Origin of the sequence: Bacillus sp. Root920 (genome assembly GCF_001429445.1) — a bacterium.
Taxonomy (GTDB): Bacteria; Bacillota; Bacilli; order Bacillales; family Bacillaceae; genus Bacillus; species Bacillus safensis.
In genome coordinates, this window is record NZ_LMJV01000008.1 from 114,983 (window position 1) to 230,325 (window position 115,343).

General features: G+C 42.5%; 95 protein-coding genes and 1 pseudogene (1 of these 96 cut by a window edge). 61 read left to right on the top strand and 35 right to left on the bottom strand.

Annotation, left to right across the window (positions count from 1 at the left end):
* The 3 genes in view from ASE42_RS14315 to ASE42_RS14325 are tightly spaced (each overlapping or abutting the next) and all read left to right on the top strand, a layout consistent with a single transcriptional unit that may run on beyond the window.
* Positions 1 to 5,142 carry the 3' portion of a type I polyketide synthase gene (locus ASE42_RS14315; RefSeq protein ID WP_056767856.1) on the top strand. It extends 2,091 nt beyond the left edge of the window, so only the last 5,142 of its 7,233 coding nucleotides appear in the window; its start codon lies beyond the left edge, outside the window; the stop codon is at positions 5,140 to 5,142.
* Positions 5,135 to 11,545, top strand: coding sequence for a type I polyketide synthase (locus tag ASE42_RS14320; protein ID WP_056767568.1), 6,411 nt, complete (start codon positions 5,135 to 5,137; stop codon positions 11,543 to 11,545). The genes ASE42_RS14315 and ASE42_RS14320 overlap by 8 nt, the downstream gene beginning before the upstream one ends.
* A complete protein-coding gene (locus tag ASE42_RS14325) occupies positions 11,538 to 12,545 on the top strand; it encodes a phosphotransferase enzyme family protein (protein WP_056767571.1) in 1,008 nt (335 codons plus the stop codon). The genes ASE42_RS14320 and ASE42_RS14325 overlap by 8 nt, the downstream gene beginning before the upstream one ends.
* A gap of 40 nt (positions 12,546 to 12,585) precedes the next feature.
* On the opposite strand, the gene ASE42_RS14330 is transcribed toward ASE42_RS14325, so the two are convergent.
* From ASE42_RS14330 to putP, 3 genes are all read right to left on the bottom strand, one after another.
* On the bottom strand, positions 12,586 to 13,992 hold the full coding sequence (locus tag ASE42_RS14330) for an alkaline phosphatase (protein ID WP_056767574.1): 1,407 nt from the start codon (positions 13,990 to 13,992) through the stop codon (positions 12,586 to 12,588).
* Positions 13,993 to 14,104: 112 nt separating this feature from the next.
* Positions 14,105 to 14,797 (bottom strand): MgtC/SapB family protein, encoded by a 693-nt coding sequence (locus tag ASE42_RS14335; RefSeq protein ID WP_024424547.1) that lies wholly within the window; start codon positions 14,795 to 14,797, stop codon positions 14,105 to 14,107.
* A gap of 167 nt (positions 14,798 to 14,964) precedes the next feature.
* A complete protein-coding gene (gene putP / locus ASE42_RS14340) occupies positions 14,965 to 16,446 on the bottom strand; it encodes a sodium/proline symporter PutP (RefSeq protein ID WP_025092651.1) in 1,482 nt (493 codons plus the stop codon).
* A gap of 422 nt (positions 16,447 to 16,868) precedes the next feature.
* On the opposite strand from putP, the gene gatC reads away from it, so the two are divergent.
* The 3 genes from gatC to gatB are packed head-to-tail and all read left to right on the top strand — an operon-like array spanning position 16,869 to position 20,075.
* Positions 16,869 to 17,159 (top strand): Asp-tRNA(Asn)/Glu-tRNA(Gln) amidotransferase subunit GatC, encoded by a 291-nt coding sequence (gatC, locus tag ASE42_RS14345; RefSeq protein WP_024424549.1) that lies wholly within the window; start codon positions 16,869 to 16,871, stop codon positions 17,157 to 17,159.
* Positions 17,160 to 17,173: 14 nt separating this feature from the next.
* Positions 17,174 to 18,631: an Asp-tRNA(Asn)/Glu-tRNA(Gln) amidotransferase subunit GatA gene (gatA, locus tag ASE42_RS14350; RefSeq protein WP_041116096.1), complete on the top strand. Its 1,458-nt coding sequence runs from the start codon at positions 17,174 to 17,176 to the stop codon at positions 18,629 to 18,631.
* Positions 18,632 to 18,644: 13 nt separating this feature from the next.
* Positions 18,645 to 20,075, top strand: a complete 1,431-nt coding sequence (gatB, locus tag ASE42_RS14355) for an Asp-tRNA(Asn)/Glu-tRNA(Gln) amidotransferase subunit GatB (RefSeq protein ID WP_056767576.1) — start codon at positions 18,645 to 18,647, stop codon at positions 20,073 to 20,075.
* Positions 20,076 to 20,253: 178 nt separating this feature from the next.
* Here the strand turns inward: gatB and ASE42_RS14360 are convergent, their stop codons facing one another.
* On the bottom strand, positions 20,254 to 21,099 hold the full coding sequence (locus ASE42_RS14360) for a TetR/AcrR family transcriptional regulator (protein WP_056767579.1): 846 nt from the start codon (positions 21,097 to 21,099) through the stop codon (positions 20,254 to 20,256).
* A gap of 131 nt (positions 21,100 to 21,230) precedes the next feature.
* Between ASE42_RS14360 and ASE42_RS14365 the strand changes: the two genes are divergently transcribed.
* Positions 21,231 to 24,455 carry an efflux RND transporter permease subunit gene (locus tag ASE42_RS14365; RefSeq protein ID WP_056767582.1) on the top strand — a complete coding sequence of 1,075 codons (3,225 nt, stop codon included), beginning with the start codon at positions 21,231 to 21,233 and terminating at the stop codon, positions 24,453 to 24,455.
* Between the two features lie 31 nt (positions 24,456 to 24,486).
* Here the strand turns inward: ASE42_RS14365 and ASE42_RS14370 are convergent, their stop codons facing one another.
* A complete protein-coding gene (locus ASE42_RS14370; protein WP_056767584.1) occupies positions 24,487 to 25,440 on the bottom strand; it encodes a nucleoside hydrolase in 954 nt (317 codons plus the stop codon).
* A 181-nt stretch (positions 25,441 to 25,621) separates the two neighbouring features.
* Between ASE42_RS14370 and ASE42_RS14375 the strand changes: the two genes are divergently transcribed.
* From ASE42_RS14375 to ASE42_RS14390, 4 genes and pseudogenes are all read left to right on the top strand, one after another.
* Positions 25,622 to 26,530, top strand: coding sequence for a diacylglycerol kinase (locus tag ASE42_RS14375; protein WP_024424554.1), 909 nt, complete (start codon positions 25,622 to 25,624; stop codon positions 26,528 to 26,530).
* A 61-nt stretch (positions 26,531 to 26,591) separates the two neighbouring features.
* Positions 26,592 to 27,971, top strand: a complete 1,380-nt coding sequence (gene rlmD / locus ASE42_RS14380; protein WP_056767859.1) for a 23S rRNA (uracil(1939)-C(5))-methyltransferase RlmD — start codon at positions 26,592 to 26,594, stop codon at positions 27,969 to 27,971.
* A gap of 251 nt (positions 27,972 to 28,222) precedes the next feature.
* The gene (locus ASE42_RS14385) at positions 28,223 to 29,197 is read left to right on the top strand and encodes a tRNA dihydrouridine synthase (RefSeq protein ID WP_056767586.1); all 975 of its coding nucleotides are present in this window, start codon (positions 28,223 to 28,225) and stop codon (positions 29,195 to 29,197) included.
* Positions 29,198 to 29,304: 107 nt separating this feature from the next.
* A pseudogene (locus ASE42_RS14390) lies at positions 29,305 to 29,754 on the top strand (SMI1/KNR4 family protein); the annotation flags it as partial.
* A 144-nt stretch (positions 29,755 to 29,898) separates the two neighbouring features.
* On the opposite strand, the gene ASE42_RS14395 reads toward ASE42_RS14390, so the two are convergent.
* A complete protein-coding gene (locus tag ASE42_RS14395) occupies positions 29,899 to 30,663 on the bottom strand; it encodes a MurR/RpiR family transcriptional regulator (RefSeq protein ID WP_056767588.1) in 765 nt (254 codons plus the stop codon).
* A gap of 148 nt (positions 30,664 to 30,811) precedes the next feature.
* On the opposite strand from ASE42_RS14395, the gene ASE42_RS14400 reads away from it, so the two are divergent.
* A complete protein-coding gene (locus ASE42_RS14400; RefSeq protein ID WP_024424558.1) occupies positions 30,812 to 32,401 on the top strand; it encodes an alpha-glucoside-specific PTS transporter subunit IIBC in 1,590 nt (529 codons plus the stop codon).
* 17 nt (positions 32,402 to 32,418) lie between these two features.
* Entirely contained in the window at positions 32,419 to 33,744 is a 1,326-nt protein-coding gene (locus ASE42_RS14405; RefSeq protein ID WP_056767591.1) for a 6-phospho-alpha-glucosidase, read from the top strand.
* Positions 33,745 to 33,848: 104 nt separating this feature from the next.
* Here the strand turns inward: ASE42_RS14405 and ASE42_RS14410 are convergent, their stop codons facing one another.
* Positions 33,849 to 34,220, bottom strand: coding sequence for a hypothetical protein (locus ASE42_RS14410; protein WP_024426669.1), 372 nt, complete (start codon positions 34,218 to 34,220; stop codon positions 33,849 to 33,851).
* Between the two features lie 184 nt (positions 34,221 to 34,404).
* Between ASE42_RS14410 and ASE42_RS14415 the strand changes: the two genes are divergently transcribed.
* Both ASE42_RS14415 and ASE42_RS14420 read left to right on the top strand, forming a co-directional pair.
* Positions 34,405 to 34,842, top strand: a complete 438-nt coding sequence (locus tag ASE42_RS14415) for an Rrf2 family transcriptional regulator (protein ID WP_056767593.1) — start codon at positions 34,405 to 34,407, stop codon at positions 34,840 to 34,842.
* Between the two features lie 65 nt (positions 34,843 to 34,907).
* Positions 34,908 to 35,819, top strand: coding sequence for an NAD(P)/FAD-dependent oxidoreductase (locus tag ASE42_RS14420; RefSeq protein ID WP_056767596.1), 912 nt, complete (start codon positions 34,908 to 34,910; stop codon positions 35,817 to 35,819).
* A gap of 10 nt (positions 35,820 to 35,829) precedes the next feature.
* On the opposite strand, the gene ASE42_RS14425 is transcribed toward ASE42_RS14420, so the two are convergent.
* The gene (locus tag ASE42_RS14425; protein ID WP_056767599.1) at positions 35,830 to 36,036 is read right to left on the bottom strand and encodes a hypothetical protein; all 207 of its coding nucleotides are present in this window, start codon (positions 36,034 to 36,036) and stop codon (positions 35,830 to 35,832) included.
* Positions 36,037 to 36,150: 114 nt separating this feature from the next.
* Between ASE42_RS14425 and ASE42_RS14430 the strand changes: the two genes are divergently transcribed.
* Positions 36,151 to 36,798 (top strand): DUF3885 domain-containing protein, encoded by a 648-nt coding sequence (locus ASE42_RS14430; protein WP_056767602.1) that lies wholly within the window; start codon positions 36,151 to 36,153, stop codon positions 36,796 to 36,798.
* Between the two features lie 33 nt (positions 36,799 to 36,831).
* Here the strand turns inward: ASE42_RS14430 and ASE42_RS14435 are convergent, their stop codons facing one another.
* Positions 36,832 to 38,160, bottom strand: a complete 1,329-nt coding sequence (locus tag ASE42_RS14435) for a 6-phospho-beta-glucosidase (protein ID WP_024424565.1) — start codon at positions 38,158 to 38,160, stop codon at positions 36,832 to 36,834.
* A 199-nt stretch (positions 38,161 to 38,359) separates the two neighbouring features.
* Here ASE42_RS14435 and ASE42_RS14440 point away from each other — a divergent pair, with 199 nt between their 5' ends.
* Entirely contained in the window at positions 38,360 to 39,091 is a 732-nt protein-coding gene (locus ASE42_RS14440) for a MurR/RpiR family transcriptional regulator (protein WP_056767604.1), read from the top strand.
* A 17-nt stretch (positions 39,092 to 39,108) separates the two neighbouring features.
* Here ASE42_RS14440 and ASE42_RS14445 read toward each other — a convergent pair whose 3' ends face one another.
* On the bottom strand, positions 39,109 to 40,308 hold the full coding sequence (locus ASE42_RS14445; protein ID WP_056767607.1) for an MFS transporter: 1,200 nt from the start codon (positions 40,306 to 40,308) through the stop codon (positions 39,109 to 39,111).
* Positions 40,309 to 40,453: 145 nt separating this feature from the next.
* Between ASE42_RS14445 and ASE42_RS14450 the strand changes: the two genes are divergently transcribed.
* Positions 40,454 to 40,933 (top strand): aminoacyl-tRNA deacylase, encoded by a 480-nt coding sequence (locus ASE42_RS14450; RefSeq protein WP_056767610.1) that lies wholly within the window; start codon positions 40,454 to 40,456, stop codon positions 40,931 to 40,933.
* Between the two features lie 36 nt (positions 40,934 to 40,969).
* On the opposite strand, the gene ASE42_RS14455 is transcribed toward ASE42_RS14450, so the two are convergent.
* On the bottom strand, positions 40,970 to 41,878 hold the full coding sequence (locus ASE42_RS14455) for a LysR family transcriptional regulator (RefSeq protein ID WP_024424569.1): 909 nt from the start codon (positions 41,876 to 41,878) through the stop codon (positions 40,970 to 40,972).
* A 104-nt stretch (positions 41,879 to 41,982) separates the two neighbouring features.
* Between ASE42_RS14455 and ASE42_RS14460 the strand changes: the two genes are divergently transcribed.
* Positions 41,983 to 43,185, top strand: a complete 1,203-nt coding sequence (locus ASE42_RS14460) for an MFS transporter (RefSeq protein ID WP_056767612.1) — start codon at positions 41,983 to 41,985, stop codon at positions 43,183 to 43,185.
* A 63-nt stretch (positions 43,186 to 43,248) separates the two neighbouring features.
* Here the strand turns inward: ASE42_RS14460 and ASE42_RS14465 are convergent, their stop codons facing one another.
* Together ASE42_RS14465 and ASE42_RS18760 are read right to left on the bottom strand one after the other, a co-directional pair.
* Entirely contained in the window at positions 43,249 to 44,328 is a 1,080-nt protein-coding gene (locus ASE42_RS14465) for a DUF3900 domain-containing protein (RefSeq protein WP_039177040.1), read from the bottom strand.
* A gap of 200 nt (positions 44,329 to 44,528) precedes the next feature.
* Positions 44,529 to 44,678, bottom strand: coding sequence for a DUF1540 domain-containing protein (locus ASE42_RS18760; RefSeq protein ID WP_073204211.1), 150 nt, complete (start codon positions 44,676 to 44,678; stop codon positions 44,529 to 44,531).
* 356 nt (positions 44,679 to 45,034) lie between these two features.
* Here ASE42_RS18760 and rfbF point away from each other — a divergent pair, with 356 nt between their 5' ends.
* The 5 genes from rfbF to ASE42_RS14490 are packed head-to-tail and all read left to right on the top strand — an operon-like array spanning position 45,035 to position 49,816.
* Positions 45,035 to 45,799: a glucose-1-phosphate cytidylyltransferase gene (gene rfbF, locus ASE42_RS14470; RefSeq protein ID WP_024424573.1), complete on the top strand. Its 765-nt coding sequence runs from the start codon at positions 45,035 to 45,037 to the stop codon at positions 45,797 to 45,799.
* Positions 45,800 to 45,803: 4 nt separating this feature from the next.
* The gene (locus tag ASE42_RS14475) at positions 45,804 to 46,775 is read left to right on the top strand and encodes a GDP-mannose 4,6-dehydratase (protein ID WP_025092661.1); all 972 of its coding nucleotides are present in this window, start codon (positions 45,804 to 45,806) and stop codon (positions 46,773 to 46,775) included.
* Positions 46,776 to 46,787: 12 nt separating this feature from the next.
* Positions 46,788 to 47,699: a putative nucleotide-diphospho-sugar transferase gene (locus ASE42_RS14480; RefSeq protein ID WP_024426658.1), complete on the top strand. Its 912-nt coding sequence runs from the start codon at positions 46,788 to 46,790 to the stop codon at positions 47,697 to 47,699.
* Entirely contained in the window at positions 47,696 to 48,886 is a 1,191-nt protein-coding gene (locus tag ASE42_RS14485) for a glycosyltransferase family 2 protein (protein WP_056767615.1), read from the top strand. The genes ASE42_RS14480 and ASE42_RS14485 overlap by 4 nt, the downstream gene beginning before the upstream one ends.
* Positions 48,887 to 49,816 (top strand): putative nucleotide-diphospho-sugar transferase, encoded by a 930-nt coding sequence (locus ASE42_RS14490; protein WP_056767618.1) that lies wholly within the window; start codon positions 48,887 to 48,889, stop codon positions 49,814 to 49,816. It abuts the gene before it with no gap.
* Positions 49,817 to 50,050: 234 nt separating this feature from the next.
* On the opposite strand, the gene ASE42_RS14495 is transcribed toward ASE42_RS14490, so the two are convergent.
* Complete coding sequence (locus tag ASE42_RS14495; protein ID WP_056767620.1) at positions 50,051 to 51,289, bottom strand: MFS transporter; 1,239 nt, start codon at positions 51,287 to 51,289, stop codon at positions 50,051 to 50,053.
* 147 nt (positions 51,290 to 51,436) lie between these two features.
* A complete protein-coding gene (locus ASE42_RS14500) occupies positions 51,437 to 53,476 on the bottom strand; it encodes a penicillin-binding transpeptidase domain-containing protein (protein WP_056767623.1) in 2,040 nt (679 codons plus the stop codon).
* 208 nt (positions 53,477 to 53,684) lie between these two features.
* On the opposite strand from ASE42_RS14500, the gene ASE42_RS14505 reads away from it, so the two are divergent.
* Positions 53,685 to 55,148, top strand: coding sequence for an SLC13 family permease (locus ASE42_RS14505; protein WP_056767626.1), 1,464 nt, complete (start codon positions 53,685 to 53,687; stop codon positions 55,146 to 55,148).
* Between the two features lie 5 nt (positions 55,149 to 55,153).
* Here the strand turns inward: ASE42_RS14505 and ASE42_RS14510 are convergent, their stop codons facing one another.
* Complete coding sequence (locus ASE42_RS14510; RefSeq protein WP_041108616.1) at positions 55,154 to 55,510, bottom strand: hypothetical protein; 357 nt, start codon at positions 55,508 to 55,510, stop codon at positions 55,154 to 55,156.
* An 83-nt stretch (positions 55,511 to 55,593) separates the two neighbouring features.
* Here ASE42_RS14510 and ASE42_RS14515 point away from each other — a divergent pair, with 83 nt between their 5' ends.
* Entirely contained in the window at positions 55,594 to 55,821 is a 228-nt protein-coding gene (locus tag ASE42_RS14515) for a hypothetical protein (RefSeq protein ID WP_039177063.1), read from the top strand.
* Here the strand turns inward: ASE42_RS14515 and ASE42_RS14520 are convergent.
* A complete protein-coding gene (locus ASE42_RS14520) occupies positions 55,802 to 56,281 on the bottom strand; it encodes an Hsp20/alpha crystallin family protein (protein WP_024424582.1) in 480 nt (159 codons plus the stop codon). The genes ASE42_RS14515 and ASE42_RS14520 overlap by 20 nt on opposite strands.
* 65 nt (positions 56,282 to 56,346) lie before the next feature.
* Between ASE42_RS14520 and ASE42_RS14525 the strand changes: the two genes are divergently transcribed.
* Positions 56,347 to 56,604 (top strand): hypothetical protein, encoded by a 258-nt coding sequence (locus tag ASE42_RS14525; protein ID WP_003213975.1) that lies wholly within the window; start codon positions 56,347 to 56,349, stop codon positions 56,602 to 56,604.
* Positions 56,605 to 56,610: 6 nt separating this feature from the next.
* Positions 56,611 to 56,844 (top strand): hypothetical protein, encoded by a 234-nt coding sequence (locus ASE42_RS14530; protein ID WP_034623095.1) that lies wholly within the window; start codon positions 56,611 to 56,613, stop codon positions 56,842 to 56,844.
* A 36-nt stretch (positions 56,845 to 56,880) separates the two neighbouring features.
* Here the strand turns inward: ASE42_RS14530 and ASE42_RS14535 are convergent, their stop codons facing one another.
* Complete coding sequence (locus tag ASE42_RS14535; RefSeq protein WP_025092665.1) at positions 56,881 to 58,272, bottom strand: amino acid permease; 1,392 nt, start codon at positions 58,270 to 58,272, stop codon at positions 56,881 to 56,883.
* Positions 58,273 to 58,452: 180 nt separating this feature from the next.
* The gene (locus ASE42_RS14540) at positions 58,453 to 59,526 is read right to left on the bottom strand and encodes a glycosyltransferase family 2 protein (RefSeq protein ID WP_025092666.1); all 1,074 of its coding nucleotides are present in this window, start codon (positions 59,524 to 59,526) and stop codon (positions 58,453 to 58,455) included.
* A 132-nt stretch (positions 59,527 to 59,658) separates the two neighbouring features.
* Between ASE42_RS14540 and ASE42_RS14545 the strand changes: the two genes are divergently transcribed.
* From ASE42_RS14545 to ASE42_RS14555, 3 genes are all read left to right on the top strand, one after another.
* On the top strand, positions 59,659 to 61,542 hold the full coding sequence (locus ASE42_RS14545; RefSeq protein ID WP_056767628.1) for an ABC-F family ATP-binding cassette domain-containing protein: 1,884 nt from the start codon (positions 59,659 to 59,661) through the stop codon (positions 61,540 to 61,542).
* Between the two features lie 186 nt (positions 61,543 to 61,728).
* Entirely contained in the window at positions 61,729 to 62,154 is a 426-nt protein-coding gene (locus ASE42_RS14550) for a MerR family transcriptional regulator (protein ID WP_024424586.1), read from the top strand.
* A 56-nt stretch (positions 62,155 to 62,210) separates the two neighbouring features.
* Positions 62,211 to 63,401: an MFS transporter gene (locus tag ASE42_RS14555; RefSeq protein ID WP_056767631.1), complete on the top strand. Its 1,191-nt coding sequence runs from the start codon at positions 62,211 to 62,213 to the stop codon at positions 63,399 to 63,401.
* Between the two features lie 47 nt (positions 63,402 to 63,448).
* Here the strand turns inward: ASE42_RS14555 and ASE42_RS14560 are convergent, their stop codons facing one another.
* Positions 63,449 to 65,002 carry an ABC-F family ATP-binding cassette domain-containing protein gene (locus ASE42_RS14560; RefSeq protein WP_025092670.1) on the bottom strand — a complete coding sequence of 518 codons (1,554 nt, stop codon included), beginning with the start codon at positions 65,000 to 65,002 and terminating at the stop codon, positions 63,449 to 63,451.
* 152 nt (positions 65,003 to 65,154) lie between these two features.
* Here ASE42_RS14560 and ASE42_RS14565 point away from each other — a divergent pair, with 152 nt between their 5' ends.
* Positions 65,155 to 66,297 carry a DEAD/DEAH box helicase gene (locus ASE42_RS14565; protein ID WP_056767634.1) on the top strand — a complete coding sequence of 381 codons (1,143 nt, stop codon included), beginning with the start codon at positions 65,155 to 65,157 and terminating at the stop codon, positions 66,295 to 66,297.
* 37 nt (positions 66,298 to 66,334) lie between these two features.
* Here ASE42_RS14565 and ASE42_RS14570 read toward each other — a convergent pair whose 3' ends face one another.
* Entirely contained in the window at positions 66,335 to 67,339 is a 1,005-nt protein-coding gene (locus ASE42_RS14570; RefSeq protein WP_024426643.1) for an NADP-dependent oxidoreductase, read from the bottom strand.
* Between the two features lie 120 nt (positions 67,340 to 67,459).
* A complete protein-coding gene (locus ASE42_RS14575; protein ID WP_024426642.1) occupies positions 67,460 to 67,837 on the bottom strand; it encodes a YfmB family protein in 378 nt (125 codons plus the stop codon).
* A 221-nt stretch (positions 67,838 to 68,058) separates the two neighbouring features.
* Between ASE42_RS14575 and ASE42_RS14580 the strand changes: the two genes are divergently transcribed.
* Both ASE42_RS14580 and ASE42_RS14590 read left to right on the top strand, forming a co-directional pair.
* A complete protein-coding gene (locus ASE42_RS14580) occupies positions 68,059 to 68,406 on the top strand; it encodes a general stress protein (RefSeq protein ID WP_024424592.1) in 348 nt (115 codons plus the stop codon).
* Between the two features lie 959 nt (positions 68,407 to 69,365).
* Positions 69,366 to 70,022, top strand: coding sequence for a class I SAM-dependent methyltransferase (locus tag ASE42_RS14590; protein ID WP_024424594.1), 657 nt, complete (start codon positions 69,366 to 69,368; stop codon positions 70,020 to 70,022).
* Between the two features lie 35 nt (positions 70,023 to 70,057).
* On the opposite strand, the gene ASE42_RS19380 is transcribed toward ASE42_RS14590, so the two are convergent.
* A complete protein-coding gene (locus tag ASE42_RS19380; RefSeq protein WP_254968622.1) occupies positions 70,058 to 70,183 on the bottom strand; it encodes a hypothetical protein in 126 nt (41 codons plus the stop codon).
* A gap of 119 nt (positions 70,184 to 70,302) precedes the next feature.
* On the opposite strand from ASE42_RS19380, the gene ASE42_RS14595 reads away from it, so the two are divergent.
* From ASE42_RS14595 to ASE42_RS14640, 10 genes are all read left to right on the top strand, one after another.
* Positions 70,303 to 71,028, top strand: coding sequence for a GTP cyclohydrolase II (locus ASE42_RS14595; RefSeq protein ID WP_024426639.1), 726 nt, complete (start codon positions 70,303 to 70,305; stop codon positions 71,026 to 71,028).
* 32 nt (positions 71,029 to 71,060) lie between these two features.
* Complete coding sequence (locus ASE42_RS14600) at positions 71,061 to 71,864, top strand: formylglycine-generating enzyme family protein (protein ID WP_044335455.1); 804 nt, start codon at positions 71,061 to 71,063, stop codon at positions 71,862 to 71,864.
* Positions 71,865 to 71,868: 4 nt separating this feature from the next.
* Entirely contained in the window at positions 71,869 to 73,626 is a 1,758-nt protein-coding gene (locus ASE42_RS14605; RefSeq protein WP_044335453.1) for a WD40 repeat domain-containing protein, read from the top strand.
* A gap of 283 nt (positions 73,627 to 73,909) precedes the next feature.
* The gene (gene ribD, locus ASE42_RS14610; protein WP_056767639.1) at positions 73,910 to 74,992 is read left to right on the top strand and encodes a bifunctional diaminohydroxyphosphoribosylaminopyrimidine deaminase/5-amino-6-(5-phosphoribosylamino)uracil reductase RibD; all 1,083 of its coding nucleotides are present in this window, start codon (positions 73,910 to 73,912) and stop codon (positions 74,990 to 74,992) included.
* A gap of 112 nt (positions 74,993 to 75,104) precedes the next feature.
* On the top strand, positions 75,105 to 78,173 hold the full coding sequence (locus ASE42_RS14615) for an exosporium glycoprotein BclB-related protein (RefSeq protein ID WP_056767642.1): 3,069 nt from the start codon (positions 75,105 to 75,107) through the stop codon (positions 78,171 to 78,173).
* Positions 78,174 to 78,312: 139 nt separating this feature from the next.
* Positions 78,313 to 79,908 carry a sensor histidine kinase gene (locus ASE42_RS14620; RefSeq protein WP_056767646.1) on the top strand — a complete coding sequence of 532 codons (1,596 nt, stop codon included), beginning with the start codon at positions 78,313 to 78,315 and terminating at the stop codon, positions 79,906 to 79,908.
* A gap of 3 nt (positions 79,909 to 79,911) precedes the next feature.
* On the top strand, positions 79,912 to 80,607 hold the full coding sequence (locus ASE42_RS14625; protein WP_056767862.1) for a response regulator: 696 nt from the start codon (positions 79,912 to 79,914) through the stop codon (positions 80,605 to 80,607).
* A 3-nt stretch (positions 80,608 to 80,610) separates the two neighbouring features.
* A complete protein-coding gene (locus tag ASE42_RS14630; RefSeq protein ID WP_056767649.1) occupies positions 80,611 to 81,588 on the top strand; it encodes a tripartite tricarboxylate transporter substrate-binding protein in 978 nt (325 codons plus the stop codon).
* Positions 81,589 to 81,934: 346 nt separating this feature from the next.
* The gene (locus tag ASE42_RS14635; RefSeq protein WP_056767653.1) at positions 81,935 to 83,233 is read left to right on the top strand and encodes a citrate:proton symporter; all 1,299 of its coding nucleotides are present in this window, start codon (positions 81,935 to 81,937) and stop codon (positions 83,231 to 83,233) included.
* A gap of 177 nt (positions 83,234 to 83,410) precedes the next feature.
* Entirely contained in the window at positions 83,411 to 85,042 is a 1,632-nt protein-coding gene (locus tag ASE42_RS14640) for a M14 family metallocarboxypeptidase (RefSeq protein ID WP_056767656.1), read from the top strand.
* Positions 85,043 to 85,114: 72 nt separating this feature from the next.
* Here the strand turns inward: ASE42_RS14640 and ASE42_RS14645 are convergent, their stop codons facing one another.
* A complete protein-coding gene (locus ASE42_RS14645; protein ID WP_056767659.1) occupies positions 85,115 to 85,600 on the bottom strand; it encodes a phenolic acid decarboxylase in 486 nt (161 codons plus the stop codon).
* A gap of 112 nt (positions 85,601 to 85,712) precedes the next feature.
* Between ASE42_RS14645 and ASE42_RS14650 the strand changes: the two genes are divergently transcribed.
* A complete protein-coding gene (locus ASE42_RS14650) occupies positions 85,713 to 86,270 on the top strand; it encodes a PadR family transcriptional regulator (protein WP_056767662.1) in 558 nt (185 codons plus the stop codon).
* 104 nt (positions 86,271 to 86,374) lie between these two features.
* On the top strand, positions 86,375 to 87,481 hold the full coding sequence (locus tag ASE42_RS14655; protein ID WP_056767665.1) for a nitric oxide synthase oxygenase: 1,107 nt from the start codon (positions 86,375 to 86,377) through the stop codon (positions 87,479 to 87,481).
* A 16-nt stretch (positions 87,482 to 87,497) separates the two neighbouring features.
* Here ASE42_RS14655 and ASE42_RS14660 read toward each other — a convergent pair whose 3' ends face one another.
* On the bottom strand, positions 87,498 to 87,770 hold the full coding sequence (locus tag ASE42_RS14660; RefSeq protein WP_056767668.1) for an acylphosphatase: 273 nt from the start codon (positions 87,768 to 87,770) through the stop codon (positions 87,498 to 87,500).
* A gap of 122 nt (positions 87,771 to 87,892) precedes the next feature.
* On the opposite strand from ASE42_RS14660, the gene ASE42_RS14665 reads away from it, so the two are divergent.
* Complete coding sequence (locus ASE42_RS14665) at positions 87,893 to 88,543, top strand: MOSC domain-containing protein (protein ID WP_056767670.1); 651 nt, start codon at positions 87,893 to 87,895, stop codon at positions 88,541 to 88,543.
* Positions 88,544 to 88,613: 70 nt separating this feature from the next.
* Here the strand turns inward: ASE42_RS14665 and ASE42_RS18770 are convergent, their stop codons facing one another.
* The 3 genes from ASE42_RS18770 to map form a co-directional block, all read right to left on the bottom strand.
* Positions 88,614 to 88,751, bottom strand: a complete 138-nt coding sequence (locus ASE42_RS18770) for a YflJ family protein (protein WP_064497716.1) — start codon at positions 88,749 to 88,751, stop codon at positions 88,614 to 88,616.
* Positions 88,752 to 88,885: 134 nt separating this feature from the next.
* Positions 88,886 to 89,047, bottom strand: a complete 162-nt coding sequence (locus ASE42_RS19110; protein WP_087976421.1) for a hypothetical protein — start codon at positions 89,045 to 89,047, stop codon at positions 88,886 to 88,888.
* A gap of 122 nt (positions 89,048 to 89,169) precedes the next feature.
* A complete protein-coding gene (map, locus tag ASE42_RS14670; protein WP_024424611.1) occupies positions 89,170 to 89,919 on the bottom strand; it encodes a type I methionyl aminopeptidase in 750 nt (249 codons plus the stop codon).
* A gap of 187 nt (positions 89,920 to 90,106) precedes the next feature.
* Between map and nagE the strand changes: the two genes are divergently transcribed.
* The gene (gene nagE / locus ASE42_RS14675; RefSeq protein WP_056767674.1) at positions 90,107 to 91,474 is read left to right on the top strand and encodes an N-acetylglucosamine-specific PTS transporter subunit IIBC; all 1,368 of its coding nucleotides are present in this window, start codon (positions 90,107 to 90,109) and stop codon (positions 91,472 to 91,474) included.
* 18 nt (positions 91,475 to 91,492) lie between these two features.
* Here the strand turns inward: nagE and ASE42_RS14680 are convergent, their stop codons facing one another.
* Positions 91,493 to 92,251 carry a DUF817 domain-containing protein gene (locus ASE42_RS14680; RefSeq protein ID WP_041106285.1) on the bottom strand — a complete coding sequence of 253 codons (759 nt, stop codon included), beginning with the start codon at positions 92,249 to 92,251 and terminating at the stop codon, positions 91,493 to 91,495.
* Positions 92,252 to 92,446: 195 nt separating this feature from the next.
* Here ASE42_RS14680 and ASE42_RS14685 point away from each other — a divergent pair, with 195 nt between their 5' ends.
* Positions 92,447 to 92,950 carry a DoxX family protein gene (locus ASE42_RS14685; RefSeq protein WP_034283676.1) on the top strand — a complete coding sequence of 168 codons (504 nt, stop codon included), beginning with the start codon at positions 92,447 to 92,449 and terminating at the stop codon, positions 92,948 to 92,950.
* 44 nt (positions 92,951 to 92,994) lie between these two features.
* Here the strand turns inward: ASE42_RS14685 and ASE42_RS14690 are convergent, their stop codons facing one another.
* Together ASE42_RS14690 and ASE42_RS14695 are read right to left on the bottom strand one after the other, a co-directional pair.
* On the bottom strand, positions 92,995 to 93,573 hold the full coding sequence (locus tag ASE42_RS14690) for a YjgB family protein (RefSeq protein ID WP_056767677.1): 579 nt from the start codon (positions 93,571 to 93,573) through the stop codon (positions 92,995 to 92,997).
* A gap of 98 nt (positions 93,574 to 93,671) precedes the next feature.
* The gene (locus ASE42_RS14695) at positions 93,672 to 95,654 is read right to left on the bottom strand and encodes an LTA synthase family protein (RefSeq protein WP_056767679.1); all 1,983 of its coding nucleotides are present in this window, start codon (positions 95,652 to 95,654) and stop codon (positions 93,672 to 93,674) included.
* A gap of 579 nt (positions 95,655 to 96,233) precedes the next feature.
* On the opposite strand from ASE42_RS14695, the gene ASE42_RS14705 reads away from it, so the two are divergent.
* From ASE42_RS14705 to ASE42_RS14735, 7 genes are all read left to right on the top strand, one after another.
* A complete protein-coding gene (locus tag ASE42_RS14705; RefSeq protein WP_056767680.1) occupies positions 96,234 to 97,892 on the top strand; it encodes a pyridoxal phosphate-dependent decarboxylase family protein in 1,659 nt (552 codons plus the stop codon).
* A 31-nt stretch (positions 97,893 to 97,923) separates the two neighbouring features.
* The gene (locus ASE42_RS14710) at positions 97,924 to 99,648 is read left to right on the top strand and encodes a methyl-accepting chemotaxis protein (protein ID WP_056767683.1); all 1,725 of its coding nucleotides are present in this window, start codon (positions 97,924 to 97,926) and stop codon (positions 99,646 to 99,648) included.
* 179 nt (positions 99,649 to 99,827) lie between these two features.
* Positions 99,828 to 100,214 (top strand): DUF1992 domain-containing protein, encoded by a 387-nt coding sequence (locus ASE42_RS14715; RefSeq protein WP_056767686.1) that lies wholly within the window; start codon positions 99,828 to 99,830, stop codon positions 100,212 to 100,214.
* A gap of 168 nt (positions 100,215 to 100,382) precedes the next feature.
* Entirely contained in the window at positions 100,383 to 101,819 is a 1,437-nt protein-coding gene (gene treP, locus ASE42_RS14720; protein WP_024425856.1) for a PTS system trehalose-specific EIIBC component, read from the top strand.
* 15 nt (positions 101,820 to 101,834) lie between these two features.
* Positions 101,835 to 103,535, top strand: coding sequence for an alpha,alpha-phosphotrehalase (treC, locus tag ASE42_RS14725; protein ID WP_056767688.1), 1,701 nt, complete (start codon positions 101,835 to 101,837; stop codon positions 103,533 to 103,535).
* 19 nt (positions 103,536 to 103,554) lie between these two features.
* Positions 103,555 to 104,283: a trehalose operon repressor gene (gene treR, locus ASE42_RS14730; RefSeq protein WP_056767691.1), complete on the top strand. Its 729-nt coding sequence runs from the start codon at positions 103,555 to 103,557 to the stop codon at positions 104,281 to 104,283.
* Positions 104,284 to 104,353: 70 nt separating this feature from the next.
* Positions 104,354 to 104,788 (top strand): hypothetical protein, encoded by a 435-nt coding sequence (locus tag ASE42_RS14735; RefSeq protein ID WP_056767695.1) that lies wholly within the window; start codon positions 104,354 to 104,356, stop codon positions 104,786 to 104,788.
* A 36-nt stretch (positions 104,789 to 104,824) separates the two neighbouring features.
* On the opposite strand, the gene ASE42_RS14740 is transcribed toward ASE42_RS14735, so the two are convergent.
* The gene (locus ASE42_RS14740) at positions 104,825 to 109,117 is read right to left on the bottom strand and encodes a multifunctional 2',3'-cyclic-nucleotide 2'-phosphodiesterase/3'-nucleotidase/5'-nucleotidase (RefSeq protein ID WP_056767698.1); all 4,293 of its coding nucleotides are present in this window, start codon (positions 109,115 to 109,117) and stop codon (positions 104,825 to 104,827) included.
* A 254-nt stretch (positions 109,118 to 109,371) separates the two neighbouring features.
* Between ASE42_RS14740 and ASE42_RS14745 the strand changes: the two genes are divergently transcribed.
* Entirely contained in the window at positions 109,372 to 109,890 is a 519-nt protein-coding gene (locus ASE42_RS14745; protein ID WP_024425275.1) for a type 1 glutamine amidotransferase domain-containing protein, read from the top strand.
* Between the two features lie 107 nt (positions 109,891 to 109,997).
* Here ASE42_RS14745 and ASE42_RS14750 read toward each other — a convergent pair whose 3' ends face one another.
* A complete protein-coding gene (locus ASE42_RS14750; protein WP_003214000.1) occupies positions 109,998 to 110,213 on the bottom strand; it encodes a DUF1128 domain-containing protein in 216 nt (71 codons plus the stop codon).
* Between the two features lie 77 nt (positions 110,214 to 110,290).
* A complete protein-coding gene (locus ASE42_RS14755) occupies positions 110,291 to 111,646 on the bottom strand; it encodes an alanine/glycine:cation symporter family protein (protein ID WP_041106305.1) in 1,356 nt (451 codons plus the stop codon).
* A 174-nt stretch (positions 111,647 to 111,820) separates the two neighbouring features.
* On the opposite strand from ASE42_RS14755, the gene ASE42_RS14760 reads away from it, so the two are divergent.
* Genes ASE42_RS14760 through ASE42_RS14770 form a run of 3 tightly spaced genes read left to right on the top strand, consistent with a single transcriptional unit; the run spans position 111,821 to position 113,481 of the window.
* The gene (locus ASE42_RS14760; RefSeq protein WP_024425273.1) at positions 111,821 to 112,291 is read left to right on the top strand and encodes a low molecular weight protein-tyrosine-phosphatase; all 471 of its coding nucleotides are present in this window, start codon (positions 111,821 to 111,823) and stop codon (positions 112,289 to 112,291) included.
* Positions 112,292 to 112,311: 20 nt separating this feature from the next.
* A complete protein-coding gene (locus tag ASE42_RS14765; RefSeq protein ID WP_041106306.1) occupies positions 112,312 to 112,635 on the top strand; it encodes a YtxH domain-containing protein in 324 nt (107 codons plus the stop codon).
* 27 nt (positions 112,636 to 112,662) lie between these two features.
* Positions 112,663 to 113,481 carry a YihY/virulence factor BrkB family protein gene (locus tag ASE42_RS14770; protein WP_056767701.1) on the top strand — a complete coding sequence of 273 codons (819 nt, stop codon included), beginning with the start codon at positions 112,663 to 112,665 and terminating at the stop codon, positions 113,479 to 113,481.
* A gap of 206 nt (positions 113,482 to 113,687) precedes the next feature.
* On the opposite strand, the gene ASE42_RS14775 is transcribed toward ASE42_RS14770, so the two are convergent.
* Positions 113,688 to 114,869, bottom strand: coding sequence for an MFS transporter (locus ASE42_RS14775; RefSeq protein WP_024425849.1), 1,182 nt, complete (start codon positions 114,867 to 114,869; stop codon positions 113,688 to 113,690).
* 75 nt (positions 114,870 to 114,944) lie between these two features.
* On the opposite strand from ASE42_RS14775, the gene ASE42_RS14780 reads away from it, so the two are divergent.
* On the top strand, positions 114,945 to 115,322 hold the full coding sequence (locus ASE42_RS14780; protein WP_056767703.1) for an OsmC family protein: 378 nt from the start codon (positions 114,945 to 114,947) through the stop codon (positions 115,320 to 115,322).
* The last annotated feature ends 21 nt before the right edge of the window (positions 115,323 to 115,343 follow it).

The window sequence follows — 115,343 nt, forward strand, 5'->3', positions numbered from 1 at the left end:
GCCTTGATGATTGATCTTTCAAAGAAACAAGGAATTGTGGTTGAAAAGGGAGCAGAAAAAACAACCGAACCACTTGATGGAGACCTGATGCAAGTCGCAGGTGTTCTTTGGGAAATGGGGGTCGACTTAGCTTTTCCTTTAACAGAGGAGAAGAATAGGAAGCGCATTCCGCTTCCAGGCTATCCATTTCATAAAACAGATTTCTCTGTACAAACAAAAACGATGGCAGCTATTGAACCACAAAAGCCGAAGGCTGTGAAGCGTGACTTTCCTTCACTCGCCTCTTTACAAAAAGATATTCACACCATTGTTCAAACTCATTTTGGATTTGATCAAATGGATGATGACTCGCCATTTTTTGAATTTGGTGCGACATCACTTGATATATCTCAGCTTGCAGCAAAAATCTCTGAGCGAATGGATCAACAAATTGACACTGTTCAATTGTATCGGTTTGCTACAGTTGCAAGTCTTTCTGAATACTTATTTAAAGAACAGACGGAACGTGAGCAAACACCAGCTTCTTTCCCAAAAAGAAATACATCACAGGAAAATCCAGATATTGCGATTGTCGGAATGGCAGGAAGATTCCCAGGGGCTTCATCGCTAGAAGACTTTTGGCAGCGTCTTGTGAATGGCGAGGAAATGATTCACTTTTTCACAGAAGAAGAACTCAAGAAAGCAGGGCTGGATGCGTCAGTCTATCAACATCCGAATTTCATTGGAGCAAAAGGACGTTTACAAGAAATTGAAGGTTTTGATGCAGATTTCTTCAACTATTCTGCTAGAGAGGCAGAGCTAATGGATCCACAATTCAGGCTCTTACATGAATGTGCTTGGGAAGCGCTGGAGGATGCTGGCTGTGACCCTGATAGAATGGCAGGGAAAATTGGAGTTTATACAGGAACAAGCCCAAATCATGAATGGCTGACACGCTTTGCACATCAAATGGAAGCAACCGAGCAATTCAGCGCAATGCTGTTAAATGATCGTGAGTTCTTTAGTACGCAGCTTTCTTATAAATTGAATCTACACGGGCCTAGTGTGACGATGCAGACAGCTTGTTCGACCTCACTTGTCAACATTGGCATGGCCTGTCAAGCATTATTGAATCAAGAATGTGATGCAGCGCTGGCTGGAGGTGTGACGGTCAGTTCTCCAGAAAATATCGGCTATATTTATCAAGATGGAATGATTCAATCAAAAGATGGCCATTGCCGTCCGTTTGACCAAGAGGCGAGCGGAACCATTTTCGGAGATGGAGCGGGGATCGTTCTGTTAAAACGTTATGAAGATGCGATAAGAGATGGCAACCCGATTCATGCGGTGATCAAAGGGGTTGGCGTGAACAATGATGGCAGCCGAAAAGCTGGTTTTACCGCTCCGAGTGTGGAAGGGCAGGCAGAGGTATTAAAAGAAACGTATGAAAAATCAGGTATAGATCCCGCGTCTATCGGTTATTTAGAAGCGCATGGTACGGGGACAAAAATGGGAGATCCAATTGAAGTATCCGCCCTTAGCCAAGTGTTCAAAGGAACAGAGCCGCTGACAATCCCAATCGGTTCAGTTAAAAGTAATGTCGGACATTTAAATAGTGCGGCAGGGATTGCAGGTCTGTTTAAAGCCATTTTGGCTATTCAGCACAAAACGATCCCGCCAACCATTCATTATGAATCACCCAATCAGGAGATTCCTTTTAAAGATACACCGTTTTATGTGAATCAAAAGGCGCTGTATTGGAAGGAATCAGATAAGCCGAGAAGAGCAGGGGTTAGTTCTTTCGGTATCGGCGGGACAAATGCCCATATGATCATAGAAGAAGGCATACAGGTAAAGCAAAAGTCAGCTTCTAAGCAAAAGCAGCTGCTCGTTTTATCTGCAAAAACGGATACCGCTTTAGCGAAAATGACAGATCAATTAAAGCAGTATGTGATACAGCATCCTCAAGTTTCGCTTGAAGATATTGCTTATACATTGCGTTATGGCAGAAAGCAATTTCCATACCGAAAAGCCATTGTACTTGCTTCTGCTGATGAATGGCTGCAGCAGAAACAGCTTGAAACGAGTGTGTTCCGAAGCAAAAAATGGCGTAAAGCTACCTTTATGTTTTCAGGTCAAGGTGCTCAATATGCTGGCATGATGCGCGAATTATACGATGCAGAACCAGTGTTCAAATGGGAAGTGGATAGATGCTTCAAATATGTAATGGAGACGGAGCAAGTTGATTTAAAAGGCATTGTTTTTCCAGAGGATGAAACGAATGAAGACATCACAAAAACGTCAAATGCTCAGCCGCTGCTCTTTATATTTGAGTACGCATTAGCAAAATTACTTCAGCATAGTGGTGTTGAGCCAGAATCAATGATTGGGCACAGTATCGGAGAATATGTTGCCGCTTGCTTGGCAGGGGTTTTTTCTCTGGAGTCAGCATTAACACTCGTAATGGCAAGAGGCAGGTTGATGCAAGGAATGGAAAAAGGCGCCATGCTTAGTGTGCAATTATCCGAGGCGGAGCTGAATTCGATCATCGATGAATCGCTTTCGATTGCTGCAGTCAATGCAAAAGACCTTTGTGTCGTTTCTGGTAAAGAAGAGCATATCACCGCTTTTGAAAAGAAATTACAGGACAAAGGAATTGTGACAAGACAGCTCCATACTTCTCATGCTTTTCATTCCTATATGATGGAGCCGATGCTTGAGGCGTTTCAACAATTCGTAGAGAAAGTAGAACTGCATGAGCCGACGATCCCGTTCATATCAAATGTGACAGGCACCTGGGCGACAAATGAAGAGGTGATGACAGCATCTTATTGGACCAACCATCTGCGTGGAACCGTTCGTTTTCATGAAGGTTTATCACAGCTGTTAACCGATGAAGTACGAGCTCTCATTGAGGTCGGACCTGGAAACAGCTTGACGGCATTAGCGAAACGTCATGAAAACAAAGAGTCTCATCATGATGTCCTAAATATGGTGAGGCATGCAAGGGAACAAGCGGATGACCATGCGTATTTCTTAAAACGTATAGGAGAGCTATGGGCAGGCGGTTATGAGGTCAAAACGCAGCCGCATCCAACTCAAGAGGAACGACAGCTTGTATCGCTTCCCACATATCCATTCGAACGAAAACGATATTGGATTGAAGCAGGGAAGCCCGCTTCTCCGCAGCTGTCCATTCCTAAGGAAACGAAGAAAAAAGAGATGAAAGAATGGTTCTATCTGCCTTCATGGGAGCAGCAGCCTCTAAAACCAGTTTTCGAAAAAGAACCAGAAGAGCAAACGTGGCTCATTTTCAAGGAACAGGATGCCTTTCATGAACTGTTTGAACAATCATTCAAAGAACAAGGAATCAAGGTCATTTTTGTCACAAAGGGTGAGGTCTATCAAGAGCTGGAGCAGGCGTTTACGATCAATCCGGCAGAAGGTAAGCACTACAGAAACATGCTAGATTCATTGTCTAATAAAGGTATCAATATCAATCGGATTCTGCATTTATGGGAATCTGCGAAAGAAGAGGACGGCTTGAATCGCCAAGCTGCATTTCAGACGCACATTGAAAAGGGCTATTACAGCTTAATTTTCTTATCTCAAGCGATTGCTGCACAAAAAAATATTCGAGAATGCCGTTTGTTTACTGTCACTAGCGGAATTCAGCCAGTTACAGGGAATGAGATGATATGTGCAGAGAAAAGCGCAATGCTTGGGCCGGTTAAAGTCATTTCACAGGAATACCATCACATTAAATGCTGGAATATCGATGTGGAAGATGTGCCGGATGTTATGACTTGGAAGGAACAGGAACTTGTCGATCTTATTGGGCAGGAAATTATGCAGCCTGGAAAAGACCAGCTTGTAGCGTATCGCAATCGTCAACGCTGGGTGCAGAGCTACAAACGTTTGCCGCTGCAAAAAGAAGATGGACTTCCGAAACTGATCAGGCCAAATGGTGTGTATCTCATCACGGGTGGTTTAGGCGGCATTGGATTTGTTCTATCAAAGATGCTGGCGAAAGAAGGAAATGTTCATCTTTATTTAACAGGAAGAACGGCATTGCCGCCAAGAGATGAATGGGCGTCATTTGTACAACAAGAGAATGCCGATGAAGCGCAGCGTACGAGAATTAAGAAGGTACTCGAGCTTGAACGATTAGGTGCAACAGTAGAAGCGGTGCAGGCGAATGCAGGAGATCTTAAGCAGATGAAACATGTTTTTGAAATCATTCGCAAAAAGCATGGCGGCGTTGATGGTGTGTTCCATGCGGCAGGATTACCAGGAAGTACATCCTTCCGAGCCATTAAAGATATCCCATCTACACTGGCGCAGGGAGAGGATCAATTCCAATCAAAAGTGAAAGGGCTCGATGTGCTAGAGCAGCTGCTGGAGCAAGAACAAGCGGATTTTTGTCTCCTCTTTTCATCCATAAGTGCACTGCTCGGGGGCTTAGGATTCTCTGCTTACTCAGCAGCTAACTTATATATGGACGCATTTGCAGCTAGACTCAATCAAAATAGTCAAACTCCATGGATGTGTGTGAACTGGGATGCGTGGAATTTCTGGGGTGAGCTAGAATCCACAATTGGTGAATCGATTAATGAGCTTGCGATTTTACCAGAAGAGGGTGCTGAGCTGTTCCAATATGTTCTGTCTAACCGGCAGAATCGTCACATGCTCGTGTCCACAGGAAATCTTGAAGAACGGATAGATCAATGGCTGTCATTAGAATCGAAGGCTGCAGCGAGTGCGGATTCATATGAAGTGTCTAAGCACGAAAGACCAGAGCTGGGCAATCCGTATGTGGCTCCTCGAAATGAAACTGAAAAAGTGATCTGTCAAGTGTGGCAGGATTTTATGGGCATGGAGCAAGTGGGCATTCACGACAACTTCTTTGATTTAGGTGCAAGCTCGCTGGATATTGTTCAAGTGACCAATCGGTTAAATCAAGCACTTCAAACAAATGAAGCAGTGGTGACCTTGTTTACGTACCCATCTGTCGCAGAGCTTGCAAAATATATTCAGCCTTCTGAGGAATCGAAGGAAGATACGATGGAAGAAGAACTAGCCGTCGTCACATCAGGTGATCGAAGAGCTCGTTTTAAACAGCAACGGAATAAAAGATTGAGAGGCGGAATCGAGAATGAATGATACAACGAATCACTATCATGGCGCAGAAATTGCTGTTATCGGTCTTGCAGGTCGTTTTCCAGGTGCCAAAAACGTAGATGAATACTGGGAGAATCTGAAAAAAGGAAAAGAAACAATCTCCTTTTTTACAGAGGAAGAATTACGAAGTGAAGGAACTGATGAAGCCTTATTGAAAAACCCTCGTTTTGTCAAAGCAAAAGGGATGCTTGACGATGTCGATTTATTTGATGCGGATTTCTTTGACTATACTCCAAAGGAAGCGGCTATGATGGATCCGCAGTTCAGACTGTTTCATGAATGTGTTTGGACGGCACTTGAAGATGCTGGGTATGATCCGTTTGAATATAAAGGGCAAATCGGTCTTTATACAGGTGCAGGAATCAATACAGAATGGGTAATGAGAGCACTTCAAGGGGCAGCTCAAGGTGAGGATTCAAAAACGCTGGAAGCTGCTGTTCTAAATATGCGTGACTATTTGGCGACGATGATTTCGTATAAATTAAATCTAAAAGGACCGAGTATGGTGGTGCAAACCGCCTGCTCGACCTCGATGGTGTCGATTCATTTAGCTGTTCAGGCTTTATTAAGCGGAGACTGTCATATGGCTGTTGCAGGCGGTGTGTCCATTCGCCTGCCGCAAAAATCGGGCTATCTATATCAAGAAGGAATGATCCATTCTTCCGACGGTCACTGCCGCGTCTTTGATAATAAAGCAGATGGAACCGTTTTTGGAGATGGTGCAGGAGCTGTTATTTTAAAAAATTTAGAGGATGCAATTGAAGACGGCGATCACATTTATGCTGTTATTAAAGGATCTTCTATTAATAATGATGGAAATAGAAAAGTAGGGTATACGGCACCGAGTACGAAAGGCCAAGTATCAGCTATTAAGACAGCACTTCGAATGGCTGAGGTTGAACCTGAATCCATTTCTTATATTGAAGCACATGGAACCGGAACAACACTCGGAGATCCGATTGAAATTGAAGCACTCAAGCAAGCGTTTGATACAGATAAAAAAGGCTTTTGCCGCATTGGTTCTGTCAAATCAAATGTTGGTCATTTGAATGATGCATCAGGTGTCGCCGGCTTTATTAAAACCGTATTAAGCTTAAAGCATCAAGTGATTCCGCCAACGATTCATTTTGAAACACCGAATGAAAAAATTGAATTTGCTGATTCTCCATTCGTTGTAAATACGGATTTGACGCCATGGAGCGAGCAGGCATCTCCTCGCAGGGCAGGTGTAAGCTCATTTGGGATTGGTGGAACAAACGCTCATGTCATTTTAGAAGAAGCACCTGCTGCACCTGTCCCAGCAGATCGCACAGAAGATAGCGAACTTCTTTTATTATCTGCGAAAACACCGGCAGCCCTTGAAAAAATGACGGATCGCCTTGCTGACTATTTACTTCAGCATCAGCAGCATATCCGTTTAAGTGATGTCGCCTATACGCTGCAAACAGGGCGCCATCATTTCCCGCATAAACGTGTCATTCTTGGAAGTGATACAGCTGACATGTTACAGGCGCTGAATCAAAGGTCAAAAGAGGTGGTCAAGACGGCCAGCTCTCAAACATCGAGCCGGCCAATCGTCTTTCTTTTCCCAGGCCAAGGATCTCAGTATGTGGACATGGGGCGTCAGCTTTATGACAAGTATCCAGTTTTTAAGAAAGCACTGGATCAATGCTTGAATCAATTCAAACAGCATGTCTCCGTTGACCCGTTCAGCATATTATTCTCAACAGAAGCAAGCGATGATCCTCAATTGATCAACCAAACCGAATACACACAGCCGCTTCTGTTTAGTATGGAATACGCTTTGGCTGAATTGCTGATTCATTTTGGCATCAAACCGCAGGCGATGATCGGCCACAGTATTGGAGAATACACTGCTGCTGCCGTATCTGGTTTACTGTCTGTTGAAGATGCCGTAGATCTCGTCTGTTATCGCGGACAGCTGATTAGCCAGCTTCCAAAAGGCTCTATGCTGAGCGTACCTTTGAGTGAACAGAAAGTGCTGTCATATTTGACGGATGACCTTTCACTTGCGGCAGTAAATGGACCTGAGTTATGTGTGGTGTCTGGTGAGACGGCATCTATTGATGCACTCGCTGAGAAGCTGGAGGCAGCTGGACATGGGTGCAGAAAGCTTCACACCTCTCATGCCTTCCACTCTAAAATGATGGATGATATCCTGCCGTCATTCAAAGAAAAGGTAGCTGAGTATCAATTGAATGCGCCATCTATCCCGTATATTTCTAACGTCACAGGTACGTGGATTGAACATGAAGCAGTACAAGATCCAGCATACTGGGCTGATCACTTGCGGCAAGCAGTTCGTTTCCGTGATGGAGCAGAGACATTATTAACGGAGCTTGATCCCATTTTTATTGAAGTTGGACCGGGGAATACGTTAAGCGCCTTTATTCGTCAAGTCTCAAAGGATCACCATCAGCAGCCGATTCCATTGATGCGTCACCCGAAAGAAGAGGCAGCAGATGACCGCTACCTGCTGGGAAGATTGGGTGACATCTGGCTTCAAGGAGTGCCTGTGGACTGGACAAAATTACGAAATCAGAAATCGAATCAAAAAGTATCCCTGCCAACTTATCCGTTTGAACGACAAAGATATTGGATTGAAAAGGTAGATACAGCCGCCTTATCCTCGTCTTCAGGTGTGCAAATGGTCGTGCCGAAGGAAAACAAAGGGCAGGAAATAGAAGAAAGCAATCAATATCAATCCACCGAGGCGAATGATATAGAAGCAACATTACAGCGGATGTGGAAAGATATTTTAGGAATTGAAAAGGTGGGAAGAGACGATCACTTCTTTGAGCTTGGAGGACATTCGTTAAATGCGACTGGTCTTATTTCTCAAATTCACAAAGAGTTTGGTGTAGAACTAACGCTCACAGATATGTTCAACAATCCGACGATCGAGAAGCTCCAAGCATTCATTGAAAAGGCAGAGAAACATCAATATTTCAAAATTGAACAGGTGGAACAGAAAGACACGTACCCATTATCCGCCGCTCAAAGACGAACATTCCTCATTCATCAGCGTATTGGTCAAGTGACTTCATATAACATGCCAATGGCTCTGAGATGTAAAGGTGAAATCGACGCCGAGCGCTTTGAACAGACCTTTAAGCAATTAATTGATCGTCATGAAACCTTGCGAACGACCTTTGAGTTAAAGGATGGAGAACCTGTTCAGCGCGTCCATGATGATTTTCAATTTGCTGTTGAAATGACTGAGGCTGATGAACAAGAATTAGAAGCACAAATCGATGAATTCATTCGTCCATTTGACTTAAAGGCTGCACCATTGATTCGTGTGCGTTTTGTGAAAATTGTAGAAGATGATCATCTGTTATTAGTTGATATGCATAATATTGTCGCTGATGGAGCGAGCATGAACATCTTTATTAAAGAATTTACTGAGCTCTATCGCGGGGAAACCTTGCCGGAACTTACTGTGCAATATAAAGATTATGCAGTGTGGCAAGACAAATATTTCCGCAGCGAGATGTTTCAAAAGCAGCAGGATTATTGGAAGGAGCAAATGGGCTCAAATGTTCCGACTTTAACAATGCCATATGATTTTGAACGAAAGGAACAATCCTTTTTGGGAAGAGCGATCAAATTTAATATTGAACCGCACATCGTTGAGAAAATTGAACAGCTCGCTGAACGATATCAGCTGACCAATAACGTCATCTTGTTCCAGCTTTATGGCCTGCTGCTCTCACGTTATGCCGATCAGCAAGAACTGATTGTCGGTTCTCTTGTGGCTGGAAGACGTCATGCAGATATTGAGCATACGATTGGGATGTTTACGAACTTCCTGCCAATCAAACTAGAAATGGCACAAGAAGCATCCTTTATAGAACAATTGGTACAGACAAAACAAGTTCTACTCGATGCGTACGACCATCAAGAATACCCGTTTGACCAAATGGTCGAGCATTTGAATCCAAAAACAAGGCCGCATCGCAATCCATTCTTTGATACGATGCTTATCTATCACAATGAATACGATCCGAATATTAAAATTGAAGCTGATGGACTGACCTTTGAAACGCATGAGTTTGCAAAGGGAATTTCCAAACTCGATATGAAAATGGATGTTGTCAGAGAGGTAACGGGTGAGTTAAAGTGCGTCCTTCAATACAACCTTGCTCTGTTTAAACATGAGACGATGCAAGCTTTCGTCAAGCACTTCCAGCACTTGATCGAACAAGCTGTTCAAACACCAGATCAACTGCTCAAGGATTTCGCTGTGCTTTCACAGGAAGAAGAACAAGCAGCAAAAGAGAAAAGAGATCGTGCAGAGAAAAAAGAACCACTTGTGCTCACAATCAGCTCGACATTTACAGCAGATCCAGTTGCTCCTTACATTCAGTATTGGACCAAGCAGTTTGATGTGCAGTTCGATATTCAGTTTGCACCGTATGGGCAGGTGTATCAGGAGCTGTTAAATGAGCGCAGCCTTATCTCACAGAAGAAAAACGGTGCAAATCTTCTCCTCATTCGTCTAGAGGATATCGCTGGTCCAGCCCATCTCTCACTGGATGAAAAGAAAAAACTGGCTTCAGAGCATGCAGAAGAACTTGTAAATGTTCTGAAATCAAAAACAAAACATAACCTATATTTCGTTGGTATACTGCCGATAAGTGCGGCTCTTAGGGACACGTTGCAAGACGTGGAACAAGAGTGGATTGCTCAGTTATCTAAGATAGGCGGTGTTCAGTTGATCGACTGTCGTCACCTTGCTCATCAATATCAGCTCGATGACATTTTTGATGAAAAAGGAGAGCAAGCCGCACATCTCCCATTCACTGAAGTCTTTTGCGGTGCCATCGGTACAAAAGTCGCGCGAGAGATTGTGGCATGGAAAGGTGCACCATTTAAGGTAGTGGCCATTGATTGTGATCATACGCTGTGGAGAGGTATTGTTTCAGAAGACGGTGTGGAAGGCATCGACATTACGCCAGAACATCAAATGCTTCAGCGCTTCTTAAAGCAAAAACAACAAGAGGGAATGCTGCTTGTGCTAAGCAGCAGAAATAATGAAGAAGATGTGTGGCGTGTGTTTGAAAACCACCCAGATATGGTCTTACAAAAAGACGATATTGTCGACTGGCGGATCAATTGGGAAAGTAAACCGGGACATCTAAAAGAAATGGCAGATTCACTGAACCTTTCATTATCTCAGTTTATTTTCTTAGATGATGACCCAGCTCAGTGCTTGCGAATGAATGAAGAGCTGCCAGAAGTGATGACATTGCTCTTACCTGCCAATGAAAAAGCCATTCCATTATTTGTTGAGCATGCTTGGGCTTTTGACCGTTATGATGTTACGGATGAGGATAGAGGGCGAACCATGAGCTACAAAGCTGAAAAAGCTCGTCAAAAAGAGAAAGCAGAGTCGCCGTCAATGGAACAATTTTTACAAGATTTGAACTTGCACATGAGTATAACAGAGTGGGGAGAGCAGCACCTTGCGCGTGTGGCACAAATGAGCAGCCGCATTAACCAATTCCGCTTAAATGATCTGCACTTTGATGAACAGCAGCTGAGAGAGCGGATGGAAAATGAGCATGTTCAGGGCTGGCTCATTGAGGCAGCAGATCGCTTCAGTCATGAAGGGATTGTAGGAGCGATCTTGGCTCATCATGCAGACGACACGTTGAAAATTGATGCATGGATGCTAAGCTGCCGTGCTCTAGGGAAAGGGATTGAGCAAAAATGTCTGACCTGGCTCGCCGAATACAGCCGTCAGCACCAGCTTTCTTCCATTGAATTTACGTTTGTATCGACCGGACGTAATGAACTATTCAAGTCATTTATGGAAGAGCACCAGATCCAGGAGATCGAGGGGCAGCAAACGTATCGTATACAAGTGGGGGAAATCGGTTCATTGAGTGATCACATTCAAATCGCCGGTCACCTGTCACCTCCTCAGCACTCGACTGAAGAAAAAGAGGATCACAAGATGGAGGCAGCAAGTCATCTCGCTTCTAAAGGTTTTACATGGGAAACGGTTCAAACAGATCAAACGCTGCATAGCGGTTATGTAAAAGCCCTTGAGGTACATGATGAAGATAGTCTACGTTCATTATTAACGACAAAATTTACACAGGATCAAGGACTTTATGCACAGCCAACCAATGAACGTGAGGCATTACTTTTAGACATTTGGTGTGACATTCTTCATGTGGAAAAAGTAGGAATTGACAACGACTTTTTCGATTTAGGAGGAAATTCTTTACTTGCTGTCAAAATGGAAGTAGAGATTGAAAAGAAGGGTTGGTATGTTGATGATTTGAATTTTGCTGAAAAACACACCATTCGCGAATTAGCAAAATATATGAAGAGGGAGAATCAGCATGCATAAAGATGTAAAAGCCATATATGAAGAATCAAAAATTTTAGATGAGGCTACTCATTTATACGGGGTCAAGCGAAGTGATATCCACTTTATCGCAGATGCAGAAAACTATGTGTATGAACTAAAAAAAGATGGAGAGTCTTTCATTTTAAAAATTACTCATACCATCCGCAGATCACCTAATTATATTTTAGGTGAAATGGAATGGCTGCATCACTTAGCGAAGGGCGGACTTTCCGTTGCGAAACCAATTGCTTCATTAAATGGCCGTGATATCGAGCAAGTAGACGATGGGCAGGGCGGCGCATTTCTGCTTCGAGTCTATGAAAAAGCACCAGGTCGTAAAGTCGAAGAGGCGGACTGGAACGATGAATTATTTTATGCCCTTGGACAGTACACAGGTCGCATGCACAAACTGACAAAAAGCTATCATTTGTCAGACCCGCGTTATAAAAGACAAGAGTGGGATGAAGAGGAGCAGCTGAAACTGCGTAAATATGTACCGGCAGATCAGACCCTTGTTTTCGAACAAGCGGATCGGTTGATGGAAAAGCTGGCAAAGCTTCCGAAAAATCAAGATACGTACGGATTGGTTCATGCGGATCTTCATCACGGAAACTTCCACTGGGATCAAGGGAAAATTACGACCTTCGATTTCGATGATATTGGGTACAACTGGTTTATGAATGACATTAGTATTTTGCTATACAATGTCTTGTGGTACCCAGTAATTCCATACGAAGACAAAGCTGCTTTTGCAGGAAACTTTATGAAACAGTTCCTTAAAGGCTATCGTGAAGAGAATGAACTTGGAGATGAGTGGCTTGCCTATATTCCTGATTTCCTACGTTTACGTCACATGCTGATCTATGGCTTGCTGCATCAAGCATTTGATTTAGCTGACATCGGAGAAGAAGAAAAGGCGATGCTCGCCGGCTTCCGTTCCGACATTGAAGAAGCAGCACCTATAACGACGTTTGACTTTACAAAGCTAAGTCAATCTTAAAATAAACATCCCCGCCTATATGATGAGGCGGGGATTGTTTTTATGGACGATAGGTGGATGGTGATTCAATGATTTGAAACAGGTTCTTTCCTTGCTTTGTATTATCGATCCAGCCCTGGAAGGCTGTTTTTCCAGGTCCGTATGCATAGACAGGGACATCCTCACCTGTATGGGCAAAGGTTGTCCAGCCTGAGAAAGAACGCTGATCGAAAATATGTTGAATGCTGAGTTGGATCGTACTGGCCTTTCTTGACTTTGCTGCTTTTTCTACCTGTGAGATTTCACCTTCTGTAAGAGAAACTTCAATATAGGTCTGAAGGACATCACGTACAGATTGTCCGTCTGCGATTTTCTTAGCCATATAAACAGGTGTTTTCTTAGCAGCTAAGATGGGCACTGGGTCCCATTTGTAGCCAGTCTCACTTGTCATCCCATCTGTGCCAAACGAAAAACCGCCAGTCGCATGATCTGCCGTGATGACGACAAGTGTTTCTTGATCTTTTTTCGCGAACTGGAGAGCTGTTTGAACTGCTTTCTCAAAATCCTCCATCTCACTCATTGCGCCAACCACATCATTTTCATGTCCTGCAGAATCAATGGTACTGCCTTCAAGTAGCATGAAAAAACCATGCTGATTATCTTGATTCAATTGGGTGAGTGCTGCCTGCGTCATGTCTTTTAACTTAGGCACATGCTTCGGACGGTCGATGGCTCGATCCAGCTCGTCCTCCTGGAATAAGCCGAGCATTTTCGAAGATGATTGAGAGGTTAGATCATCTTTTGATCGCAGAATGGAATACCCGCTCTTCTTAAATTCTTGAACTAGATTACGGTCTTTTCGGTCAAAATATTGCATTCCGCCACCTAGAAGGATATCAACTTTGTGCTCTCCTCCTATTTTCTCATCAAAAAAGTGGTCTGCAATTTGTTCTTTATTTTTTCGGGAGACGTTATGTGTACCAAAAGCGGCAGGTGTTGCATCGGTGATGTCAGATGAGACAACAAAGGCTGTTTTCATTTTTGCTTCCTTCGCTGCTTCAACGACACTTCTAAGAGGTTGTTTTTCATGATTGACGGCAATGGCATCATTGTATGTTTTTTTTCCAGTCGCCATGGCTGTTGCTGCGGCAGCTGAGTCAGTAATATTATCTCGAGGATCATCTGGATGTGTGGTCTGCATCCCGACTAAATAAGGGTCCCAGACGGTTTTTCCTTTTACAGAAGCATGCTTTTCCTGCTTGAATGTACGGTAGGCTTTGATCATGGGCATCCCCATTCCATCACCAACGATAAAAATAATATTTTTTGGTGTTTTCGTTTGTTTCTTGTCTGCTGCATTCGTTGATACGGGAGTGACATAATGTGAGGTGAAAAGGACAGCTAATAAGAGTACTGCTAGAATTCCGCTGAAAAAAAATATACGTTTTTTACGATCCATAGAGCCCATGAAAAATCCCCTTTTATCATTTATTTCATAATTTGTATTTTATTTGAATCTTCAAAATGGTTCAACCCCTTTTCCCATAAAAAAGGTGATGAGCCTTTTGTCTCATCACCTTTTATACCGTATCACACTTCACGCCAACGACGCCTTCTAGATCTTTAATATCAAAGTACACATCGGTTGTATAGCGGTCTTTATGCACACGTACGCGTACTTCCATGATCGGATAGTCCTTTTCTTTTAAATCATCAATTCGTACAGAATGAATGCGGATATTGAGAGCTTTCATTTCTTTTAAAATATCGGTCATGCGGTTTCTGTCAGAAAGAGACATTCTGATGCGGATTTCTTTTTCCTGCAGGCGAATCGGTCCGATCCGCTGGAAGAGCCATGGCAGGAATTCGACACTAATGAGAATAAAGAAAAGACTGAGGAAGGCTTCTTTATAAAACCCTGCACCTGTTGCAACCCCAAGCCCTGCTGCTCCCCAGATCATCGCAGAAGTCGTGAGACCTGAGATGACATCATTGCTTTTTCGAAGAATCACACCTGCTCCAATAAAACCAACACCAGATATAATTTGCGCCGGTAACCTGAGTGGGTCCATTTGAAGCTTAGAGACTCGAGGGAAATTGTAGGCTGCATCAATGCTGATGATGGTTAAGACGCAGGAGCTGACAGCAATGACAATACACGTTTTTAAGCCGAGGGGCTTTTTCTTCAGCTCTCGTTCAAGCCCGATAATCAGACCGATTAAGGTGGCCACGGCTAATTTTAAGACTGTATCCCATTCAATTGTCCAAAACATGCATATCGCTCCTTTCACTTCATGTACGTTTCACAACATGTATATGATCTTCTCACAGCCCATATGGCTGCACAACTCTTATTTTATTCAGTTTCTGAAGAAAGAAAAGCTTTTTATTTTATTTAAAAAGAGAGTCATCCGCATAGGGCAGATGACTCTTCAATTCTTTATTTTGTTTCTTCCTCAAGATGATCTTCCATTTTGTTGAAAAGCTGTTTTGATGCTTTTGACGGCTTACTTGTCAACAAGCTCACAATAATGGCAGCTAATCCACTAAGCGTAAAGCCTGGAATCATTTCATAAATACCTGTCGCATGGTTGAGGCCAGTTGTAATCCATGTCAGAACCACAACCGCACCAACGATCATTCCAACTAGGGCACCGTGATGATTCATTCGTTTCCAGTATAGGCAAAGCAAGATGACTGGACCAAATGAAGAACCAAATCCTGCCCACGCATAACCGACAAGGTCAAGAATGGTATCACTTGGGTTAAGTGAAAGGCAGAGAGCAATCACAGCGACAACGAGTACAGACATCCGGCCAATCATGACGAGCTCTTTGTCTGATGCTGTTTTTCTAAAGAACGTTCTGTATAGATCCTCTGTCATGGCACTTGCTGTGACAAGCAGCTGAGACGAAATTGAACTCATAATCGCAGCTAAAATGGCAGAAAGTAAAAATCCAGTGATATATGGATGGAACAATACTTTAGAAAAGACGATAAAGATGGTTTCTGGGTCAGCAAGGTTCATACCCGTTTCATGAACATAGGCAACACCCACTAAACCGACAGACAGTGATCCAATCACTGAAATAATCATCCAGCTCATTCCGATTCGGCGTGCTGGTTTTAAATCTTTAACGGACGTAATGGCCATAAAGCGCACAATAATATGCGGCTGTCCAAAGTAACCTAGTCCCCAAGCAAGGAAGGAAATAATGCCAATGACGCTCGTTCCTCTAAAAATATCAAGCAATTTAGGGTCAATCTGTTGAATATCTTGGAATGTAGCAACAGGTCCGCCTAATTGTGTAAAGGCAACGATCGGCACGAGCACTAATGCTAAAAACATGATAGCTCCTTGGACAAAGTCCGTTAAGCTCACTGCCAAAAATCCGCCGAACAATGTATACAAAATGACAATACTTGACGTCAAAATCAGTCCAAACATGTAGTGAGCACCGAATGCTGACTCAAATAAACGTCCGCCTGATACCATCCCAGACGATGTATACAGGGTAAAGAAAATTAAAATGATGACGGCTGAAACAGCTTTTAATAAAGCAGATGAACCTTTGAAGCGTTTATCAAAGAAATCAGGAATCGTAATCGCATCATCCGCAATCTCTGTATAAGAACGTAAACGAGGTGCAAGAATGAGGTAGTTCAAGTAAGCACCAACGATTAAACCAATCGCAAGCCAGGCTGTCGATAAACCCGTTTTATACATTTCACCTGGCACACCCATCAGCATCCATCCGCTCATGTCCGCAGCACCTGCTGAAAGGGCTGTAACGAATGGGCCAAGCCCGCGTCCGCCAAGCATATAATCATTTAAATCATGTGTTTTCCTGAATGCATACCAACCAATGGCAAGCATCCCGATAAAATAAATAGATAAGGAAATTGTAACTTCAATACTCATTTTGTGTTCTCACCTTTTTCGTATTAATTTGACATCACCTCAATCAAAATATACAGAAGTGCGAAGGCAGCTTTTTTGCTTGACTGTCCCGCTCACTGCTATGGTTACTTAACCTAACAGAGTATTCCCAAGTGATCAACCTGCCTAAACCTCTTCATTTTGAAGAAAAAATGTACCGATCGATGATAAGAATCAATATGTAAGCGATTACAAAAATAAACAAAAGTAAAAATTTTCTGAAAAATAAAAGTCACCTGATGAATATTTCCTTTATTGGTTTGATAAAAAGACGTTTTCAAGAGAACGCACCTTTCACGGCACCTGCGTAAAGTTGCTTTAGAACAGTAAAATTTGATATGATAAAGTGTATATGACTTATGATGATGACCACGAGTACGCATCATTTTTGGAGGTGAACCTGCATGTCAAGAATTTCAATAGAAGAAGTCAAGCACGTTGCCCATTTAGCAAGGCTTGCGATTACAGAAGAAGAAGCTGAGATGTTTACAGAACAGCTTGATAGCATCATTTCATTTGCAGAGCAGTTAAACGAGGTAGATACGGAAAACGTTGAACCTACTACACACGTATTAAAAATGAAAAACGTCATGAGAGAAGATGTTCCGAATAAAGGTCTTTCCATTGAGGCAGTCGTCAAAAACGCGCCTGATCATAAAGACGGCTATATTCGTGTGCCATCAATTTTGGACTAAAGGAGGCCCGAGACATGTCACTGTTTGATCACAAAATTTCTGAATTAAAAGAGCTTTTACATAAAAAGGAACTGTCTGTTTCTGATTTAGTGGACGAGTCTTATAAACGAATCAATGAAGTAGACGGGAAAGTACAAGCATTCCTTGCACTGGACGAAGAAAAAGCACGTGCGTATGCAAAGGAATTGGACGAGGCAGTTGGTGAAAAGGACGAGCTTGGCCTATTGTTCGGTATGCCGATCGGTGTGAAAGATAACATTGTTACAAAGGATTTGCGTACAACAGCTTCAAGTAAAATCCTGCAAAACTTTGATCCAATTTATGATGCAACCGTTGTGAACCGCCTAAGAGACGCAGAAGCAGTCACAATTGGTAAATTAAATATGGACGAATTTGCTATGGGATCTTCTACGGAGAACTCAGGCTTCAAAGCGACGAAAAACCCATGGAATTTAAACACCGTTCCGGGCGGATCAAGCGGTGGATCAGCAGCTTCTGTTGCAGCAGGTGAAGTACCGTTCTCTCTTGGATCAGATACAGGCGGCTCTATTCGTCAGCCGGCATCTTTCTGCGGGGTTGTCGGTCTTAAGCCGACATATGGCCGTGTATCCAGATACGGATTAATTGCATTTGCTTCATCATTAGATCAAATTGGTCCGATTACACGTAATGTAGAAGACAACGCATATGTTCTTCAAGCGATTGCAGGTGTCGATCAAATGGACGCAACAAGTGCAAATGTCGATGTTCCAGATTTTCTTTCTTCATTAACTGGCGACATCAAAGGCTTGAAAATTGCTGTGCCGAAAGAATACCTTGGCGAAGGCGTTGGCGAGGAAGCAAAAGAATCTGTTCTTCAAGCGTTAAAAGTATTAGAAGGACTTGGTGCTTCGTGGGAAGAAGTGTCTCTTCCGCATTCTAAATATGCGCTTGCGACTTACTACTTACTGTCTTCTTCAGAAGCATCTGCAAACCTTGCTCGTTTTGACGGCATCCGCTATGGCTACCGTACAGATAATGCAGACAACCTGATTGATTTATACAAAAATACTCGTTCTGAAGGCTTCGGAGACGAAGTGAAGCGCCGCATCATGCTTGGTACATTCGCGCTAAGCTCAGGATATTACGATGCGTACTATAAAAAAGCGCAAAAAGTCCGTACATTGATCAAAAAAGACTTTGAAGATGTTTTCGAAAAGTATGATGTCATTGTAGGACCTACAACGCCGACTCCTGCATTTAACATTGGTGAAAAGACAAGCGACCCGCTAACCATGTATGCAAACGATATTTTAACGATCCCTGTTAACCTTGCAGGCGTTCCAGGAATCAGTGTGCCTTGTGGATTTGCAAATGGCCTTCCGTTAGGACTGCAAATCATCGGCAAGCACTTTGACGAAGGAACAGTGTACCGCGTGGCTCACGCTTTTGAGCAAGCAACAGATCATCATAAAGCAAAACCTGAACTGTAAGGGGTGAATTAGAATGAACTTTGAAACGGTAATTGGACTTGAAGTCCACGTAGAGCTAAAAACACAATCAAAAATTTTCTCAAGCTCGCCGACACCTTTTGGTGCAGCTGCCAACACGCAAACAAGTGTCATCGATCTTGGGTATCCTGGCGTACTGCCTGTACTGAACAAAGAAGCGGTGAACTTTGCGATGAAAGCGGCCATGGCGCTGAACTGTGAAATCGCAACAGATACAAAATTTGACCGTAAAAACTACTTCTATCCTGATAACCCAAAGGCGTATCAAATTTCTCAATTTGATAAACCGATCGGTGAAAACGGCTGGATTGAAATTGAAGTAGAAGGCAAAACAAAACGAATCGGTATTACGCGTCTCCATTTGGAAGAGGATGCTGGGAAACTGACGCACACAGGCGACGGTTACTCACTCGTCGATTTCAACCGTCAAGGTACACCGCTAGTTGAAATCGTATCTGAGCCAGATATTCGCACACCAGAAGAAGCGTATGCTTACTTAGAAAAATTAAAATCCATTATTCAATATACAGGCGTTTCTGACTGTAAGATGGAAGAAGGCTCACTTCGCTGTGATGCCAACATTTCTCTTCGCCCAATCGGCCGTGAAGAGTTTGGTACAAAGACAGAGCTCAAAAACTTGAACTCATTCGCTTTCGTACAAAAAGGCCTTGAATTCGAAGAAAAGCGTCAAGAGCAAGTATTGCTTTCTGGCGGCTTGATCGAACAGGAAACCCGCCGTTATGATGAAGCGTCTAAAAAGACGATTCTGATGCGTGTTAAAGAGGGCTCTGATGATTACCGCTACTTCCCAGAACCAGATTTGGTGGAGCTGTACATTGATGACGAGTGGAAAGAACGCGTAAGAGCATCGATTCCAGAGCTTCCAGACGAGCGCCGCAAACGCTATATCGATGAGCTTGGACTCCCTGCATACGATGCAATGGTACTCACGCTGACGAAAGAAATGTCTGATTTCTTTGAAGCGACCATTTCAGAAGGTGCAGAAGCGAAGCAAGCATCGAACTGGCTCATGGGTGAAGTGTCTGCTTACTTAAACTCTGCTCAAAAAGAGCTAAACGATACAAAGCTAACACCGCAAGGACTTGCTGGCATGATCAAGCTCATTGAAAAAGGAACAATTTCCTCTAAGATTGCGAAAAAGGTATTCAAAGAGCTCATTGAAAATGGGGGAGATGCAGAAACAATCGTCAAAGAAAAAGGACTTGTCCAAATTTCTGACGAAGGTGAGCTGCTTAAACTCGTTACAGAAGCACTTGATAACAACCCGCAATCCATTGAAGACTTTAAAAATGGTAAAGACCGCGCGATTGGCTTCTTAGTCGGACAAATCATGAAAGCATCGAAGGGCCAAGCTAACCCGCCGATGGTGAACAAGATTCTCCTTGAAGAAATCAAAAAGCGCTAAATCGCAAAAAACCGCCTTATGTAATAGGCGGTTTTTTTTGCTTGAAATGACAGGGTCTTATCATAGATTCAGACCACCGCCGTATATCAATTTAGAGAATCTTTTCTTATAATGAAGCATAAGCGAAAGTGCACATTCGAAGGGGAAAGGTGAGCTAAATCGAAAACAGCCCGTCATGTTACTGAAGAAACAGCTTCAATTGCTCAACTGCTCTAAGAACAGCAGGGTCCTCACACTTTTCTAAATTCGTCAGCATCCCTTGGATGACTGGCTTACGAGGTTCAGCTTTAGCCAGCTCTTCTTCAATCACTTCAATGGATACAACGGTATCATCTGAAAGCAGATGCTCAAGCTTTAACGAACGTAGCTCCTCTTGAAGGGAAGCAGCACTCGGCGCTTCATCATCCCAAATGGTTTGCTTCAAAATCGGTTTCGTCTGAGAACGAAGCAAGCCGTGGACCAGATCATCAAACCGTTCGAGTATAAAGGATGAGAGCTCATCAAATGATAATTGCATTTGATCCTGTAAAAGCAGAACCTGCACATATGATTGGATAATTCCTTGGATCATGACTGACAGGTCAGTTACATATGGTTCGATCTCCTGTCCATAAGTGGTCAAGATGGAAATTTGAATTTCATCGTTCATTTGCTTTTTCACAGTTTTTGAATACTTTTTAATCTGCTGGTTTTCTGGAATAATGTTCTCGCTGAGGATCAGAATGATAAAATCCTTGTTCTCAGCAAAATGCTGGAACTGTTGAGCGATTTGTTTCTGAAAGATCTCTCTCGGCGCGAGATGCTGATTCTCTTTTCGAATCATTTCGATAGTTTGCATCGAGGTGTCGATATAATATTCAAACGCTCGGTTGAAAAGCTGTTCTTTTGATTTGAAATGTAAATAAAATGCGCCTTTTGATATTCCGCATTCATCTGCAATTTCCTGAATGGTCGTAGAAGAAAAACCCTTTTTCGCAAACAATTGGATGCTTGCTTTAATGATTTTTTCTTTTTTTTCGTTCATGAAATAAGGCCCCTTCAGCTTTAGAATGTTACGTCAAACGCAAGTGAAATGGTTGACGGCATTGTATATCACCGTTTATTATGATATAGAATGACCAGTCAGTCAATACATAAAGGAAAATGGAGGATATAATGAATTCGATCATCAATTTTGTATTAAAGAATAAGTTCGCTGTATGGCTCATGACGATTATCGTAACAGTTGCTGGTCTATATGCCGGATTGAATATGAAACAAGAATCAATCCCGAATATCAACACGCCAGTCATTACGGTTTCTACAACGTACCCTGGCGCAACGCCGGACGAAGTATCAGATAAGGTGACAGATCCAATTGAAAAATCGATTCAAAACCTCAATGGGGTCAGCGTGGTCACTTCTAATTCATTTGAAAATGCATCATCCATTCAAATCGAGTACGATTACAACAAAGACATGGATGAAGCAAAAAAGGAAATTGAAGATGCGATTAGCAATATCGATTTCCCTGAAAATGCAGAAAAACCTAAAATCGCACGCTTTAGTATTAATGCGATTCCAATCCTAGCCCTTAGTGTCTCTGGTGATAAAGAATCATTACAAGACCTTACACAAAAAGTAGAAAATGATCTCGTTCCTTCACTTCAAGGATTAGACGGTGTCTCTTCTGTCGAAACTTCAGGACAGCAAATCAAAGAAGTAGAATTTTCGTTTAAACAAAAGAAATTGAAAGAATACGGTCTAGATGAAGATACCGTCCAAAACATGATCAAAGGCTCTGATGTGAATGTACCATTAGGTCTATATACATTTGGCAACAAACAAAAATCAGTTGTCGTGGACGGCAATATTTTAAGCGTCAAAGATTTGAAAAACATGCGCATTCCAGTCACACCAAGTGCAGGCGGCAGTGCGGGAAGCGCTGGAGCTGGAGCACCTTCTAACGGTTCAGAAAACCAAGGTGCGCAAGGTACGGAGCAGCAGGCTGGAAGTGCAAGTCAGCAGCAAGCAGCAGCTCAGCAGCAAGCAGGTGGAGGTGCGGCAAGCAGTCAATCTGTAGAGCTGCCGACGATCAAGCTATCTGAGATAGCAGATATTAAAGTCGTAAAAAATGCAGAATCGATCTCTAGAACGAATGGAAAAGACAGTATCGGTCTGCAAATTGTTAAAGGCTCTGATGCCAACACAGTGAGTGTAGCAGAAGAAGTGACAAAAGAGCTTGAGAAATTCAAAAAAGACAACAAAGGTATTAAAGTAAGCACCACATATGATCAAGCAGAGCCGATTAAAGAGTCTGTCAGCACAATGCTGAACAAGGCGATCATCGGAGCGATCTTTGCGATCATTATCATTCTATTGTTCCTGAGAGATATCAAATCAACATTAATCTCGGTCATTTCCATACCGTTATCTCTGTTGATTGCTGTTTTACTATTAAATCAGCTGGATATCACGTTAAATATTATGACACTTGGTGCCATGACCGTCGCCATCGGGCGTGTTGTCGATGACTCGATAGTGGTCATAGAAAACATCTATCGACGAATGGCGTTAAAGGATGAACCGTTAAAAGGCAAGGCACTCGTCAGAGAAGCCACAAAAGAAATGTTTATTCCAATCATGTCTTCGACGATTGTGACCATTGCGGTATTCTTACCGTTAGCATTAGTAGGTGGAATGATTGGTGAACTATTCATCCCATTTGCCTTAACGATTGTGTTTGCGTTACTTGCTTCACTGCTTGTCGCTATTACAATTGTTCCAATGATGGCACACACTCTATTTAAAAAGAACCTGTACGGCACAGCGAAAAAGGTAAAAGAGCATAAACCAAGCAAGCTTGCTGGCGGTTATAGACGTGTACTTAATTGGACACTCAACCATAAATGGATCACATCAGGAATTGCCATTCTTATGCTTGTCGGAAGCTTATTCTTAGCACCACTTGTCGGTGTCAGCTTCTTACCACAGGAAGCAGAGAAAACGGCCATGGTGACATATACACCAGAACCTGGACAAACGAGAGAGCAAGCAATTGATGAAACGAAAAAAGCTGAAGAATATTTGATGAAACGGGATCATGTCAATACAGTTCAGTATTCACTAGGCTCTTCAAATGCTATGACCGCAAGTGTTGGCGGTAACTCTAACGGTGCGTTATTCTTCGTACAATATGATGATGACACGCCAAACTTTGATAAAGAAAAAGACCGCGTGGTCAAAGCCCTTCAAGACAAAGCGTCTAAAGGGGAATGGAAATCACAAAACTTCTCATCTGCTGGTGCAAATAATACCGTGACTTACTATGTGTACGGGGACAAAGCAAGTGATATTGAAGGCACAGTAAAAGATGTTGAGAACATCTTAAAAAATGAGAAAAACCTGAAAAATGTCAGCACAAGCTTATCTGAGAAATACGACGAATATACGTTTAATGCAGATCAAGAAAAACTGGCGAAACTAGGTCTAACTGCTTCACAAATCGCTCAAGCGATTGCACCTCAAAATAGTGAAACAACACTGACGAAAGTCACAGAGGACGGCAAAGAACTTGATGTGAAGCTTCAAACTGAAAAAGATGAATATAAGAGCAAAAAAGATTTAGAAAACAAAAAGATCACCACACCAACAGGGCAAGAAGTCCGAATTGGTGATGTCGTCAAAGTAAAAGATGGGACGACAGCAAATACGGTGACAAAACGTGATGGAAAAATCTACGCAGAAGTGTCTGGTGACATGACAACAGACAACGTCTCAAGTGTGACACAAGATGTTCAGAAGAAGGTCGACAAGCTTGATCTGAAATCTGGCGTAACGATTGACACAGGCGGCGTAAGTGCTGATATCGAAGAATCCTTTACACAGCTTGGCCTTGCAATGCTTGCAGCGATTGCCATTGTGTATCTTGTTCTCGTCATCACATTTGGCGGAGGTCTTGCACCATTTGCGATTCTCTTCTCACTGCCATTTACGATTATTGGTGCGCTACTTGGATTGTTTATAGCAAAAGAAACCATCAGTTTAAATGCCATGATTGGATTGCTCATGCTGATCGGTATCGTTGTAACTAATGCCATTGTCTTGATTGACCGCGTAATTCATAAAGAAAAAGAAGGTCTCTCAACAAGAGAAGCGTTACTTGAAGCAGGTACAACAAGATTACGTCCAATCTTAATGACAGCACTTGCGACGATTGGTGCACTGCTGCCACTCGCATTAGGATTTGAAGGCGGAAGCCAGATCGTATCAAAAGGACTTGGCGTTACCGTAATTGGCGGTATAACAAGTTCTACACTTCTCACATTGGTCATCGTCCCAATCGTGTATGAAATGTTAAGCAAGTTTAGACGTAAGAAAAAGTACGCAGAAGAAGAGTAAGAGGAAGCCCCGCCAATGAGCGGGGCTTTTTTTATTTTGAAATCTGACAAACCGCTTTTCTCATAAGCTCTTCAAAAGCGTGGAAAAAGGCATCACGATCGACATGGTCAATCACTTGAATTGATTTTCCATCTGGATGCTCTTCAGTGCGTCCTTGCTTTGGCGTCTCGGTATAAACGATCGCATTAACTTCTTTTGAACGGGTAAATGATGTAGAAGCAAGAGTGATCGTTGTCAGCACGTCCCATAAGTAATACGTCGAGTTCGTTTCATGATGAATCAGCGGCGGACAAAAGGCGTAGCACTGTCCAATAAAATCTATTCCAATATGAGAACGAAGGGAAGCCCAGCGCTGACGTACATCAAGTGTAAGCGGGACTTGATTTGTACTTTCAAGTGCGACCATTTCAATAGGAAACGGTTCCTGAAAGACAGTGCTGACAGCATAAGGATCCCAAAATGCATTCCATTCTGCTGTCCCGTCATGCTCAGGTTCTTCAACATTGCCTTTTTCAAGGAACGTGCCGCCCATCCACACCAATTTCTCAATTTTATTAGAGATCGAAGGATCTTCTTCTAAAGCACGTGCAAGATCGGTGAGCGGACCAGTAAAGAGCAGGGTGACAGGTTCTTTTGCCTTCTTAACCGTTTCAATTAGATGAAGGTGTGCTGGCAGCTTGGACACTTTAGTATCAACAGTGCCTTTTTCATTTAAAATTGGCAGAGCATCTACATAAAAAGCATGCATACGCCAATCCTTCGGAAATGGATTGACGCCTCTAGAAGTTGAAGCAGCGACTTCAATTTCATAAGGGCTGAAGCGATCAATGATTTTTTGAGATGCACTGAGAGCAGGCTCTAAATAACAATCAGCAGGAATCACAGACATCCCGATGACTTTCAGATGATCCATTTGAAGGAGAAGAAATAAAGAGACGAGGTCGTCAACACCGCCGTCATGATTAAAATAGACAGGCTTTTTCATCGCATATCATCCTTTACAGCGTTTTCTTTTATCTTATCAGAATGCTTTCTTGCTGGGGGAAATGTGGTAGGAGATTTCACATATTAGGTGGTTGTTTTGTTGCCATTTTCAAATCTCATAGTATAATTAAAGGTTGTTAGTGGTGAAAATAGATTGCATAATGAATATAGGATGATGATGAATGAAACGTGCTCGAATTATATACAATCCGACATCTGGGCGTGAACTCTTCAAGAAGAATTTACCGCAGGTTTTGCAAAAATTTGAACAAGCTGGCTATGAAACTTCTTGTCATGCGACGACATGTGCAGGAGATGCCACGCAAGCAGCAGAAAAAGCCGCACAGAGAGATTTTGATTTAATTGTAGCAGCAGGTGGAGACGGCACGATCAATGAAGTCGTCAACGGACTAGCACCGCTTGAAAAAAGACCGAAACTAGGAATTATTCCAGTTGGAACGACAAATGACTTCGCAAGAGCACTTGGCATTCCACGAGAAGGTGTTTTAAAAGCGACAGATGCCATTATTGAGGGTGTAGCGAAGCCGCTTGATATCGGTAAAGTCAATGGTCATTATTTTATTAATATTGCTGGCGGCGGCCGGTTAACAGAGCTCACCTATGAGGTGCCTAGTAAGCTGAAGACCATGCTTGGACAGCTTGCTTATTATTTAAAAGGCATGGAGATGCTTCCTTCTATCCGCCCGACAGAAGTCGAAATTGAATATGACGGCAAATTGTTTCATGGAGAAATCATGCTGTTTCTTGTTTCACTCACAAACTCAGTAGGCGGGTTTGAAAAACTAGCGCCAGATTCCATTTTAGATGATGGGATGTTTGACCTGATTATTCTAAAGAAGGTCAATTTAGCAGAAGCCATTCGAGTGGTCAGTCTTGCTCTTAGAGGCGAGCATATTCATGATAACAATGTCATCTACGCAAAAGCGAATCGCGTGAAGGTAGATGTAAAAGATAAAATGCAATTGAATTTAGATGGTGAATACGGCGGCATGCTGCCAGGTGAATTTGAAAACCTGTATCGCCATATTGAATTTATTGTGCCAAAAGCAACAGCTGAAAAAATAGGGTGAAGACTGAACTTGGTTCCTTATGGCGGCCAAGTTTTTCTTTGCAAATGAGGTGATAAAATTGGTGAAAATGAAACCGCCTGTTGAAAAGAATGAATACTACAATGTAACCTTCGAAGACTTAACGCATGAAGGTGCAGGTGTAGCGAAAATTGAAGGATTCCCTGTCTTTGTACCGAATGCCCTTCCTGACGAACAAGGGAAAATCAAAGTCACACGAGTCAAAAAAGGATTTGCTTTTGGACGACTTATGGAGCTGACAAAGGAAAGTCAGCACAGGCAAGATGCGCTATGTCCCATTTACAAACAGTGCGGCGGCTGCCAAATTCAGCATATGAGCTATGAAGGCCAGCTGCTATTTAAACAGAAACAAGTAAAGGACGTTTTAGAGCGGATCGGCAAGCTTGATATGAGCCGTGTAAAAGTTCATCCTGTACTCGGCATGGAAGACCCTTGGAATTACCGAAACAAAGCACAAGTTCCAGTTGGCGAACGAGAAGGCGGACTTGTTGCAGGTTTTTATCAGCAGCGTACTCATGAAATCATTGATATGGAAAAATGTTTGATTCAACAGTCAGAAAACGACGAAGTGGTACAGGCAGTAAAAGACATATGCAATGCGTTTGGCATCAAAGCATATAACGAAGAGCGGCACAAAGGCTGGCTGCGTCATGTGATGGTTCGCTATGGTATTGCAACAGGTGAAATGATGGTTGTGTTTGTTACTAGAACAGCTGACTTTCCGCAAAAGCAGCAGGTGATTGAGCAGATTATAGCACGCTTCCCACATGTTCGGTCAATTGTACAAAACGTGAATTCAAAGAAAACAAATGTCATTTTCGGAGACGAAACAACCGTTTTATGGGGCGAAGAATACATTTATGACACGATTGGCGACATCAAATTTGCCATTTCAGCCCGCTCATTTTATCAAGTGAACCCAGCTCAAACAAAGGTGCTTTATGACAAAGCGCTTGAATATGCAGAGTTGCAAGGCGAAGAAACCGTCATCGATGCCTACTGCGGAATCGGTACGATTTCCTTATTTCTCGCACAAAAAGCAGGCAGAGTTTATGGGGTTGAAATTGTTCCAGAAGCAATTGAAGACGCAAAACGCAACGCTGCCTTAAACGGAATCAACAATGTTGAATTCGCAGTCGGTGAAGCAGAAGCGGTTATTCCGAATTGGTACAAAGAAGGCATCAAAGCAGATACATTAGTCGTTGATCCGCCAAGAAAAGGCTGTGACGAAGCACTGCTTGACACCATTTTAAAGATGAAACCAAAACGAGTTGTTTACGTGTCCTGTAATCCAGGGACGCTTGCTCGTGATTTGAGAATTCTTGAAGATGGCGGGTATGTGACAGAGGAAGTGCAGCCTGTGGATATGTTTCCGCATACCAACCATGTAGAATGTGTAGCAAGTCTTGTGATTAATCAGTAATGTATTGTGACATCCCGATTCTGTGAAAAACATTGATATCGGGATGTTTTTATTTTTGTATGTTCAATCGGCCTAAAAAATGATATTTGGAAGTGGAATTAATATTTTTATCCCGCAATTCATCACCAAATGTCCTTTTTTGCAATTTTGCACGGTTCATATTAAAGTATATAATGATAAAAATTGCTGAAAGAATTTACAGAAGGACATGCCCTTTAAGGCGCTATGTCATGAGAGGAATTGGATGAAAGATGAGTAAAAATTTCTGGCGTGATTTACCACGGCCATTTTTTATATTAGCACCAATGGAAGAAGTGACAGATGTTGTGTTTCGTCATGTTGTGAGTGAGGCGGCGAGACCGGATGTGTTTTTTACAGAGTTTACGAACAGTGAGAGCTATTGCCATCCTGATGGCATTCAAAGTGTGAAGGGGCGTTTAACGTTTACAGAGGATGAGCAGCCGATTGTTGCTCATATTTGGGGAGACAAGCCTGAGAACTTTAGACAAATGAGCATTGGAATGGCGGAAATGGGATTTCAGGGACTTGATATTAATATGGGCTGTCCTGTCCCAAATGTCACGCAAAACGGAAAGGGCAGCGGCTTGATTCTTCGTCCAGACGTTGCGGCAGAGCTGATTCAAGCGGCAAAAGCAGGGGGATTACCTGTCAGTGTGAAAACAAGACTTGGTTTTACTGAGGTCGATGAATGGCGCGGGTGGCTTAGACATATTTTGGAGCAAGATATTGTGAATTTATCAATCCATCTTCGCACAAGAAAGGAAATGAGCCAGGTGGATGCGCATTGGGAGCTCATTCCTGAGATTAAGAAACTTCGTGATGAAGTAGCACCGAATACTCTTTTGACGATCAATGGTGATATTCCTGATCGTCAAACAGGCTTAAAGCTCGCTGAACAGTATGGAATAGACGGCGTGATGATTGGGCGCGGAATTTTCCATAACCCATTTGCTTTTGAAAAAGAGCCGAGGGAGCATACAAGTGATGAACTGCTTGGTCTTTTAAGGTTACATCTTGATCTCCATGATCAATACTCATCACTAGGCTTGCGTCCATTCAAGGCGTTGCATCGTTTCTTTAAGATTTATGTAAAAGGATTCAGAGGAGCGAGTTTCTTAAGAAATCAATTAATGAACACATCATCAACAGATGAAGTGCGTGCCATGCTGGATGAATTTGAAGCGAGAAATCAAGAACAATCATGACCAACAAGAGGAGGGGGAACCCTTCTCTTTTTTTATTGAATAGGACTATTAAACTAGTTCTCTTAAATGGTAAAATGAGATAGAAATAACAATTGGAGGTATTTTATTTGAAACCATTTTGGGATAAAGATAGAGAAAGCGAAGAAACATTTAAGAAAATCAATGAGAAAGGCATTGCAAAAGCGGAAAAGAAGCTAGGCGTCATCCTGCCTGATACATATAAGCAACTGATCCTCGAACAAAATGGCGGGTATACCCTGCATAACGCTTTTCCCACGGATCAGCCGAATGGATGGGCAGAGGATCATGTGTCATTTGATCATTTAAGAGGAATTGCCAAAGACGAAGGCATTATGGATAGTGATTATTTAATAGAAGAATGGGAATTGCCTGAGGGACTAGTGCTTATTTGTGGGGATGGTCATACGTGGATTGCATTGGATTACAGAGAAACAAAGGAGCATCCGCCGATTCACTACTTTGATATAGAAGATGAGACGGATTTCAAATTAGCGGATTCGTTTGATGAACTGATTGCTGGGCATTATACTGCTGAATAGCATGAATAGAAAAAGGCAGCCGCAAGTAGATATAGTTCATTAAAACCGTTGTTATACAGTATTTTTTGAGAGAGACAAAAGAGTCTCTCTTTTTTTTGCGAAGCAACATTGAATCTCTCTCCAAAACTGTATTTGTTATGTTTAAGTCTTATTATTCAATTGGTTCACTTTCCACTCACTAAATTTTCTGACGATAATATCTGCCACAATGTAAAATGGCAGAAAGCTGGAGTTGTCCACTTTGTTATATAAGAGAAACGGGGTGCTGCTTACATAGATGTTAAACATGGCATTTTGTGCAAGAAGGTTATTTCTTAATGTGGTCATGCTGATAAATTTGATATGTCTCGTTTTCACCAATTGAATGATTTCATCTAAATTCTTCGATTCACCCGATAAGGAAATGATAAATAAAAGGTCATCCTCACCAAATTCAATGATTCCATCTGTTAAGTCCCGCTTGCTTCGTAATACTTGAGATTTCTTATGCAGTGACCATAGCTGCCGCTGTACATCATTGGCTAAATCAAGCTGTGCTGTTCCTGTCCCATAAATATAAATATACGGTGCGCGATCAATCAGTTGATTTAATTGATGAAAGTCGAGCTGCTCCATATATTTTCTTGTCTGCCGGATATCTTGATCAAGCAGCTGCATTAAATCCTGTGTTGTCTCTTCAGTGAAAGCATTTAATTTCACATAAGACTTTAAGTCACTGTAGCCGTCGAACCCTATTTTCTTAGCAAGCCGATGGATGGATGAGATGGAAGTATGAGCATAACGGGCAAGGTCCTGAATTTTCATTGTCTTCATTTCTTCAAGATGATCATGGATTGTTTTAATAATGTGCAGGTCATTCTTGTTTAAATCTTCGAAGTGTTTATTAACCAGCTTGTCCAGTATCATGCGATGTGCCCTCCAACATGAAAATATTTTCTTCCTGTGAAAATATAATCTAATGTTACAACTTGATTTCTAAATACGTCAAACCTATTGGTTTTTGTAAGCGCTACCTTTACAGTGATGTTATGGATCAAGCAAAGGGGTTATGCTTATGAATGCAATCAAGCGGTTTGGCAGTGCTATGGTAGTTCCTGTACTTTTATTCGCGTTTTTTGGTATTGTTGTCGGCCTCGCGACTTTATGTAAGAATCCAGCGATTATGGGAGAAATGGCTGGAGAAGGTACGATGTGGTACAAGGTTTGGTCACTGATTGAAAGCGGGGGATGGACGATTTTCAATCATATGGAATTAGCCTTTGTGATTGGATTGCCCATCTCACTTGCAAAAAAAGCGCAAGCACGTGCGACGCTCGCAGCTTTGATGATTTATCTTGTATTTAACAATTATATTCATGCTATTTTGACACTTTGGCCGTCTACTTTTGGCGTTGATTTATCGCAAGGTGTCGAGAACGTAGCGGGTGTAAAAGAAATTGCGGGTATACCTACGCTGGATACAAGTATCATTGGTGCGGTGATGATATCTGGAATCGTCATTTGGATCCATAATCGTTTTTATGATCAAAAGCTGCCTGAAATGCTTGGGATTTTCCAGGGGCTTGTATTTGTTGTCATCATCGGATTCTTTGTGATGATTCCTATTGCTTTTATCGTTGCTTTTGTATGGCCCTATGTTCAGCAGGGGATTCAATCTCTCCAAGGGTTCATGGCACAGTCTGGTTATATTGGTGTCTGGCTGTTTCATTTCTTGGAAAGGGTGTTAATTCCAACAGGACTTCACCATTTTATTTATACACCTTTTGAGTTTGGTCCAGCGGCTGTAAATGGGGGGTTAAAACCATATTGGATTGCTCACTTAAATGAATTTGCGTCCTCCACTTCCGATTTGAAGGATCTTTATCCATACGGATTTTTATTGCATGGGAATATTAAGATGTTTGGCTGTTTAGGGATAGCTTTAGCCATGTATTTTTCAACACCGAAAGAAAACAGAAAAAAGGTTTTGGCATTGGTATTACCCGCCACATTAACAGCGGTATTTGCCGGAATTACAGAACCGCTTGAATTTACATTTCTATTCCTCGCGCCTTATTTATTTGTGATACATGCACTTCTTGGTGCGACCATGGTGACAATCATGAATATGTTTGGTGTTGTCGGAATGATGGGTTCCGGGCTTATTGAAATAGCTGCATTGAACTGGATTCCGCTCTCTTCAAATCATGGAGGGACTTATCTGATTCAAGCGATGATTGGACTTCTTTTTACAGCAGTGTATTTTGTCATATTTAGATGGATGATTGTGAAATTCGATATTCCATTACCAGGACGAAAACATGAGGAGGAGACGAGGCTATATACAAAACAAGATTATGAGAATGCTCATAAAAAAGGTCATGAGCAAAAAGAAGCGCCCGTTTATGCGTCTGAGTATGAAGAGAAAGCCGTGTATTTCTTAGAAGGCCTTGGCGGTAAAGAAAACATTAAAGATGTGACAAACTGTGCCACGCGTCTGCGTATTACAGTGATTGACCCTAGCTTGGTGAAAGATAGGGACTACTTTACAAAGAATAAACTGGCCCACGGCATGGCGAAGAGTGGTCAAAGCATTCAAATCATTGTTGGCTTAAGTGTACCGCAAGTAAGAGAGTCCTTTGAGACAAAACTTTCATTAGATTAAAAAAGGAGCTGGATATGATGAAAAAATTTAATATTACCATCGCTGGAGGCGGAAGTACATTTACACCGGGGATCATTTTGATGCTGTTAGACTATCTAGATGAGTTCCCAATTCATACAATTAAACTCTATGATAATGATGAAGCTAGACAAAAGACGATTGCAGATGCATGTGAGATTATGTTAAAAGAACGAGCACCAGAAGTGCGATTACTGGCAAGCACGGATCCAGAAGAAGCCTTTACTCAAGTCGATTTTGTGATGGCACATATTCGTGTCGGCAAATATGCAATGCGAGAATTAGATGAAAAAATTCCATTGAAGCATGGAGTCGTCGGACAGGAAACATGCGGCCCAGGCGGAATAGCTTACGGAATGCGGTCCATTCCAGGTGTATTAGAACTTGTCGATTATATGGAAAAATACTCACCTGAAGCTTGGATGTTAAACTATTCGAACCCTGCAGCGATAGTCGCAGAGGCAACACGTAAGCTAAGACCGAATGCCAAAATTTTAAACATATGCGATATGCCAATTGGCATTGAAGAATTAATTGCAAAAAATTTAGGCTTATCTTCGCGGAAAGAACTAGAAGTCGATTACTATGGTTTGAATCATTTTGGCTGGTGGACAGATATTCGAGATAATGCAGGAAATAGCTTAATGCCTGAGGTAATTAAGCATGTAAGCCAGCATGGTTATGCAACAGATGGAACATCTGAGCTAGAACAGCAGAAGAGCTGGAACAGCACATTAAAAAAGGCCAAAGATATTCAAGCGCTTGATCCAAAAACGGTACCGAATACGTATTTAAAATACTATCTATTTCCAGATGAAGAAGTGGCACATTCAAATATCGAGTTCACGCGTGCCAATGAAGTGATGGAGGGGCGGGAAGCTTTTGTTTTTAGTGAATGTCAGGCCATCATTGATAAAGGAACTGCAAAGGAAACAAAGCTGACCATTGATGAGCACGCTTCCTATATCGTTGATTTGGCACGAGCCATTGCTTTTAATAAAAAGGAACGGATGCTGATGATCGTAGAGAACAATGGCGCTATTAGGAACTTTGATCCAACAGCCATGGTCGAAATTCCTTGTATTGTTGGCAGCAATGGTCCAGAAAAATTAGTAGTTGGAGAGATTCCAAGATTCCAAAAAAGTCTCATGGAGCAGCAAGTTGGCGTAGAAAAACTAGTAGTAGAAGCATTTGAAGAAGGGTCGTATCAAAAACTATGGCAGGCTATCACATTATCGAAAACGGTGCCGAGTGCTAAAGTAGCAAAAGATATTTTAGACGACTTAATTGTGGCAAATCAAGCATTTTGGCCAGAGTTAACTTAACACGAGAATAAGCAATATGGGCGTGACAGCGCTCATATTGCTTATTTGTTTTTTCAACTGATGTATTGTAAAATGCCTCCTTACCAAAAGGGGGCCGCCATTCCTTACTCTGCGCTCTCCTCAACCTCACGGCTATCCTCTGTTTCACCAATATAAATAGGGCCGTTTGCGTGGTCGATTCGGATTGGCCATTCGTACGGAATTTGAAGACGTCTAGCAATGGCTCTCCAGAATTTTGTGGAATCCATTTCGAATTCTTGAAAGTCTTTTAATAAGTCTTTGTAAGACGAGCCATCAAATTGAATGAACATATCTTGAAGGCGCATGAACGCGACATGTCTCACTTCAAGTGCTGCTGCGGCATCCATTTCTTCTTCTGTTGCTTCTCCGATAATTGTACCTGCGGGCGGAAGCATGTCGTATACGTTAAATTCCTCTTCTTCTTCGTGTGCTGCATTGTGCTGTTGATCTGACATTTTTCTTCACTCCTTCTCGTTCTCAATCAAAACTTTCTTTCGTGCTTACTTCTATTATCGGAAGGAAATGTGAAATGTGGAATGAAAAGTGGAGCAGATTCACAACTCTTGCTTTTTTCTCTTGAATCATCTATGATCAATTACAGATATAAAAGGTCTATAATAGATAGAAAGGAGTTTCCTCATGAAATATTCTAAAGCAACCAACTATGCGCTGCATACGATGGTGTTTTTAACTCTTGCGCCAAAGGGTAAAGCGATTGGCGTTGAGCCTCTTGCTAAGATGCAAGACCTTTCATCAACTTATTTATCTAAAATTTTAACAAAGCTTGTGAAGGCGGGATTGATTGAATCAACTCCTGGTGCAAAGGGAGGTTATACCCTTATCAAACGAAAGGAGGACATTTCGTTTTTAGATGTCATTCAGGCTGTAGAAGGACAAACGAATTTATTTCGCTGCTCCTTAGAGCATGACTCCTTTATGCCTCATGATGGCTGTTTGATTGAACAAGTTATGCAGGATGTTGAAACGAAAATGCAGGAGACATTAAGTCAAAAACGGTTAATTGATATTGCGAGCCAAATTGAACAGACAGAAAAAAATCCATTTTTCAACATGTGATTTTTTTGAACTAATTATAGATATTAAGAGTCTTTAAAATCTTGAATAGAAAAGGAGAGATTGATATGTTATTAGATTGTGCCATTATCGGAGGCGGGCCAGCCGGATTAAGTGCAGCACTTGTTGTAGGGAGAGGCAGAAAGCAAGTCATTGTATTTGATGATGAGCTGCCAAGAAATCGAGTGACGCAGGAATCACATGGATTTATTACAAACGATGGAATGACACCGTTTGAGATCAGACGAGCGGGAGAGGCAGATCTTCAAAAATACCCTAATATCAAAATCAAACGAAGTCGAATTGTTGATATACAAAAGAAAGAGGAAAGATTTACGTTACTAACACACGAGAGAGATAGATTCGAAGCGAAAAAAATCATTTTGGCAACAGGTCTTCAGGATATACTGCCAGAGATCGAAGGAATTCATGATGTGTACGGAAAAACGTTGTTTAGCTGTCCTTTCTGTGATGGATGGGAATTAAAGGACAAAGCACTTGCCCTTATTGCAGAGAATCAGCGAGCCTTGCATATGGCTAAGCTTCTTTCCAATTGGACAAAGGATTTGATCGTGTTTTCGAATGGGCACGTGTTGGCTGAAGAGGACAAGGCACTTCTGACCGCACATTCTATTCAAGTCATTGATGTGCCAATTGTGTCGATTGATCATGACAATGGGCAGCTGCGCTCTCTCCAGCTTGCAAATGGGGAGACAGTGAAAAGGGAAGGCGGTTTTGTCGCAAGTGAATTCAAGCAGTCAGCCCCATTTGCCGAAAAGCTTGGCTGTCAAATGACGAAGAATGCGGGGATTGAAACAGATATCCTTGGACGTACAACCGTCAGTGGTATCTTTGCGTGTGGGGATAATCTAGGCGGTCCTGCTCAGTTAGTTCTCGCAGCAGCAGCTGGAAGCAAGGCAGGAATGGGTGTCATTCATGAACTTGTGCAAGAAGAGTTTCAAGAAAAAACATCTCTATGAAAAGAGATGTTCAGCGATGAACGGTTTTCCGTTTTGCTAAGATGTGAGCTGTCCATTCAAAAAGTGCGTAGATGACAAAGAAGATCAGGATCCAGCTGCTGACATCGACCCATACATTGGTGATCTGAATGACGTTCGCCTGATCAAGTCCAGCCTGTATCCACATGGTGATCAGTGCTGTAAGGAACACTTGTAAAAACCATTTTGATGTTTTCAATTGACCACACCTCCATCTCTTTCTATCATATAAGAAATGACAGTTTATTTCCAATTTGTTTTCCTATATGTTTCAACGGTAAAATGAAAAATAAAACGAGTGAAAGGAAAGCAAATGAGTGATCAAACAAATATGTTTCTAAAAAATCATTTTCCTCATCTTATCCTCACGCCGCCTCTTTTTTATGAGTGGTCTATTGGGCTACGGTTTGAAGTGGCAGATTGGTCATTAGGAAAAGAATCGATTGTATTAGAAAAAGCGGGAGATCGTGCTTTAGAGATTGTGAAATATGCTTTTGATCCAGAAGACGACATACTGTTTGTAACGGATGTGTATACAGAACATGAACATGAATTAACGAAGCGAAAGCTCCTGATTTATCAAAAATATGTGCATCGGCAAGTAAGGAACAGATTGCGCCACGAGCTTTTGACTTATGTACGTCCAGAAATAGAAGATTCACTGACATTAGAGAGATTTACACTCAAATGCCAGCTGCAAGACATTCGATTGCGTCCGCTTCTCCATGCGATGTGCCAGGAGGACTTCTATGCACCGAATCAAATCTTGAAGGGAAAACTGGGGTATGAAATTTACCTAATGAATCTCTCAAAAAAAATGATTTTTCACTTATATGATGATCGAGGCTGTGATCTCATTGCGGCAGATGCTGAGCGTCTACGCCCAGTCTATGAAGGCTTACAGCACTGGCTATTAGACTATGATCATCCTCAGATGGACCGGCTGTTTGCAGCCAAATAAAAAAACCGCACTTTCGACAAGTGCGGCTTCTTTTTATGCTTCTACTTTATTGAAGAACTGTGGCAAATATTCTTTGTGAGCTTCTAGCATTTCATCTAGGATGCTTTTTGCAATGGCATCTGATGGGACAAGCGGGTTGATGGTCATTGCGACAAGAGCTGTGTTGTAATCGCCTGTCACGGCTGCTTCAGCAGCTACACGTTCAAAGGATTTAATTTGAGAAATAAGTCCTTTGACAGCGACCGGCATTTCACCAACAGCGATTGGTTTAGGACCGTCTTTTGTGATCACGCAGTTGAGTTCAACCGCAGAATCATTTGGAATGTCACTAATAGCCCCGTTATTAATGGTGTTTACAGGCTGAATGTCATGCTTGTCGTTATAAATGGATGCAATCAAGTTGCAAGCCGCATCACTGTAGTAGGCACCGCCTCGTTTTTCAAGCTGTGGCGGCTTGATGTCGAGATCAGGGTCTTTGTAAAGCTCGAACAAATCATTTTCTAATGCGCGAACGACTTCAGCACGTGTTCCTTCATTTGCTGCTGCTTTCTTTTCCTCAGCCAGCATATCACTTGTTTTGTAGTAGTAACGGTGATACGGACAAGGAATGACGCCAAGCCCTTTTAAGAAATCAGCATCCCACGGAATCGCTTGAATGTTGTTCATCGACATGCTGGAGTTTGGATCAGCCATGTCTTCGATGACTTGATCCATGATGCTTTTGCCATCTAAGAATACATTGAGTCCAAAGACCATATGGTTTAATCCAGCAAAGCTGACTTCGACTCTGCTTGCGTCGACACCAAGCCCTTTGGCGATTCCCATGCGAATGCCGATCGGCACGTTGCATAAACCAACGACTTTACGATGGTTTGAATAACGAAGAACGGCTTCAGTGACCATACCAGCTGGATTTGTGAAATTCACAAGCCATGCATTCGGGCAAAGCTCTTCAATATCTTTGACAATATCAAGAATGACAGGAATGGTGCGAAGTCCTTTGAATAGACCTCCTGGACCATTTGTTTCTTGACCAATGACATCATATTTTAAAGGAATGCGTTCATCCTTCATACGTGCTTCAAGAAGTCCGACACGGAATTGTGTTGTGACAAAATCAGCATCTACAAGAGCTTTCCTGCGATCTAATGTTAAATGAACCTCGATTGGGAGCCCTGCTTTTTTGACCATGCGTTTTGCAAGATTTCCGACGATCTCAAGCTTTTCTTTTCCCGCTTCAATATCAACGAGCCAAAGCTCGCTAATCGGAAATTCATCGTATCGTTTAATAAATCCTTCTACAAGCTCTGGTGTATAGCTTGATCCTCCGCCAATTGTGACAACCTTTAATCCTTTTGCCATGTTCTGCACCTCCGAATAATGTAACGCGCAATGTTATAATAGAGAAAAGTCTTTTTTCTTGTTTGTACATCTATAGCTTATCGTGAGAGCATCATGTGCGTAAATGACTTCAGCGTCTTTAGGCAAGGGTGCCCTATTTAGAGATTTGTTACATAAAAGAAACACATTGTGACATGTAGTTGGAGAAAGGGGAAGTCAGATGTTTTCAAGTGAGGTCATTTCCAGCTTTAATGAACTAGAAAGCGCTTTATACCGATATATCATGGAAAACAGTGAAAAGGTCGTGTACATGAGAATTCGAGATCTTGCAGATGCTGCACATATTTCCACCTCGTCTGTCCTTCGCTTTTGCCGAAAAGTAAATTGTGAAGGCTTTTCAGAGTTTAAAGTGAAGCTCAAAATGTATTTAGAATCAGAGCAGGCACCTTCTTTAAAAAGCACTCAGCACTTTCTATATGAATTTATTGAACGAACATTGAAGGGAGACTTTGAGGGGAAAATTAAGGAGGCCGCGAAGCTCATTGCTGAGGCAAAAAATGTGCTGTTTATCGGAACTGGCAGTTCTGGCATTTTGGCGCAGTATGGGGCGAGGTACTTTTCAAGTCTTGAGAAATTTTCATTTTACATCAATGATCCGTTTTTTCCGATGAATATGCAGTATTTAGACAATAGTGTCACCATTGTGCTGTCTGTATCAGGAGAGAACAGTATTACAATTGATCATATTTCGAAGTTAAAAAGAGAAGGCAGCAAGATCATTAGTATTACGAATAACCAGCACTGCACGATTTCGCGCATTTCAGATTTAAATATTGCCTACTACGTCACAGATGAACGGGTCCACAGAGCCAATATCACCACACAGACGCCAGTTGTGTATATTTTAGAAGCCATGGCCCGTGACATGTTTGCGATGTTAAAAGAAAAGTAAAAGAGCCGCTGCATACATCAGCTGCTCTCTTTTTTCTGCTTCATAAAAGCAAGGATGGCAATGCCGGAACAAACGAGCACAAACAGACCGCCCAGCAAATACACAGACCTCGCCCCGTATGCATCTGCAATCAATCCAACAAAGAAAATAGATAAACCGACTGATACTGAAGAAAGGACGTAGTGAGCCGAATACACCTTTGATAAGTCATGTACTGGCGTTTCCGTTTGAAGAATGGTTTGCTGCGAAACATCTCGGATTTGGTAGGCAGGCCCCATCAAAATACAAAGCACCAAAGCAAGCCACGGCAGGCTGTTCAGTGAATAGACAATGGTCAGCACTGCATAAATGAATGAACCAGCTGCCATATAGAGGAGAAGCTGTTTTTGAATAAACTGACTCATCCATGCAGCTAAGAGCCCGCCTATGATGGCACCTGTATAATAAGCGGCATTGATAAACCCCCACCATTCCTCATCTTGCTTTAAATCATGGGTGACAAAGGCAAGCGTAATCGCCCCGATCCACACAGCACCCGCAATATTTTCACAAACATCCATAAAGGTCAGGGTGCGCACCGTTTTATTTCTCCAAATGATCGTCCAGCCATCTTTGAAGCTGTTCATCTTATTTGTTTTTCGAACCGTCTCTTCTTGCTTGAGAAGAGGAAAAACAGGGATGAATAATAGATAAGACAACACAATCATGACACAGGTGATCCACATTAAATAAAACGGCCCGATCCATAGGACGAGCATTCCAGTGAACGAATAACCGGCGATTTGAACCATTTGATGAAAAATGGAGGCTGTACTGTTTGCTTTCACAAGCTGATTTGCTGGTACAAGCATCGGCATGATGGCCTGCATTAAAGGACTGATGAACCCGCCTGTGAGGGAAATCAAAATAAGCGCACTAAACAACCAGACCATATGCTGCTGAAACAAATGAAATTGGGCTGTAAACACGATGAGCATCCCAAGACGTAAAAGCGGGATCCATTTCAATAGCCGGCCAGCTTGAAAGTAATCAGTTAAAACAGGAGAGAAAAGCCCAGCCAATAGCTGGCATATCGTTCTAATCAGCGGAAAGACAGCCGCATAGGCAACAGATTGTGTATCTTGATAAATGACAAACGTGATCGTCATGACAAATAAAATATCACTCAGCATGAGAAGGCTTTTACTGCTTGTATAACACCAAAACTTGTTTCCCATATTAAACCGGCTCCTTTTCAAAAACAAGTTCAGTATAGCATGGTGATGGTGTGTCCAGAGGTTTTTAATTGAAAAATACATCTTAAGGATGAGAAGATTGTGATAAGCTAAATGAAGGACATTGTAAGGAAAGGGGTTCAATCGATTGAAAAAATTACCGGCACATGACTTTTTGGACAAACATGGCATCCCATATGAGATCAAAACATTTTCTGCCGAAACAGAAAAAGGAGCAGCAAATGTAGCGGCAGCTCTTGGTTTTCGTGAAAGACAAATGATTAAAACATTGATTTTTGAAACAGGAGAAGGGGAGCAGCTGCTTGTGATGGTTGGCGCTGACCAGCATATTAAGTCAGGGAAACTCAAGAAAGCGGCCGGCTCCCGTAATATTAAAATGGCTTCACCGGAAAAGGTTCTTGAAGTGACGGGCTATCGAATTGGTTCGATTCCGCCGTTTTGCTGGCAGCCAGAAGGATTCCGCACCATTATTGAGGCTTCGTTATTAGAAGAGGAAATATTAGGTGTTGGGGCAGGCGAATGGGGAAATGAAATCCTCATCACCCCAGAACAATTGGTGAAAGCCTCAAAAGCTGTACCGTTTGACATCGTGCAGCCATCTGAATAGAGAAAAAAAGTGCCTGTTTCAGAAGCAGGCACTTTTTTAATTGGCAGCAGGCGTAGTAAATGGACCGATACCTTTCATTTGCAGGAAGGCATCCACGGTTCTATTTTCTTCAAGATCATTCGCCCGTTTGCACACAACCACCGGTCTGACGATCTCAATGCCTTCAATGTACACGCGCCCAATTTCTTGCCGCTTGAGACTGCCATGAACCGCATCACGGGGAACAAGTGTGATGCCATATCCAGCTTTGATCATTTGAATCGCTTCATGAACACCGCTGAATTGTAAATCAACGGTCGGTTTTTTGATTCCTTTCGAGGTAAAAAGAGAGAAGAGTTTATCTCTTGTGGAACTGCCTTCTTCACGCATCAAAAAAGGCTCCTGACTCAGGCGCTCCAGCGGGACGGTTTTTCCGTTTAACGGATGGTCTGCCGGCACAATAAAATCATAGCTTAAATTCGTTAAATGAGAAGTGAGAATCTCCTCATGGTGCAAATCCTCGATCACAGCGATGGCTACATCTGATTCATATTGAAGCAGGCTCTCTAAAACTTGAGCGGAGTTGCCGCTTTTTAATTCAATTTCTGTCTGTGGTGAAGATGTTTTAAAAGCAGCAAGCCAATCTGGCAGTAAAAAGTTGAGTGGTACATAGGTAGAAGCGATGCGGAGCCGCCCCTTTTTTCCGTTTTGTAAAAGCGTGATCTGATATTCTACTTCTTTTTCAGCCTCGAACACTTGCCGGGCATAAGGGTATAGAATTTTCCCCATTTCCGTAAGTGTAATGCCTCTGCCATTTCGTTTAAAAAGACGGAAACCGATCTCACTTTCAATGCTTCTAAGCTGAGCCGTCACAGCTGGCTGTGTCAAAGATAGCACGTCTGCTGTTTGTGTAACGCTTTTTGTCTCTGCGACCTTTGCAAAAATCCGAAGGGCATGTAAATTCAACTTTAACACCACCTATTAATTATTTTGATGGTTTAATCAAAAACATTCATTAGATTTATTATAAGGCATCCCTTATTGTAAAGATAGCGAAGGGGGAAGGGAAAATGGATCATCGTCAAAAGCAAGTGGTGTCAATATCACTTATCACAGCATTTGCACTGATTGGGGATTCAATGCTTTATATTGTTCTTCCGATCTATTGGAAAGAGGTTGGTTTATCATCTATTTGGGAGGTCGGGCTGCTGCTGTCCATTAACCGATTCATCCGCATCCCGCTCACACCTGTCGTTTGGTGGCTCTATCGGTTTGTCCCAATGAAGACTGGTGTATTAATCGCTATTTTGATTGCGTCCGTGACCACAGTGCTTTATGGTGTGAGCGGTTTTTGGCTCCTGCTGATTTGCCGCTGCGCTTGGGGGCTGGCATGGACGTTATTGCGTATGAGTGGAATGAGATTAATTGCTGAGATGGAGGAAAGCTCTCAAGGGCATTATACGGGCATTTATAATGGGCTTTACCGGCTTGGCAGTTTATTCGGCATGTTATTTGGCGGAATATTCGCCAGCCTGATCGGCTTCCAGTCCATGACACTTGTTTTTGGTTTACTCACATTACTAGGAATCATTTTTTATGTCTCTTTGGATGAGATTGAAAAGGGAGAAGAGGGGCAGGTGTATCAAGTCATCAAACAGAGGTGGCTTGCACGGGATGTTGTAAAAGTATTAATGACAGGTATGCTGATCGCACTTGTGATCCAAGGGTTATTCGCATCAACACTCAGCCATGTCATTGAAGCAAGGATCGGTCATGGAGAATTTGCTCTGTTCGGCTTTGTCATCGGAGCTTCGGCTTTAAGTGGAATCATTCAAGCGCTCAGATGGGGGTGGGAACCATTTGTCGCACCGAAAACGGGCAAATGGTTTGATGGGCTTGTGATGAAGGAACGAACGCTTTGCTGGATGTTTCTTTCATTTGGAAGTCTCAGTTTTCTGGCGGTCATGCTGAAAGTAAGCGGCTGGTTTCTTGTGATGCTGCTTTTGATCCAGCTGCTGTCAACAGTCTTAACGACATTAACAGATACGCTTGCCTTTCAAAAAGCCTCTGCTCAAACCGATAAAAACCGCTTCCTCGCAAGCTATTCCTTTGTTCAAGATATGGGAGCGGCTTTAGGACCCTTGTTCGGATATACGATGATTCAGTTTTTTGGATCAAGCAGCGTCTTTTGGCTGATGCTCATCATAAGTTTATTGCTTGTCAGCATGTGGGCAAGAGGCAGGGAGCTGCATGTTTCTTCTGATCCAGCATAATAAATTCAGGTCTTATACAAAAAAATGCCTCTTGCGCTGAATGCAAGAGGCAGTCATGGTTTCTTATTCTACATCTGAATCATAGGCTTTTTGCGTCAGCTGGCTGACCACCTCTTTTAACCCATTTGGTTTATGAAACTCAACAGGTGTGCTTCCTTTTTCGAAGACGATTTGATCTGCTTCAACGAGCACGACATACCGATTGTTGAGCTTTGCAATATGGATCGAGTGGCCAAAGTCTGCTAGAAGACCTTTGATTTCCGTCTCGCCTAGACGCATTTTCATTGTGATATCAGGAGTTTGTTCAACAATATGAGAGGCTGCTTGTGTAACCTGCTCTGTATCGAGTGTTTCTCTAATTTCTCGTTTTTCACTCGCTTCCCATATTTCAAGATCCTCTTCAAACTGCTTTAATTCTTCACTTTCATCCTGTAATGTTTCAAAAACCTGTTCCTGTACCATATTCATGACCTGTGATTTCATGATTTCAGGCATGGATTCACCGTATTCGACGAACTTCAAAAAGTCTTCAAAATAACGAGCGTGTGAGGATTGGTGAATTTTCACTTCCGCTTCTTCAGTCATTCCCTCTTCTGGCATAAACGGGTATTGAATCGATTTCATGTTTTTTGTCGTAATAGCCATTTCGACTTTTCTAATCAAGGTAGATGTATCAGCGATAGAAGCCACTTTTTGTTCGAAATCGCATTTCATAATAAAGACAAAGGAATCATCGAAATACTTTTTAGGAACAGCAGAAGCAACTAAAAAAACGCCGCCTCTGACAGCACTTGTATCTAAATATGTGCGAACAAACTGTTCACTGCATTCATTAAACAATTCTTTTGTATCGGCAAATCTCGTTTGATGAAATAGGTTGTAGTTTGGATTTGAATCAAGCTCATGACCAGGCTCTACAATAAATCGGCCAATTTTGGTCGGTACTTGTTCAGATTTAGGGTGTCGGTCCACTTTTCGTTTGACGATTTTTTTCAGTTCACCGTCTAAAAAGTCCTTCAGCTCACTTTGTTCAAATTCCTCTTGATCTAGTGTTTGATAATGTTTAAATCGTTTATTTGCTTGTTCATCTTTGCCTTCGATTTCCACGACAAAGAATGATAGAAAACGTATCGTAAAATCCATTGATTGGTCACCACTTTTTCTTCTTCGGATATGTTGAGTATAGAAAAAGGAGTGAAAATCGTCAACGAATGGAGAAATATCGTGTCATTATTTCCCGAGAAATGTTTATTGAAAAACACTTGATAATAATTATCATTCTTGATAGAATGGTAAAAGAAAAGAAGGAACCTGCCAGTTCCTTCATCTCAGAGAAAAATAGATTATTTTGTTTCAAATGTTTCGCAATCAGTTTCAGCATTGCGAGTCACTTCAGTCATCGTGTTTTTACCGATTTTAATGGTAGAAGCGGTACAGCTGTTTTCAGCCCAAAAACGGCAAGAGTTCACTTCACAAAGAACGTTTTGTGCCAAGGGAATTCACCTCCGTAATTCATATTGAGAATGAAACAAGCTGCCACTTGAATTCATTCAATCTAGTAGTCTCTTTGTAGAAAGAGGCTGTTTGTGCTGGTTATGCACATGTTTATCATACCATCTACCCTGAAAATATACAATTTAAACTTTGGAAGAGCGAGAATATGAATCTCGCTCTTTTTTTATTTGTAAAAATAGTTAAATGCTAGGTGGCACACTCTCTCATTTCGACATATGAATAGAGTAGATTCAAAACCTGATGTCGGACAAAGTATGGGGGTACATGTACTGATTTTCCGCATAAAGATAGGGTTTTTAATCAAAAAATCTTCATAGAGAGATGAGGGGAGAAGATGAAAGCAGTCATTCTCTGCGGAGGAAAGGGAACGAGAATGAGTGAGGTCACACAAGCGCTTCCTAAACCACTTGCTATGATCGGAGATCGGCCTATTCTATGGCATATTATGAAAATCTATCAGTATTACGGTGTAGACGAATTTATCCTATTGCTTGGATATAAAGGAGAGAAGATCAAAGAGTACTTTCTGAACTACGATTGGCAGCATCACAGCATGCAGCTCGATATGGCGACAGGAGAAATGAAGCTTTTAGGGAAAAAGGAGAACTGGAAAATCACCTTTTTAGATACAGGTGAAGATACGATGACAGGCGGACGTTTAAAGCAGGCACAGGATTACATTGGTGATGAGACCTTTATGATGACGTATGGTGATGGACTGGCCAATATCAATATGTTTCATTTGCTGAAACGTCATCAGGATCTTGGAGCAGCTGCGACTGTCACAGGCATTGAAAAGAAGTCCCAGTACGGGACACTGAAGGTGTATAACGGGATGGCACAATCCTTCTCTGAGAAGACAGACAGTATCGGGATGATCAATGGAGGATTTTTTGTGTTGTCTCCAAAGGTATTTGATTATTTGACAGATGATGATCAATGCGTGTTTGAAGCGGAGCCTCTTCAAAACCTGGCGGATGATGGAGAGCTTGCCGTTTATGAACATCACGGATTTTGGACAGCAATTGATACGTATAAAAACCTGAAGGAAATCAACGACATGTGGACAGATGGAAAACAACCATGGAAGGTTTGGTGACAGCATGAGCGGATTTTGGAATGGAAAGAACGTATTTGTAACTGGATGTACAGGACTGTTAGGGAGCTATCTCGTCAAGGAATTGATTGATCAAGGGGCAAACGTGACTGGACTTGTGCGTGATCAGGTGCCTCGATCGAATTTATATCAAGGCAGTCAATTTGAAAAAATGAATGTGGTGCAAGGCGCATTAGAGGATATGCAGACGATTGAACGTGCGTTGGGAGAATATGAAATTGACACCGTCTTCCATTTGGCTGCCCAAGCCATTGTTGGGGTCGCAAATAGACATCCTGTTTCTACATTTGAAGCGAATATTTTAGGGACATGGAATGTACTGGAGGCTTGCAGAAGACAGCCGCTGATCAAACGAGTGATCGTGGCATCAAGTGACAAAGCCTACGGTGATCAAGAGCAGCTGCCATACGATGAAGACATGCCGTTAAACGGGAAACATCCGTATGATGTCTCGAAAAGCTGTGCAGATCTCATTTCTCATACGTACTACAACACATATGGTCTTCCGGTTTGTATTACACGCTGCGGTAATTTATATGGAGGCGGAGATTTGAATTTCAACAGAATCATTCCGCAAACCATTCAGCTTGTGTTAGAAGGAAAGGCGCCGGAAATTAGAAGTGACGGGACATTTATTCGTGATTATTTCTACATTGAAGATGCAGTGAAGGCTTATTTGCTGCTAGCTGAGAAGATGGAGGAAAAAGGGCTGGCGGGAGAAGCCTTTAACTTTAGTAACGAGATTCAGCTGACAGTGCTTGAGCTTGTGGATAAGATTTTAAAGGCAATGGGAAGTGAACTGAAGCCTCGTATTCTCAATCAAGGAACACATGAAATTAAGCATCAATATTTGTCAGCAGAGAAAGCGAGAAAGCTGCTTGATTGGAAGCCTGATTACTCCATTGATGAAGGCTTAGAGAAGACGATTGAATGGTACCGCGAATTCTTTCAAAAATAGAGGTGTAAATAGATGAACAGCATATATTGTACGGTTCTTTCAAGTGGAAGACTTTATCAAGCCATTGCGTTTTTCTTATCGTTGAAGCAAGTAGAAGATGATGCTGTCATCAAGACGTTATGCATGGATGATGCTGCATTTGATTTGCTTCATCAAATGAATTTTCCGCATGTGGATCTTGTTCATGTACGGGAGCTCGAAACACCAGAGCTGCTGGAGAAAAAAGAGGAACGGGATGCATCGGAATATTGCTGGACCCTAAAGCCGATTTGGATTGAGTGGTTATTTGAACAGGAGCAGGCAGAGAGCGTGACCTATCTTGATGCGGATTTGTTCTTTTATGAGAGCCCTCAGGTGATTTTTCAACATCAGCCGAATGCTTCTGTTTTAATTTCGAGAGGGGATATTGTCATTCCAAGCTTTGATGCAGAGGAAGTGAAGATGCTTCAGAAGCTTTTAGGACGCTATAACTCAGGCTTTCTGCATTTTAAAGGAGATGAAGCCGGACGAAAATGCCTCAGCTGGTGGAAAGAAGAATGCTTAAAAGAATGTAAAAATGCACCGGGAGAAGGCAAGTTTGGCGATCAAGGATATCTAGATCATATGCCGAGGCTGTTTGACAAAGTAGAAGATATTGAGACAAAAGGCGTGAATATTGGTCATTGGAACTATGGGCAGCATTCTTATCGGGAGGAGAATGGACGTATTCTTCTGGAGGATGGGCACCCGCTCATTTGCTATCATTACAGCGGCTTTCGGATTGTGAGCAAGGATGAGATGCAGCAAATTCATGAAAAAGGACGAAATGACCTGCCGTTTTTCCAAGAAGCCTATCGGCAAGTGCTTCGCCATGTGATTGAATCTGTGGAGCAGGTCGATCCGCTGTTTAACGGCTATGCCAAACGGGAGGAGGATGACGCATGAATGAAAAGCCAAAGGTAAGCGTCATTATTCCAAGCTATAATGCCAAAGAGCGTTTAGAAGGAAGCCTTTTTTCCTTAACGCTTCAGGAAACAGATATTCCATTTGAGGTCATTGTTGCCGATAATGGCTCAACGGATGGCACGATGGAAATGCTCGAGAATATTGAGGTGAACTTCCCATTTAAAAAGGTGCGTATTCCTGTCAATCAAGGGATTGCAAAAGGGCGTAATCATGCCATTCGCGAGGCGGAGGGAGATCTGCTCATTTTTCATGACAGTGATATGCTGGCAGAACCGAGATTTATTCAAAAGCATGCAGAGGCTCATGCTGACAGGGAGGATCTTGTCATTTGCGGTGTGTGCTGGAAGCGGATTTATCGCTATTTTTACAAAGCGTTTGATAAGGATCATATGAAGCGGTTGAAAAAGCAAGGACTGTATAAACGGAAAATGGAGGACAAAACGCCTCTTTTATCATTGGAAGAAGTCGAAAATGGTGCATTTCTAGAGAAAAGCTTCGATTTGCAGTCTGAGTTTATTGATATCCTGAAAGACATTTTGGAAACGTACCACTATGATTTAGGTTCTTATGAGCTGCCATGGCGATTTTTTATTACAAATAACTCCTCTGTTAAACGTAAGCATGTCATGGCACTAGGGATGTTTGATGAAAATATCGTTCGGTACGGATTTGAGGATTATGATTTAGGGATTCGATTGAATCAGCTTGGTCTCTCCTTTGAATTGCGAGAGGATATCATGAGTGTGCATCAAGAGCATCCAAGTAATTTAACGTCATTTGATGACATCAAATACAACATTTTGTATATGTGTGAGAAGTACAATCATATTGACGCTATTGATGTCCATTTGGCTTTCTCTGGTCCGTTTTCTCACACTGTGACAAATGATATTGTGAAAGAAGTTCGGCAGCTGCGTGAGAATCCAGCATTTGATGACCTGTTATCCTATTTTTTAGAGCTGCTTCATTTGATCACAGAACGGAATGTAGGCATCAAGCGGGATAAAAAAGATATGTTGACAGCCAAGCATGTTCCTTTGAAAAAGCTGGCAGAAGCGGCGCAGCTTGCACGTGAGGAGTATGGCTGCATGGTGCTTGTAGAAGCCATTCAAGGGCTGACGAAAGAGCTGTTGCGCGTTGATTTGTTCCAAGTGGATGTGTTGTAAATGGCGTCTTATCACTTTACAACCATTGTGTCGAATACCCATGTTTTTAAGCTTTTGGCGCTGATTCATTCGCTTGAACAAAACGCGCATGCCTTCAAGCTGTCCGTTTTATGTGCAGACCCTTTGGCTTATAAAGTATTAAAGGAGTTCCCTCACCCGCATGTTCAATATGAACAGCTTGAGGACATTGAAGATGATACGCTGCGGAAGGCAAAAGAAGATCGAACGTTTCATGAGTATTGCTGGACATTAAAGCCTGCTTTTCTGCTCAAAATTCTTGAGTCCTCAGATGCAGATTATCTTGCCCATCTGGATACGGATTTGTATTTTTATCATGATCCGGAGGCGATTTTTGCAGAAAATCCAAGCGCTCATTTATTTTTGACGGATCATATGAATTCCAAGCGGTTCTATCATTTTTATGAGTTGTCTGGCCGCTTTAATACTGGGTTTGTAGGCTGCCGTAACACAGATGTTGCCAAACAGGCAGTCACGCAATGGAAAGAAAACTGTCTTGCCCATTGTACTGTAGAAATGGATACAGAAAAAAAGACGTACGGAGATCAGCGGTATGTGGAAAGATGGGTTGATGATTTTGAAGGGGTTCATATCGTTGCATCTAAAGGAGCCAATGCGGCGATTTGGAACATTGAAAACTACAAGCTTTCAGTTGTAAAAGGAGATATGTATCTCGACGAATGTCCACTCTTGTTCTATCATTTTTCTGCCTTTACGATCATTGACGAGAATACCTTTAACCTTAATTGGTATTACTATATGAAAGAACAGAAGCTTGTGGAACATTTGTATATTCCGTATGCCGACTTGGTTCATCAAAAGATTAAACAGGTGCAAAAGGTATTTCCAGAATTTAAGCAAGGATTTATTGCAAGGAAGCATGTTCCTGACACGCATTTTTATGAGAGATGAAAAAACCGCTCATTTATTGAGCGGTTTCAGCGTGTAGACAAACCCTCGCATTCGGTGTCACTCCTGTGCGCTGGTGCTCACGAATAACATATTCGCTCCGCAAAAGTAGCTGTCCTTCCTAGACTGCAAAGGTTTTCTATCACGCTGAAAAGAAGACAAAGTGCTAAAATACACATCATTTTATCCCTTTGTCAACAATCGGAAAAAACCGCTCATTATTGAGCGGTTTTCTTTTTATGATTCATTCCATTTGGAGATGGTTTGGTCGCTAGGAAGTAAGAAGGCTAGGATGCCTAATATCGGTAAAAAAGCAACACCGATCATGGTAGGCGTTAAGCCGAAGGCATCAATGAATGAGCCGAGGGCAACCGATCCGATTGCACCCATACCAAACGCAAGCCCAACAGTTAAACCAGACATTGTGCCAATTTTCCCGGGAAATAGTTCTTGGGCATAAACCACGGTGACAGAGAAGCTTGATGTCAAAATGAGCCCGATCAGTCCGAGTAAAACATAAGCAAAAACCGGTCCGGCAAATGGCAGCAGCAGGGCAAGCGGGAAGGATGCCAATAAGGAAACTAAAATCACGTTTTTCTTGCCGAAGCGGTCTGCAAGCGGCCCGCCTAAAAATGTCCCAATTGCACCTAGAATGAGAAATAAGAAGATATAAGTCTGTGATTCTTTAATCGTCAAACCGTATTGTTCAATCGCATAAAATGCATAGAAATTCGAAATGGCATTTCCATACCAAGAGCGGGCGAAGATGAGAAAGACGATAATGCCAAGTGCAATGAGTGCTGATTTACGATGAATATCAGATCTAGCAGCTTTTGCAGGTGTTTTTTTCGCTTGGGCTCGAATGGTTTGAAGCCTTCCTGCGTACCATCTTGAAATATAAAGAAGGAAACCAACCGCCAACATTCCAACAATCGTAAACCAAGCCACGCCTGTCTGACCGAGCGGGACGAGCATTAATGCAGCGATAAGCGGAGCAAAGGCTTGACCTGTATTCCCGCCTACTTGATAGATGGACTGGGCAAGTCCTCGTCTTGGACCAGCTGCCATGTTGGCAACACGGGAGCCCTCTGGATGGAAGATCGCAGAGCCGAGTCCGATAAAGACAACGCAAAGCAGAATGGTGGCAAACGACGGAGCAAACGCGAGTCCGAATATACCGACTGCACTTGAAAATAAAGCAATCGGAAGTGCATAAGGCATCGGCCGTTTATCTGTGTACCACCCAATAGCTGGCTGCATCACGGAGGAGACCATATTTAATGTAAAAGCAATCAGCCCTAATTGTGTAAAGGTCAGCCCCATTGAGCGTTCCAAAATAGGGAACATCGCAGGAATAACGGCTTGTAATGTGTCGTTCAGCATATGACAAATACCAATAATCAATAAGATGGGATAAACCGTTGAGCCGGTAACAGAATGTTGAGGTTTATCCTTTGTACGAGCAGCAATGGCCAATGAGACTTCCTCCCTTCATTTATCTGTTTTCTGTTTTTTGCATTCTTCTCATTTTATTCATAAGGTGAACTATAAAACAATAGCAAATTGTCATGATTTAGAAAAAAAGAGACACAAGCATTTGATTGAGCTTGTGTCTCTAAAGAGTTATTTGTAAAAAGAAGCAATGACAGGCTTCATTTTTTGAACGACGAGTCCACTGCCGCCGCGGTTTTTCACCCCTTCGATCATGCCGACGAGGACGTAATCTTCTTTTTTAGGATTAAACGCAAGTAAAAATCCATTTTCAGTGCCGTCTGTTGCACCTTGTTTGCTTTTTAATTCTGCCGTTCCCGTTTTAGCGGCAATATCCGCTCCTTCGATTTGTAAGGAGTGGGCTGTTCCGTTTGGACTGGTCACGACCTTAGTCAATGCGTCTTTCACTGTGTCTGCCGAGCCTTCTTTGATGATTTGTTTTGGTGATGCTGTTTTTTCATCTTGAATCACTCGAGGGTAGACAAGCTTGCCTCCTGTAGCAAATGGAGAATAGGCATGTATTTGTTCAATCGGTGACATGAGTAATTCGCCTTGGCCATACGCCGAGTCAGCCAGTAAGATATCCGATTGAATACCATCGTTTGATACTTGTGTAGGCTTCATTGTAAATGGCATGTGTAAGTCTTCGCCAAATCCAAATGCTTTCACTTTTTTCTCGTAGGTGTCTTTGCCGATTTCGAGTGCTTCCTGTCCAAAATAAATATTGTCTGAGTACACAAGGGCATCGACCATATTTACTTTTTCTTTATCGTGAACCCGTGTGATGCGATAATTTCCCCAAGATTGATCCTTCTGCCATTTCAGTCCGTGAATGGTGCGCACTTTGTCAGGCTTTGTGACACCTGTTTCCAGCCCAATGGCGGCTGTAATGGTTTTGAATGTGGACCCTGGTGCAAACCGGCTCGCATATCGAGCTTGGAATGGAAGGTCTGGATTTTCACTGTATGCCTGATATTGCTTAGGTGTGATCCCGTTTGTCATGAGATTGACATCGTAGGAAGGGGCGCTGACAAGTGCTAATAGATCACCTGTTGATGGATTCATGATGGTGACGGCCCCTTTTTCACCTTTCAGCTGATCATAGGCTTTTTTCTGTAAAGAAGCATCAATCGTCAGCTTCACTGTTTTTCCATCTTTTCGAGCTGATTTTTGCAATGTTTCTTCAATGCCTGTTTCATCATGGACGATGAGAATGCTTCCGCCATCTTGTCCGCGTAAGTTTTTGTCAAATGTGAATTCAAGGCCGGTTTTGCCGATAATTTGATCCGCCTTTAATGCTGGATTTCTTTTGATATCATCCGCATTTGCTTTTCCTACATATCCGGTGAGATGAGCGGCGGCTTTGTTATATGGATAGTAGCGCATTTCCTTCGTTTGATAGGTAACGCCATTTACGTCCTTTGGAATGGGCTTTTGTTTTAACATCGATTTGAGCGGGACAAACGTGTCGTCTGTGACCCATGCTTGTTTCAGCTGATTGTTGATTAGTTCTTCCTCTATATCAAAAGCTTTGCTGATCTTTTTGATATTGCGTTCTTTTTCTTCTCCTGTTCCGAGCTTTCCTGGGATGATGCCAAGGGCGTTTCCACCAGTTGTTTCTGCCAGGGTACGTCCTTTTCGGTCGACAATGTTTCCGCGGACAGCAGGGTCAGATTTGACCTTGATGGTATCTCCTTTTTCCATTTGCGGGAAGATGAGATTTGGTTTCCAGTCCACTTTCCACTTGTCATCTTCTTCGGTGAGAATGCCCTTGTAAGACAGCTTATGCAGCTTGCCAAGAGACGTTTTCATCGTTACATCATAGGAGAATTGATACCTATCTCCTTTGTCCTGTTTTTCAACGTTGAGCTTTGAAATGTTCAGATCATAAGCACCAATGCCGTTGAAAATATTGTCGTATTTTTCGGCTAGTTGTTTTTTTGAAAAGTCATTGGCTTTCAAAGATGTACTTGTCACCTCATCTGCCAGCTTCGTAAAGTCTTTCTTCTCCATATGTTTCGTAAAGCTTTGAGCGGCTTTTAAAGCCTCTTTTTCTTTTGAGAAAAGAGTATCTTTTAAGAAAAAGAAAGCAGCAGCAACGACGATGATGCTAAGAAGAGGGATAATGACCTTTTTCTGTTTCCAAAATGATTTTTTTTGATCCGTATACAATGAAAACACCTCAATTTTTGATTAGATCCTCTATATTTTACAGTGATTGGTCGTGATTTGTATAGTTTCTCCTATGAAAATAGACCAAGGGATCATGTCATGGTTGGGGAATGGGAGTAAAATAACTGCTATTCATCATGAAAGATATCTTCATTTTTTCTTATGATTTAAAGGATTTCTTAAAAGATCATCGAATGTTAGAAAAAATATGACAAGCGCTTTCAAAAGGGGGGGAATTGTTATCGTTTATAAAAAGGTGAATTTGATTGGACTTGTTCTTGGACCGACACTCTTTTTGCTCGTTTTTTTTCTCATACCTGAAGATGAATTGACCTATGCTGCGAGGGTAGTCTTGGGCATTACAGCTTGGACAGCTACATGGTGGGTGACTGAAGCACTGCCCATTCCTGCTACATCTTTATTGCCCATCATCCTGCTGCCGACACTTGGCGGGCTTTCTATGGAACAGGCATCAAGGGCTTATGGAGATCCGATCGTCTTTATGTACATGGGAGGATTTATGATCGCAATTGCCATTGAAAAATGGAAATTACATAGAAGAATGGCCTTACACATTTTAAGGGTGATTGGCACAAGAAGTGACCGCATTGTCTTAGGTGTCATGATCGCGACTGCTTTTTTATCTATGTGGATTTCGAATGCAGCGACAGCACTAATGATGCTGCCAGTGGCACTTGCAGTGATTAAAGAGGTCAAGACAAATGAAATCTTATCTGGTCCATCTCTTGATCGATTCAGTAAAAGCATCTTATTGTCGGTAGCCTATTCAGCGTCAATTGGAGGTTTGGCGACACTTGTCGGGTCTGTGCCAAATGCGGTATTTGCTGCGATGTCAAAAAAACTGCTAGATCGAGAGATTATGTTTTTCGAATGGTTTTTGTTTGGTTTTCCAGTTGCGATAATTCTGCTTATTCTCTTATTTTTGTATTTGACGAGGATACAGTTCAAGGTAGAACACAAAGGTGAAATGAGTGCTGCGTTCATTCAAAAGGGATTAGAGGATTTAGGAAAAATGAAAAGAGAGGAAAAATGGGTATTTGTTGTTTTTCTCATGACGGCGTTCTTATGGATTTTTAAGCTCTTTTTGTTTGGAGGGATGACCGTATCTGATACGTCTATCGCCATTTTTGGTGCCATGCTGTTATTTCTCATTCCAGCAACAAATGGAGAGAGAATATTAGAATGGCAGGATATGAAAGAACTGCCATGGGGGCTTTTGCTTTTGTTTGGAGGAGGGCTTTCGCTCGCTACGGGCTTTGCAGAAACCAACCTAACAGGATGGATCGGAGAAAATTTACAGCATTTAAACGGGCTTTCGTATATCATGCTGTTGATTATTTTAACGGGAGCGATTCTGTTTATGACTGAAATTATGTCTAATACGGCTGTTGCCAATATGATTATTCCGATAACGGTAGGGCTTGGGCTTGCGATTGGAATCGAGCCGTATGGGTTAATGGCAGCGGCTGCTTTGGCTTCCTCCTGTGCGTTTATGCTGCCGATTTCCACACCCCCAAACGCTGCTGTCTTTAGTGCGGACGTGCTGAAAATATCTGATATGGTCAGGGCGGGTTTTTGGTTAAATATCATCAGTATTGTGGTGATTGTTCTTGCGGTCTATTTCTGGCTGCCGGTAGTGCTGAAAAGCTGAGCGCATTAAGAAGATGAAGGCTTTGATCGAATCGAGACAACCGGTGTTTTTGTTTCTTTTGGCTTCGGTGTTTGTGTGGATTTTTTGATGCATGTGTCCTTTGGCGTGTAATAGGTTGCCCCAATATTGAGCCTGCCTTGAAGCTGGTCAATAGAAAGCTCCCCAAATTCTAAATGGTAATCAATTTTGTCCACGCGCAGGGATTCAATATGGATGTGTGTATCCTCTGAGACAGGAGCAGCTGGTGCAGACATTTTTTGCTCAAGAGCGGCGAGTCTTTTTTCTAGCTCAATGACAGATGGGGATGAATTGGATTCAGTTTTTTTAAAGAGTGATTGAATGAAATGTTTCAAGTAGACCACAACCTTTTCTTCCGCCTTACTCTAGTCTATGGAAAAGCTGCCCCGTATATACTTATAGAGATGACAAGAAAGGGGAGACGCATATGCTGCCTACTCAGATTCACATTGCTCATATGAAAACGAATTCGATTGGCACAGGATCATCTATGACGTTTGGCTCGACGTTTGTTCGCAATCATTGCAGTACGATCAAACGAAACAATGGCTTTGGGGAACAGAATGCTGATGGCGTGATCACGATCCTGCCAATTGAAACAATTGATGATCGTGATCAAATAGACGCTGTGAGTATCAATATTCGTCATCTATGATGATAGCCGTCGCTTTTCCTTCATCTTTTTGCAAGCGGATGTAAAGTACACCGTCTTTAAAGGCAGCATTCATTTGACCGAGAATCATTTCTGGAAGGCGGATTTTCTTTTCAAACGGACCATACTTCCCTTGTTTTTGGCGAAAGTCCTGCTCGTTAAAAAAGGAAAAACGCTGTCCTTTCACAACCAAATATTCACCATATGATAACACCTGAACATCTTCCTTTCGGTAGCCAGGCAAATAAATTAAGTATTGAATTTCTGCATGGGTTTCCACCATGTCGATTGGAGGAAACGACGCATCTGATCCCCGCTGATCCTGCTGTGTGAATGTAAATGGAGATGGACCGTTTGCCATAAAGGGGGATCTTTGCTCATCATCGAAGATCATTTTCCAAAAATCATCTCCATGCATTTGCTGGGCAATATCCATCCACTGCTTCATTTTTTCGAAGTCCATGTGAAGACCTCCCGTTAACATACTTGATGGGTGCTTGCATATACCTATAAAAAGGAGGTTTATCTGTGGTTCAACCAACTCCGTATATCAATATTAATATTTTCATGTTAAAAATTAATTCCTTTGAAAATGCGTCGGCGGTGAATGTCGGACAAAATTTGTTAGCAGAGTGGCAAAACTCAGATAAAAAAAATCAGGGTTACGGACAGAATTTTGGAGATGCCAGCGGTTTTGTCGGTACAAAAAGCCATGTAGATGATCGAGATCAAGTGGACTCACCTGCCTCTTTTTCGCCAGCAGCTAAACCCATTCAAAGGAAGTGACGTGTGATGTTATTCTCACCCTCAGTCGTCAATGTCGGTGCTTTTAAAATCAATACAATGGATCGGGGTGCATCACTGACGCTAGGACCTTATCAGCAGATTGATTATTTTCTCTCGATGAAATTGAATCAAGGTTTTGGTGAGGACAATGGAGATTGTTCACCGCTTGTCATTCCGATTTCAAGCGTGTTAGATCCAGATATGGTGGACTCAAATTCAGTCAAAAACAGTGTGATTTAAGCAAAAAAAGAGACCGGGAATCCCCGTGTCTCTTTTCTAATGTGTTTCATTAAGATGGCTTTTTCGTCTTGCATAGGTGAAATAGACAACAACACCGATGACGATCCAGATGAGGAAGGCTCTCCATGTTTCCCATTTCAGTGTGAAAGCCAAGATCATACAAATGACCGCACTAATGATAGGAAGGACAGGGACAAAGGGTACTTTAAAAGCTGTATTCATATTCGGATGTTTTTTCCGGAGTACGATCACAGCGATAGAGATCACCGTAAAGGCCGCAAGTGTACCGATGCTGACTAAATTAGCAAGTGTTGATAAGTTGACGAATCCAACGATACATGACGCAACAGCGCCTGTCAGCCAAGTGTTGGCAACCGGTGTCTTAGATTTTGGATGAACGTTTGAAAAGATTTTCGGCATGAGTCCATCTCGGCTCATGGCAAAGGTTAAACGAACCTGAGCGTAGACAAGTGCAATTAACACTGTCGTAATCCCGATAATAGCACCTGCGGATATAATGCCAGCGACACTATTCAGGCCAACCACTTGAAGAGCAAAAGCGACAGGATCACTGACATTCAGCTTCGTATAGTGAACCATGCCAGTTAAGACGAATGAAACCCCGATGTATAAAATCGTACAAACACCGAGCGCACCGATGATTCCAATTGGCATCGCCTTTTGCGGGTTTTTGACTTCTTCTGATGCATTAGCGATTGCATCAAATCCAAGGTAAGCAAAAAAGACAGTTGCGGCTCCAGCAATCACGCCATGGAAGCCCATTGGCATAAACGGTGTCCAGTTTTCAGGTTTGACGTAAGCAAAGCCTGAAATGATAAAGAGAAGGACGATGGCAATTTTGATCAGCACAATAATGTTATTCAGCTTTGTGCTTTCTTTGACGCCTCTTGAGACGATAAAGGTGATGAGCAAAATAATGAGTGCGCCTGGAAGGTTAAAGACGGCCCCGTCAGCGGCTCCAGGTGCAGCTGATAAAGCCTTCGGTATGTGCAGGCCAAATCCGCTGAGCAGTGATTGAAAATAGGACGACCATCCACTTGCTACAGCAGAGAGCGCAATAACATATTCCAGCATGAGATCCCAGCCCATTAAGAAGGCGAGAAATTCCCCAAGTGTTGCGTAGGAATACGTATAGACGCTTCCTGACACAGGAATGGATGAGGAGAATTCAGCGTAGCAAAAAGCAGCAAGGGCGCATGCGATCGCAGCCAAAATAAAAGATATAATAATCGCAGGTCCCGCATCATTTGCCGCAGCAACCCCCGTAATGACAAAGATTCCAGTCCCGACCACACAGCCAATGCCAAGCAAGATTAAATCAAACGTATTCAACGAACGGCTGAGCCGCTTTGTTTGACTTTCAAGCATGAGCTGGTCGAGAGATTTTTTTCGAAATAAAGAACTCATGTTGACCTCCTAATGGATAAATCTTTTCGTAAGACGAATGTTAGTATATGCGCAAATGACAATTTAGTCAATTGGTTGAAAAACGCTTTAAATCACTAAAGTATTAAACGTCACAACCGAATAAGTATATAAAAAGAGACATCCGCCGTGAAATCGAAGGCGGATGTGGTGACAGACGATCTATGTCTGTTCAGCAAATATTTTTTCATTGTACAGCACACTTGGATGAGTGGGATGATGGGCGGAGGAGGCATGGTGATGTATTTTGGCTTGCTCCAGGTCGCCGAGCTGATAATAACAGTAGCAAAGCTGAAGGTGAGGATACCACGTTTTATATTGTGTAAGTGTGAAGGCTGTTTCGTTTTCAGGAGCCTTCAGCGCCTGCTCATACCAAAAGATGGCCGCCTGATGTTTATTTTGTATTTTTAGATGATCCCCGATCCGGCAGCAAAACTCTGGCCGGGGCTGATCATATAAGAAGGATCGTAATAATGAGGATAAGGCCGCTTCCTCGAAACCTACCGCATAATAGCAGTCCGCTAAATATTGGCATGTGCGAATTTCATCCTCAATCCAGCACTGTTTTGTGTTTAAAAATTCATGATAAAAACGAATCGCCCTGACATGCTGACCGTTGTCCCTTAATTCATTGGCAAAATAAAAGAGATCTCGGGGCGTCATATCCTCTCCTTTTGCCAGCATGTTTTCATAAATTCGCAAGTTGCGCCCAGGCTCACCAAGAGTTGTTTTCTTGCGTTTTTGATGTGTGACGGCGATATCTGCTGGAAAGATATTTCCATACACTTGAAGAAACTCATGAACGGCCCCATACCACTGAAAGTTCAACGAACGCTTCACAAGGCGATTTCTTCTATATTTGAAATTGACCTGACCGTCTTCATCGAATCCCACATGATAAAACATCGAAACGGCATCCACCGAGGGATCAAGTGTCTGCTTGAGCTGAAGCAGTTTTTGGCGGTCTTCTTCAAGCAGAACATCGTCAGCATCGAGCCATAAAATATACTCTTTCGCTGCATGTGAGAAAGCAAAGTTGCGTGCTTTTGCAAAATGCTGGACCCATTCAAAATCCAGCACCTTTGCTGAAAAGGAATGAGCGATCTCCTTCGTTTGATCTGTTGATCCCGTATCAACGATGATCATCTCATCGACAATGTCTTGAACAGAAGAAAGACAGTCCGCCAGCACTTCCTCTTCATTTTTCACAATCATACATAAGCTAATGGTTATCATCTTTAGATCACCTCTTCATAGTGTATCGAGCATCAAAAGGAAACATTCTTTTCAGCAGCGGGTTTTTTAAAACTAGTTTTCTGCTACTGGCTGATTTAAAATAAAGGAAGAATCTATGTAAGGGCTGATAAAATGAGTTTATTGAATGTTGAAGGATTATATAAAACCTATGGCGAGAAAACGCTGTTTGATCATATTTCGTTTCATATAGAACCGAAGGAGCGCATCGGATTGATTGGACCAAATGGTACAGGGAAGTCAACGCTTCTAAAGGTGATCGCAGGACTTGAATCTTTTGAGGAAGGTGACATCACGAAAGCAGGGACACTTGATATCGAATTTCTTGAGCAAGATCCTGAAATGAGCGGAAATGAAACGATTCTTGACTACATTTTTTCAGGAACGGCACCAATGATTCAAACGATGAAGGCGTATGAACAGGCACTCGCTGATTTAGAGCATGACCCGCAAAATGAGGCAAAACAAGAGGCGCTGATGCGCATGCAAAACCGAATGGATCAGGAAGACGCTTGGGATGCGAACCTTTCAGCCAAAACGATTTTGACAAAGCTTGGCGTGAAAGATGTGAGCCGCTCTGTACATGCATTATCAGGCGGACAGAAGAAACGTGTCGCCATTGCTAAAAATTTAATTCAGCCTGCAGGTTTGCTGATTTTAGATGAGCCAACCAACCACCTTGATAATGCCACCATTGAATGGCTTGAAGGATATTTAAGCCAATATAGCGGTGCTGTCATTCTCGTGACGCACGATCGTTATTTCTTAAACCGGGTGGCCAATCGAATTTATGAGTTAAATCAAGGACAGCTTTATACGTATAAAGGAAATTATGAAGTCTTTTTAGAAAAAAGAGCGGAGCGGGAAGCAGAGGCTCAGGTAAAAGAAACGAAGCGTCAAAACTTGCTTAGACGAGAGCTTGCATGGCTGAGACGAGGAGCAAAAGCAAGAACGACAAAGCAGAAAGCACGAATCGGCAGAGTCGAAGAGCTGAAGGATCAAAAAGGGCCTGATGCGAAGGGAGAGCTTGATTTTGCCATCGGCTCGCACCGCCTAGGAAAACAAGTGATCGAGGCAGAAGACTTATCGATTTCATTTGCTGGCCAGACCCTTGTGGAGCGGTTTACAGATTTAGTCGTGCCGGGTGATCGTATCGGATTCATCGGACCGAATGGAGTCGGCAAAACCACTCTGCTGAACTGTTTAGCGGGTAAAATCGAACCGACTTCTGGACAATTGACCATTGGACAAACCGTTCGTATTGGCTATTACACGCAGGATCACAAGGAAATGAATGATGAGCTGACCATCATTGAGTATATCAAGGAAACAGCTGAGATTGTCAAGACGTCTGATGGCGCCATTGTCACAGCAGAGCAGATGCTGGAGCGCTTCCTTTTCCCAAGATCGATGCAGCGGACGTTTATCCGTAAGCTGTCAGGGGGAGAACGCCGCAGATTGTATTTATTGAAGGTCTTAATGGAAGAACCGAATGTTCTCTTTTTAGATGAGCCGACGAACGACCTTGATACAGAGACCCTCAGTATTTTAGAGGATTATTTAGAGCAGTTCCCTGGCGTCGTCATCACCGTGTCCCATGATCGTTATTTCTTAGACCGAGTGGTTCACCGTCTGCTTGTCTTTGAAGGAAATGGCCGCATTTCACACTTCCAAGGTGCTTACAGCGATTATATGGAACAGGAAAAAGAGCAGAAGCGGACAGAGACAAAGCCTGCTGAAAAACAAGTAGAAGCTGCGCCGAAAAAGAGAAAAAAACTTTCTTATAAAGACCAGCTTGAATGGGACGGGATTGAAGACCGGATACAAGCATTAGAAGAAAAACATCAGCAGCTCGAAGCCGGCATTGCGGAAGCAGGCAGTGATTTTGGGAAAATTCAAGAGCTGATGGACGAACAAAAAGCCGTTGCGGAAGAACTAGAACAAGCAATGGACCGCTGGACAGAACTGTCGCTTATGATTGAGGAATTAAATGAATAAAGAAGTGGAAATAAAAAACCTGTAGAGCGATCTACAGGTTTTTTTGATAGGAGCATTTGGCATACGCATCATGCTGGTGGATGGATTCCTCATTACGGCACTCGATTTGGTTAAAACTTTGACGTTTACGTTAAGGTTATAAAGGTGTATAATAAAACATGAATTGATGAGCAGGAGGCACTGGTGATGGAATGGATGAAAATTGATCAAGTGGCGAAAAGAAGCGGACTAACAAAACGGACGATTCGTTTCTATGAAGAGATTGGTTTATTATCAGCACCAAAGCGGACAGAGGGCGGAGTCAGACTTTACTCAGAGGACGACATGGAAGAGCTAGAGAAAGTGATGCAGGCAAAAGAGGTACTCGGCTTTTCTTTACAGGAGCTTCAATCGTTTATGGAAATCGGAAAGCAGCTAGAGCTGAATAAAGAAGGCTACTTGCTGTCGCTTGATCCGAAGGAACGATTAGAGAAGCTGTTAGATATTGAGGCGCAGCTGACTGTGCAGCATCAATTGATTTCAAAAAAGCTTGAAACCATTCAATCCTTTAAAAAGGATCTTGAAGCGATGAAAGAAAGAGCGGCTCATGCAATTGAGCAATTACAAAAATAAACACCTCTGCGTGTTTATTTTATTTTGTCAACATTTGAAGGAAAGGTTCTGATGGAATGAAGGAAGAAGAAGTGTTGAAACAGCGTACAAGTCTGCTTAGGCAGCCAAAAGCCGTTTGGGCTGTTGCCTTTGCGTGTGTGATTTCGTTTATGGGAATAGGACTCGTGGACCCGATTCTGCCAGCCATTGCATCGCAATTACATGCATCTCCAAGTCAGGTGTCTCTTTTATTTACAAGCTACTTACTTGTAACCGGCTTTGTGATGTTTTTCACCGGCTTTATTTCTAGCCGGATTGGTGCGAAATGGACATTATTAGTAGGACTCATTTTTATTATTGTTTTTTCTGCTTTAGGAGGTACTTCTTCAACGATTAATGAATTGATTGGCTTTAGAGGCGGATGGGGCATTGGGAATGCTTTATTTATTTCAACTGCACTCTCTGTCATTGTCGGTGTATCTGTTGGAGGAAGTGCGAAGGCCATTATTTTATACGAGGCAGCATTAGGTCTTGGGATATCGGTTGGACCGCTGCTTGGCGGTGAGCTTGGAACAATTTCTTGGCGCGGGCCTTTCTTTGGCGTTGCCGTGTTAATGCTCATTGCACTTTTAGCGATTACCTTTATGCTTCCACCTATGCAAAAGCCGCAGAAAAAAGTGAAATTTTTCGAGGCTGTCGGGGCGTTAAAATATAAAGGACTTTTAACGATGGCATCTGCCGCTTTCTTATACAATTTCGGTTTCTTTGTGCTTTTAGCGTATTCACCATTTGTGCTCCATCTTGATGAGCATGGACTTGGTTATGTCTTTTTTGGTTGGGGGCTATTCTTGGCTGTGACCTCTGTCTTCTCAGCGCCGGTCATTCATCGCAAACTTGGGACATTGACTTCACTTGTGGTTCTGTTTGCTTCGTTTGCTGTGATCTTATTCGGCATTGGGGTATGGACGTCTCATGTTGTGGTCGTGATATGCGGAATTGTCATTGCTGGGGGAATTCTCGGTATGATCAATACAGTGCTCACAACAGCTGTGATGGGGTCAGCACCGGTTGAACGTTCAATTGCTTCATCCTCTTACAGTGCTGTACGGTTTATTGGGGGCGCGATTGCTCCTTGGATTGCCGGAGTTCTCGCTGAATCGTATACAGCAAGTACACCTTATTATGTCGGGGCTGCTGTTGTTCTTCTAGGCATGATTATTCTGCTCCTTGGACGTAAGCATTTGGTGAATATCCAAACAGGTCATTAATTAGAAAAAGGCCTTATATCTTTTGAAGATATAAGGCTTTTTTGTCGTTATAATACTTTTGTCGTCCAAGATTCGCAATTCCAAGTTTCGGTTGCCACATCTTGATAAAATTCAGGTTCGTGAGAAATCAATAAGACGCTGCCTTTATATTCTTTTAAGGCGCGTTTTAGTTCTTCTTTTGCATCGACATCTAAATGGTTTGTCGGCTCATCGAGAACAAGTAAGTTGGTTTCTTCGTTGATCAGCTTGCAAAGACGGACCTTTGCTTTTTCTCCTCCGCTTAATACAGACACACGGCTTTCAATATGTTTTGTCGTTAATCCGCATTTTGCAAGAGCGGCTCTGACTTCGTATTGCGTGTAAGAAGGGAAGGTGCTCCATACTTCTTCAATACAAGTATTGCTGTTTTGCTCTTTTACTTCTTGCTCAAAGTAGCCAATATGCAAGAATTCTCCACGTTCCACCTCACCAGAAATAGGTGTGATTTCCCCAAGAAGACTTCGGAGCAGCGTCGTTTTTCCGATACCGTTAGCACCGTACAGCGCAATTTTTTGCCCGCGTTCCATTTTCAAATTCAATGGGCGGGAGAGCGGTTCATCATAACCGATGACCAAATCTTTCGTTTCAAATATCAGTTTCCCAGACGTACGTGCCTGTTTAAAGTGGAATTCTGGTTTTGGTTTTTCTGCTGCCAGTTCAATCATATCCATCTTATCCAATTTCTTTTGACGGGACATCGCCATATTTCTTGTGCTGACACGTGCTTTGTTTCTTGCGACAAAATCCTTTAGTTCAGCCACTTCCTGCTGCTGTCTTTTATAGGCTGCTTCAAGCTGCTGCTTCTTAACTTCGTACACTTGTTTAAATTGATCATAATCACCAACATAGCGCGTGAGCTCTTGATTTTCAACATGATAAATCAAGTTGATGACACTGTTTAAAAACGGAATATCATGTGAAATGAGGATAAACGCATTTTCATACTCCTGTAAATAGCGCTTCAGCCATTCAATATGCTGCTCATCCAAATAGTTGGTCGGCTCATCGAGAAGGAGAATTTCTGGCTTCTCTAACAGCAATTTTGCTAGCAGGACCTTCGTACGCTGACCGCCGCTGAGCTCCGTCACATCACGGTCCAATCCGAGATCCGTTAAGCCAAGACCTCTTGCAATCTCCTCGACCTTAGAATCAATGATATAGAAATCATTGTTTGTCAGTGCGTCCTGAATGACGCCAACTTCCTCTAACAGCTTTTCCAGCTCATCAGGATCGGCTTCACCCATTTTGCCATAAATGTCATTCATCGCAGCTTCCATTGAAAATAAATAATGGAATGCATCCTGAAGGACTTCACGGATCGTTCTTCCTTTTTCTAGCACGGTATGCTGATCAAGGTAGCCGACACGGACATTTTTCGCCCATTCGACTTTTCCTGCATCTGGCTCCAGCTTGCCAGTAATAATATTCATAAACGTTGACTTTCCTTCACCGTTGGCGCCGATTAAGCCGACATGCTCGCCTTTTAATAAACGGAAGGACACTTCGTGGAAAATGGCTCTGTCGCCAAAGCCATGACTTAAATCTTTAACAGATAATATCATTTTTTACACCTCAAATAGATTCAAAACGGCTAGTGCCTCTCATGATTATATCGAACTGTCCGGCTCGATAAAAGCATCAAAAGAAAAATTGCGTTTCAAAGCTGATTTTGAGATACTAAAGGATAGATTGAATGAGGATAAAGGAGATCGACATGACGGAAAATTGGGCATTTTTGAAAGAAGCAAAGCCATTTATTCAGGAAAATTTTCAAGCGGCTGGCTTCGAAAAACCAACAGCTATACAAGAAAAAACAGCAGAGTGGATTACGGAGAAGCGTGATGTGATCGCAGAATCGCCAACTGGAACGGGGAAGACACTTGCGTATGTACTGCCGCTTTTAAATAAAATTGATGTCAATATCAAGCATCCGCAAGTCTTAATCTTGGCACCTTCAAGAGAGCTTGTGATGCAAATCTTTGATGTCGTGCAAGAGTTCAAACAAGGATCAAACATCAAAGCGGTTTCCTTGATTGGTGGAGCGAACATCAAGAAGCAGCAAGAAAAATTAAAGAAACATCCGAACATCGTTGTGGCGACACCGGGCCGAGTACAAGAATTAATCAAAATCAAGAAACTGAAAATGCATGAAGTCAAAACGATTGTATTAGACGAAGCAGATCAGCTTCTTGTGCCAGAGCATATGAAAACGATCCAAGGGATCATTAAGTCCACATTAAAAGAAAGACAAATCCTTTGTTTTTCTGCAACGTTGAAAGAAGAAACCGTTCAGCTGATCAAAGAAATGACATCTGAACCAGAAGTATTGAAAATTGCTAGAAGCGAGGAAGAAGCGCAGAAAGTGAGTCACTATTATCTGTTATGTGATCAGCGTGACAAAGTGAAACTGCTGCAAAAGCTATCACGGCTTGAGGACATGCAGGCGCTCGTTTTTGTGCGTGACATTACGAACTTAAGCATTTATGCAGAGAAATTAGCGTACCATCATGTCGACCTTGGTGTCCTTCATAGTGAGGCAAAAAAAGCTGAACGTGCTGTGATCTTGAAATCATTTGAACAGCGTGAATTCTCGCTCCTCCTTGCAACAGATATTGCAGCAAGAGGAATCGATATTGATGATCTACCATATGTGATTCATGCAGATATGCCAAATGAAGAGGGCTACATTCACCGTTCAGGCAGAACCGGACGCGCAGGAAAAGAAGGCGCAGTCATCAGCCTTGTCACACCTCAAGAGCAATCAATGCTGAAAAAAATGGCGAAAAAGCTGAATCTTTCGCTTGAAGAAATTGTGTATAAGCAAGGCCAGCTGCACCTTGCGCCCAAGCAGGCATAAGAAAAGGACCCTCCATTATTGGCAGGGTCCTTTTTTGTTATGAAATTTTGACAAGCTGTTTTCCGACATTTTCCCCTTTGAATAGTCCAAGGAATGCATCAGGAATGTTGTCAAAGCCTTCAATGATTGTTTCTTTATATGTGAGTTTGTCTTCTTTTACCCATTGTGCGAGATCCTTCGCTGCCTCTCCAAAACGATCTGAATAGTTGCCAACGATGAAGCCTTGCATCAATGCGCTTGTTTTGATGAGTTTTGTTTGCACACGCGGCCCGATGTCCTCGCTTGCGCTAATATTATAAGAAGAAATGGCGCCGCACACTGGAATGCGTGCAAAACGGTTTAAATGATTCATCACCGCATCTGAAATCTCGCCGCCTACATTGTCAAAGTACACATCAACGCCGTTAGGACAGGCTTTTGCAATGGCATCATCTAAATCATTTGTTGTTTTATAATTAATCGTTTCATCAAAGCCCAATTCTTTTAAATAAGCGAGTTTATCATCAGATCCGGCAATTCCAACGACGTGTGCGCCTTTGATCTTAGCGATTTGTCCTACAACAGAACCAACAGCTCCTGCGGCTCCAGAGATGACAACCGTCTCGCCTTCTTTTGGCTGGCCAATCGCAAGCAGGCCGAAGTAAGCGGTTTGCCCTGGCATGCCCAAAATGCCTAAATAATAGGACAATGGCGCAATGGACGGATCAATTTTAGTCAGAGATTCAGCTTTGGCAGTGGAATATTCTTGCCATCCAAGGAATCCAAGGACAAAATCACCCTTTTCAAATTGAGGCGATTTCGACTCAACGACTTCTCCGACGACACCGCCCTGAATCACTTCATTTAGCTTGAACGGAGGTGTATAGGATTTTGTATCCTGCATTCGTCCTCTCATATAAGGATCTACAGAAACATATTTCGTTTGAATCAAGACCTCTCCATCTTGCGGCACAGGTATATCTACTGTTTCAAAATGAAAAACATCTTTTGTAGGTAATCCTTTTGGACGTTTAGCTAATTGAATTTGCTTTTGTTGACTCATGTAAAATCCTCCCTTTCACTTACAGCCTAGATTTACATTAACATGATGCTTCTTTTCGTTCAAAACATACGGTCTTTTCAAAACACACACAAAAAAGCAGCCGCCATCTCATCGAAGGGACTACTTTTTCTGAAAAGATACAGAGAGGAGCGGCGGGAGACAGCCAAACAGCTGATACACATCCGCATCACGTTCTTTTAACAAATATTCGTTTGCATTTTGCATGGAGGCTTTCATCATATCGCGCGTCACAAAAGGAAAAAGGATATTCAAGTATGAGGACAACATGTCTTGTGGATCTTGTTCAATTGACTCGATATCTCCAATGTTAATAATGATGGAAAAGAGATAATCAATGGAGATGTGAAAGTGCTGTTCGGCAAACAATGTAAGCGGCTTTGTATTTGCTTCTTCAGGATTCCACTTTTGAAAAAGCTGTTTCACCAAATCACTGACAACCCAAGCATTAAACTGCTGCTCCGCTGAAAAGTAATACATCAGCTCTCCCTCATTTCTAGCCTCCAGTATAAGAATTGTACAACAAATCAACAGGATTGAACATAATAATTCAGAAAATTTAGTCATTTTTACAGGCTTTTTGTCAAAAATAAGTCGATAGACATGGTACGTCGATCAAGCAATTTGGATGTGCTCGTGGAAGGTTTAATGTCAAAAGTGACGGGTAAAAGATTCGTAAGACGTTAAAGGAGGAATATAAAATGAAACCTGTTGTAAGAGAGTATTCAAATGATGAAACACTTCAAAAAGATGTAGAGCAATTAAAGGCACTCGGTGTTGCAAGAGAGGACATTTATGTTCTGTCCCATGACGATGACCGAACAGAGCGTATTGCAAGTAATGCAGATGCCAATACGATTGGCTCAAGAGAAGTTGGACTCAAACATGCGGTTGGGAACATCTTTAGTAAAAAGGGCGATGAGCTCCGCAATAAAATTCATGAAATTGGTTTCTCAAAAGAAGAAGCTGAGACATTTGAAGAACATTTAGACGAAGGGAAAGTCCTTCTCTTTGTCACAGATCATGAAAAAGTGAAAAACTGGGCGTAAACGCCAACCGAAAAAGCCTCTTACTTTTGTAAGGGGCTTTTTTTCATGCTTCCATGTCTGAAAGAGAGACATATATCTTTTTTACGATATTAAGTAAATACAGAAGTATGGAATAAATAGTAAACTCTCTAATTGAAAATGCCGTTATACCAATGAAAATCAAGAAGAATCAGAAAAAATAGTCGAAATATCACAAAAAACCATTCGGGAAATAATCATTGTATCTTTCTATTTTGATTTAAAATTAAATAAAAAACTTGTGTAATTTAGTAGATAAATTTCTTAGTTCTATTGGTTTAAGTTGTATTTTTGTGTAGAAATAAGTGTTTTAAGGTCAAAAAACCACGAAAATTACCTGTATTTTCAATTAGAAAATTCATTTTAATGTTTAGGAAATAATTTGTTGACAAAATAAACTAAAAACAATATATTTGGCTTAATCCAGTCATTATGGAATTAGTTGTTAAATTTCCGGCAGGTTTATTCGAAGCATAATCTAGTGAAAGGGGGTGGCAAGAACCAAAGCGTAAGCGCCTCTTAGATACAAAAATGTCTACTAGAACTGAACAAATCGTCGTTTACTTGAAGAAAAAATGATCGCCATTCTAAACAGTAGATTGATCTTTCTACTAAAAGCACAGTGTAAGAGATTGTCCAAAAGACGTTAAGTCCTTATAAAAAAGAGAAAGCGGTTTCAATAAGAAATGTGAGTTGATCGAACGGTAAAGGAGGTGAACTCATATGAAAAAAAGAGAGAACAAGCTGAGGCGGTGCGGCCTTCGAACGGCTGCATATGAGGATGAATGCTGAAAAAGAAGAGTGAACATGTGGGGTGCTTCTCTTCTTTTTCAGAAAAACAGATTTTCCTAAAAAATCCATCTTTCATTTTAACATAAGGTTTTTGGCTTGAAAACCACCTTTGCCCGAAAAGAAGATTGTGAATTGAAGGAGGTTTCATGATGAAAAAGGCTTTGTACCATGAAGACAGTGGATTGTATTTAGAAAAGATGCGCATGGCATTCCAAGAGCATTATGAGCAAAGAACAGATATGTGGTCTACTGATCCATCCTTAACAGACGCAGCAGTGATGTCATTAAAGGCATGGCGTTCAAGGGAAAAGAATGCACTTGCTTCTGTGCTGGATATCGGGTGCGGCAACGGCCGTGCACTAGAACATTTAAGCGGGCTTTCCGCATATGTCGGTATCGACCTGTATGAGCATGAGGAGTGGGAAGGATTACAGAAAAGAGAAACAGTTCCTGTCCATTTTGTTCATCAAGATTTTATGTCATGGTCCATGGATCAGGGACGCGGGATGCAGTTTGATTTAATTTTAGATCATGGCTGCTTTCATCATCAACATCCTGATGATCATGAACGTTATTTAAAACAGGTCTCTTCTTTACTTCATGAAGGCGGTGTCTTTTCACTTGTTGTCTGGGGAGAACAGTGGAAAACAGGATTAATCGGAGAAGATGGCCGTTTCCATTTTTCATTTTCAGATTCTCAGCTTGGCGAAAAAATTTGTACATCAGGTCTTGAGCTTGTATCCATATCACCGTTACAAGCGAAGGCTGGAATAAGCCAGCATCATGTCATTGCCGTCAAAATCTAGTACAAAGGTGAGTGATTCAAAGCTAGCAGAGGAGTTCATGGGAAGAAAGAGCGTCTGCCAATCAAGAGCGTTTGCTGCTCTGACAGAAAATAAAGCATATGAACCAAAATTTCTGCTCCTTTGTACTGGAAAAGGACAAGGTCTAAAACGATGAGAGACATCGCACATCCATTTCCTTCTGCGGGAGCACACAAGCTGAGGGGTGCGTACACATATTCATCACTCCATCACTGCGCTATGGGAGTCGATTTGGGTGCAGTGATGAATAGGGGGGAGACTAATGAACAAGTTTGTAGATGAATTACAATCAATGATTCATCATTTTACCTTTCAAGATAAACACTATTTGCTCGTGGGGCCTGTGAATTTGCCAATTTCCATTCAACATGAAGAAGTGCCATTTAAGTGGTATGCCTTCGCGCCTGTTGAACGGGATACAAAACCAACGATCGAATCGATTGTCCAAATGAGTACCGCGCAGCAAACCTTTTCCTCTTGTCTCTTATTTGGCGACTTTGAAAATGAACGGCCGCCGCTTGTGCGAATCCATAGTGTCTGCCAAACAGGAGATGTGTTTGGGTCACTGAAATGTGATTGTGGTCCACAGCTTGCATTATCGCTGAAGAAAATCACCGATTACGGAAAAGGCATGCTTGTGTATATGGCCAATCAAGAAGGTCGGTCTATTGGGCTGATGGCAAAAGCGTTGACGTATAAATTACAGGAGATGCAGCTGGATACTTTTGAAGCCAACCGCCTGATCGGCTGCGGGGATGATGATCGGCATTACGAGGAAGCAGCAGCTGTTTTGCACTATTTAAACAAAGGAAAACCATTGCATTTACTAACGAACAATCCAGATAAAGTCGATTCTATTGCAGCTTTCGGTCTTCCTGTTTTGCGGTTTGATCATACGGTCGAAGCCTCTCTCTACAATGAAGCCTATTTAAAGGCAAAAGCAGCCTCAGGGCATATGGTCGATGAGAAGAAATTAATTAATCAATAGACGAGTTTATTGAAAGAAGGCGGGAGAAAAGCGTGAAACCTGATATCAATTGGATTCAAATCCCAAGCGGCTATGCAACGATTGGAAGTAATGAAGAAGATATGAAAAAGGCAGCAGAATTCTGGAAGGACAAGCTGCTCAATCCAACCTACGGCCGTGAGAAAAAATTTCAAAAGTGGCTGTACAAAGAATTTCCATCCTATCAGCCGTATATCAACGAATTTTTTATCTCAGATACGGTCGTCAGCAATGAACTGTATCAAAGCTATTGTGATGAAACAGGCCAGACATACCCGGAGAGTTTAACGAACGAAGAGCTTGGCGGGGGAAAAGATCATCCAGCTTGGGGCATGGACATTGAGGATGCCTTCTCGTTCTGTCAGTGGCTGAGCGGGAAACTTGGGATTGATGTTTCGATTCCTACTGAAGAAGAATGGGAGTATGCTGCCCGGGGAAACACGAGAAATCAATACCCGTGGGGAGATGAGTTTGATCCTTCTTACTGCAATACGCACGAATCAAATATTGAAAAAACGACGCCTGTCCGTCATTACGAAAAGGGCCGATCCTTATTTGGTCTTTATGATATGGGGGGCAACGTCGAGGAATGGGTCAACACCAAATATCACGTTTATGAAGGCGGCATCGAGGTCGTCGATGATTTAACGGAAACACTCGGAAATGATTACTATATTTTAAAAGGCGGCTCTTTCGCAAGAGGTGGAGATTTATGCAGAGTCGCAAGAAGACACGGGAAGCACCCAGATCCCGTTTTTCGATTTACTGGTTTTCGTTTAGTGACTCGTCAAAAACAACATATAAAGGTGGGAGTGTAAAACTATGCATAGAGGACCAATTACATCTGTTTTATCAACTCAGCACGACCAAATTGTTTACACTGGCGGCTATGACCGCTGTATTTATCAGTGGAACCGGGCGACGGGAGAAGGAACGTTTATTGGCAGTCACGAGCATATCATTAACTCTTTATCTCTTTCTGAAAACGGAAAGTATTTAGCGAGTGCATCGTCAGACTATACGATTCAATTGTATGATACAGGCACAAATACCCGAATCCGCACGTTGTTTGGTCATGCAGATGATGTAGAAGCCGTCGCTTTTGCGAAGCAGGATACTTTGCTTGTATCCGTGTCCAGAGATAGAAGATGCTTAGTCTGGGATATCGAAACGGGTGCTATTTTAAGAGAATTCCATGGCCATAGCAAAGATGTATTAGCTGTATGGATACATGGTGATAAAGCTTATACAACAGGTGATGATGGATATGTCCTTGTATGGCTGTATGAAACCGGAGAAATTGTAGGGGAAATCGGCCCGTTTGATTATGAGCTCGATACAATCAGCGGCAGCAATCAAAAAGAAGTATTCGCACTTGGCAGAGATGATGGCACCGTTATTATTTACGATGCAGCGACTTTACAGGAGAAGAAAATCATCAAAGCCCATTTACAGGGCGTCAAGCGCGTGAATTTTTCTCCAAGCGGCAATTACTTGCTGACAGCAGGCTACGACCATTTAATTAAGCTGTGGAATTATGAAACAGGTGATTTAGTCGATACACTGCTGCCTCATAAATATCAGTGGGAGCGCTCGCTTGTCTGGACAGAGGATGAGAAGTCAATACTAGGAGCCAGCTTTGGAAAAACATATTGTGAATGGTCGATCGAAAAGGGCAAAGTCATATCAGATGAGATCGAAATGGCGACACCATCTATCAATGATATTGCGCTGACTGATGCGGGTGATATTATTACCGCATCAGATGATGGAAAATTCAGAAAAAATGGGATTGAAATTGCCAAATCGACGGGCGTTTTAACAAATGGAGTAGCTGTTGCACGGGATGGAAGCTATTATGCGTGGGGAGACCATGCAAGTCAAGTGCATATTGTTCATGAGTCATTACAGCAAATGGTTTCGTTTGATCTTAACACAGGTCCGGTCAACAGCGTGTATTTTCACGAGGAGGATCGTCAATTTTATATTGGAACTTACGGCGGTTATGTCCATGTCATTTCGACAGAACACTTAAAAGAAATCGGCCGTTCCAAAGCACACGATTGTGCAGTTAAAGCATTAAAGGTAGAAGGAGATCTTATCATCACAGCAGCAGTTGAAGGAACCATCTGTCTTTTAGATAAAAAGAGTTTGTCCTTAAAAGCGGAATACATTGGTGCGACAGAGCTGTTAAATGATGTCTTTATTGATAGTAAACGAGACCGTATCGCCATTGTCAGCCGCGACAAGAATGTGAGATTGTTTGATTTGCATACAGGAAGAATTTTAGACCAGCATAACGAACACCAGTATTCGATTAAATCGGTCACAGTCACAGACTCAGGCTATATTGTAAGCGGTGATTATTGGGGCTATATCGTTGTGTGGAATCCAGAGCTGGATGTCAACACCGGCCCAATTAGAATTGCCCAAAATGGGATTAGTGCCATCAGACAATTAGGCAATGATGTATATGCAAGCTCATATGACGGCGGGATTTATCACGTTCGAGAAGATGGGACGCATACCGAAGTATTACGCTTATTTGAACAATTTCCGAAAGAAGTAATCTCTCATTAAGAAAAAGAATGTAAGCGGGGGATTCTCATGATAAGTGTTTGCAAGGAACATATGAAAAAAGGTCTGTCTGTACTCAATTGTCCGCATGTGCTCCTCATTAATAAATATGAATGTCGCAAATGCTGTTTTTGTAAACAACGAGCATCTTATAAACTTTTTTATTCCTTGCCTTACTATGATCGATCTGAAAAGAAACGGATGGAAAAAATATAGCACATGAGAATAGAACTCCTTCATTCCCTGAAGGAGTTCTTTCCCTTGAAAGAGAGGAAAGGAGACTTACATGAAAGACGATGTTTTTTATATGAAGCTAGCGATTGCCAACGCAAAGGCCATGAAAGGACAAACCTCGCCAAATCCGCTTGTCGGGGCAGTGGTAGTCAAAAAAGGAGAGATCGTTGGAATTGGTGCTCACATGAAGGCGGGCGAGCCGCATGCTGAAATTCATGCGCTGCAAATGGCAGGAGATAAGGCGAAGGGGGCTCATATGTATGTGACGCTCGAACCTTGTTCGCATCATGGAAAAACAGGTCCTTGCTCAGAAGCCATTATAAAGAGCGGGGTGAAACGTGTGGTCATTGCCACTGGGGACCCAAATCCACTTGTAGCAGGTAAAGGGGTCACGATGTTGAAACAAGCAGGGATAGAAGTAGAAGAAGGGATATGTAAGCGGGAAGCGGACAGCTTAAATCTTCCTTTTTTTCATTCGATACAATCAGACCTCCCGTATGTCATATTAAAAACAGCCATTTCATTAGATGGGAAAATTGCAACAGCTCATCAAGAAAGCAAATGGATTACAGGGACAGAAGCGAGGAATGAAGTGCAGCAATTACGTCAAGAAGCAGATGCTGTCATAACAGGCGTCGAAACCATTATTCAAGATGATGCAGGTCTTATTGTAAAAGATTCATTCGTGACACAGCCCATTCGTGTCATTTTAGATTCCACCTTAAGGATTCCTCTTCATGCGAAATGTTTAAATGATCATATGGCAGAAACCATCATTTGTACCTCAAACAAGTACGATCAAAAAAAATACCATCAACTGGTGCAAAAAGGACATCAAGTGTTTGTCACAAGCGGAGAAAATCGGACAGATCTTCATGCGGTGTTACGTATGCTGAAAAGGCGCTCTGTGATGTCGGTGCTTGTAGAGGCGGGAGGCAGTGTGAGCGCATCCTTTTTAGAAGCGTCCCTTGTGAACGAAGTCATTATTTATATGGCACCATTATTAATTGGGGGGAAAGATGCACCTACTTTCTTTGAAGGAGAAGGTACGAAAACATTAAAAGAAGCCATCCGGCCGGTAGATATGGATTATAGTATGGTAGGAAAAGATTTGAAAATGACGATGAGACTTTAATGAAAGAAGGACCTTGTGCATAAAGTGCAAGGTCTTTTGATTATTTTAAAAAAATAAAAGTGTACATACACCTTTCCCAGTCATGATGAATACGATGGATGGGGGTGATTCCATGAAAAGATGTAGGCAATGTGGTAAGACATATCCAACTCATTCGACAGACCACTACCAAAAAGGAAGCTGGTATGATGCGTATAAGGATGATGGCTGGGAATGTGATAGTTGTAAAAAAGGGATATCAGAAAAGCCAAGGAAACCAGTGAAAAATCCTTGCTGCGGAAAAGATCCTTGTGTTTGTGTGATTCAAGGTCCGCCAGGCGGGAGAGGAAGAAGAGGCCCAGCAGGTCCAGCGGGTGCAGTGGGTCCAGCGGGTCCGGCAGGCCCAGCAGGTCCAGCAGGTCCAATCGGTCCAACAGGCGTAGGTTTAACAGGCATCTTGGTATTTGATCCAGCAGTAGCACCAACCTACCCAGTAGGGCAAGTGGTGACATACGATGGCAGTACGTACGTCGTCAATTCAGTACCGCCATTAGGTACACCGGATACGTCGGCAGATTATACATTATTAGCTGCAGCGGGGGAAACAGGTACAGGGCCAACAGGTGTCACAGGAGATCCAGGTCCAACTGGAGCCACAGGAGCCACCGGCGTGGGTTTAACTGGGGTTGTACCGTATGATGCTGCAGCAGCACCAGGATATCCATTGGGGCAAGTGGTGACATATGAAGGTGGAACGTATCTTGTGAATACAGCATCACCAACAGGTACACCAGATACATCACCAGATTATACGCTTTTAGCCGCTGTAGGCGCGACTGGCGTTACAGGCGCTACCGGTACGGGAGCAACAGGAGAAATTGGTCCAACCGGAGCAACCGGCGTCACGGGAGCAACAGGAGAAATTGGCCCAACCGGAGCCACTGGTGTTACAGGAGCGACTGGAGAAATTGGCCCAACCGGAACTACTGGCACAGGAGTCACAGGAGCAACGGGTACCACCGGTGCAACCGGAGCAACCGGTGTCACAGGAGCAACTGGTGATACGGGAGCCACAGGAGCCACCGGTGCCACAGGGATTACAGGAGCGACGGGAGTAGGTCTAGCCGGCGTCACAGCGTTTGATCCAGCGGCAGCGCCGACATATCCAGTAGGTCAAGTGGTAACATATGAAGGAGGAACTTACCTCGTCAATACGGCGCCGCCAACAGGTACACCTGATACGTCACCAGATTATACGTTATTGGCCGCTGCAGGAGCGACTGGCGTTACGGGAGCAACAGGAGAAATTGGCCCAACCGGAGCCACTGGTGTTACGGGAGCGACGGGGGAAATTGGCCCAACCGGAGCTACTGGCACAGGAGCAACAGGGATCACAGGCGCGACAGGAGCAACTGGTGCAACCGGCGTCACAGGAGCAACTGGTGCAACTGGGATAACTGGTGATACAGGGGCAACAGGAGTGACCGGAGCGACAGGTGTCGGTTTATCTGGAGTTGCAGCGTTTGATCCAGCAGTAGCGCCAACCTATCCAGTAGGTCAAGTAGTGACATATGAAGGTGGAACATATCTGGTCAATACAGCGCCGCCAACAGGCACACCGGATACTTCTCCAGACTATACGTTATTAGCAGCCGCAGGCGCGACAGGTGTCACGGGAGCGACAGGAGCAACTGGGATAACCGGTGATACAGGAGCGACCGGAGCAACCGGCGTCACAGGAGCCACCGGGGTAACAGGAGATACGGGTGTAACCGGCGTCACAGGCCCAACTGGAGCAACTGGGATAACCGGTGATACAGGAGCGACCGGAGCAACCGGCGTCACAGGAGCAACCGGCGTCACAGGAGCCACCGGGGTAACAGGAGATACGGGTGTAACCGGCGTCACAGGCCCAACTGGAGCAACTGGGATAACTGGTGATACAGGGGCAACAGGAGTAACCGGTGTAGGATTAACTGGTATTCTGACATTTGACCCAGCAACAGCGCCAACCTATCCAGTAGGTCAAGTGGTGACATATGAAGGTGGAACCTATGTTGTGAATACAGCGCCGCCAACAGGCACACCGGATACTTCTTCAGACTATACGTTATTAGCAGCCGCAGGCGCGACAGGTGTCACGGGAGCGACAGGAGAAACTGGTGCAACCGGTGATACAGGAGCCACGGGAGTCACGGGTACAGGAGCAACCGGTGCAACTGGATTAACTGGAGCAACGGGCGTCACAGGAGCCACCGGGGTAACAGGAGATACGGGTGCAACTGGAGTAACCGGAGCAACTGGGGTAACGGGTGATACAGGTGCGACTGGAGTCACAGGTGATACAGGTCTCACCGGAGCAACTGGAGTAACCGGAGCAACAGGCGCCACGGGAGTGACCGGTGCAACTGGATTAACTGGAGTAACCGGAGCGACCGGTGTCACAGGAGCCACGGGAGCCACAGGTTTAACCGGCGCAACCGGAGCAACTGGAGTAACAGGAGCCACGGGAGCCACAGGTCTAACCGGCGCAACCGGAGCAACTGGATTAACTGGAGTCACCGGAGTTACAGGTCTAACCGGCGCAACCGGAGTTACCGGCGCAACGGGTCTAACCGGTGCAACAGGCGCCACGGGAGTCACAGGTACAGGAGCAACAGGCGCCACCGGTCCAACAGGAGTGACAGGATCGAGTGCGATCATTCCGTTTGCTTCAGGTACACCTGCTGTCCTGACAACAATTGCAGGCGGTCTCGTTGGAACATCCAGCTTGATCGGATTTGGTAACTCAGCGACAGGTGTCAGTATTTTAGGCGGAGTGATTGATTTAACCGGCGCTGCAGGCACTTTACTCAACATGGCGTTCTCAGTTCCTAGAGCCGGAACAATCACATCATTTGCCGGCTATTTCAGTACGACAGCTGCTCTTTCTTTGCTTGGCACAAGTATTACGGTCACAGCTAGTTTGTTTGCTTCACCAACACCAAATAACAGTTTCACTCAAGTAGCGAGTGTCACTTTAGCACCAGCTTTAACCGGTGTTTTAACGCTGGGTGCAATTGCAAATGGTATTGCGACTGGTCTAAATGTACCAGTCACACCTGAAACACGATTGCTTGTTGTATTCTCCGCATCAGCTACAGGTCTATCCTTAGTGAATACCGTAGCAGGCTATGCGAGTGCTGGTTTATCGATCACGTAATAGGCATACAGGGACGACTCGATTTTGAGTCGTCTTTTTTGTTTGAAAGAATTTTCTCTTAACTTAGTAAGAAAAAATGATATCATTTTCTTAGAGTCTATTCGGTGAATCTACTGAATTAGGGGTTGTAGCGGTGAGAATGGGCAAAAGGAAAGTCACTTTACAAACGAAAATTTTGGGGTTAATTATCGGGCTTTTGCTTGTTGTCATTGCATTATTAACCATTTGTTTTGGTTTTTTGCAGACATCAGAAAGGCAGGGGCAAGCTGAACAGCTGGCGGTGCAGACCGCTAGAACGATATCATATATGCCGCCCATTAAAGCATCGGTGGCTCTATCAGCGTCCCAAAATGAAGAACAGGCAGTGCTTGAGCAAATGAAGGAGCAAGTAAGAGCTCATGCCATCTTCATTACCAATCGAAAAGGAAAGGTCCTTGTTCATACGAATCATGAGGACGTAGGAAAAACCATCAGTGTTTCGGAAGGAAGAAGTACTCTCTTATTTGGAGGAACCTCCATATCAACTGATGATTCTAATGGTGAAACCGTTGTCAGAGGCAGTGCACCCATTATGAAAGAAACAGAGGGGCATGAAGAAATTATCGGCACAGTCACCGTCGAATTTTTAAAAAAGGAAATTGATCAAGCGACAGCTCATCAGCTATTGAAGCTTAGCTATATTGCCCTTCTCGTGCTTTTGCCTGGCATATTCGGTGCGATTTTTTTAACGAAGAGTATTCGCAAAGATACATTAGGGCTTGAGCCGCATGAAATAGCTTCGTTGTATCGAGAAAGAGAAGCGATGCTGCTCGCTATAAAAGAAGGGATCATTGCGTTTGACCAGAAAGGCGCGATTACGATGATGAATACATCAGCTGAGCACATGCTGCGCGTCTCATCAAAGCTGCCACTTCATATTGATCAAGTCTTGCCAAATGCCAAACTTCTTCTCTATTTAAAGGCAGAGACGATTGAACCTAACATCGAAACCGTCGTCAATGATAAAACCTATGTCTTAAATGTGAAAAAAGTAATGCAGGATCATCGAGTATTCGGAGGGATTGTGAGCTTCAGAGAGAAAACAGAGCTGACGAAGCTGCTGGATACATTAACAGAGGTCAGCCAATATTCAGAAGACCTAAGGGCACAAACGCACGAATTCTCAAATAAGCTGTACGCCATCTTAGGCCTGCTTGAGCTGAATCAAGTCGATGAAGCCATCGACCTAATTAAAGAAGAATATCATCTGCAAAACCGTCAGCACGATTTACTCATGAAGCAGATTCGGTCTCCTAAAATACAAGCCATCTTACTTGGCAAGTTAGGGAAAGCATCAGAGAAGAAAGTCCATTTCCACATTGATGAAAATAGCTCACTTGAGCCGCTCCCAGCTCATTTAAGTCTATCTCACTTTATCACCATCATTGGCAATCTCGTAGACAATGCTTTTGAAGCTGTATTAAATAAGGAGAAGCGCGAGGTAGACCTATTCATCACAGATATTGGGTTTGATATTATCATAGAAGTGTCAGATTCAGGTGATGGAGTGAATGAAGAGGAACTGTCACAGATTTTCACAAGAGGCCATTCGTCAAAGGGAGAAGGACGAGGCTACGGGCTTGCGAATGTGAAAGAAGTATTGGACGAGCTTGGGGGCTGGATTGAAGTTGCGAACCAAAAAGAAGGCGGTGCCATCTTCACTGTATACATACCGAAAGGCACAAAGGGGGAATAGATGGTGATTAAGGTACTCATTGCGGAGGATGATTTTCGAATCGCTGCCATTCATGAATCTTATATACAAAAGATAGAAGGATTTAAGGTCGCCGGAAAGGCAAAGAGTGCAAAGGATATGTGGGAGGCGCTCCAAAGGGAACAAGTTGATCTCATTTTGCTTGATGTCTATATGCCTGATGAACTCGGCACAAACTTGCTGCCGCTTTTAAGAGAACGCTGTCCTGAAGTAGATGTGATCATTATCACGGCTGCAACGGAAACGACGCTTTTAAGAGATGCGCTTCATTACGGAGTGGTTCATTATTTAATCAAACCGGTGACCGCACAAAAGTTTGCACAAGTTTTAACCGAATATAAAGAGAAGAAAGACATCATCAATTCAAAGGATGAAGTCAATCAAACGATGATTGATTTGTTTTTTGGGCAGATGCAGGAAGAGCCAAAACAAAGGGATGACAGAGATCTCCCCACAGGCATCAATTCACTGACCTTGGACAAAGTGAAAACATTGATGACATCAGAGAATAGCGGAATTACAGCAGAAGAACTCGGGGAAAAGATGGGCGCATCACGTACAACTGCGAGACGGTACGTAGAGTATCTCGTGACAACAGGGGAATGCCGGGCAGAGCTTGCATACGGAATCATTGGCAGACCTGAACGTAAATATTACCCTGCCAAACAAGCGGAGTCTTAAAAGATGAAAAAAGGAATACTTTTTGTGATCGTGCTCTGCCTTTGTATGACACTCACCTTCAATGAAAAAAAAGCCGGAGACTCTTTCCTACAGCAAAGCTCCTTATATATTGTGGTGTCGGGTGTACCAGATGGAGGATTTGACCAAACGGCTCAGGTGATGAAATCAGTGCTTGAACAAGAGAAACTGGTGAACCGGCCTGTGAACATTCTTTATCAAAGAGGCGGAACGGTGGATAAAGGATGGACATACATGATGGAGCGAGAAGCCAACTATATCAGTTTAAATTCAAGCTTATTGTTAAGCCGTAATTTACTTGGCAGCAGTAACGTGACGATGAATGATGTGACACCGCTGGCAATCCTTGCAGAAGAGTGGCAGGTCGTCGCAGTCCCGATGGATTCTCCTTTTGCAAATGGGAAGGAGCTGTTACACGCCCTCAAGAAAAAACCAGATTCCTTAAAAATTGGGTTTGCCCCTGACTTTGGAAATGATGATCAAATCTCATTCGCCCGGGCAGCAGAAATGGCAGGGATTGATCCCTATCGCATTCAATTTTTGAAATTTGACAGTGCAGATGATTTATTTCAGGCGCTCATCAACCATGAAGTGGATGCAGCAACGACTACCATTACAGAGGTTCGTCATGATTATGAAAAAAAGAGGCTGAAGCTCGTAGCGACGACAACCAGCCAGCGCTTAGATGGATTTGAAGATGTGCCGACATGGAAAGAGCAGGGCATTCCGCTCATCTTCTCCCATTGGCGCGGTGTGATGGGCTCTAAACAAATGAGTCAGCATGACATTCGTGAATGGGATCAGCTTCTTCAAAAAATGACGGAAACGAAGTCCTGGAAAAAGCGATTAAAGCAAAAGGGCTGGACAAGTCGTTATATGAACAGCAAAGAGGCAAAGATCTTTATGGAAGATCAATTAAGGCAATATGAGCAATTGATACAAGGAGAACAAGCGGTCGAGTGAGACCGCTTCCAGCGTGTAGCCAAACCCTTGCATTCGTTGTCATTCCTGCGTGCCGGTGTTCACGAATCTATATTCGCTCCGCTCCAGTACTCATCCTTCCTAGACTTCGAAGGTTTTCTATCACGCTGAAAAGAAGACAAAGGGCTAAAATAAACCCTTTGTTTTTTTCATGGAATCAAAAAGCCCAATGGTTGAACAAAATGAACAAAAAGCATTTATCGACCGAAAAAGAATTAAAATTCATAATATTTACTTCAATTCACACCTCAGATATGATGACAAAAAGGGTTGGAAATGGGATACCAACACATTAATGAAAGCGTATACAATATAAGGGGTGAACAATATGTTAGCAATCTTAGGATTTCTTATGATGATTGTATTTATGGTTTTGATTATGACGAAACGTATGTCTGTTTTAACGGCATTGGTGTTAACACCAATTGCATTTGCTCTTATTGCAGGTTTCCATTTTACTGAAATTTCAGACATGATTGTCAAAGGCGTGCAACAAGTCGCACCAACAGCGGTCATGATCATGTTTGCGATTTTGTACTTTGGCATTATGATTGATGCGGGTTTATTTGACCCAATGGTGGCGAAAATTTTAAAAATCGTTAAAGGCGATCCATTAAAAATCGTGGTCGGAACAGCTGTCCTGACGATGCTTGTTGCACTTGATGGTGACGGAACGACAACGTATATGATTACAACAACAGCGATGCTTCCACTATTTACGCTGCTTGGCATCCGTCCAATTATTTTAGCGGGTATTGCCGGGGTTGGCATGGGAATTATGAATACAATTCCATGGGGAGGAGCTACACCTAGAGCGGCGAGTGCACTTGGCGTTGATCCTTCACTTTTATTTGGACCGATGATTCCAGTCATTGGTGCAGGGGTTCTCAGTATGATTATTGTTGCTTATTTTCTTGGAAAAGCCGAAAGAAAACGCCTTGGTGTGATTGAACTTGAACAGCCGATTCATGCAAATGAAATGGCAGCGGCACTGCAAGATGACATCAAACGGCCGAAGCTTTGGTGGTTTAACCTGGCGCTGACTTTGTTATTGGTGCTGCTGCTTGTATCAGGTAAAGTCAGCTTAACTGTTCTATTTGTTCTTGCTTTCTGTGTGGCGATCATCGTGAACTATCCGAACTTGGATCAGCAGCGTGAGCGAATTGCCGCTCACTCAACAAACGTTTTAGCCATTGCTTCGATGATTTTTGCGGCAGGTGTTTTTACAGGTATTCTAACTGGAACGAAAATGGTCGATGAAATGGCGATTTCGATTGTATCTGCAATTCCAGAGCAGCTTGGCGGCTTTATTCCAGTCATTGTCGCATTAACAAGCGGGATCTTTACTTTCTTTATGCCGAATGATGCATACTTTTATGGCGTACTGCCGATCCTATCAGAAACAGCGGCAGCATACGGTGTCGATAAAATTGAGATTGCCAGAGCCTCTATTATTGGTCAGCCGATTCATATGTTAAGTCCACTTGTTCCATCAACTCATTTACTTGTTGGACTTGTTGGCGTATCACTGGATCAGCATCAGAAATTTGGGATGAAATGGGCTGTGCTGGCAGTCGTCGCTATGACCGTCATGGCGGTTCTCATTGGGGCCATTTCCATCTGGTAAATAAAAAAGTGTCTGCTGCGGGCAGGCACTTTTTTTAGGTCATATTGCCGGGCAGGCTCCATTCATTTGCCCTAGACAAAGACATGCCTGTTCCTCCAAAAGATTTATTTTTGAAAAATACTGACACTTTTTCTGTTTTTTTCTTTATAATGCAAATCAACGAAGGGAGAGGATAGCATGTCCAAACGAAAAGGCACGATTCTTTTTGCTGCTGCATGCCTCTTGGCAGGCAGTTTGTCGATGGTGAGCCCAGCTTCAGCTCATGCAGAAACCCCTTATTATGGAAAGAGTTATGAACAACCAGCTTCAGTGAAAAAGCTATACCCTAAGCCTGACGAGACGTTTGATACCCCTGCCTTTCAGAAAAAAGAAGAAGCATTTACGACACAAGAAGAGCTTCAAGCTTTCTTACGAGACATTGTCCGCAAAAGTCCTTACGCCACGCAGAAACAAATTGGAACATCCATTGAAGGTAGATCCATTCCGGCCCTGTACTTTACAAAGGATCGCTCCATCACGCCACTTTCAAAAAAGCCAACCATCTGGCTCCAAGCACAAATACATGGAAATGAACCAGCCTCCGGTGAATCTGCTCTCGTCATTGCAAAACGATTAGCAGGTGAAGAAGGAGAGCGTATACTCAATCATGTCAATATCATCATTGTCCCAAGAATCAATCCTGATGGTTCTTATGCGTTTGACCGCAGACTGGCAAACGGATTAGACGGAAACCGTGATCATATGACATTAGAGTCTCCAGAACTGACAGCCCTGCATCAAGAATTTAATCGGTATGCGCCAGAGGTGGTTATTGATGCCCATGAATACGATGTGGGTCAAAAGCAGTTTGAAGATATCGGTTCATCAGGCGCTCTCAAATATCATGATTTGCTTATTCTTTCAGGTAAGAATTTAAACATTCCTGAAAGCATCCGGCTGACATCAAATGAGTTATACGTTAACGGAGTTCGTGAAACGCTGACGAATAAAGGATTTTCTAACGATTTGTATTATACAAACACAAGAGGAAAGGATGGAAAGATCGACATCTATGAAGGTGGAACGGATGCGCGAATTGGCCGTAATGCCCTTGCACTTTCGCCAGCCCTGTCATTTCTTGTAGAAAGCAGAGGGATTGGGATTGGAAGAGAGGATTTTGCCCGCCGCGTCGCTGCACAAGTAGCCACCCATGAAAAAATCATTGAGACCACGGTGAAACATGCCAAACAGGTGAAGCAGCAAATGGTGACGGAGCGGCTGAAGCTGGTCAAAAAAGGACTGCAGCCAAATGATGATGATCAGGTGGTCATTCAAGACGATTTCCAAGCACCTGTCAATGACTCGCTGGAAATGGTCGATATTGAGAAAGGACAAACAACTCAAGTTCCTGTACGCTTTCACAGTGCGAGCGATGCTGTTCCCGTCTTAACAAGAGAACGGCCGACAGCTTATCTCATTCTTCCGGGGCATGAAGGAATAGAGAGGAAACTCAGAACATTAGGATTAAAAAGTGTCACATTGCCGGCTGGCATGAAAGTGCCGGTACAAGCCTATCAGGTGACAAAGCGAGAGGAAAAGAGCAAAACAGATATTCAGCTTGAAACAAAACTCGTTGACAAGAAACGTCAGCTGCCAAAAGGAACAAAGGTATATGTCACGGCACAGCCGCAAACCAATTTGCTCTCACTTGCCCTTGAACCAGAATCAAAGGACAGCTATATGTCATCAGGGTTTATTGCTTCAAAAACAGGTGATGAACTGCCAGTCTATCGTTTCGTGCTTCCTCAAAAGACGTTAGGTATTCAATAAAAAAGGACTAAAATAAAGATCATTTTAGCCCTTTGTCAACAATCTAAAGCGGCACTAGGCATGCCGCTTTTTTTATTTTCGTCCAGCTCTTATTTCATCTGTCATGCCTTCATATGGTGCTTCTGCGATAATGGTTTCGTCATTCACACCTACATGATGGATATACGTAATGTCCGCAAATTCTGGGACAACATATTTCGGATAGGTTTCGTATTTTTCACGAGATTCTTTCATGAGATCGATGTAGTCATTTTGATAGCAAACTGTGATATCTGGACGTTCATGCACCCATTTAGGGAAGAAGATGACGCCATGCATGCGTTTTTCCTCAGGCATAAAGTTCAGAGAGACGTCTGTCCCAGTTGGTTCTGTCCAAGAGACTTTGTATACGCCTTTTGTCAGCTTCACAATATTTACTTCTTGATCACGGACCCAGCGTCCTCCAACCATTCCGCTATGAATGCGGTAATCAATGGTGTGATCGTTTTTAATGTAAATCTCATATTCCCAGCCATTTTCATACGTATAAATCATATGAAGTCCAACGAATTGATCCATGTTTATTCCTTCTTTCATTAGAATGATGTTTTTTCAAACATGTTGTGATTTACATGTTTATTTTAAAGTCTATGGTATACTATTGTCAAAGAATAAGCGTTGGAGGCACATCATGAGAGTACTAAAATATGCCATTCTTGGCTTGCTGGATCAGCGTGAGCTGACGGGATACGATATCACGAAACATTTTAAGGATTCTCTTGGACAGTTTTGGAGTGCGAAGCACAGTCAGATTTACCCTGAGCTGAAGCGTCTTACAGAGGAAGGGTTTATTGAATTTGATATTCATATACAAGGAAAAAAGCTAGAGAAGAAGGTCTATCAAATCACAGCGGCAGGAAAAGAAGAATTGCGTCAGTGGTTAAAAACAAAAGATCCGATTCCGGAAACAACAAAGGATGAATTCATGCTCAAAACCTTTTTCATCTCCTCCATGGACAAAAAAGAAGCGGCTGACCTGTTTGCCTATCAACTGTTAGAGCGCACCAAGAAAGTAGATGTGCTGGAACAGAAGCTGCACGCTTTGACAGAGGAAGACCCTTCTGCTGAATCGCTGCATTCAGCGCAATTTGGGCATTACTTAGTGCTGACAAGGGCAATTGAAAGAGAAAAAGGCTATGTCCGCTGGCTCCAAAAGACCCTTAAACGTATTGATTCATCTATGGTCTAAGGACAATGGTCGGATGATATGATAAAAAATGGTTTGAAACGAGTGAATTTATCAATAGAAACCGCTACAATGGATATATTCGTATTAAAGTGAGGCGAGTATGTTTGAGTAATCAAGAAGCGTTGTGGAATGAAGCAGAAGCTTTTATTTCTGTATGCTATGAAGAATTAAACAAGTCAAATGAAGAGAAAGCAGCACGTCTGCATGAAATAAAAAAAGAAATTGAGTCTGAAGGAATTTATACGCATACACTAGAGGAATTAGCTCACGGGGCGAAAATGGCATGGCGCAACAGTAACCGCTGCATTGGCCGTTTGTTTTGGTCTACCCTGCAAGTGCATGACTGCCGGCATGTAAAGACAGAGGATGAGGTGAAGGAGGCGCTCTTTCATCATATTGAGTATGCGACAAATGGCGGGAAAATCAAACCGTCCATTACGATCTTTCCCCCAGAGAAAAACAGACAGAAGGAAGTCGTCATTTATAATCATCAGCTCATTCGTTATGCAGGCTATGAGTCGGAATATGGCATCATCGGCGACGAGGCATCTCTTGAATTAACAAAATTATGTCAAGCCTATGGCTGGGAAGGAGAAGGCACACATTTTGATATTTTGCCTCTCATGTTTCAGCTAAAAGGTCAGCCGCCTGTTCTGTATGAGCTTCCGAAAGAAATCGTCCAAGAGGTAGAGATCACCCATCCTGAATATGATGGATTCCGTGATTTGGGACTAAAATGGTATGCGGTTCCGATTATTGCTGATATGAAATTAGAGATTGGCGGTATTCATTACAATGCTGCACCGTTTAATGGCTGGTATATGGGCACAGAAATTGGCGCACGCAACCTAGCGGATGAAAACCGCTACAATATGCTGAAAAAAGTTGCTTCTCTTTTAGGACTGGACACAACCAAGAATGCGTCCCTTTGGAAGGATAAAGCCATTGTCGAATTGAATGTGGCGGTTCTCCATTCTTATCGTGAAGCAGGGGTGACCATTGTTGATCATCATACAGCAGCACATCAATTCAAGCAGTTTGAAAAGCAGGAAGAAAAGGCTGACCGCAAGCTGACTGGGGACTGGACATGGCTGATTCCGCCAGTATCACCAGCTGCTACCCACATATTCCACAAGCATTACGACAATACCATTGTGAAACCAAACTATTTTTATCAGGACAAGCCCTATCACGGGACAGAAAAGGCCTAGCGAGAGCTAGGTTTTTTTATGACCGTATTCGAAAATCTTGATAATGAGCAAGCTCGGTGAGCGGCTCCATTTGCATGTCGGTGACTTTTGAAAAAGGACTTCCTTTCCGGACAGTCTCTAAGAAATCAATCACTTTGTGCTGCTCACCCTCTACCTTTAACTCGACATGACCTTCATCTGTGTTGCGTACCCAGCCTTTCATTCCACGATTGACGGCTTCTCCCTGAACAAAATAACGAAAGCCGACTCCTTGCACACGTCCTTTTACAATGGCGTGATATTGAATCATGGTCATCTCTCCTTTTTTCACATCGTACCATAGCCTGTATCTGATCTTCACGCCTCGACTATGATTTGTTTGTCAAACGATGTAAAATAAAGGCCAGTAGACAACCAAAGGAGATGTCCATCGTGGAACAAAAGAGATACGACATAGAAGGAATCCAAGTGGGACAACCTATCATCACCTATGCGAATGGAAAAGAAATCAAAACAGCCATCAACAAAAGGCGCATTCATGAGCCTGTGTATTTAAGTCAGGTCAATTTTGAAGGAGATGGTCAGGGGGATTTGGTTCATCATGGGGGTTATGATAAAGCCGTCTGCGTCTTTCCGTATGATCATTATGCTCACTTTGAACAATTTCTAGGGGTTCCATTACAGGAAGCTGCCTTTGGCGAGAATGTAACAGTACGCCAGCTAGTCGAAACGAATGTGCATATTGGCGATGTGTTTCAGCTTGGAGATGCATTTGTTGAGGTGAGCCAGCCAAGACAGCCTTGTGTGAAATTGTCTTTTAAGCATGGCAACATGAAGCTTGTAAAGGAAGTGCAGAAAACAGGGTATACAGGCTTTTATTTACGTGTACTGAAAGAAGGCATGGTGCCGCCTGATGCTGCGCTTGTACTAGTAGAAAAAGCGTCCCATCAGATTACGGTCCATGAAGTCAATGAAGTCAAATATCGTCAAACAAGTCCAGAGAGACTGAAAGCCGTTCTTGAAGTAGATGCCTTAGCAGATGTGGTCAGGAAGTCTTTAGAAAAACGAATTCAGCACATTTAAAAAAAGCCGTACATCAGCTTAAGATGTACGGCTTTTCAGCGCTTATGAGCTGCGTACGGCTTTTCAGCGCTTATGAGCTGCGTTTCTTTTGCTCAAGAAGATTTGCAAGGAAATATGTTTTTAAGCTTTGAAGCTTTCTTCCTTCATGCTTGGTCACACCAAGCTTCTTTAATTCTTCGACATACCAGCCTTTGCTACCATAATGCATGATAGAAAACTCCTTTCAATTGAAACTGCCTGCATTGTAACATCTCAAAAAAGAACGTGAAAAGCGTGCAGGTGTCAAGAAATGAAAACTGATTCTATCTGCCTATGATCCATGTATATGCTGGAAATATTGATTTATGAATTTGGCGGGTTGAGGGTAACGAGGATCATGCCGACCGTCATAATCATGATGATAACACCCAGATAGGTCATCATGGATTGTTTTTTCTTAATCCCTACAACCGTTAAGATAATACTTTCGATGAAAAAGATAACACCTATGATGATGAACCACATATCAAATAAGACCCCTTTCGCATATCTTTGCCTATTTTACCACAGGCTTTTTTGTTTAGTCGTGACAGATTCGTGAAACGGGCATGAAAAAATCCCCTCCAGTGAAGGAGGGGACCCGCTGCTTACAGCTTTGTTAAAATAATCGGTTCGTCTTTAGTGATCACAATCGTATGTTCAATCTGTGCGACTAGACTTTTATCTGGTGTTTTAAATGTCCAGCCATCATCAGCCTGATAAATCGATTCAGCATTTGTTGAAATGAAAGGTTCAAAGGCAATGACTGTGCCATTTTTAAACAAAGCATTATCGAATGGATCATAGTAGTTCAAGATATGGTTAGGTGCTTCATGCAGATTCTTCCCAATGCCGTGTCCTGTCAGGTTTTTAATGACGGTAAATCCTTGTTCTTTCGCTGTATTGTAGACCGCACGGCCAATTTGGTTTTGTCTTTTACCGGCTTTTGCATGCTTTAATCCTTCAAGGAACGCATCCTCCGCACACTTACATAATGCTTCAAGACGAGCATCACCTGTACCTAAAACAAATGAAATGCCTGTATCGGAATAATAGCCGTCCAGTTCTGCTGAGATATCAATGTTCACAAGGTCGCCCTCTTGTAAAATGGTTTTTTCACTAGGGATACCGTGTGCAACTTCATCGTTCACGCTGATACAAGTGGTACCAGGGAAGTCATATTCCTTTTCAGGTGCTGAATTGGCCCCATGTTCTTCTAATATTTTTTTCCCAATCAAATCTAATTCTTTTGTAGACATGCCTGGTTTCGCTTGGCTTTTCATTTCTTCTCTTGCCAAAGCGACAATTCGGCCGACTTTTTTTAAGGCTTCTAACTCATGATCATGTTTGACAATCACTGTTCATTCCCGCTTTCTATATCTTCATTCTATTCAATAGCTTACCACAATTTACGCAAAAAGAGTAAAGAGCGGAATTCAAATGAATGTGGACAAATTGGTATAGATAACTAGACGTGCATATGATATATTTTTTATGAACATCATGAATGATTTGGTCATGATGATGACAAAGGGGGGAAATCAGATGGTGTTTCAGTTTTTTCAAAAGCTAGGAAAATCATTTATGCTTCCAATCGCTGTACTTCCAGCAGCAGGGATTATTTTGGCCATTGGGCGGGAGGATGTATTCAATATCCCGTTTATTCATGCGGCAGGGAATGCAATTTTTGCGAACTTGGCTTTAATTTTTGCAATGGGTGTAGCGATTGGTATTTCAAAGGATGGGAACGGGGCAGCGGCATTATCAGGAGCGATCTCTTATTTTATTTTGTCAGCCGGTACAACGTCGATTAACTCAACCAACAATATGGGGGTATTGGGCGGTATTTTATGCGGGCTTTTGGCAGGTTATGTTTACAATAAATTTAAGGATACGAAACTGCCGGAATACTTAGGTTTCTTTAGCGGAAGGCGGCTTGTGCCTATAATGACCGCACTTTTCACCATTCTATTAGCAGCCGTTTTCGGATATGTATGGCCGCCGATTCAAAGTGTAATCAATGATTTAGGAGAATGGATTTTAAGTCTAGGTGCAACAGGTGCAGGGCTGTTTGGTTTCTTTAACCGATTGCTCATTCCATTAGGACTTCACCATGTCTTGAATAACTTATTTTGGTTTCAATTCGGTGAATTCAGCGGGGCAACAGGGGATTTAGCGCGATTCTTTAAAGGAGATCCAAGCGCGGGTGTCTTTATGACCGGATTCTTCCCAGTGATGATGTTTGGTCTGCCAGCGGCATGTCTAGCCATGGTTGTAACTGCAAAACCTGAGAAACGAAAAGCAACAGCTGGTCTGATGATTGGGATGGCACTTACATCATTTATAACAGGGATCACTGAACCAATTGAATTTTCTTTTATGTTTTTATCACCACTTTTATATGGTGTCCATGCTATTTTGACGGGGCTTTCGCTTTTTATTGTGAACACTCTTGGGATTCATAGCGGCTTTGCCTTTTCAGCAGGTGCGATTGATTACGTCTTAAGCTTCGGTATTGCGCAAAAACCGATCTTGCTTCTTGTAGTAGGAATCATTTATGGCGTTGTGTACTTTGTCGTTTTCTATTTCCTCATTAAACTATTAAAGCTGAAAACACCAGGCAGGGAAGATGATGACATAGAAGATATCGCAGCGGATGATGCGGTTACGGCAGGAGGAGCGAGTGTGCTCGTAGAGGGGCTTGGCGGCAAAGACAATATCACCACGATTGATCATTGTGCCACACGTCTTCGCTTAACAGTAGAGGATACTAATTTATTAAATGAAGCTACATTGAAAAAAGCAGGTGCCAAAGGGGTGCTGACTTCTGGAAAAACATCCGTACAAATTATTATTGGAACGAATGTAGAATTTGTCGCAGATGATCTCCGTAAGGAAGTCGATCGAGATTAAAAAAAGCGTTCAGCCAGGTCAAATGGGCTGAACGTTTTTTTGTTTACGCTGTTCGATCACTAGCACAATACTGATCACAACGAGTAAGAACCATGAGCTAATTTTCCCTAGATGAACAATGGACCAAGCATGCTGCTGATTTGGATATTGCCATGCGCCTAAAAAGGTGGTGACATTTTCGGCAATCCAAATAAAAAAGCCAATCAGGAGAAATGAAACAACAAGCGGCATTCGAAAGGAAGATGGACCAACCTGAAACGAAACCGACGTTTTCCGAAACACAACAACAAGCAGACATGTCAGCCACCACCTGACATCATAGAGCCAGTGATGCGTAAAGAAATTGAGATAAATGCACAAACTGATGCCAATTGAAAGAAATGGATGAGGCCAGTCGGCCACTTTTACATGAAGTCGTGAAAATGCCTGATAAATATAACTAGCCACACTTGCATACATAAAGCCGCTATAAAGTGGAACCCCAAATATTTTTGTATAAGCTTCTTCTGGATAGGACCAAGAGCCCATATGTACTTTATACACTTCTAAACAGATTCCTATGAGATGAAATAGACAAATGACCTTTAGCTCCGCCCAAGTCTCCAGCCGCAGCGTCAGCATCAGGATCTGAGCTGCGATGCAAAGCAGTAGAATGAAATCATACCGGTGAAGAAAAGGAATAGACACCGTCTTTGATAGGGCAAGCGCCGCAAAGATCATGACGGGGAATAGACATGAGATGGCCTGTAAATAAGCAAAATGAAATAGTGTTTTCATACAAAATTAAACCCCTTTTTACGGTCTGAAATGACTTAGACGGTTTTAGCAAGGGAAAAGTTTACCTCAATTAGATATTCATGAACAATTTGTGAATATATATGTGAAAAAGATCACAAATTAGATATAGCATAGTATAATAAGATCATAAAGAAAATGTGAAATATTTCACATAATTTAAAAGGAGGCATCATCATGTTTACAAAATTCTTACAAACGAATGTATGGGCAGCCGTTATCCTTTTGGCAGCAAGACTTTATATCGGATGGACTTGGCTGACATCTGGTATTGGAAAACTAACAGGTGGATTTGATGCATCAGGCTATTTGCAATTTGCGATATCTGAACCTGTCGTCAAAGATGGTCATCTTGTGTATCCGTTCTATGTATGGTTTTTAGAAAATGTCGCTTTGCCAAATGCCGGACTATTCAGTGCCATGGTCATGTGGGGAGAAATCTTAGTAGGCCTAGGATTAATTGTTGGATTATTCACAACAACGGCAGCCTTTTTTGGAAGCGTGATGAATGTCTCTTTCTTACTAGCTGGAACCGTCTCTGTGAACCCGCTGCTTCTGCTCATAGCCATCATTATCATGGCAGCGAAAGGGAATGCAGGCAAATTTGGACTTGATTATGTCGCAGGTCCAGTCCTCAAAAGAACAATGAAAAGAAAGCCGCAGTTAGAAGTGGCATCATAATAAAAGAAAAGCATCCTGAGTAAACGCTCAGGATGCTTTTTTATTTAAGAATTGGCTTTTATCAAGTTGATATGCAGCACGGTGAGTTCATGCTGGCTCATATCTGGATCATGGCCTACGATAAATTCGAGTTCATAATCACCGGTTTGATACACATATTTTTTCTCTTTTGTCTGCGGAATGGTGCTCACTGAATCCGCTGGTCCTAGCTGTTTCTTTAGTAACGAAGGGGTCATACCGCCGATATTTGTTTCTTTTTCTACATTTGTACCGAAATAACGGATTTCATCAATTTTGCCTTTTGCATCATAGTGAAAAGCAAATCCGGGATTTCCCATTTCCGCATGATACAAATCAAAGCTGCTTTGACCTGTTTCTGGATATGGATAACCGAGCTTATGATGAACGTCTTTTTTTGTTTGAACGCCTATTTTCAGGCCCTTCGCATAGTAGGGCATTTGTCCTTTATGTGCCAGCTTATAAATACTGTTAAGCGCGGCTTTTGGACCTTGAGGAACGGATTGCTCTGCGGCCATGGCGTGTGCTGAGACAGCAGGGCTGAAACCGAATAGGGCAGACGAAGCAAGTGAGGCAGTCACGACAAAAGCTGCTGTTTTCTTCATGATAAATCCCTCCTTCTTCTCCTATACCCGGTGCCATCATGATCAAACGTGAAAAGAACCAGCTGATCAAGGATCGGCTGGTTCTTAGCATGAGAACGTTATTTTGAAGAAGAGCTGGATTCATCTTTGGCGGAAGAGGAATCCTTTTCATCCTGTACTTTCTTTGTATAGTCATAGTCGTTGCGGTCAATCGGTGTAAAGCCTTTAGGCTTGTAGAAACGGAGTAAATCTTCGGTGACAATCTTATCAGATGTCTCCAGCATCTTTTTCACCGTTTCATTTTCTTGTGATGCCTTGTCAGTTGGCTCGATTTTCTCGCCTGTTTTGTTGCTGTAATAGTTATTGCCTACTTTCGTGTAGTCTTTAGACACGAAGTCACCGTTTCTAAATGGCACAAGCTCTTTAAAGTTCTTCGATAAGATATCAGAACCAGACATTAAATAGTTCTTCGTATCATCGCCAAGCAGGTGCAGAAGGGTTGGTGCGACATCGACTTCACCAGAGTATTTATGAATCTGTCCGCCTTTTACGCCAGGAACATGGATAAAGAGCGGCACACGCATGAGCTGCGCATTTTCATAATCTCCGATTTTTTGCCCTGTCACTTTTTCCATCGCTTCATTATGATTTTCAGAAATACCGTAATGATCTCCGTACATAATGACGACTGTGTTGTCATAGAGACCTGACTTTTTCAAATCGTTGAAGAACTGTTCAATCGCTTCATCTAAATAATGAGCCGATTGGAAGTAGTTATCTACGACAGAGTCACCGAAATCACCAGGTTCGAAATCAGTATCACCTTCATCCATTCCAAATGGGAAATGGTTCGATAATGTAATGAATTTCGAATAAAACGGCTGCTTCATGTTTTTAAGGATTGGCATTGACTCTTTGAAGAACGGTTTGTCTTTCAGTCCATAGTTCTTCGTATCCTGCTCGTTCATATCGTAGTACTCAGAATCGTAAAATCTGTCATATCCAAAGGATTTAAACATTTCATTACGGTTCCAGAAGGTTTTCGTATTGCCATGGAATTCTGCTGACGTATATTGATCCTTCTTCAAAATACCAGGAAGTGCTTGATATGTGTTTTGCGCTTTGTTAATAAAAACAGAGCCCTGTGATAATGGGAATAACCCAGTATCCATCATAAATTCAGCATCAGACGTTTTTCCCTGTCCTGTTTGATGGAAGAAATTATCAAAGTAAAACGTTTTGTTGTCGTGTGCCAATGAATTAAGGAATGGCGTTACTTCTTTTCCATTCACCTTATAATCAATGACAAAGTTTTGCAGAGATTCAAGAGAAATTGTAATGACGTTCATGCCTTTCGCTTTCCCGTAATAAGCAGGGTTAGGATCAGCGCTGTTCGCTTTTAAATAGTTCTCTACATCTGTCACGTCATTTGAATTTGCCAGAGCACGCTGGCTGTTTGATTTCACATTTTGAATGGCATCAAACACAGTAAAGTTATAAGCACCTAAATATTTAACTAAATAATTGCGGTCGAACGATCTTGATAAAAGCTCTGGACGATCGATCTCTGCAGCCACTAAGTTTAAAACAAAGATCACAACAGAGGACACAAGGACGAGTCTAAACGATTTTGACTTTTGAACAGGTACAGTGGCTGTACTTGTTTGCTGCTGCCTTTTCATGCGGACTGCAAGTACAATCAAAATGATTGTATCAATAAAGTAAAACACATCAGTCCAACGCATGAGTGAAAATGCACTATCACCTAATTGTCCGCCATTCGTTCCTGCCTGCATCACTGTAGGCAGCGTGATAAAGTCATTGAAGAATCGATAGTACACGATGTTTGCGTATAGTAAAAAAGACATGAAAAAGTGAATCACAATGATAGCGGCAGGCTGCCATTTTTTCTTGAACAATAAAGCAAAGCCAAGAAAGAACAAGCTGGAGCTAATAGGATTCACGAAAAGCAAAATATGCTGAAGCACATTTGATATACCAAGTTTAAATTCGATTAAATACGCTGAATACGTTTTGAGCCATAGTAAGATGGCTGCAATCAGAAAGAAGCCGAGACCTCTTTTTTGAATAAATGTTTTCATATAAACACTCCTTTTCTCCGTTAAACGGAAGAGGCGGAACGAAAGAAAACGAACCATTAGAATATACCACGAAATGCACAAATAGAAAAGTCATAACCGGTGAAGAGCCTTTGCAAGCCTGTCCGAGCAATAAAAGGAGAGAAAATGAAAATATTCGCCCGTCGAAAAACTTTTTATGAAAAACGACCTATTATTGACAGAAAATTCAGCAATTTCCCAGTTGCTATATCAATAAAACAGGCAAAAAGACACAAGTCTAAAGAATTAATTTGATTTCTACAATGGTCATTTAGAGAGTATTTCCATTGTTTATTAATGTTTATGCAGATTAAACAAAAAAAATGAGCCATGGAATGGAATAAGACGATGGATAAAAATTCCTCCCAAACAATATATCAATATATTTTTGTGTTCCACGAAAATAATGGTTTTCATGTATTTTTTAAGGGTTTCATTTATTTTAATAAGTGAACAAATTATCTAAATATACTTAAGTGAACATATCGAGACTATAAACTTCTGAATTGGGGTCGATATAGACAGTGACAGGAAATCTTCCATTGAAAGGATTGATAGTATATGACTGTACGAGCAGAGAACCTCGTTCAGAACTGGTTTCCGAGTGAGGACGGAAATGCAGGAGAGCGTAAAGAATTCATCAAATTGATGGAGCAGATCATTTCAGGGGTCGATGACCTGAAAGATCCCAACCGTGCACACCTTAAAGGTGAAAAGAATCGTGGGGAGGACTTTTACAAAAAGCTCACTGAAACAAGTCAAATTCCGATGAACGGCCAGCAAGCGGAACTTGTGAATGAAGAATTACTGAAGCTTTTACATAACCATCCATACCACACCAAGTATTTCTTCACGAACATTTTGCCAATGGCAAGTACACCAGGAATTTTAGGCATGCTGACAGCTATGCTGGTAAATGGAAATAACCTTTGGGATGTTTATGGACCAGCAGGTGCGGAAGCTGAGGTCAGAGTGGTCTCAATGATGTCTAAGCTCATCGGATATGATCCAAATATGAGCGGGGGTTATACAACATGGGGAGGTCAAGGGGCTATTTTCTCAGGGCTTCGTTTAGCTGTTTCAAAAGCTGCGCCGGAGTCACTGCGAAAAGGAGTTCCACAAAATCTTTATGCGTTTTGTTCTGATGCTGCACATTACAGCTTATTTAAGTCAATGGAAGCAACAGGACTTGGCACAGACAACTTGATCAGAATTAAGACGAATAAAGATCATTCAATGGATATGGAAGATTTGCGTTGTCAAATGGAACGTGTTGCACAGGGTGGCGGGATTCCCGTTTATATTGTCGCAACAACCGGAACAACAGATGCCATTGCAATTGATGATGTAAAAGGGGTACGTGAAACAGCAGAAGCAATTGCTGAAAAGTATGATCTGAAGGTGCCGCATATTCATGCAGATTCGGCGCTGGGTGGATTCTTTGCTTTCTTTAATGAGTATGATGTATCGGAAAACCCGCTGCAATTCTCAGACGGTGTTCTTCGTATGCTAAAAGAAATCAAAGCGAAATTCCAGCATCTTTCTCTTGCAGACTCGATGTGCTTTGATTTTCAAAAGCTCGGCCAAACACCTTACACATCCAGTTTATTCTTAGTGAAAAACGCTGCTGACTTAAAGCGTTTGGACCTGGAAGAACAAGAGACACCATATGTTGGCCATAGAGGCTACGGTGAATACCATACGGGTTATACGCTTGAGTGCTCAAGAATGGGAAGCTCGATCAGTATGCTGAGTGTGCTCTTAACGTTTGGGACTGAAGGCTATCAGCGCTTGCTCGGTCAATTTTTAGAAGTGAACCTTGCCTTCAGAGAAGCACTTAGTAGGGAAATTCCGCAAGCAGAAGTCGTGAATGATGACAACGTCGGAATGGCTACATTATTTAGAATTTACCTAGACGGCTCACCGCGTTTCCAAGAAGAGATTTCTGGCGAAGCGACTTCAATGGAAATTGAGCGGAACAATGAATTGAACAAAATGCTGTTTGAAAAGCTTGGAGAGAAAAGAGACGAGATGTTCTTTGGCGATACAACGAAGTTTTTACTTGTCAACTCAAAAGAAGGTCAAGAATTCTATCTAAGTGTTAGTAAGTTTTTTGTCATCTCACCTTATACGTTACCAGAGCATATCCCTCATATCGTATCTTATTTAAAAGATGTGATTGCATCTGTTTGTGGACAATTTGAAAATGTACATGCTTAAATCAAATCTGAGAGTGGAGATGTAGGAAAAAATGGCGAAACAAAGGAAATTTGGAGGATACACGATATCCTCTAAAATCATGTCAGTCGTTACCGTAACATTACTCGCAACCGTTGCATTATTCGTTCTAACCTTTTATCTAGTGAGCCAGGATTTATCATCCCAGTTATTAAAGCAATTTGATTATCGATTAACAACAGATATTGATACCGCCAAAAAAGAAATCGATAACATCGATGGAAACGTGCTCAGCATTAGCGGGAAGGATGATCCTATTTATGCCGAGATCAAAACGAAATTCACAGAGCTTCAAAAAGATCATACGCTTGAGAACTTATACGTGTTATCTAATAAAGGCGGTAAAGAAAGAATTATCGTATTAACTGGAGAAGACAATGATTTTGACCAGGATTATGCATTCTCAGATGAGATGAAACAAGCTCTTTCTGAAGATAAAATGGTCAAAAGTGATATTTACAAAGATTCATTTGGTACACATAAATCAGTCTTTTTGCCAATCAAGGATTCAGGTGGTGAGCTGACAGGGATTTTAGGCATTGATTTAGATGCGTCTGTCGTGCCTCAAACAACGCAGAAGCTGATGATCTATATCACAGTGGCATCTGCCATTGTGCTTATCGGTGGATTACTCTTCTCATACTTCATGGGAAGAAGGATTGCAAAACCAGCACGTTCCTTGATGGAATCAGCGAACCGAATTGCTGACGGTGATTTAACTGGTATGGTAGAGGTTGAAAGTAAAGATGAGATCGGCCAGCTTGCCGCATCCTTCCAAAAGATGCAGGGACGGATTAAAGAGCTCATTTCGAAAATCTCAAACTCATCTAGTGAAGTGTCGAAAATGTCTTCACAGCTTCGTACGGTGACGACCGAATCAAGTCAAAGTGCGCAGCAAGTATCAGAAGCCATGACGAATATGAGTGAAGGAATCAATGATTCTGTCGCAAATATCACGGATTGTACGACATCCGTTGCTGAGATCGATACGCAAATCGAAGGCGTCACAAAAGAAGTTGATGAAATGAAATCTGTTTCATCTAACGTACAAGAGCAGTCAGAATCTGGTCAAAAATTAGTGAACCATGTGCTTGATCATCTGAATATGCTACATGACAAGATGACCAACTCAAAGCAGGCAGCAGAAGAATTACAATCTCATTCAACGGAGATTGAAAGTGTCATCTCAATTATTACGGACATTTCAGCCCAAACAAATCTGCTTGCACTGAATGCTTCAATTGAAGCGGCACGTGTTGGAGAAGAAGGAAAAGGGTTTGCTGTTGTGGCAGATGAGGTGCGCAAGTTAGCTGAACAATCAGCGGATGCGGCTAAAACCGTTTCAGACCTTGTCATCGGCACACAGGAAAACAGTCAGCGCGTTCTTGAAAGTGTAGAGGAAAGCAGTAAAGCAGTGGAAGAAGGACGTGAGCAAATGGAAGGCACGTCACAAAATTTCGCTTTGATTTACGACGGTGTATCTCAATTTTCAAGAAGAACGAACAATTTGCTTGCTTCTATTAAGCAAGTTGAGCAAGCATATCAAACGATTTCTACATCGATTGAGCAAATTTCTGTTGTATCGGAAGAACATGCAGCCAGCTCTCAAGAAGTGGCGGCAGCAACAGAACAGCAAAGTGCTGGTATGCAGCAAATTTCAAGTGCGATTGAACAGCTCTCTGATATGTCGGATGACTTAGCACAAATGGTCTCTACCTTCAAAGTCGACAATAAATAACGAGAAAGGGCTAAAATATTTTAGCCCTTTTTCTCTTTTCAGCGAAGAAGGGACGAGCACCTGAGCGCAGGACTCACACCGAATGCGAGGGGGTGTCTAGATGCTGAAGCTGGCTCTTGTGAGAGAGCCAGCTTTTTTGCTATGCTTAATCAAATACTTGCGGCGAAAGGAGAAACGCTATGGATTTTGCGCAGAGATTATCAGAAGAACGGATCAAAAAAGCGATGGATAACGGGGCTTTTGAAGGATTATCTGGCTTTGGGAAACCTCTGCCAAAAGATGATGCTGCTCATGTACCAGAAGAACTTAGAATGGGCTACCGCATCATGAAAAATGCCGGATTTGCTGGGGAAGAAACAGCGCTGAAAAAAGAACTCATGACTGTCAAAGAGCTGCTTCACTCCAGTATAGACGGAGAGGAGAGAAAAAAGCTGTCTCTCATATGTGAAGAAAAACAAAAATGTCTGGATGAACTTACATCTAAGCGCCAAACTTTTGCCCGACCAGCTTCCTCCTTTTATAAAAATAAGGTCTACGAGAAATTAACGGAGCATAAAAAAAGATGATGACACGCTACCTCTCCCTGAGCACATTGAGGGAGCTTTTTTTATGTAAGCGCTACATTTTGTTGTTGACTACATGTATATACAAATATAAAATAAGAATCAAACATGTATATACAAGTTTTTTGGTTCTTTTTTCTTATATAAAAAAACGATCTCGGAGGGGATAGTATGGCTGATTATCAGGCAGCAGCAGATCAGATTGTGAAAGCCATCGGCGGCAAAGAAAATATTGATCAAGCGACACATTGTGTAACAAGACTGCGCTTTGTGCTGAAAGATGAAGGCAAGGTAGATGAGAAAGCACTTGAACAAATTGATGAAGTGAAGGGATCTTTCTCAGCGAACGGTCAATACCAAGTTGTTATCGGCCAAGGGGCCGTCAATCGAGTATATGCCGAAATGGTCAAAAGGACGGGGATTGGGGAAGCCACAAAAGAGGACGTCAAGCGTGCCTCTGATCAAAAATTAAATCCATTGCAGCGTGCTGTGAAAACGCTTGCGGATATCTTTATACCGATTCTTCCTGCCATCGTCACAGCCGGTTTATTAATGGGGATTAATAATATTTTAACAGCTCCTGATATTTTCTTCGATCAAAAATCGATTGTGGATGTGTATCCGGCATGGGCTGATTTAGCGAATATGATCAACTTAATTGCAGGCACTGCCTTCACCTTCCTGCCAGCATTAATTGGCTGGTCAGCTGTGAAGCGGTTTGGGGGGAATCCGCTTTTAGGAATGGTCCTTGGTCTAATGCTTGTACACCCGGACTTGTTAAACGCATGGGGCTATGGAGCGGCTGAGAAGACCGGTGACATTCCTGTTTGGAACTTGTTTGGACTTGAAGTGCAGAAAGTAGGCTATCAAGGACAGGTTCTTCCGATACTCGTTGCCTCTTATTTACTTGCAAAGCTCGAATTATTTATCACAAAACGGACACCTGAAAGTATTCAGCTGTTAGTTGTTGCACCAATTACATTATTAGTCATTGGATTTTTATCATTTATCGTCATTGGACCTGTTACCTTTGCAATCGGTAATGTTTTAACATCTGGACTTGTAGCCGTATTCCAGCAATTCGCAGCACTTGGCGGTCTATTATACGGCGGTTTGTATGCAGCATTAGTCATTACAGGAATGCACCATACGTTCCTCGCTGTTGATATTCAATTGATTAACTCAAAGCTGCACGGCACGTTCCTATGGCCAATGCTTGCACTGTCCAATATCGCACAGGGATCAGCTGCACTGGCAATGATGTTTGTCTTAAAAGATGAAAAGCAAAAAGGACTTTCGCTGACATCAAGTATTTCTGCTTATTTAGGAATTACCGAACCGGCCATGTTTGGGGTCAACCTGCGTTATCGATTCCCATTTATTTTTGCACTGATCAGCTCAGGATTAGCCGGTATGTTTATCGCCTCTCAAGGGGTGCTGGCAAGCTCAGTTGGTGTTGGAGGCATTCCAGGAATTTTCTCCATTATCCCGAAATATTGGGGGGCATTTGCAATTGGAATGGTGATTGTACTCATCCTCCCATTCATCGGTACTCTTTTATATGCAAAACTAAAAAAGAAGAAGGATTTTTCAGAAGAACTTAACTAGTGGTGGTGAAGGAAATTGAATCAGCAGACAAATGAACCTTGGTGGAAAAAAGCGGTGGTCTATCAAATTTATCCGAAGAGCTTTTTAGATACAACGGGCTCTGGTACAGGTGATATCAATGGCGTGACGAAAAAGCTTGATTACATTAAAGAGCTTGGGGCCGATTGTATTTGGCTCACGCCAATGTATGAATCCCCGCAGCATGACAACGGCTATGATATTAGTAATTATACAAAAATCCATGACATGTACGGCACAATGACAGATTTTGAACGCATGCTGAAGGAAGCGCATGAGAGAGGAATACGGGTCATCATGGATCTAGCCGTTAACCATACATCCATTTTCCATGAGTGGTTTCAAGCCTCGCGTGAGTCAAAGGATAACCCTTACCGAGATTATTATATTTGGAAGGAGCCAAAAGCGGACGGATCTCCTCCGAATGATTGGCAGTCGAAATTTGGCGGTCCAGCCTGGGAGCTAGACGAAGTAACAGGAGATTATTATCTCCATTTATATGATGTCACTCAGGCAGATCTCAATTGGGAGAAGGATGAGGTGCGCAGGAAAGTATATGACATCATGCACTTTTGGTTTGAAAAAGGAATTGATGGGTTCAGGCTGGATGTCATCAACAACATCTCAAAGGATCAGCGCTTCTTAGATGACGCCGGACAATCTGTGCAAGGCGACGGCCGCATGTACTATACGGACGGGCCGAGAATTCATGAATTTCTGCATGAAATGAACCAGGAGGTTTTTTCGAAATACGATAGCATGACAGTTGGAGAAATGTCTTCAACGAATATCGCAGACTGTATTCGGTATACAAGACCTGATCGGCAGGAGCTGGATATGACGTTTAACTTCCATCATTTAAAGGTGGATTATCCAAACGGCGAAAAGTGGGCGATCGCACCATTTGATTTTCAAGAATTGAAGTCGATTCTGTCTGAATGGCAGACGAAAATGCATGAGGGCGGCGGCTGGAATGCGCTGTTCTGGTGCAATCATGATCAGCCGCGGATCGTTTCAAGGTATGGTGATGATGACACGTATCATCAGCAATCAGCGAAGATGCTGGCGACCACGATTCATCTGATGCAGGGGACTCCTTATATTTATCAAGGTGAGGAAATTGGCATGAAGAATCCTCGCTTTGAGGACATTTCGTCTTACCGTGATATCGAATCACTCAATATGTACGAAGTCATGCTTGAAAAGGGAAAATCAAAGGAAGAAGCACTCGCCATTTTACAGGTCAAGTCAAGAGATAATGCGAGAACACCAATGCAGTGGACCTCAGAGAAGAATGCAGGTTTCTCAACAGGAACACCTTGGATTGAGCCAGCTCATAACGACATTTCGGTCGAAGCTGCGTTAAAAGACCGGACGTCCATTTTCTATCATTACCAAGCCCTTTGCAGACTGCGTAAAGAACTTGATGTGATCACATATGGCAGCTTCTCCTTACTTTTAGCAGAAGATCCAAAGTTGTTTGCTTATGTTAGAGAAAGCAAGGATGAGAAGCTCCTCGTGATCAATCACTTTTATCCAGGGGAGGCGGACTTCACGCTTCCTGATGAGCTTGTGCAGGCTGTAGATGAGATGGAGGGGCAAGTCCTGTTATCCAATTATGAGGATGTGCCGGCACATATCAAGGGATTTACGTTGCGCCCATATGAGTCAATCGTTTATCATTTAACCAAACGCTAGAAAATGGGGCGGAGGGAAAATGAAAGAGAATAAGTTTCGAGTGATTTATGATCAGCTCGCAAGACGAATTGAGCAAGGTGAATGGCAGGATAAAGGCATCCTCCCATCAGAACATGAACTTTCTATCATGTACGACACGTCCCGGGAGACGGTGAGAAAGGCATTAAATATTCTTGTGCAAAATGGCTATATTCAAAAAATCCGCGGGAAAGGCTCTGTATTGCTGAATCGGGAGAAAATGCAGTTCCCTGTATCAGGTCTTGTCAGCTTTAAAGAGCTTTCCCAAACGCTTGGCCGAAAGACGGTCACAACAGTTCATGAATTTGGCTTAATTAAACCGGATCAGTATATTCAGTCTCAGCTGAAAATTGATGACCAGACAGACGTCTGGAAAGTCATTCGCTCTCGTAATATTAGCGGAGAAGAAGTGATTTTAGACAAGGACTACTTCTTGCAAAAGCATGTCGAAGTATTGTCTAAAGACATATGCGAAGGATCAATCTACGAGTATATTGAGGGAGAACTCGGTGTATCGATCAGCTATGCTCAAAAGGAATTTGTGGTAGAGCCATGTACAGAAGAGGATGCCAAGTACCTTGATTTGAAGGGATTTGACCATGTCGTTGTGGTAAAGAATTATGTGTTCTTAGAGGATACGAGTCTATTTCAATACACAGAAAGCCGTCACCGATTAGACCGCTTCAGATTCGTCGATTTTGCTAGAAGAGAAAAAACGGACAGAGCATAGGCTCTGTCTTTTTCAGGTTTTGGAGAAGCTGGGATATACAACGACAAGATCATGATTTATAGGAGGAAAAATGATTAGACTGAATCGACCACTAAAATTACGGGATTTAGAAATTTTTAGCGTGATGAAAGATCATCGAATATTATGTTACGTGATTATTGAAGATACTCGAAAACCGTTTACGGAAGAAGATCGAAAACTAGATTCATTATGTTATATGGATGAAGAAGATATACAGGCGATTTTGAATGTGTTTCATATTTCAATTATTAATGATGAAAAGTTAAGTGAAGAGGATTTAACTCTTGTTCAATCGTATTTTGCTGAATTTGTAAATAATACGAATTTAACGAATTTTATTACGAGAGATTATGTTCAAGAGGATTTATATGCCGTCGATGATGAAGATGACATCACATTCTTCAATAGAATGCTGCGTCATATAGGATCAGATGATGTGAAACAATTTGATAAACGCAATTGGATTTATTTATCCCAAGATTGAGATGAGAAAAGACAGAGCCTAGGCTCTGTCCTTTTTTTAGGATGATACATTGTTTCTTGTACGCTTGCGCTGGTAGTAATATAGGATACCGCCTAAGGCAAGCATAAGTACACCAATCAATACAGCTGTATACATCATCGTTGCTGTATTAGGCAGTGTGCCGCCTGGGAGTCCGGTTCCATCTTGGTTTGGATCTGTACCTGTACCTCCGCCTGGCGCTGATGTACCGCCGTCTCCGCCAGTTTGATCTGGCGTTGTTCCAGCTGCCCCGCTTTGGTTGAGTACGGTATATTCGCTGAAGTGTTCAGTTTGACCTGATACGACCCCATTTTCGAACGCTCCGTTACTTGTTTTGGCATAACGGTTTTTCTTGCGGTCTACATAATATACACCAGGTTTCTTCGCCTTTTGAGGCTCATCTAATGTAAAGGATAGTGTGACAGGATCTTTAAAGGTAGAAACCTTTTTCTGATCTTGTTTGATTTGGAAATCATACGTATCCGTTAATGCATTTTTCACCTTATCCGTCTTTGTCATCCATATATCTGCGCTTTTCTCGGACAAGTTAGAGAGCGGTAATGCGAGTCCCACTTTGTCATGATAGATGGTGACGTTTGGATCTTGCTCTCTTTTCTTCAGCTCGGCTACCTGCGCTTTTGATAGAGACAATTGAACGTTTTTCGCTTCGCTCGCTTTGTCTAAATAGAGCAATGCTTTGTTTGTATGCTGCACATACGTTTGGAATTTCTCATCATCTTGAATGTCATAGGCGCCTTTTCCTTTCGCACGCGGAAGGAACACTTCTTTCACCCTGTGATCGATGACAGGAGAAATATGCGCGCCGTCTGCCTGTTCAATTTGTTCTTTGAAGATTTCATAGTCAACATAGCCTAAGTCTTCGCCATGAGAGGCTTCTGTAAAGACGCTGTAGCCATCTCCGCCTGTGCCGACAAATGCGTTTGTCGCCACGCGGTATGTTTTCTGATCATCAATGTCTGTTAGTTTGCCGTTTTCGTCTTTCAGTTTGACATCAATGAGTCTGCTGCCAGCTGGTTTACTCAGTGTAAACGTATATTCAATGCCGGCTACATGAGGGAATGCGCCGCCGCCTTCCTCAATGCCTGAAAGCCCTTGTTCGAGTGCTTTCTTAATTTGGCTGCCTTTTAGATCTGCAACATAGAGTGTGTTTCCGAATGGCATGACCGTTAAAATATCACCTAAAGTGATATCTCCTTTTTCAATGCTGCCTCGAATACCACCGCCGTTTGTGATGGCAAGATCAGCACCAGCAGATTCTTGTGCTTTTTTCAGCATGCCGTCAGCAATAAAGTTCCCAAGGTTCGTTTCCTTCGCACGGACATGCTCGCGTTGTCCATCTAAGAGGACATCGGTAGACCCGACTTTTTCCGTTTTTAAATCTTGAATATCTGCCTTGTACTGATCGAGGATCGCTTTTGCATCGGCATCTTCTTTGACAGAGTCATCGATGGTGATGAGGTCAAAAGAAGATTCCTTTGGCTGTACGACTCCTTTTTGATTAAAGGCCACGTCTACTTTTCCTAAGAATTGTCCGTAGTCTTTTACCTGGGCGACAATCGTTGGTTCTTTCTTATTGACGACCTTTAATTTTTCAACAAGGGTGTGCGTGTGACCGCCAATGATTAAATCAATACCGTCTACTTTTTGAGCAAGCTCAAGGTCACGGTTATAGCCAATGTGTGTTAAAGCAATGATTTTGTTGATTTTTTCTTTTGTTTGAATCGTGTTGACTGTTTCTTTTGCTTTCTTGTATGCATCCTTGAATTGAATGTTAGGACCGCTGCTGGATGTAATGGCCGTGTCTTCAGTGGTTAAGCCGAATACAGCCACTTTTTCACCGTTTACATCAAGCAGGATGTATGGGTAAATCCCAGCTTCTTTTTTCTCACCAGCTTTAAATGTCGCTGGCTTTTTCACTAAGCCGCTCAATTGTTTTTCCTTAGAGACATCAACGTTTGATGACACAATCGGGAATGCAGGCTTTTCAAATTGATGACGGTTTTTCGCATCTACATCTGATGCATCACCTGTCAGGAATTGACGAAGAACAGAAGGACCTTTGTCAAATTCATGATTACCAAACGTCATGGCATCATATTTCATTAAGTTCATGAGTTTTAGGTCGGCAAGTCCTTGCCATTTTGTGAAATATAGGTCACCAGAGAAGACATCTCCAGCATCTAATAAAATGTTGTTCTTGCTTTCGGATCGAACTTCTTTAATCTTTGTTGCACGTCTTGCCGCATCATCAAGGTGTGCGTGTGTATCGTTTGTATGCATCACCGTTAAGTTCCAGTTGTCTGATGCAGGCGGTTCTGTTGTGCCATCCTCTTTAAAGGCTAGCTTGTACACGCCAAGACCATCTGTGCTGGCGTTACGAACAAAGTCTACGCTGCTTGATTTTTCAGCAAACGGCTTAGCCAAAAGAGAAGATTCGAATGTGACTGTTGCGCCCTTGACTGGTGCAATGGACCAGTTTTGATCCGCACTTGGATTGATGGTTTTTTGTTCGATAATATAATCCATCAGCACTTGGCGGTTCTCATCAGCTGAGGCAAGCACCACTTTATCTTGCGTCAGATGCGGGAAGCCCCCGCCGCCAGAAGCTCGATAGTTGTTCGTTACGACTAAAAATTCTTGATTGTCAGAGACTGGTTTCCCATTGTAGGACAGGTTTTTGATGCGGTTTGCATTCGCATTAACAAGAGTGCCTGTTGTGCTGTACTTAGCAGGCTGCGTCACATCGACTTGATAGGTGACACCATCGATCACATCAAAGTTATACGAGCGGTATTCTTCGTTTAAAATAGGCTGTTCATTTGAATTGTTTGGTTTGATCTGATTAAACTGTCCGGCAGACATCTCAAGCCAGTCTTTCACTTCATTGCCTTTCAGTTTGACAATCTGCACGGTGTTATCGTAAAGGTAGAGATCGCCGATGTTTTTAATTGCTAAATCACCTTTTGCGATATTTGTATAATAATTTACACCGTTTCGGCCGCCGGCTTTAAACGGGGCGCCTGCAGATAAAATCGGTAAGTTTTTGTATGACGTGTCCTTCATTTTTTCTTGTGCATACCATTTTTGTGCATCTGTCACAATTTGAATAGAAGGGTCATCCATCACTTGAGCAAAAAAGCTGTTAATGTCTGCTTCTGTTTTACCGACAGGTTTTCTCACATAATCAAGTGTGTTTTGATGCGTTGTTTGAATGGCATCTTTCACAGTGCTGTTTTGAGAGGTGACTCCTGCAACTGATTCAATCTTTCCTGTTCCGTTTGTGACCTTCCATTTGCTGCCGTCAGGCTCTAATGTTAAATCAATGACTCCGAGGTAGCTTCCCCAGTTTTTTGACATGACGACTGGAATGCCGTTGATCGTTCCTTTTGAGACATCGAATTTGTCGACGCCGCTATATTCAGCGCTTGGGAATGTGCCGTGCTGGTGGCCGGACACGATCGCATCGATGTCTTTCGTTTTTGTGGCAAGGTCAAAGATCATATTTTCTGATCCTTTAGGCGAAGCGGTTTTTTCAATTCCTGTATGGGCAAGAGCGACGATGATATCTGCGCCTTTTTCCTTCATTTCAGGAATGGTTTCATTGGCAGATTCGACGATATCCTGCACTTGAACTTGTCCATCTAAATGCTTCTTATCCCACGTCATGATTTGCGGTGGAACGAATCCTATGTAACCGACTTTCACAGTTTGTGAAGCTCCGTTTGCATCTTTAAAGGTTTTATCTTGGATCACATAAGGCGTAAAACGGTGTTCTCCATTTAGCTTTTTGACGTTCGCATTGACAATCGGGAAGTTAGCGCCGGCAATGGTACCATCAAGAAATGATAATCCGTAGTTAAATTCATGATTGCCAAGTGTTCCTGCATCGTACTTTAGTTTGTTGAGTGTATGAATAATGGGGTGAACCTTTGTTTGATTGATAATACTGTCTTTTTCATTTTTGTAAACGTATTCTCCAAGAGGGGTCCCTTGAATCAGGTCTCCGTTATCAACAAGGAGGGTATTTGGATTTTGTGAACGGTGCTTTTCAATCAGCTCGGCTGTTTTTGCCAAACCAAATTCATTTGTTTCTTTGTCGCTGTAATAATCGTAATTCATCATGTTCGCATGTACATCCGTTGTGGCTAAGATGCTGACTTTTACGGCATCGCCGTTTTCTATTGCTGCATGAGTAGGTACTGCTGGGAGAATGAGACTAATCATCATAATGGAAGTGAGCAGAATAGACAGGTTTTTCCTTCGTTTAGACCTATGTGCTTGCTTCTTCACCTGATCTCCGCCTTTCTAATTTTTTTGACCACAATACCTATTGTAGAAATGTTTCGTTAACTTTTGTAGTTATTTTTTGCAGATTATTGTAAAGATAACATAAATCATACGAATTACCTTGTTGAGGAAATATAAATAAGTCTAAATGCTTATTTTTATCATAAGGGGTTTTCTGATCGGGATAGGATGTTTGATTTCAATGTACCCGGGTATAGTGTGTAGTGTAAACGATAATCAAGCAGGAGGGTTTCTACATGGGTAAGAAAATTGCAGTTGTATTAACAGATTACTTTGAGGATGTTGAATTCACCGAGCCTGCAAAAGCCTTTAAAGATGCAGGCCATGAGATCACAGTAATTGAAAACGAAAAAGGAAAAACAGTGAAAGGGAAGCAAGGAGAAGCAGAAGTGAGAGTGGATGCGTCCATTGATAACGTGAAGCCTGAAGACTTCGATGCACTGCTAATTCCTGGCGGGTTCTCACCAGACATTCTGCGTGCAGATGACCGCTATGTCCAGTTCACAAGAGCATTTATGGACGAGAAAAAACCAGTATTTGCGATCTGTCACGGACCACAGTTGCTCATTACAGCGAAGACGCTGGAAGGCAGAGGCGCGACTGGCTATACATCCATTCAAGTAGATATGGAAAACGCAGGCGCAAAATTCAAAGATGAAGAAGTTGTTGTTTGTCAGGATCAGCTTGTGACAAGCCGTACACCTGATGACATTCCAGCATTTAACCGTGAATCATTAAAACTGCTCGCAAAATAAGCAGTTTTGACAGGATAAACAAAGCCAGCACCTTGCGGGGTGCTGGCTTTTTCTGTGCATGGATGGAAGAAAGCGGCGTAAACCGCAATTCAGTTTCCTTTGCACGATTATTTTCTTAAGTTTTTTAGCTCGCTTGCGATGGCTTGCATTTCACTTGGGCTGAATGAAGATTTTTTCATCACCATTTGGTGTAGAAATTCAATATCTTCGTACTTGTCTGGACTGAAGTCCTCGGCTTTGATGACTCCAATGTTCAGCATATTTAACTTTTGCGAAATGTCTTCAATCAGCTGATTGACTTCAGCCGCTTTTTGCTCTGACAAGGGCGGCACGTCCTTTCCTGCATATGTGTTGAATAATATGTCTATTTTAACAGAAAAGCAAAAGAATAAAAGGGCTATTAAGACGACACCGAGATGTTTTTCTCTTTTTTCTCCTGTTTAATTTTTTCAATGATTCGTTTTGATTCAAATACGACAACGCCCGATAAACCAATAAGGCCAATTAAGTTTGGAATGGCCATCAGACCATTCAGCATATCTGCTACGCCCCATACGAAGTCATTCTTAAACACGGCACCAAAAAAGACAGCCATCACAAAGACGATGCGATAATACATGACGTACGAATCCTTCGCCAAATATGTAAAGCATTTCTCTCCATAATAGGACCAGCCAATGATGGTTGAATAGGCAAACAAGAGCAGTCCGATTGCCACAATGGTTGAGCCAGCTGGACCGAGGAAGTGAGCAAAGGATAACGAAGTCAGCGCATCGCTTTTCACTGTTAAATACATATCTGCCATGACAATGGTAATGCCAGTGATAGAACAAACAATGATGGTATCAATAAACACTTGAGTCATAGAGACGAGAGCCTGGCGGGCAGGCATATCCGTTTTCGCAGCTGCAGCAGCAATTGGTGCTGACCCAAGACCTGCTTCATTGGAAAAAACTCCTCGTGCGACACCCCAGCGAATGACAGTCCCAATTGCACCCCCTGCTACGGCTTGACCAGTAAAGGCATCTGAGAAAATAAGACTGACTGCGCCTGGAACAAGATCAGCATTCATAACAAGGATAATTAGACCGCAAATGACGTAAAATAAAGCCATGACGGGTACAAAGATAGATGTGACCCGGCCAATGCTTTTGATTCCGCCTAAAATCACAAGCGCTGTAAAAGCCGTAATGATGATACCTGTTACCCATGTTGGAATTTGAAATGTAGAATTCATGACGCCTGAGATGGAATTAGACTGGACCAGATTGCCGATCCCAAAGGCAGCACTGGCGCCGAAAACAGCAAATAGTACCCCTAGCCATTTCTGTTTTAATCCATGCTCTAAATAATACATTGGTCCGCCAGACATTTCGCCTTTTTCGTTTTTGACCCTGTATTTTACAGCAAGAACAGCTTCTGCAAACTTGGTGGCCATCCCGAAAAATGCAGCAAACCACATCCAGAAAACTGCACCAGGACCACCGGCTATAACAGCGGAGGCCACACCGACGATATTCCCTGTACCGACAGTTGCAGCAAGAGCCGTCATTAACGCTTGGAAATGAGAAATATCTCCTTCTGATATTTTGTCTTGTTTTGAAAAAGCGAGCTTTAAAGAATAAGGAAGTAATCTAATTTGAATGAAGAGAACGCGAAAGGTGAGGTATATTCCAGTACCAACAATTAAAATCAACAGGGGAGGCCCCCACAAAAAATTGTTCATCGTCGTGACAAACTGCTCAATTATTCCCATCTAATATCCCCCTTTGTTTGTGTAATTCTCCTAAAGTTTCTCCTGTTTTTGTGTATTTTGTCAATGGCGATGAGAGCTTTTCTTGCAAAGTTTCCAAAAGAAAAAGGACTTGATATGATAAAGTCAAGGTTTTCAAAAGGGAGTCTTAGGGAAAAGATAGGAGGAGAATGAAGGATGATTCATGTATTATTCGTATGTCTTGGCAATATTTGCAGATCACCGATGGCAGAGGCCATGTTTAGAAAACGAGTAGAAGATGAGGGGCTAAGCGAGCACTTTGTCATTGATTCAGCAGGCATTGGCGGCTGGCATCAAGGCAGTCCTCCGCATGAAGGAACACGAAAGCTGCTTGATGAAAAAGGAATCAGCTATGAAGGGATGTCCGCAAGACAAATCATAGATGAGGACATCACAGCATACGACTATATCATTGCGATGGATGCTGAAAATGTAGGAGCACTTCGCAGTATAGCCGGCTATGGGAAACATCACTTTATTGGCCGTCTTCTTGACTTTGTTGAAGACGACGATCGAGATGATGTGCCAGACCCTTATTACACTGGAAACTTTGAGGAAGTACATGATTTAATTGAAAAAGGAATTGATCGTTTTTTGACGTATGTAAAAAAAGAGAAACACCTTTAACTGAAAGGAGATCAGACGAGATGGAAGAAAAAAATCAAATCATGCTTCGAGGAGCTGTGATAGGAGCAGCTTGCGGTGCACTGCTGACATTATTTCATCGGCCAACGAGAATCGCGCTCAAAGACAAATGGGATGACTGTCAGGAAAAGCTGGCGGAATACCGTCAGGAGCCAGCCAGAATTTCTGCTTGCATGAAAGAAAAAATGGAAGAAACGAAGCAGCTGATGCGAACAGTCTCAGATGATTTGTCATTTTTAAATGAACAAGTCAATCAGTTAAAGGAAACAACCCCAAAAGTATTAGAGATTATTGAAGAAACAAAGGATCACTTTCGATCGAAATAGAAAGATTGATCATTGGAGATGAGGCGTATGGGTTTTATTAAAGCGTTAATTGAACGCTTTTTGCTGCATGAAGGACCGGCAAAATCTGCTGAGCTTGCTTATTTCTTTCTGCTTTCATTATTTCCGTTTCTCATCTTCGTGCTGACACTCGTTGGGTATTTGCCGCTGACGTCGAAGGATGTCCTAAGCGTCATCTCTGGTTATGCGCCAGAAGGAGCGCTTTCGATGATTGAATCCATTGCCGAAGAGACACTGAACAGCCGTAACGGCGGACTGCTGTCTTTCGGGATTATTGCCGCCCTTTGGTCTGCATCTAACGGGATTAATGCCGTCGTCAGAGCATTTAACCATGCTTACGAAGTTGAGGAAAATCGTTCCTTCATTCTCGTACGTTTAACATCAATCATCTTAACCATCGCAATGGTTCTCACGATTATTTTTGCCTTAATGCTGCCTGTCTTTGGAAAAGAACTTGGCTTATTTCTCGCTGAATTAGTCGGGCAGTCAGATGCCTTTCTCACCGTTTGGACGGCCATGAGATGGATCATTAGCCCGCTGATTTTATTGATTGTGTTTACATCCTTGTACTATTTCGCCCCAAACATTAGGCTGAAATTGAAATTTGTTCTGCCAGGCGCCATTTTTGCGTCAATTGGATGGATCTTAGTGAGCATGCTGTTCTCATTTTACGTAGGCGAGTTTGCGAATTACAGCGCGATGTACGGAAGTATTGGGGGAATCATTATTTTGATGATCTGGTTTTATTTAACCGGCATCATGATTATCCTGGGCGGCGAGCTCAATGCGCTTTTACATAAGCGTAAAATCGTACCAGGCAAGGTGTGAAGAAATTCGGGCATCCTAAAGAAGAACGAACATGTTCAATCTTGATGGATGGGGGAATCACATATGTCCAAACAATCAAAAAAAGGCGGAAGCAACACGAAACAAAACAAAGGCCATCAGCCAAAGCACAAAACAAGCGGCAGTGCAAACGGGCAAAATGGTTATCATTAAATGAAAAAACTCCTCTGCGGTGCAGGGGAGTTTTTTTAATTAGAAATGGATTCATTGGGACTTTCCAGCACTGCCTGCGTTCTCCCAAATCGAACGCAGCAAAACACAAATAATATGACGATGCTGACAAGGTAAAGTAAATTCATTCCTTCAAACGTTTGCACAAAGAATCCTCCGAGTACCGGCCCGAGAATACTGCCTGCACTAAACGCCATTCCGCACATCAAATTCCCGGCGGGAAGCAGATGCTTTGGCAATAAGTCGGTCATATAACTGATGCCAAGTGAGAAGGTAGAGCCTACAGCCATTCCGGCAATAAAGAAACAGATGGCAACAGCCAAAACGGATTGAATGAAAATCCCTGCCAAAAGGAAAAAGAATGATCCAGCGAGTGTCACACATAAAATGATGCGGCGCCTGCCAAACCGGTCACTGAGCATCCCAAGAGGAAGCTGAAAGACAATGCTCCCTATGGCAAACGCAGGTAAAATAAACGCAACCGCATCTACTGTCACACCGCTTCTGAGTGCATACACTGGGAAGTTACTATTAAGCGTCGTTTCTAAAAAGCCATAGCAAAATGGCATCATAAAGGCGACCCAGCCAAATTGAAAGGCCTTTTTAAAGCGCTTTAAACTGTTTGTCTGCTCTGACGTTTGCACTTCGCCTGTATCTGGATATGTATTTTTTAAAACAAACACAAGCAGCCAAATACATAAACTAACGGCACCAGAAACAATAAAAGGCAAGGCTGGATTGATCTCAATGAGCGGCGTTAAAAAAGGGCCGGCGGCAAAACCGAGTCCAAATGATAATCCATACAATGAAATATTTCGTCCGCGATTTCTTGATGATGAAGCATAGGTCACCCACGTCTGTGTAGAGAAATGCAGCATATGGTCACCAATCCCGATCATGAGCCGGAGGAAGAACCAGACGACATAAGATTCAAAAAACACAAAGCTAAATAAGCTTAAAAAGACAGCGGCGCCTCCAATGACGATTAATGGCTTAAATCCAAACCGGCGAAGCGGTGCTTCCATAAAAGGAGACGCAAGCAGTACACCGAGATATAAGCCTGTGGCATGCAGGCCGTTTAACGTAGGAGAAGTACCGGCATGTTCAAAGATAATGGAAATGACAGGAAGTAATGCCCCCTGTGAAAAACCAGATACGGATACAAGTAAAATTAAAATCATAAAGTGAATTCTCGACATAAGATGCTCCTTACAAGTTCATGCTTTCATCGTACAATGTAACCATAGGGGTTTCAATAGAAAGGTGGAAAAGGAATGACGCTGACATACAAAAAGGATCATTGGATCGCACATATTGAGGACAGGCAGCTGCCTATTTCAGGAACAGAAGAACTGGGGTTCCGCCCATCTCAATTATTCACCTCAGCCATTGCAGGCTGCTTTGGAGAAATGCTTATTCATGTATGCCGTAAAAAGCGAATATCCTATGAAGGGCTGACGATCACACCTGAAACGACAAGGGCAGGAGCTGTAAACAAAATTTCCTGCATTCATTTACATATCTTATTTGAAGACATCAAGACATCTGATGAACAAATCGATAAAGTGATCACCCTTGCATTGAAGCATTGCTCAATGGTGCAGTCTGTGAAAGGGAGTATTGATATCACTTTCTCACACGCGCGAATCTAAAATGTATACGATGCCGGCACT

Coding starts and splice junctions, on each gene's coding strand:
- ASE42_RS14555 (WP_056767631.1), top strand. CDS start 62,211: ATGAAGGAAGAAGAAGTGTTGAAACAGCGTACAAGTCTGCTTAGGCAG.
- ASE42_RS14605 (WP_044335453.1), top strand. CDS start 71,869: ATGCATAGAGGACCAATTACATCTGTTTTATCAACTCAGCACGACCAA.
- ASE42_RS14485 (WP_056767615.1), top strand. CDS start 47,696: ATGAATGAAAAGCCAAAGGTAAGCGTCATTATTCCAAGCTATAATGCC.
- ASE42_RS18770 (WP_064497716.1), bottom strand. CDS start 88,751: ATGCATTATGGTAGCAAAGGCTGGTATGTCGAAGAATTAAAGAAGCTT.
- ASE42_RS14410 (WP_024426669.1), bottom strand. CDS start 34,220: ATGTCAGATCAACAGCACAATGCAGCACACGAAGAAGAAGAGGAATTT.
- gatB (WP_056767576.1), top strand. CDS start 18,645: ATGAACTTTGAAACGGTAATTGGACTTGAAGTCCACGTAGAGCTAAAA.
- ASE42_RS14395 (WP_056767588.1), bottom strand. CDS start 30,663: ATGATACTGGACAAGCTGGTTAATAAACACTTCGAAGATTTAAACAAG.
- ASE42_RS14515 (WP_039177063.1), top strand. CDS start 55,594: ATGCTGCCTACTCAGATTCACATTGCTCATATGAAAACGAATTCGATT.
- ASE42_RS14505 (WP_056767626.1), top strand. CDS start 53,685: ATGACAAGCGCTTTCAAAAGGGGGGGAATTGTTATCGTTTATAAAAAG.
- ASE42_RS14705 (WP_056767680.1), top strand. CDS start 96,234: ATGACTGTACGAGCAGAGAACCTCGTTCAGAACTGGTTTCCGAGTGAG.
- ASE42_RS14520 (WP_024424582.1), bottom strand. CDS start 56,281: ATGGACTTCGAAAAAATGAAGCAGTGGATGGATATTGCCCAGCAAATG.
- nagE (WP_056767674.1), top strand. CDS start 90,107: ATGGTGTTTCAGTTTTTTCAAAAGCTAGGAAAATCATTTATGCTTCCA.
- ASE42_RS14560 (WP_025092670.1), bottom strand. CDS start 65,002: ATGATATTATCTGTTAAAGATTTAAGTCATGGCTTTGGCGACAGAGCC.
- ASE42_RS14420 (WP_056767596.1), top strand. CDS start 34,908: ATGTTATTAGATTGTGCCATTATCGGAGGCGGGCCAGCCGGATTAAGT.
- ASE42_RS19380 (WP_254968622.1), bottom strand. CDS start 70,183: ATGTCTCTCATCGTTTTAGACCTTGTCCTTTTCCAGTACAAAGGAGCA.
- ASE42_RS14320 (WP_056767568.1), top strand. CDS start 5,135: ATGAATGATACAACGAATCACTATCATGGCGCAGAAATTGCTGTTATC.
- ASE42_RS14400 (WP_024424558.1), top strand. CDS start 30,812: ATGAATGCAATCAAGCGGTTTGGCAGTGCTATGGTAGTTCCTGTACTT.
- ASE42_RS14590 (WP_024424594.1), top strand. CDS start 69,366: ATGAAAAAGGCTTTGTACCATGAAGACAGTGGATTGTATTTAGAAAAG.
- ASE42_RS14685 (WP_034283676.1), top strand. CDS start 92,447: ATGTTTACAAAATTCTTACAAACGAATGTATGGGCAGCCGTTATCCTT.
- ASE42_RS14640 (WP_056767656.1), top strand. CDS start 83,411: ATGTCCAAACGAAAAGGCACGATTCTTTTTGCTGCTGCATGCCTCTTG.
- ASE42_RS14480 (WP_024426658.1), top strand. CDS start 46,788: ATGAACAGCATATATTGTACGGTTCTTTCAAGTGGAAGACTTTATCAA.
- ASE42_RS14435 (WP_024424565.1), bottom strand. CDS start 38,160: ATGGCAAAAGGATTAAAGGTTGTCACAATTGGCGGAGGATCAAGCTAT.
- ASE42_RS14565 (WP_056767634.1), top strand. CDS start 65,155: ATGACGGAAAATTGGGCATTTTTGAAAGAAGCAAAGCCATTTATTCAG.
- ASE42_RS14490 (WP_056767618.1), top strand. CDS start 48,887: ATGGCGTCTTATCACTTTACAACCATTGTGTCGAATACCCATGTTTTT.
- ribD (WP_056767639.1), top strand. CDS start 73,910: ATGAAAGACGATGTTTTTTATATGAAGCTAGCGATTGCCAACGCAAAG.
- ASE42_RS14690 (WP_056767677.1), bottom strand. CDS start 93,573: ATGAAGAAAACAGCAGCTTTTGTCGTGACTGCCTCACTTGCTTCGTCT.
- ASE42_RS14635 (WP_056767653.1), top strand. CDS start 81,935: ATGTTAGCAATCTTAGGATTTCTTATGATGATTGTATTTATGGTTTTG.
- ASE42_RS14540 (WP_025092666.1), bottom strand. CDS start 59,526: ATGATAACCATTAGCTTATGTATGATTGTGAAAAATGAAGAGGAAGTG.
- ASE42_RS14360 (WP_056767579.1), bottom strand. CDS start 21,099: ATGAACGAAAAAAAAGAAAAAATCATTAAAGCAAGCATCCAATTGTTT.
- ASE42_RS14460 (WP_056767612.1), top strand. CDS start 41,983: ATGGATCATCGTCAAAAGCAAGTGGTGTCAATATCACTTATCACAGCA.
- ASE42_RS14650 (WP_056767662.1), top strand. CDS start 85,713: ATGAGAGTACTAAAATATGCCATTCTTGGCTTGCTGGATCAGCGTGAG.
- ASE42_RS14620 (WP_056767646.1), top strand. CDS start 78,313: ATGGGCAAAAGGAAAGTCACTTTACAAACGAAAATTTTGGGGTTAATT.
- ASE42_RS14545 (WP_056767628.1), top strand. CDS start 59,659: ATGAGTTTATTGAATGTTGAAGGATTATATAAAACCTATGGCGAGAAA.
- ASE42_RS14580 (WP_024424592.1), top strand. CDS start 68,059: ATGAAACCTGTTGTAAGAGAGTATTCAAATGATGAAACACTTCAAAAA.
- treR (WP_056767691.1), top strand. CDS start 103,555: ATGAAAGAGAATAAGTTTCGAGTGATTTATGATCAGCTCGCAAGACGA.
- ASE42_RS14530 (WP_034623095.1), top strand. CDS start 56,611: ATGTTATTCTCACCCTCAGTCGTCAATGTCGGTGCTTTTAAAATCAAT.
- ASE42_RS14615 (WP_056767642.1), top strand. CDS start 75,105: ATGAAAAGATGTAGGCAATGTGGTAAGACATATCCAACTCATTCGACA.
- ASE42_RS14760 (WP_024425273.1), top strand. CDS start 111,821: ATGATTCATGTATTATTCGTATGTCTTGGCAATATTTGCAGATCACCG.
- ASE42_RS14595 (WP_024426639.1), top strand. CDS start 70,303: ATGAACAAGTTTGTAGATGAATTACAATCAATGATTCATCATTTTACC.
- gatA (WP_041116096.1), top strand. CDS start 17,174: ATGTCACTGTTTGATCACAAAATTTCTGAATTAAAAGAGCTTTTACAT.
- ASE42_RS14660 (WP_056767668.1), bottom strand. CDS start 87,770: ATGATTCAATATCACGCCATTGTAAAAGGACGTGTGCAAGGAGTCGGC.
- ASE42_RS14375 (WP_024424554.1), top strand. CDS start 25,622: ATGAAACGTGCTCGAATTATATACAATCCGACATCTGGGCGTGAACTC.
- ASE42_RS14465 (WP_039177040.1), bottom strand. CDS start 44,328: ATGGATTTTACGATACGTTTTCTATCATTCTTTGTCGTGGAAATCGAA.
- treP (WP_024425856.1), top strand. CDS start 100,383: ATGGCTGATTATCAGGCAGCAGCAGATCAGATTGTGAAAGCCATCGGC.
- ASE42_RS14710 (WP_056767683.1), top strand. CDS start 97,924: ATGGCGAAACAAAGGAAATTTGGAGGATACACGATATCCTCTAAAATC.
- gatC (WP_024424549.1), top strand. CDS start 16,869: ATGTCAAGAATTTCAATAGAAGAAGTCAAGCACGTTGCCCATTTAGCA.
- ASE42_RS14770 (WP_056767701.1), top strand. CDS start 112,663: ATGGGTTTTATTAAAGCGTTAATTGAACGCTTTTTGCTGCATGAAGGA.
- ASE42_RS14715 (WP_056767686.1), top strand. CDS start 99,828: ATGGATTTTGCGCAGAGATTATCAGAAGAACGGATCAAAAAAGCGATG.
- ASE42_RS14370 (WP_056767584.1), bottom strand. CDS start 25,440: ATGAAAAAGCCTGTCTATTTTAATCATGACGGCGGTGTTGACGACCTC.
- ASE42_RS14645 (WP_056767659.1), bottom strand. CDS start 85,600: ATGGATCAATTCGTTGGACTTCATATGATTTATACGTATGAAAATGGC.
- rfbF (WP_024424573.1), top strand. CDS start 45,035: ATGAAAGCAGTCATTCTCTGCGGAGGAAAGGGAACGAGAATGAGTGAG.
- ASE42_RS14430 (WP_056767602.1), top strand. CDS start 36,151: ATGAGTGATCAAACAAATATGTTTCTAAAAAATCATTTTCCTCATCTT.
- ASE42_RS14325 (WP_056767571.1), top strand. CDS start 11,538: ATGCATAAAGATGTAAAAGCCATATATGAAGAATCAAAAATTTTAGAT.
- ASE42_RS14440 (WP_056767604.1), top strand. CDS start 38,360: ATGTTTTCAAGTGAGGTCATTTCCAGCTTTAATGAACTAGAAAGCGCT.
- ASE42_RS14445 (WP_056767607.1), bottom strand. CDS start 40,308: ATGGGAAACAAGTTTTGGTGTTATACAAGCAGTAAAAGCCTTCTCATG.
- ASE42_RS14405 (WP_056767591.1), top strand. CDS start 32,419: ATGAAAAAATTTAATATTACCATCGCTGGAGGCGGAAGTACATTTACA.
- ASE42_RS19110 (WP_087976421.1), bottom strand. CDS start 89,047: ATGTGGTTCATCATCATAGGTGTTATCTTTTTCATCGAAAGTATTATC.
- ASE42_RS14680 (WP_041106285.1), bottom strand. CDS start 92,251: ATGAAAACACTATTTCATTTTGCTTATTTACAGGCCATCTCATGTCTA.
- ASE42_RS14780 (WP_056767703.1), top strand. CDS start 114,945: ATGACGCTGACATACAAAAAGGATCATTGGATCGCACATATTGAGGAC.
- ASE42_RS14775 (WP_024425849.1), bottom strand. CDS start 114,869: ATGTCGAGAATTCACTTTATGATTTTAATTTTACTTGTATCCGTATCT.
- ASE42_RS14570 (WP_024426643.1), bottom strand. CDS start 67,339: ATGAGTCAACAAAAGCAAATTCAATTAGCTAAACGTCCAAAAGGATTA.
- ASE42_RS14695 (WP_056767679.1), bottom strand. CDS start 95,654: ATGAAAACATTTATTCAAAAAAGAGGTCTCGGCTTCTTTCTGATTGCA.
- ASE42_RS14415 (WP_056767593.1), top strand. CDS start 34,405: ATGAAATATTCTAAAGCAACCAACTATGCGCTGCATACGATGGTGTTT.
- ASE42_RS14755 (WP_041106305.1), bottom strand. CDS start 111,646: ATGGGAATAATTGAGCAGTTTGTCACGACGATGAACAATTTTTTGTGG.
- ASE42_RS14765 (WP_041106306.1), top strand. CDS start 112,312: ATGGAAGAAAAAAATCAAATCATGCTTCGAGGAGCTGTGATAGGAGCA.
- ASE42_RS14475 (WP_025092661.1), top strand. CDS start 45,804: ATGAGCGGATTTTGGAATGGAAAGAACGTATTTGTAACTGGATGTACA.
- ASE42_RS14535 (WP_025092665.1), bottom strand. CDS start 58,272: ATGAGTTCTTTATTTCGAAAAAAATCTCTCGACCAGCTCATGCTTGAA.
- ASE42_RS14575 (WP_024426642.1), bottom strand. CDS start 67,837: ATGTATTACTTTTCAGCGGAGCAGCAGTTTAATGCTTGGGTTGTCAGT.
- ASE42_RS14365 (WP_056767582.1), top strand. CDS start 21,231: ATGAATTCGATCATCAATTTTGTATTAAAGAATAAGTTCGCTGTATGG.
- putP (WP_025092651.1), bottom strand. CDS start 16,446: ATGAGTATTGAAGTTACAATTTCCTTATCTATTTATTTTATCGGGATG.
- ASE42_RS14335 (WP_024424547.1), bottom strand. CDS start 14,797: ATGTTTTGGACAATTGAATGGGATACAGTCTTAAAATTAGCCGTGGCC.
- ASE42_RS14385 (WP_056767586.1), top strand. CDS start 28,223: ATGAGTAAAAATTTCTGGCGTGATTTACCACGGCCATTTTTTATATTA.
- ASE42_RS14330 (WP_056767574.1), bottom strand. CDS start 13,992: ATGGGCTCTATGGATCGTAAAAAACGTATATTTTTTTTCAGCGGAATT.
- ASE42_RS14745 (WP_024425275.1), top strand. CDS start 109,372: ATGGGTAAGAAAATTGCAGTTGTATTAACAGATTACTTTGAGGATGTT.
- ASE42_RS14735 (WP_056767695.1), top strand. CDS start 104,354: ATGATTAGACTGAATCGACCACTAAAATTACGGGATTTAGAAATTTTT.
- ASE42_RS14630 (WP_056767649.1), top strand. CDS start 80,611: ATGAAAAAAGGAATACTTTTTGTGATCGTGCTCTGCCTTTGTATGACA.
- ASE42_RS14550 (WP_024424586.1), top strand. CDS start 61,729: ATGGAATGGATGAAAATTGATCAAGTGGCGAAAAGAAGCGGACTAACA.